101 protein-coding genes, 4 tRNA genes and 1 riboswitch (1 of these 106 running past the window's edge) are annotated in these 115,343 nt (G+C 39.9%); of the genes, 53 read left to right on the plus strand and 52 right to left on the minus strand.

The features are described from left to right. Nucleotides 1–264, minus strand: partial view of an FAD-dependent monooxygenase gene (locus tag FY049_RS11115; RefSeq protein WP_446083728.1) — the 5' end (the start) only. The gene continues 879 nt to the left of window position 1, outside the view; 264 of the gene's 1,143 nt are visible here — the first part of the coding sequence; it begins with the start codon at nucleotides 262–264; its stop codon lies beyond the left edge, outside the window. Between the two features lie 228 nt (nucleotides 265–492). On the opposite strand from FY049_RS11115, the gene FY049_RS11120 reads away from it, so the two are divergent. Continuing rightward, complete coding sequence (locus FY049_RS11120) at nucleotides 493–1,530, plus strand: 2,5-dihydroxypyridine 5,6-dioxygenase (RefSeq protein ID WP_224964363.1); 1,038 nt, start codon at nucleotides 493–495, stop codon at nucleotides 1,528–1,530. Between the two features lie 166 nt (nucleotides 1,531–1,696). Continuing rightward, the gene (locus tag FY049_RS11125) at nucleotides 1,697–2,131 is read left to right on the plus strand and encodes a MarR family winged helix-turn-helix transcriptional regulator (protein ID WP_004725483.1); all 435 of its coding nucleotides are present in this window, start codon (nucleotides 1,697–1,699) and stop codon (nucleotides 2,129–2,131) included. Between the two features lie 109 nt (nucleotides 2,132–2,240). On the opposite strand, the gene pap is transcribed toward FY049_RS11125, so the two are convergent. Continuing rightward, nucleotides 2,241–3,659, minus strand: coding sequence for a polyphosphate:AMP phosphotransferase (gene pap, locus FY049_RS11130; RefSeq protein ID WP_446083729.1), 1,419 nt, complete (start codon nucleotides 3,657–3,659; stop codon nucleotides 2,241–2,243). A gap of 200 nt (nucleotides 3,660–3,859) precedes the next feature. Here pap and FY049_RS11135 point away from each other — a divergent pair, with 200 nt between their 5' ends. From FY049_RS11135 to hisIE, 7 genes are all read left to right on the plus strand, one after another. Next, nucleotides 3,860–4,567, plus strand: coding sequence for an FFLEELY motif protein (locus FY049_RS11135; RefSeq protein ID WP_004725477.1), 708 nt, complete (start codon nucleotides 3,860–3,862; stop codon nucleotides 4,565–4,567). 152 nt (nucleotides 4,568–4,719) lie between these two features. Next, entirely contained in the window at nucleotides 4,720–5,664 is a 945-nt protein-coding gene (gene ubiE, locus FY049_RS11140; RefSeq protein WP_004725476.1) for a bifunctional demethylmenaquinone methyltransferase/2-methoxy-6-polyprenyl-1,4-benzoquinol methylase UbiE, read from the plus strand. Between the two features lie 32 nt (nucleotides 5,665–5,696). Next, on the plus strand, nucleotides 5,697–6,368 hold the full coding sequence (locus tag FY049_RS11145; RefSeq protein ID WP_446083730.1) for a ubiquinone biosynthesis accessory factor UbiJ: 672 nt from the start codon (nucleotides 5,697–5,699) through the stop codon (nucleotides 6,366–6,368). A 3-nt stretch (nucleotides 6,369–6,371) separates the two neighbouring features. Further along, complete coding sequence (locus FY049_RS11150; RefSeq protein ID WP_224964366.1) at nucleotides 6,372–7,991, plus strand: ABC1 kinase family protein; 1,620 nt, start codon at nucleotides 6,372–6,374, stop codon at nucleotides 7,989–7,991. Nucleotides 7,992–8,121: 130 nt separating this feature from the next. Further along, nucleotides 8,122–9,204, plus strand: a complete 1,083-nt coding sequence (locus FY049_RS11155) for a patatin-like phospholipase family protein (RefSeq protein WP_446083731.1) — start codon at nucleotides 8,122–8,124, stop codon at nucleotides 9,202–9,204. A gap of 296 nt (nucleotides 9,205–9,500) precedes the next feature. Next, nucleotides 9,501–10,790, plus strand: a complete 1,290-nt coding sequence (locus FY049_RS11160) for an FAD-dependent oxidoreductase (RefSeq protein WP_224964368.1) — start codon at nucleotides 9,501–9,503, stop codon at nucleotides 10,788–10,790. Between the two features lie 166 nt (nucleotides 10,791–10,956). Beyond that, nucleotides 10,957–11,742 carry a bifunctional phosphoribosyl-AMP cyclohydrolase/phosphoribosyl-ATP diphosphatase HisIE gene (gene hisIE / locus FY049_RS11165; RefSeq protein WP_105713842.1) on the plus strand — a complete coding sequence of 262 codons (786 nt, stop codon included), beginning with the start codon at nucleotides 10,957–10,959 and terminating at the stop codon, nucleotides 11,740–11,742. Nucleotides 11,743–11,801: 59 nt separating this feature from the next. Here the strand turns inward: hisIE and FY049_RS11170 are convergent, their stop codons facing one another. Then, nucleotides 11,802–13,799 carry a PhoX family protein gene (locus tag FY049_RS11170; protein ID WP_154129441.1) on the minus strand — a complete coding sequence of 666 codons (1,998 nt, stop codon included), beginning with the start codon at nucleotides 13,797–13,799 and terminating at the stop codon, nucleotides 11,802–11,804. A gap of 261 nt (nucleotides 13,800–14,060) precedes the next feature. Here FY049_RS11170 and FY049_RS11175 point away from each other — a divergent pair, with 261 nt between their 5' ends. From FY049_RS11175 to FY049_RS11215, 9 genes are all read left to right on the plus strand, one after another. Beyond that, nucleotides 14,061–15,554 (plus strand): UvrD-helicase domain-containing protein, encoded by a 1,494-nt coding sequence (locus FY049_RS11175; RefSeq protein ID WP_004725463.1) that lies wholly within the window; start codon nucleotides 14,061–14,063, stop codon nucleotides 15,552–15,554. Between the two features lie 93 nt (nucleotides 15,555–15,647). Then, on the plus strand, nucleotides 15,648–17,021 hold the full coding sequence (locus tag FY049_RS11180) for an ATP-binding protein (protein WP_446083732.1): 1,374 nt from the start codon (nucleotides 15,648–15,650) through the stop codon (nucleotides 17,019–17,021). 449 nt (nucleotides 17,022–17,470) lie between these two features. Beyond that, on the plus strand, nucleotides 17,471–20,308 hold the full coding sequence (locus FY049_RS11185) for a monovalent cation/H+ antiporter subunit A (RefSeq protein ID WP_056517450.1): 2,838 nt from the start codon (nucleotides 17,471–17,473) through the stop codon (nucleotides 20,306–20,308). Between the two features lie 3 nt (nucleotides 20,309–20,311). Further along, complete coding sequence (locus tag FY049_RS11190; RefSeq protein WP_004725457.1) at nucleotides 20,312–20,677, plus strand: Na+/H+ antiporter subunit C; 366 nt, start codon at nucleotides 20,312–20,314, stop codon at nucleotides 20,675–20,677. Next, nucleotides 20,677–22,479 (plus strand): monovalent cation/H+ antiporter subunit D, encoded by a 1,803-nt coding sequence (locus tag FY049_RS11195; protein ID WP_446083733.1) that lies wholly within the window; start codon nucleotides 20,677–20,679, stop codon nucleotides 22,477–22,479. Before FY049_RS11190 ends, FY049_RS11195 begins: the two co-directional genes overlap by 1 nt. Further along, the gene (locus FY049_RS11200; protein WP_004725454.1) at nucleotides 22,480–23,001 is read left to right on the plus strand and encodes a Na+/H+ antiporter subunit E; all 522 of its coding nucleotides are present in this window, start codon (nucleotides 22,480–22,482) and stop codon (nucleotides 22,999–23,001) included. After that, on the plus strand, nucleotides 22,998–23,273 hold the full coding sequence (locus FY049_RS11205) for a monovalent cation/H+ antiporter subunit F (RefSeq protein WP_004725452.1): 276 nt from the start codon (nucleotides 22,998–23,000) through the stop codon (nucleotides 23,271–23,273). The genes FY049_RS11200 and FY049_RS11205 overlap by 4 nt, the downstream gene beginning before the upstream one ends. A gap of 23 nt (nucleotides 23,274–23,296) precedes the next feature. Next, nucleotides 23,297–23,677, plus strand: a complete 381-nt coding sequence (locus FY049_RS11210; RefSeq protein ID WP_034615073.1) for a Na+/H+ antiporter subunit G — start codon at nucleotides 23,297–23,299, stop codon at nucleotides 23,675–23,677. A 322-nt stretch (nucleotides 23,678–23,999) separates the two neighbouring features. Then, nucleotides 24,000–24,626: a riboflavin synthase subunit alpha gene (locus FY049_RS11215; protein WP_224964371.1), complete on the plus strand. Its 627-nt coding sequence runs from the start codon at nucleotides 24,000–24,002 to the stop codon at nucleotides 24,624–24,626. Nucleotides 24,627–24,668: 42 nt separating this feature from the next. On the opposite strand, the gene FY049_RS11220 is transcribed toward FY049_RS11215, so the two are convergent. Both FY049_RS11220 and FY049_RS11225 read right to left on the minus strand, forming a co-directional pair. Then, nucleotides 24,669–25,559 carry a metal-dependent hydrolase gene (locus FY049_RS11220; RefSeq protein ID WP_056517463.1) on the minus strand — a complete coding sequence of 297 codons (891 nt, stop codon included), beginning with the start codon at nucleotides 25,557–25,559 and terminating at the stop codon, nucleotides 24,669–24,671. 573 nt (nucleotides 25,560–26,132) lie between these two features. Beyond that, nucleotides 26,133–26,486, minus strand: a complete 354-nt coding sequence (locus FY049_RS11225; RefSeq protein ID WP_446083734.1) for a winged helix-turn-helix transcriptional regulator — start codon at nucleotides 26,484–26,486, stop codon at nucleotides 26,133–26,135. Between the two features lie 90 nt (nucleotides 26,487–26,576). On the opposite strand from FY049_RS11225, the gene FY049_RS11230 reads away from it, so the two are divergent. Next, on the plus strand, nucleotides 26,577–27,125 hold the full coding sequence (locus FY049_RS11230; RefSeq protein WP_446083735.1) for an NAD(P)H-dependent oxidoreductase: 549 nt from the start codon (nucleotides 26,577–26,579) through the stop codon (nucleotides 27,123–27,125). A gap of 75 nt (nucleotides 27,126–27,200) precedes the next feature. On the opposite strand, the gene FY049_RS11235 is transcribed toward FY049_RS11230, so the two are convergent. From FY049_RS11235 to FY049_RS11280, 10 genes are all read right to left on the minus strand, one after another. Beyond that, nucleotides 27,201–28,622, minus strand: a complete 1,422-nt coding sequence (locus FY049_RS11235) for an FAD-dependent oxidoreductase (protein WP_004725441.1) — start codon at nucleotides 28,620–28,622, stop codon at nucleotides 27,201–27,203. Between the two features lie 90 nt (nucleotides 28,623–28,712). Beyond that, nucleotides 28,713–33,188, minus strand: a complete 4,476-nt coding sequence (gene gltB, locus FY049_RS11240) for a glutamate synthase large subunit (RefSeq protein WP_224964373.1) — start codon at nucleotides 33,186–33,188, stop codon at nucleotides 28,713–28,715. Nucleotides 33,189–33,613: 425 nt separating this feature from the next. After that, nucleotides 33,614–34,480: a hypothetical protein gene (locus FY049_RS11245; protein ID WP_224964374.1), complete on the minus strand. Its 867-nt coding sequence runs from the start codon at nucleotides 34,478–34,480 to the stop codon at nucleotides 33,614–33,616. 16 nt (nucleotides 34,481–34,496) lie between these two features. Further along, on the minus strand, nucleotides 34,497–35,576 hold the full coding sequence (gene aroB / locus FY049_RS11250) for a 3-dehydroquinate synthase (RefSeq protein ID WP_224964375.1): 1,080 nt from the start codon (nucleotides 35,574–35,576) through the stop codon (nucleotides 34,497–34,499). A 36-nt stretch (nucleotides 35,577–35,612) separates the two neighbouring features. Beyond that, the gene (gene aroK / locus FY049_RS11255; RefSeq protein ID WP_004725433.1) at nucleotides 35,613–36,155 is read right to left on the minus strand and encodes a shikimate kinase AroK; all 543 of its coding nucleotides are present in this window, start codon (nucleotides 36,153–36,155) and stop codon (nucleotides 35,613–35,615) included. Between the two features lie 36 nt (nucleotides 36,156–36,191). Further along, nucleotides 36,192–38,363, minus strand: a complete 2,172-nt coding sequence (pilQ, locus tag FY049_RS11260; RefSeq protein ID WP_446083736.1) for a type IV pilus secretin PilQ — start codon at nucleotides 38,361–38,363, stop codon at nucleotides 36,192–36,194. A 20-nt stretch (nucleotides 38,364–38,383) separates the two neighbouring features. Next, nucleotides 38,384–38,914 (minus strand): pilus assembly protein PilP, encoded by a 531-nt coding sequence (locus tag FY049_RS11265; RefSeq protein ID WP_151956403.1) that lies wholly within the window; start codon nucleotides 38,912–38,914, stop codon nucleotides 38,384–38,386. Further along, on the minus strand, nucleotides 38,911–39,657 hold the full coding sequence (locus FY049_RS11270; RefSeq protein WP_151956402.1) for a type 4a pilus biogenesis protein PilO: 747 nt from the start codon (nucleotides 39,655–39,657) through the stop codon (nucleotides 38,911–38,913). Before FY049_RS11270 ends, FY049_RS11265 begins: the two co-directional genes overlap by 4 nt. Beyond that, nucleotides 39,654–40,295, minus strand: coding sequence for a PilN domain-containing protein (locus FY049_RS11275; RefSeq protein ID WP_056517486.1), 642 nt, complete (start codon nucleotides 40,293–40,295; stop codon nucleotides 39,654–39,656). Before FY049_RS11275 ends, FY049_RS11270 begins: the two co-directional genes overlap by 4 nt. Beyond that, a complete protein-coding gene (locus FY049_RS11280; RefSeq protein ID WP_004816660.1) occupies nucleotides 40,295–41,353 on the minus strand; it encodes a pilus assembly protein PilM in 1,059 nt (352 codons plus the stop codon). The genes FY049_RS11275 and FY049_RS11280 overlap by 1 nt, the downstream gene beginning before the upstream one ends. 163 nt (nucleotides 41,354–41,516) lie before the next feature. Between FY049_RS11280 and ponA the strand changes: the two genes are divergently transcribed. Then, the gene (gene ponA, locus FY049_RS11285) at nucleotides 41,517–44,060 is read left to right on the plus strand and encodes a penicillin-binding protein PBP1a (RefSeq protein WP_056517488.1); all 2,544 of its coding nucleotides are present in this window, start codon (nucleotides 41,517–41,519) and stop codon (nucleotides 44,058–44,060) included. Between the two features lie 60 nt (nucleotides 44,061–44,120). On the opposite strand, the gene FY049_RS11290 is transcribed toward ponA, so the two are convergent. The 10 genes from FY049_RS11290 to FY049_RS11335 form a co-directional block, all read right to left on the minus strand. Next, complete coding sequence (locus tag FY049_RS11290) at nucleotides 44,121–44,924, minus strand: putative RNA methyltransferase (protein WP_056517491.1); 804 nt, start codon at nucleotides 44,922–44,924, stop codon at nucleotides 44,121–44,123. 70 nt (nucleotides 44,925–44,994) lie between these two features. Further along, complete coding sequence (mraY, locus tag FY049_RS11295; RefSeq protein WP_056517494.1) at nucleotides 44,995–46,113, minus strand: phospho-N-acetylmuramoyl-pentapeptide-transferase; 1,119 nt, start codon at nucleotides 46,111–46,113, stop codon at nucleotides 44,995–44,997. Then, complete coding sequence (locus FY049_RS11300; RefSeq protein ID WP_446083737.1) at nucleotides 46,113–47,522, minus strand: UDP-N-acetylmuramoyl-tripeptide--D-alanyl-D-alanine ligase; 1,410 nt, start codon at nucleotides 47,520–47,522, stop codon at nucleotides 46,113–46,115. The genes mraY and FY049_RS11300 overlap by 1 nt, the downstream gene beginning before the upstream one ends. A 9-nt stretch (nucleotides 47,523–47,531) precedes the next feature. After that, a complete protein-coding gene (locus FY049_RS11305; RefSeq protein WP_056517500.1) occupies nucleotides 47,532–49,028 on the minus strand; it encodes a UDP-N-acetylmuramoyl-L-alanyl-D-glutamate--2,6-diaminopimelate ligase in 1,497 nt (498 codons plus the stop codon). Nucleotides 49,029–49,035: 7 nt separating this feature from the next. Next, nucleotides 49,036–50,871, minus strand: a complete 1,836-nt coding sequence (gene ftsI / locus FY049_RS11310) for a penicillin-binding protein PBP3 (protein WP_004816649.1) — start codon at nucleotides 50,869–50,871, stop codon at nucleotides 49,036–49,038. Between the two features lie 9 nt (nucleotides 50,872–50,880). Further along, on the minus strand, nucleotides 50,881–51,213 hold the full coding sequence (gene ftsL / locus FY049_RS11315; protein WP_004725407.1) for a cell division protein FtsL: 333 nt from the start codon (nucleotides 51,211–51,213) through the stop codon (nucleotides 50,881–50,883). After that, nucleotides 51,210–52,136, minus strand: coding sequence for a 16S rRNA (cytosine(1402)-N(4))-methyltransferase RsmH (gene rsmH / locus FY049_RS11320; RefSeq protein ID WP_056517503.1), 927 nt, complete (start codon nucleotides 52,134–52,136; stop codon nucleotides 51,210–51,212). The genes ftsL and rsmH overlap by 4 nt, the downstream gene beginning before the upstream one ends. A 173-nt stretch (nucleotides 52,137–52,309) precedes the next feature. Beyond that, nucleotides 52,310–52,744, minus strand: coding sequence for a GNAT family N-acetyltransferase (locus tag FY049_RS11325; protein WP_056517506.1), 435 nt, complete (start codon nucleotides 52,742–52,744; stop codon nucleotides 52,310–52,312). Nucleotides 52,745–53,157: 413 nt separating this feature from the next. Beyond that, a complete protein-coding gene (locus FY049_RS11330) occupies nucleotides 53,158–54,174 on the minus strand; it encodes a sulfate ABC transporter substrate-binding protein (protein WP_446083738.1) in 1,017 nt (338 codons plus the stop codon). A gap of 247 nt (nucleotides 54,175–54,421) precedes the next feature. Continuing rightward, nucleotides 54,422–55,414, minus strand: a complete 993-nt coding sequence (locus FY049_RS11335; RefSeq protein WP_004725400.1) for a sulfate ABC transporter substrate-binding protein — start codon at nucleotides 55,412–55,414, stop codon at nucleotides 54,422–54,424. Nucleotides 55,415–55,777: 363 nt separating this feature from the next. Between FY049_RS11335 and FY049_RS11340 the strand changes: the two genes are divergently transcribed. The 5 genes from FY049_RS11340 (at nucleotide 55,778) to FY049_RS11360 (ending at nucleotide 58,466) form a co-directional block, all read left to right on the plus strand. After that, the gene (locus FY049_RS11340; RefSeq protein ID WP_004725398.1) at nucleotides 55,778–56,089 is read left to right on the plus strand and encodes a hypothetical protein; all 312 of its coding nucleotides are present in this window, start codon (nucleotides 55,778–55,780) and stop codon (nucleotides 56,087–56,089) included. Between the two features lie 138 nt (nucleotides 56,090–56,227). Then, nucleotides 56,228–57,736 carry a glutamate--tRNA ligase gene (gltX, locus tag FY049_RS11345; protein WP_004725395.1) on the plus strand — a complete coding sequence of 503 codons (1,509 nt, stop codon included), beginning with the start codon at nucleotides 56,228–56,230 and terminating at the stop codon, nucleotides 57,734–57,736. Nucleotides 57,737–57,794: 58 nt separating this feature from the next. Next, nucleotides 57,795–57,870: transfer RNA gene (locus FY049_RS11350), tRNA-Ala, on the plus strand. A gap of 26 nt (nucleotides 57,871–57,896) precedes the next feature. Continuing rightward, nucleotides 57,897–57,972: transfer RNA gene (locus FY049_RS11355), tRNA-Glu, on the plus strand. Between the two features lie 152 nt (nucleotides 57,973–58,124). Beyond that, nucleotides 58,125–58,466 carry a hypothetical protein gene (locus FY049_RS11360; RefSeq protein WP_004725393.1) on the plus strand — a complete coding sequence of 114 codons (342 nt, stop codon included), beginning with the start codon at nucleotides 58,125–58,127 and terminating at the stop codon, nucleotides 58,464–58,466. A 40-nt stretch (nucleotides 58,467–58,506) separates the two neighbouring features. Here FY049_RS11360 and FY049_RS11365 read toward each other — a convergent pair whose 3' ends face one another. Then, nucleotides 58,507–59,403 carry a cation diffusion facilitator family transporter gene (locus FY049_RS11365; RefSeq protein WP_446083739.1) on the minus strand — a complete coding sequence of 299 codons (897 nt, stop codon included), beginning with the start codon at nucleotides 59,401–59,403 and terminating at the stop codon, nucleotides 58,507–58,509. 152 nt (nucleotides 59,404–59,555) lie between these two features. Here FY049_RS11365 and FY049_RS11370 point away from each other — a divergent pair, with 152 nt between their 5' ends. After that, on the plus strand, nucleotides 59,556–60,356 hold the full coding sequence (locus FY049_RS11370) for a DUF4198 domain-containing protein (protein WP_224964379.1): 801 nt from the start codon (nucleotides 59,556–59,558) through the stop codon (nucleotides 60,354–60,356). A 72-nt stretch (nucleotides 60,357–60,428) separates the two neighbouring features. On the opposite strand, the gene FY049_RS11375 is transcribed toward FY049_RS11370, so the two are convergent. Genes FY049_RS11375 through FY049_RS11390 form a run of 4 tightly spaced genes read right to left on the minus strand, consistent with a single transcriptional unit; the run spans nucleotide 60,429 to nucleotide 66,815 of the window. After that, nucleotides 60,429–63,620, minus strand: a complete 3,192-nt coding sequence (locus FY049_RS11375; RefSeq protein WP_446083740.1) for an efflux RND transporter permease subunit — start codon at nucleotides 63,618–63,620, stop codon at nucleotides 60,429–60,431. After that, nucleotides 63,610–64,914: an efflux RND transporter periplasmic adaptor subunit gene (locus FY049_RS11380; RefSeq protein ID WP_056517517.1), complete on the minus strand. Its 1,305-nt coding sequence runs from the start codon at nucleotides 64,912–64,914 to the stop codon at nucleotides 63,610–63,612. The genes FY049_RS11375 and FY049_RS11380 overlap by 11 nt, the downstream gene beginning before the upstream one ends. 1 nt (nucleotide 64,915) lies before the next feature. Then, nucleotides 64,916–66,280 carry a TolC family protein gene (locus FY049_RS11385; RefSeq protein WP_154129425.1) on the minus strand — a complete coding sequence of 455 codons (1,365 nt, stop codon included), beginning with the start codon at nucleotides 66,278–66,280 and terminating at the stop codon, nucleotides 64,916–64,918. A 58-nt stretch (nucleotides 66,281–66,338) separates the two neighbouring features. Then, the gene (locus FY049_RS11390) at nucleotides 66,339–66,815 is read right to left on the minus strand and encodes a hypothetical protein (RefSeq protein ID WP_056517521.1); all 477 of its coding nucleotides are present in this window, start codon (nucleotides 66,813–66,815) and stop codon (nucleotides 66,339–66,341) included. A gap of 267 nt (nucleotides 66,816–67,082) precedes the next feature. Here FY049_RS11390 and FY049_RS11395 point away from each other — a divergent pair, with 267 nt between their 5' ends. From FY049_RS11395 to FY049_RS11410, 4 genes are all read left to right on the plus strand, one after another. Then, nucleotides 67,083–67,436, plus strand: a complete 354-nt coding sequence (locus FY049_RS11395) for an SEL1-like repeat protein (protein ID WP_004816626.1) — start codon at nucleotides 67,083–67,085, stop codon at nucleotides 67,434–67,436. 358 nt (nucleotides 67,437–67,794) lie between these two features. Beyond that, nucleotides 67,795–68,682, plus strand: coding sequence for an SDR family NAD(P)-dependent oxidoreductase (locus FY049_RS11400; protein ID WP_034616823.1), 888 nt, complete (start codon nucleotides 67,795–67,797; stop codon nucleotides 68,680–68,682). Between the two features lie 212 nt (nucleotides 68,683–68,894). Continuing rightward, on the plus strand, nucleotides 68,895–69,821 hold the full coding sequence (locus tag FY049_RS11405; RefSeq protein WP_056517644.1) for a DUF2167 domain-containing protein: 927 nt from the start codon (nucleotides 68,895–68,897) through the stop codon (nucleotides 69,819–69,821). Beyond that, nucleotides 69,821–70,564, plus strand: a complete 744-nt coding sequence (locus tag FY049_RS11410; protein WP_056517524.1) for a hypothetical protein — start codon at nucleotides 69,821–69,823, stop codon at nucleotides 70,562–70,564. Before FY049_RS11405 ends, FY049_RS11410 begins: the two co-directional genes overlap by 1 nt. 30 nt (nucleotides 70,565–70,594) lie before the next feature. Here FY049_RS11410 and FY049_RS11415 read toward each other — a convergent pair whose 3' ends face one another. Then, entirely contained in the window at nucleotides 70,595–71,512 is a 918-nt protein-coding gene (locus tag FY049_RS11415; protein WP_224964382.1) for a LysR family transcriptional regulator, read from the minus strand. 105 nt (nucleotides 71,513–71,617) lie between these two features. Between FY049_RS11415 and FY049_RS11420 the strand changes: the two genes are divergently transcribed. Continuing rightward, nucleotides 71,618–72,373, plus strand: a complete 756-nt coding sequence (locus FY049_RS11420) for an SDR family oxidoreductase (protein ID WP_004725372.1) — start codon at nucleotides 71,618–71,620, stop codon at nucleotides 72,371–72,373. 38 nt (nucleotides 72,374–72,411) lie between these two features. Here FY049_RS11420 and FY049_RS11425 read toward each other — a convergent pair whose 3' ends face one another. Beyond that, entirely contained in the window at nucleotides 72,412–73,503 is a 1,092-nt protein-coding gene (locus FY049_RS11425; RefSeq protein ID WP_446083741.1) for an SDR family oxidoreductase, read from the minus strand. Nucleotides 73,504–73,603: 100 nt separating this feature from the next. On the opposite strand from FY049_RS11425, the gene FY049_RS11430 reads away from it, so the two are divergent. Further along, nucleotides 73,604–73,981 (plus strand): MerR family transcriptional regulator, encoded by a 378-nt coding sequence (locus FY049_RS11430; protein ID WP_004725368.1) that lies wholly within the window; start codon nucleotides 73,604–73,606, stop codon nucleotides 73,979–73,981. 48 nt (nucleotides 73,982–74,029) lie between these two features. On the opposite strand, the gene FY049_RS11435 is transcribed toward FY049_RS11430, so the two are convergent. Further along, entirely contained in the window at nucleotides 74,030–76,402 is a 2,373-nt protein-coding gene (locus FY049_RS11435; protein ID WP_056517530.1) for a Tex family protein, read from the minus strand. A 108-nt stretch (nucleotides 76,403–76,510) separates the two neighbouring features. Then, nucleotides 76,511–76,930 carry a carboxypeptidase regulatory-like domain-containing protein gene (locus tag FY049_RS11440; protein ID WP_224964384.1) on the minus strand — a complete coding sequence of 140 codons (420 nt, stop codon included), beginning with the start codon at nucleotides 76,928–76,930 and terminating at the stop codon, nucleotides 76,511–76,513. 183 nt (nucleotides 76,931–77,113) lie between these two features. Here FY049_RS11440 and ompR point away from each other — a divergent pair, with 183 nt between their 5' ends. From ompR to FY049_RS11455, 3 genes are all read left to right on the plus strand, one after another. Then, nucleotides 77,114–77,878, plus strand: a complete 765-nt coding sequence (gene ompR, locus FY049_RS11445; RefSeq protein WP_004725363.1) for an osmolarity response regulator transcription factor OmpR — start codon at nucleotides 77,114–77,116, stop codon at nucleotides 77,876–77,878. Between the two features lie 380 nt (nucleotides 77,879–78,258). Beyond that, a complete protein-coding gene (locus FY049_RS11450; protein WP_056517537.1) occupies nucleotides 78,259–79,719 on the plus strand; it encodes an ATP-binding protein in 1,461 nt (486 codons plus the stop codon). Between the two features lie 205 nt (nucleotides 79,720–79,924). After that, the gene (locus FY049_RS11455) at nucleotides 79,925–81,448 is read left to right on the plus strand and encodes an acetyl-CoA hydrolase/transferase family protein (protein WP_004816606.1); all 1,524 of its coding nucleotides are present in this window, start codon (nucleotides 79,925–79,927) and stop codon (nucleotides 81,446–81,448) included. A gap of 105 nt (nucleotides 81,449–81,553) precedes the next feature. On the opposite strand, the gene FY049_RS11460 is transcribed toward FY049_RS11455, so the two are convergent. Next, complete coding sequence (locus tag FY049_RS11460) at nucleotides 81,554–83,200, minus strand: GMC family oxidoreductase (protein WP_446083742.1); 1,647 nt, start codon at nucleotides 83,198–83,200, stop codon at nucleotides 81,554–81,556. Nucleotides 83,201–83,413: 213 nt separating this feature from the next. On the opposite strand from FY049_RS11460, the gene FY049_RS11465 reads away from it, so the two are divergent. Further along, nucleotides 83,414–83,833 carry a GNAT family acetyltransferase gene (locus FY049_RS11465; protein WP_004725355.1) on the plus strand — a complete coding sequence of 140 codons (420 nt, stop codon included), beginning with the start codon at nucleotides 83,414–83,416 and terminating at the stop codon, nucleotides 83,831–83,833. Nucleotides 83,834–83,878: 45 nt separating this feature from the next. On the opposite strand, the gene FY049_RS11470 is transcribed toward FY049_RS11465, so the two are convergent. The 5 genes from FY049_RS11470 to FY049_RS11490 all read right to left on the minus strand — a co-directional run bounded on the left by FY049_RS11470 (nucleotide 83,879) and on the right by FY049_RS11490 (nucleotide 87,208). Beyond that, nucleotides 83,879–85,150, minus strand: coding sequence for an OmpP1/FadL family transporter (locus FY049_RS11470; protein ID WP_224964386.1), 1,272 nt, complete (start codon nucleotides 85,148–85,150; stop codon nucleotides 83,879–83,881). Between the two features lie 85 nt (nucleotides 85,151–85,235). After that, complete coding sequence (locus FY049_RS11475) at nucleotides 85,236–85,997, minus strand: class I SAM-dependent methyltransferase (RefSeq protein ID WP_224964387.1); 762 nt, start codon at nucleotides 85,995–85,997, stop codon at nucleotides 85,236–85,238. A 201-nt stretch (nucleotides 85,998–86,198) separates the two neighbouring features. Next, nucleotides 86,199–86,274: transfer RNA gene (locus tag FY049_RS11480), tRNA-Phe, on the minus strand. Between the two features lie 133 nt (nucleotides 86,275–86,407). After that, nucleotides 86,408–86,483, minus strand: a tRNA-Phe gene (locus tag FY049_RS11485). A 347-nt stretch (nucleotides 86,484–86,830) separates the two neighbouring features. Further along, nucleotides 86,831–87,208 carry a GNAT family N-acetyltransferase gene (locus FY049_RS11490; RefSeq protein WP_004816597.1) on the minus strand — a complete coding sequence of 126 codons (378 nt, stop codon included), beginning with the start codon at nucleotides 87,206–87,208 and terminating at the stop codon, nucleotides 86,831–86,833. Nucleotides 87,209–87,310: 102 nt separating this feature from the next. On the opposite strand from FY049_RS11490, the gene hisB reads away from it, so the two are divergent. From hisB to FY049_RS11505, 3 genes are all read left to right on the plus strand, one after another. After that, entirely contained in the window at nucleotides 87,311–87,904 is a 594-nt protein-coding gene (gene hisB / locus FY049_RS11495) for an imidazoleglycerol-phosphate dehydratase HisB (protein ID WP_004725347.1), read from the plus strand. Next, entirely contained in the window at nucleotides 87,904–88,521 is a 618-nt protein-coding gene (gene hisH / locus FY049_RS11500) for an imidazole glycerol phosphate synthase subunit HisH (protein ID WP_224964388.1), read from the plus strand. Before hisB ends, hisH begins: the two co-directional genes overlap by 1 nt. Nucleotides 88,522–88,714: 193 nt before the next feature. After that, nucleotides 88,715–89,251: a DUF805 domain-containing protein gene (locus FY049_RS11505; protein WP_151956307.1), complete on the plus strand. Its 537-nt coding sequence runs from the start codon at nucleotides 88,715–88,717 to the stop codon at nucleotides 89,249–89,251. A gap of 41 nt (nucleotides 89,252–89,292) precedes the next feature. On the opposite strand, the gene FY049_RS11510 is transcribed toward FY049_RS11505, so the two are convergent. Next, the gene (locus tag FY049_RS11510; protein WP_004725342.1) at nucleotides 89,293–89,694 is read right to left on the minus strand and encodes a transcriptional regulator; all 402 of its coding nucleotides are present in this window, start codon (nucleotides 89,692–89,694) and stop codon (nucleotides 89,293–89,295) included. Between the two features lie 124 nt (nucleotides 89,695–89,818). Between FY049_RS11510 and FY049_RS11515 the strand changes: the two genes are divergently transcribed. Both FY049_RS11515 and hisA read left to right on the plus strand, forming a co-directional pair. Further along, complete coding sequence (locus FY049_RS11515; RefSeq protein WP_224964389.1) at nucleotides 89,819–90,481, plus strand: 3'-5' exonuclease; 663 nt, start codon at nucleotides 89,819–89,821, stop codon at nucleotides 90,479–90,481. Nucleotides 90,482–90,558: 77 nt separating this feature from the next. Beyond that, nucleotides 90,559–91,290: a 1-(5-phosphoribosyl)-5-[(5-phosphoribosylamino)methylideneamino]imidazole-4-carboxamide isomerase gene (hisA, locus tag FY049_RS11520; protein ID WP_004725338.1), complete on the plus strand. Its 732-nt coding sequence runs from the start codon at nucleotides 90,559–90,561 to the stop codon at nucleotides 91,288–91,290. A gap of 89 nt (nucleotides 91,291–91,379) precedes the next feature. On the opposite strand, the gene FY049_RS11525 is transcribed toward hisA, so the two are convergent. After that, nucleotides 91,380–91,673, minus strand: a complete 294-nt coding sequence (locus tag FY049_RS11525) for an antibiotic biosynthesis monooxygenase family protein (protein WP_004725336.1) — start codon at nucleotides 91,671–91,673, stop codon at nucleotides 91,380–91,382. A 152-nt stretch (nucleotides 91,674–91,825) separates the two neighbouring features. Between FY049_RS11525 and FY049_RS11530 the strand changes: the two genes are divergently transcribed. Then, nucleotides 91,826–92,761, plus strand: a complete 936-nt coding sequence (locus FY049_RS11530; RefSeq protein ID WP_004725334.1) for a DMT family transporter — start codon at nucleotides 91,826–91,828, stop codon at nucleotides 92,759–92,761. 83 nt (nucleotides 92,762–92,844) lie between these two features. Here the strand turns inward: FY049_RS11530 and FY049_RS11535 are convergent, their stop codons facing one another. The 3 genes from FY049_RS11535 to FY049_RS11545 are packed head-to-tail and all read right to left on the minus strand — an operon-like array spanning nucleotide 92,845 to nucleotide 94,879. After that, the gene (locus tag FY049_RS11535; protein ID WP_224964390.1) at nucleotides 92,845–93,237 is read right to left on the minus strand and encodes a DUF4870 family protein; all 393 of its coding nucleotides are present in this window, start codon (nucleotides 93,235–93,237) and stop codon (nucleotides 92,845–92,847) included. Between the two features lie 31 nt (nucleotides 93,238–93,268). Beyond that, the gene (locus FY049_RS11540; RefSeq protein WP_004816587.1) at nucleotides 93,269–93,907 is read right to left on the minus strand and encodes a DUF1294 domain-containing protein; all 639 of its coding nucleotides are present in this window, start codon (nucleotides 93,905–93,907) and stop codon (nucleotides 93,269–93,271) included. Nucleotides 93,908–93,928: 21 nt separating this feature from the next. After that, nucleotides 93,929–94,879, minus strand: coding sequence for a homoserine kinase (locus FY049_RS11545; protein WP_224964391.1), 951 nt, complete (start codon nucleotides 94,877–94,879; stop codon nucleotides 93,929–93,931). Between the two features lie 113 nt (nucleotides 94,880–94,992). On the opposite strand from FY049_RS11545, the gene hisF reads away from it, so the two are divergent. Both hisF and FY049_RS11555 read left to right on the plus strand, forming a co-directional pair. Next, entirely contained in the window at nucleotides 94,993–95,751 is a 759-nt protein-coding gene (hisF, locus tag FY049_RS11550) for an imidazole glycerol phosphate synthase subunit HisF (protein ID WP_004725324.1), read from the plus strand. A gap of 571 nt (nucleotides 95,752–96,322) precedes the next feature. Then, complete coding sequence (locus tag FY049_RS11555) at nucleotides 96,323–96,637, plus strand: tetratricopeptide repeat protein (protein WP_224964392.1); 315 nt, start codon at nucleotides 96,323–96,325, stop codon at nucleotides 96,635–96,637. Nucleotides 96,638–96,681: 44 nt separating this feature from the next. Here the strand turns inward: FY049_RS11555 and ettA are convergent, their stop codons facing one another. The 3 genes from ettA to FY049_RS11570 form a co-directional block, all read right to left on the minus strand. Then, nucleotides 96,682–98,343 (minus strand): energy-dependent translational throttle protein EttA, encoded by a 1,662-nt coding sequence (ettA, locus tag FY049_RS11560; protein ID WP_004816581.1) that lies wholly within the window; start codon nucleotides 98,341–98,343, stop codon nucleotides 96,682–96,684. A 180-nt stretch (nucleotides 98,344–98,523) separates the two neighbouring features. Next, nucleotides 98,524–99,396, minus strand: coding sequence for a hypothetical protein (locus tag FY049_RS11565; protein WP_154129415.1), 873 nt, complete (start codon nucleotides 99,394–99,396; stop codon nucleotides 98,524–98,526). 68 nt (nucleotides 99,397–99,464) lie between these two features. Beyond that, nucleotides 99,465–101,039 (minus strand): esterase-like activity of phytase family protein, encoded by a 1,575-nt coding sequence (locus FY049_RS11570; protein ID WP_224964393.1) that lies wholly within the window; start codon nucleotides 101,037–101,039, stop codon nucleotides 99,465–99,467. Nucleotides 101,040–101,280: 241 nt separating this feature from the next. Between FY049_RS11570 and FY049_RS11575 the strand changes: the two genes are divergently transcribed. Next, the gene (locus FY049_RS11575) at nucleotides 101,281–102,558 is read left to right on the plus strand and encodes an O-acetylhomoserine aminocarboxypropyltransferase/cysteine synthase family protein (protein ID WP_224964394.1); all 1,278 of its coding nucleotides are present in this window, start codon (nucleotides 101,281–101,283) and stop codon (nucleotides 102,556–102,558) included. Between the two features lie 73 nt (nucleotides 102,559–102,631). Here the strand turns inward: FY049_RS11575 and phoU are convergent, their stop codons facing one another. After that, nucleotides 102,632–103,354, minus strand: coding sequence for a phosphate signaling complex protein PhoU (gene phoU / locus FY049_RS11580; RefSeq protein WP_004725313.1), 723 nt, complete (start codon nucleotides 103,352–103,354; stop codon nucleotides 102,632–102,634). 388 nt (nucleotides 103,355–103,742) lie between these two features. Between phoU and FY049_RS11585 the strand changes: the two genes are divergently transcribed. The 8 genes from FY049_RS11585 (at nucleotide 103,743) to FY049_RS11620 (ending at nucleotide 111,810) form a co-directional block, all read left to right on the plus strand. Then, complete coding sequence (locus FY049_RS11585) at nucleotides 103,743–104,822, plus strand: hypothetical protein (RefSeq protein WP_446083743.1); 1,080 nt, start codon at nucleotides 103,743–103,745, stop codon at nucleotides 104,820–104,822. 65 nt (nucleotides 104,823–104,887) lie between these two features. Further along, the gene (locus tag FY049_RS11590; RefSeq protein ID WP_056517568.1) at nucleotides 104,888–105,940 is read left to right on the plus strand and encodes a hypothetical protein; all 1,053 of its coding nucleotides are present in this window, start codon (nucleotides 104,888–104,890) and stop codon (nucleotides 105,938–105,940) included. Between the two features lie 53 nt (nucleotides 105,941–105,993). Continuing rightward, nucleotides 105,994–106,127: riboswitch (TPP riboswitch) on the plus strand. Nucleotides 106,128–106,263: 136 nt separating this feature from the next. After that, a complete protein-coding gene (thiC, locus tag FY049_RS11595) occupies nucleotides 106,264–108,159 on the plus strand; it encodes a phosphomethylpyrimidine synthase ThiC (protein ID WP_446083744.1) in 1,896 nt (631 codons plus the stop codon). A 75-nt stretch (nucleotides 108,160–108,234) separates the two neighbouring features. Then, nucleotides 108,235–108,855: an NUDIX domain-containing protein gene (locus FY049_RS11600; RefSeq protein ID WP_004816566.1), complete on the plus strand. Its 621-nt coding sequence runs from the start codon at nucleotides 108,235–108,237 to the stop codon at nucleotides 108,853–108,855. A gap of 9 nt (nucleotides 108,856–108,864) precedes the next feature. Further along, nucleotides 108,865–109,674: a 3',5'-cyclic-AMP phosphodiesterase gene (gene cpdA / locus FY049_RS11605; RefSeq protein WP_224964397.1), complete on the plus strand. Its 810-nt coding sequence runs from the start codon at nucleotides 108,865–108,867 to the stop codon at nucleotides 109,672–109,674. Between the two features lie 208 nt (nucleotides 109,675–109,882). Continuing rightward, a complete protein-coding gene (gene dksA, locus FY049_RS11610; RefSeq protein ID WP_004725300.1) occupies nucleotides 109,883–110,410 on the plus strand; it encodes an RNA polymerase-binding protein DksA in 528 nt (175 codons plus the stop codon). Nucleotides 110,411–110,414: 4 nt separating this feature from the next. Beyond that, nucleotides 110,415–111,329: a tRNA glutamyl-Q(34) synthetase GluQRS gene (gene gluQRS, locus FY049_RS11615; RefSeq protein ID WP_105713801.1), complete on the plus strand. Its 915-nt coding sequence runs from the start codon at nucleotides 110,415–110,417 to the stop codon at nucleotides 111,327–111,329. Nucleotides 111,330–111,423: 94 nt separating this feature from the next. Further along, nucleotides 111,424–111,810, plus strand: coding sequence for a hypothetical protein (locus FY049_RS11620; protein WP_224964398.1), 387 nt, complete (start codon nucleotides 111,424–111,426; stop codon nucleotides 111,808–111,810). 61 nt (nucleotides 111,811–111,871) lie between these two features. On the opposite strand, the gene ftsW is transcribed toward FY049_RS11620, so the two are convergent. The 3 genes from ftsW to FY049_RS11635 all read right to left on the minus strand — a co-directional run bounded on the left by ftsW (nucleotide 111,872) and on the right by FY049_RS11635 (nucleotide 115,242). Further along, nucleotides 111,872–113,068: a putative lipid II flippase FtsW gene (gene ftsW, locus FY049_RS11625; RefSeq protein WP_004725295.1), complete on the minus strand. Its 1,197-nt coding sequence runs from the start codon at nucleotides 113,066–113,068 to the stop codon at nucleotides 111,872–111,874. A gap of 22 nt (nucleotides 113,069–113,090) precedes the next feature. After that, the gene (gene murD, locus FY049_RS11630; protein ID WP_224964399.1) at nucleotides 113,091–114,437 is read right to left on the minus strand and encodes a UDP-N-acetylmuramoyl-L-alanine--D-glutamate ligase; all 1,347 of its coding nucleotides are present in this window, start codon (nucleotides 114,435–114,437) and stop codon (nucleotides 113,091–113,093) included. A 259-nt stretch (nucleotides 114,438–114,696) separates the two neighbouring features. Further along, entirely contained in the window at nucleotides 114,697–115,242 is a 546-nt protein-coding gene (locus tag FY049_RS11635) for a VTT domain-containing protein (protein WP_004725292.1), read from the minus strand. Between the last annotated feature and the right edge of the window lie 101 nt (nucleotides 115,243–115,343).

Here is a 115,343-nt window from a genome sequence, read left to right on the forward strand (position 1 = left end):
ATTGGACATATATTCCGCGGTATTTCCATCGCGGCTGACCCAATGCGTTGGATGACACCCCATGTCTTCCAGATCTTGCTCTAAGCCCATTTCTCGAAAGATTTTCATAATGTTTGGGCCAATATGAATACCTGCACCTAAACGAGAAAATTCCGCTGCTTGTTCATAAACATCTACATCAAACCCCGCTCTCTGTAACAGTAACCCCATTGAAGCGCCGCCAAGGCCAGCACCAATCACCGCAATTTTTTTTGCTTTACTCATTGTTTACTCCATCAAACAAATTTTTGTTTTAATAGATATACTCCACGAGAATATTAAAGTCTATGCACTTTAAATTTTTAAACAAATCTCAATCCACAAAATCAATTGAACGATTGTTTATTATTAAATATAATTTAAATTACAATGTTGTAATAAATATATAATCCACATTATTAAAGTGTATACTCTTCAAAAACACAAAAACAGCGATGAAAAAGGAGAGCCATCATGCCTGTAAATAGCACTGAACTGACCCAAATGTTTGAGCATGTTTTAACCTTATCCAAAGTCGATGAAACACAAAGTGTGGCGATTTTAAAAAGTCATTATTCACATCAACAAACCGTTCAAGCTGCGCTTGATGCAGCATGTCGATTAAAAGCCAAAGTGTTTATTTTAGAATTACCTTCGTTCAATCATCCCAAAGCCATGGGAAATGATATGACTGCTTATTGTGGAGATACCGCACTAACAGGCAATCTTGCTGCACAACAAGCACTTGAATCTGTCGACCTCATCATCGACACCATGATGTTGCTGCACTCACCAGAACAGGAACAAATCTTAAAAACAGGAACACGGATTTTACTAGCAGTGGAACCCCCAGAAATCCTCGCCCGTATACTGCCCACATTAGAAGACAAACATCGGGTTCAAACTGCTGAAAAATACTTAAAGAAAGCAAAAAGTATGCATGTGAGCTCAAAAGCAGGCACTGATTTTTATGCTCCGCTTGGGCAATACCCTGCTGTAACTGAATATGGCTTTGCCGACCAAGTTGGGCGCTGGGATCACTGGCCGAGTGGTTTCTTATTCACTTGGCCCAATGAAAATATGGCGGAAGGCACTTTGGTTGTAGATATTGGTGATATTTTATTACCCTTTAAAACCTATGCCCGTGAAAGAGTCACTTTAGAAATCGAAAAGGGGGTAATTACTCAAATCCATGGTGGATTTGAAGCAGAATATCTGCGTGATTATATGAAATATTTTAATGATCCAGAGGTTTATGGAATTTCACACATTGGTTGGGGCTTACAACCTCGAGCACAATGGACAGCAATGGGTTTGCATGATAAAAATGATGGGATGTGTATGGATGCGCGTGCTTTTAATGGTAACTTTTTATTTTCAACGGGACCCAACACAGAAGTAGGTGGTAGCCGGAAGACACCATGTCATATGGATATTCCACTTCGTAACTGCACAGTGAGACTTGATGATTTAGTGGTTGTTAATCAAGGCGTTCCTATAGAGCTCAGCTAACGCTAAAAACGAGCCACTAAAAAGCCAACCAAAGCATAACGACCAAGTAGCATCATGGTCGTTATTTTTATGCAATCCTTTTATACTAGACCGCTAAAGTTTTTAAAAATCTTCAAAGATTTAAATCTTCGGGTCTAATTTTGCTCACATGATAAAGAAGTCAAACATGAATGATGAATATGTAATTGAAGAACAAGTGGGATATTTACTTAGACGGACTTACTTTCATCATTTAACGATTTTTCAGCAAAGTTTAGATGAAACTCGCCTCACCTCGGTTCAGTTTGCCGTACTCTATGCCATCAATAAATTAAAAGAATGTTCACAAAAAGAACTGGTTGAGGAAACCGGTATCGACCAAGCAACCATTCGTGGCATTATCCAGCGATTAAAAGACAAGCTTTTTATTTCACAAGATCCTGATCAACATGACAAACGCAAGGTGCTGATTCATATTACACCATCGGGCATTCAAGAACTTTCGCAAGCGATTCCAATTGCAGCAAGTATTAGTGACTTAACCCTAGCGGCGTTAAATCCCGCCGAAAAAATTGCTTTAAAATTTTTACTTAAAAAAATTTTGGGGCATCCATTAGATTAGAATCTTTTGCCGCATAGATCATTATGATTGGTATAGCACTAAAGCGTAGAATAAGACTGTCTACTCTTTAGCGCTATATTTGTCGATATTAGCTGTTGCCAGCAAGTCGTTAATCGGCCTTTAACTGCTTTAAAATCGTTTTAAGGATTTGAATACGTGCAGTGTACTTATCATTGGTCGCAACCACATGCCACGGCGCATACTCGGTATCAGTTCGTTCAAACATATCCGCAGCAGCATTTAAATAATCGTCCCAATGTCCACGATTTCGCCAGTCATCAGGGGTTATTTTAAAGCGTTTATGCGGTGTTTGTTCGCGTGCTTTAAAACGTGCTTCTTGTTCATCTTTGCTGATTGCCAACCAGAATTTAACCAACACGGTTTGATTATCCGTTAAATCTTTTTCAAAGCGATTAATTTCATCATAGGCACGTTGCCATTCCGCAGGCTTGGCAAAGCCTTCAATACGTTCAACCAATACTCGACCATACCAAGTACGATCAAAAATACTGATCTTTTCCTCGGGTTGAATCTTGGTCCAAAACCGCCATAAATAGGGTCGACGCAATTCATACTGCTCTGGTGCAGCAATGGTATAAATCTCGTATTCACGTGGATCAAGATTTTTCACAATCCGCTTGATTGCCCCACCTTTACCAGCTGCATCCATGCCTTCAAAGGTAATAATGACATTGCGTGAATCATTGCGTAGCGCTTCCGACACTTTTTTGGTTAATTTCTTTAATTCAGCTTTGTATTGGTCTTTATCCAGTTCTTCTGTCGCGGGTTGCAATAACGCCTCAGGTACAGTTGCCTGTTTCCACTTGGTTCTCACCGCTGTTTTATGTCGAGGCAACTGCTTTAACGCTTGCAGAATATACTGAGCAAATTGTTGATCTCTGGCAACACAATCTTCGCAATCAATCACATACCAATCATCGGTAAAACGTTGACGTAATTTTTGCACAATATCGTATTGTTTTTTATTCCGCCAATCCAAACCCATTAACTTATGCCAATGCTGTTCAGATGCATCCATCGCATCTAAGCGCTTTTGTAAGCTTTTCCACGGCAAATCAAACCAAATTTTGATCACATCAACATGATTATTTTTTAGGTCTTGTTCATAAGCACGCATATTTTCGATATAGGTATCGAACAAAGTTTCATCTAAGGGTTTAGAAACATGCATCGCTGTAGACAATAAATCACTGTACCAATTGCCAAAGAACAACTGAATTTGCCCTTCTGATGGAATGTGCCGTGCATAAGGCTGCCAAAAACTTTGTTTGCTACTAAATAAACTCGGTGGATCTGCTTTAACCCGTAAGTAACGAGGATCAACCCATTCACGTAATTGTTTAACCGCTTCCCCTTTCCCCGCAAGCTCAATACCACTGACTAAAATGACCAAGCTTTTGGCATTATTTTTATCTTTAGAATTCTTTAAGGCATATTGTGCCTCAATCAGATCAACGGATAACTCTTCTTCATCACGCAACGCAAACGCTAATTGTTCTTCAATCATCTGCTTCTCTATGGTCTGAAACTTCAATTGAGTATACCCATTCCCTAAAATAGAGTTATATTATTTTTCTGTATAAAATCTTTGATATTGGCTATTTAAAAACCCACTGACCATATTTCTCTATTGTTTTTTAACTTTTGTCATAGTGATACGCAGTAACTGCCTTTATGCTGTTGCTAAACGAAATCTAGAGTTTTTGTATGTCAAAACTTGCTGCACTTGATCAGCTTTTAGAACAATATCAACAATTGAGTTATCACACTGACCCAATTCTAGAAAAACGCCTGCATGAAGCACAAGACTGGTTAAAAATGCGTATTGAAAAGACCCATCATGCGCTGTTTAATCAAAAAGAAAATCAATTGATGGCAAAATATTTTATCAACCGCTTATATGGTGGTCCTGAGTTTGATGATTTGGCAATACAGATTGAACGTTTACTAAAATATGCACATAAAGCAGAAAAAATTCTCCCTGAAAATGCCATTAAGACCGGTTTAAAATCCGTTGGATTGGCTGTGCTTGCCATGCAACTTGATGAGCAGGTCGCGGCACAATTACTTAAGGATTACCCTGTTGATCAAGTGATTGATGATGAAATGATGCGACTGACCTTGCTGAAACTAGATCAAGCAGAAGCCCGTCAACAACAGCTGGGTTTATTGGATGATTTGGGTGGTGCACTAGACAAATACATGCGTTCATTCATTATGCATACTGCATTTAAAATGTGTAAAGGTACTGCGATCAAATATAAATTTGAATTGATGTATGACTTTATTGGCGAAGGTTTTATTGCGATGAAACCGATGAAATCCGCAGCTGATTTTATCCATGCATTTACCCTAAAAGAACGTGATATTGTCGAAAAAGTGCATGCTGGAGATCCCAATCCATTTCAGGATTAATTTAATTTTTGGCTTTATCAAACCGATCTCTAAGATCGGTTTTTGTATATTATTCATAACAATTTCATGATGAGGACTGCAAAATTATGCAGAATCTGTCATTATGCAGAGCAATATAAAATTTCCCATTTTTGTGTTCAGGAGTGACTCAAATGTCGAATGAAAACCAAAAGCCTACAGCCCCTGCTGAAACGGCAACGAATACAGACAAAGTGAGTCCATTTCTAACAGAACCATTACCGCAAGGTACTCCACAAGGTCAACAACAGTCCTTGCAGCAACAACTGGTAGATACGCCAGTTTCTGGGACTGTGCCAAAATACAACCTCCCACGTGGTGCCAATACAGGTAATGTCGGCGCAACCACGCATTTCGGCTACAAAACTGTTAATAGTGAAGAAAAAGCGCAAAAAGTCGCTGAAGTCTTCCATTCTGTCGCAAGCAAATACGACATTATGAATGATTTAATGTCATTCGGTATTCACCGCCTCTGGAAACGTTTTGCGATCAATATGTCAGGTGTACGTCGTGGTCAGCACGTGCTTGATATTGCAGGCGGTACAGGTGACTTAGCCAAAGTTTTCAGCCGTGAAGTTGGTCCAACAGGTCATGTGGTTTTATCCGATATTAACGAGTCCATGTTGAATGTTGGTCGTGATCGTTTGATTGATGCTGGCTGTACCAATGTTGATTTTGTATTGGCCAATGCTGAAACCTTAGAGCCCTTTGCAGACAATAGTTTTGACTTGCTCACTATCAGCTTTGGTCTACGTAACGTGACCGATAAAGATGCTGCACTCCAAGCGATGTATCGTGTATTAAAGCCAGGTGGTCGTTTATTAATACTTGAGTTCTCAAAACCAGTATTTGAACCATTTTCAAAGCTATATGACTTCTATTCTTTCACGGCTTTACCATTTATGGGCAAAGTTGTTGCCAATGATGCAGAAAGTTATAAGTATTTGGCCGAATCTATTCGTATGCATCCAGACCAACGTACCTTAAAAGGTATGATGGAAAATGCTGGTTTCCAAAACTGTGATTACCACAATTTAACCGGTGGTATCGTGGCGGTACACCGTGGCTTTAAACTGTAATTTCCCCAAGATATAACAAGCAAGGTTGAATTATGTGGTCAATTCTGGCACTCGGTGCAGTTGAACGATTAATCAATCAGTTTATTAATTTGGATGCAATTACCCGCATCCAATTTAATCAGTTACAAGGCAAACTGTTACGTGTCGTGATGGATACGCCTCAGCTTTCTGTCGATGTTTACTTTGATCAAAATAAAATCCGTCTTGAACCGACTGTGACTGGTAAAAGCGAAACACCTTCAATTTTTGAACAACGTCCTTTTGACAAAAATGTTGTGATTGCAGAAGCGACAGCAACATTACATGTAAAGAATGTTGTTGAATTGGCTAAATTATTTGTTGCAGATGATATTGGCAATATTCCCCTACATGGTGATTATCACCTGTTACAGGATATTCAAAATATTATCCAACAGCTTGAGCCTGATTTGGCAGCCCAGTTTAGCCCGTGGATTGGTCCTGCACTCGCGCATGAAATTGGCAAAATACAACTGGCGCCAAAGCATCTCAAACGCTCACTACAAAGTCATTTATTTTTTGTAGAAGACTTTTTAAAAGAAGACACTGGTGTATTGGCTCCGCGTTGGCAAATGGATGATCTGCAACAAGATACCCGTCAACTTAACCAAAATATTGACCGACTTGAAGCAAAAATTCAGCAACTTCAATCTCACTTTACTCAAAATCAAGATCAGGTAATTTAATATATGATTCCGCATATTGCCCGTTTATTCGAACTTTGGCGCATCGCCGCGCACTATAGACTCGACACACTGGTCCCTGCGGAAGAATTACCTGAAAAAGCTCGGCATGCTTTAGCTTTAATTCGCTTACACCCTGCGGCATGGTCAAGTAAAGAACGTAAAAACCCGCTCAAGCTTAAAGAAGCATTAGAAGAAATGGGGCCTTTAGCAATTAAGCTGGGCCAATTACTTTCCACGCGTCGTGATTTAATTCCACCTGAAATTTTACAACAATTGGTTTTATTACAAGATCGGGTTAAACCCTTCGAGGTCAATATTGCAAAAGAGCGTATTGAGCAATCGCTGAAAGCCAATATTTCTACAATTTTTGCCCGTTTTGATGAGCAACCTTTGGCTGCTGCATCTATTGCACAAGTCCATACTGCTGCGCTCCATGATGGTCGTGAAGTGGTGGTAAAAGTCACTCGTCCAGATATCCGCAGTCAGATTCTACAGGATTTTGAAATTCTGCAATGGCTTGGAGCAAGTTTAGAAAAACGTTTGGAAGCAGCTCGTGCAGTGCATTTGTCTGAAATCATCCAGAATTATCGTCAAGTGATCTTAAATGAACTGGATCTTACACTAGAAGCAGACAATACCCGCCGTATGCGTCATTACTTCACGGGTTCAAGCATGATGTATGTGCCTGAAGTCTATATGGACAGCAAAGATGTTATGGTTGCTGAGCGAATCACAGGCGTTCCCATTTCAGATATTGAAACCTTTGAAAAGCTCGGGATGGATCGTAAAGATCTTGCTGAAAAGGGTTTAACGATTTTCTTTACGCAAGTATTTCGTGACAATTTCTTCCATGCTGATATGCATCCCGGCAACGTATTTGTTGAAACATTAAATCCAAGCCACCCTCGTTATATTGCCCTTGACTGTGCGATTATGGGTGAGCTATCTAAACAAGATCAGATGACCGTTGCACGTATGTTGCTTGCGGTCATGAACAGCGACTTCTTACAACTGATTCAAATTGTGCATCAGGCAGGCTGGATTCCACCGGGCACTGATCAAGATGCGCTATCCCGTGAAATGCGTCGCACAGTTGGACCAATGGTGTCCAAACCGATGCATGAATTGGACTTTGCAGGTATCTTGATTCAAGTCATGGACATTGCGCGTCGTTTCCATTTAGAAATTCCACCACAATTGATGTTATTACTCAAAACACTAGTACATGTGGAAGGTTTAGGTACCGATTTATATCCTGAACTCGACATTTGGAAACTGGCAAAACCGATTCTCACCGAATGGGTAAAAGCACAAATGAATCCTCAGAAAAACTTAAAAGAGTTAGGACAGAAAATTCCTGATTTACTTTTAGGCGCACAGGATTTCCCAACCTTGATGGTTGACAGTTTAAATGGTTTAAAGAACCAATCTGCATGGCATGCTAAACAGCTGCATGAGTTGCAAATGATGCGTTTAGAGGTGGAACAACAACAAAAACGTAGCTGGATTTTCGGCAGCATCATGGCGATTTTGCTCTCTATTGCAATCATTGCACCGTGGTATATTTCAATTGTCTTGATTGTCTTGGCCACTGTTTTAGCAGTTTGGCGGATTGCCAAATAACACGATTCAGCCTATTCAATGAATAGGCTTTTTTGTCTATGACTGCTAAGTCACTGAGTGACAGCTCTCGCCATTGTTCAATCTATCACGCACTCTAAAATAAAAAATATTCGTTTGAGTGAGTGAAATTATGACCCAAATTCTACAAAAACGCCCTGCAGCAATCACCTTACGTGCAGGCTCACTCGCCAAACAACACATACAACAAGAAGGCTTATCTGCACATCAAGTCGATATGATTCCCGGCGCAGCTGGTGGCCCTAAAGGCATTGGTTTAATGGGCTTGGATCAGGCGATTTTCGGTGATTTTCTACAACGTACCAAACAACGACGTTTTTTAATTGGTTCATCCGTCGGTGCATGGCGCTTTGCTGGAATTTTAGCGCAAGGTGAACTACTTGGTCCTGAGCGTTTGGCAGAGTTATATATCAACTTGCCCTTTCATAAAAAGATGACCATTGCAGAGATTGAGAAAATATCTCGCGAGATGCTGTACAGCATTTTAGACCAACACAGCCAAAAATTGGTCGAACATCCCGAATATCACCTTACGATTATCGCAGCCAAAGCAGAACATTTATTTCAAAGTGATCAAAAGCTTGCACTGTATAGTTCCTTACTCGGTATTATCGGCAGTAATGCAATTTCAAGAAATCACCTGAATAAATTTATGCAACGGGTCATCTGTCAGCCTGCTCAGTTCCCACAATTTAAAATTCAGGATGACGCTTTTAAAACCCATTATTTAAATTTTAATCAGCACAATGTTGCGGATTGGCTGATGGCCTCAGATTCGATTCCGGCAGTTACACCTGCGGTAAAAAATATTGCTGATGCGCCACAAGGCGCGTATCGAGATGGTGGTTTGATCGACTATCACATTGATTTGCCTTTTGAAAGTAAAGGGATTGTTTTATATCCACATTTTGCCGACAGCATCATCCCAGGCTGGTTTGACAAAATGTTTAAATCTCGCACCGCCAATCCTGCAAACCAAGCACGGACTTTACTGATCTCACCTTCTCAAGACTATTTAAAATCTTTGCCTTTAGGACGTTTACCGGATCGTAAAGATTTTGTGATGAAAGGTCTGGATGACCAGAAGCGAAAACAATTGTGGAAGCAGTCTGTGGCAGAAAGTCAGCGACTAGGTGATGAATTTTTAGAAATGGTGGAGAAACAAAATTTTGCTGAAGTGATGCTAGATTTATAATTATTCTCCCCCATTGATCACCTCATCCAGCGATCAATAAATATGATTTTCAATAACTTAAATACATCACAACAGCATTCTCGATGACTTGAGATATAAGCCTGAGACATGAGCCAGTCATGGCTAGGCTTCAAATCATGTATTTTTGTACTGAATTTAACCCGTGTCTGGCCTCGTCTATATGTGTTGATTTTTTACTAAGATCAATTAGGGAATAAAGAGCTTGATTCAAATTAGCGCTTGTTAATTCCCTGCTTTTTGTTAAATTTAAATCATTCAAAGCACTTACTCTAATAATGACTCAAACTAAAACACCAAAATTTGCCATCGTCGGTGCAGGAACAGCAGGGCTTGCTACAGCAATTTTACTCGCACAACAAAATATCCAGGTTACTATTTTTGAGAAAGTATCTGAGCTTGAACCTGTCGGTGCTGGCTTATTGCTTCAACCGTCTGGACTTGCAGTTTTTGAGCACTTAGGTGTGCTTGATGATGCGGTTAAACTCGGTGCAATGGTCACAGGCTTAGAGGGACAACTCGCCAATGGTTTTAAACTGGTAGATAGTCATTATGCCCAAGCCCATCCCGATTTTTATGGTTTAGGTATCCATCGAGCAAGCTTATGTCATGTCTTGCAAAACAAATGCCATGAATTTCCTGAACTGATCACTTGGCACATGAATGCCGATATTGAAAAACTTAAAGAATCAGCAGATGAAATCCGAGTTTTGGGTAGGATCAATGGTGAATCTTTTGATGAAGTCTTTGATAGCGTTATTGTTGCCAATGGTGCACGAAGCCAGTTAAGACCGATCGAATGGGTTAAAATCGATCAAGCTTACCCTTGGGGCGCGAAATGGACTATTGTGCCTGAATGCTTGCAGCTTGATACTCAAATTTTGCACCAATTTTATGATCGCTCTAAGATCATGATGGGAATCCTACCTACAGGCGCAATTCCCACTCAGCCCAAGCAACGACTTTCCAGCATCTTCTGGAGTCTTCCAACCGATCAGCTTGGAAATTTTTTGCCTCATCAACAAGCCCGTGCTGAGTGGTTAAAAACGCTATCCAAACGCTGGAAGCCCGCAGCTGAATGGTTAGAGCAAGTAATCGCTAATCCTGAAGAAAAACAACAATGGCTTTCTGCCCATTATCGCGATGTAGTGCTTTCTAAATTTGGGCAAGGTCGCATCGGTATCATTGGAGACGCTGCACATGCCATGAGCCCACAGCTTGGACAAGGTGCAAATATGGCGCTTTTAGATGCATGGGCTTTGGGACAAGCAGTTCAAGTTGCCCGAAACAATCAAACGATCGATTATGCAAAGCTATGGCAGTGCTATCACCAACATCGCAAAAGCTCATCTGCATTCTATCAATTTTTAAGCCGTTTACTCACGCCCCTTTACCAGTCTGATCTTTGGTGGGCAGGCGGTTTACGAGATCTAAGCTTCTCTTGGATGTACCGTATCCCTTATTTTCGTAAAGAAATGGCAATCACTGTGTCGGGATTAAAATCGGGTATGTTTAGTCAAATGAAGTATGAAGATATTGCTCGATCATCCTTGGCAAGAGAAAAATGATCCACACTCAAGTTGCCAATTCTGTAATTTTAAAACGTGAGCAAGCGTTTCAATCTCGACTCAATCCATAATCAATATTTTCCTAAAATGCTGGAAATAACGTACACTATACAACCGCTGCCATGTCAACGTAGCGCTCTTTCTTTTTATAACTTGGTGAAATCCTATGAACAATCTGCAATGGCTCGATGAAGTAAAATTTAACGAACAAGGACTTATTCCTGCTATTGCACAACATCATCAAACTGGACGTATTTTGATGGTGGCATGGATGAACCGTGAAGCATTACAACTGACTGCTGAAAAAATGCAGGGCGTTTATTTTTCTCGTTCACGAAATAAATTATGGTTTAAAGGCGAAGAGTCTGGCCATTTTCAAACCGTTTACGAAATCCGTTTAGACTGTGATGCAGATGTCATCGTCTTACAAATCGAACAGCATGGTGGAATCGCCTGCCATACAGGTCGAGAGTCTTGCTTCTATCGCAAGCTCACTGCAACTGGTTGGGAAATTGTCGATGCACAATTAAAAGATCCAAATGCAATATACGGTGAAAAACCTTCATCGAATCCGCATAGCATTGCCATGAATACATCCAATGCGCAGGCTGAACAGGTCGAAGTATTGGGTTATTTAGGCAAAATGATGGCTGAACGTAAAGCAGCTGATCCAGATTCTTCTTATGTGGCAAAGCTTTACCACAAAGGTTTAAATAAAATCTTAGAGAAAATTGGTGAAGAAAGTATTGAAACCATCATTGCCGCAAAAGATTTTAAATCTGAAGCGTGTGAAGATCATAAAAATGATCTGATCTATGAAGTTGCAGATCTATGGTTCCATACCATTGTGATGCTTGGCTATTTTGAGTTGGATGTGCAATTGGTACTCAACGAGCTTGCACGCCGTCAAGGGCTTTCTGGCTTAGTTGAAAAAGCCAATCGAGATCATTAATTTGGGATTTATAAAAAAGGCAGCGAAATTTCGCTGCCTTTTTTATTCAAAAATCGAAATTAAGAAGATTTTTTCTCAACCGAAGGGGCAATCGGGTCTGCTGTTAAATAACCCACTGCTGCTGCAAAACGGTCTTTATAATTCGCACGAATCAAAGGATCTAAAGTTGCTTGAACCTTACTATGTAAAGAACCCCAATCCCCTGGATGCTGGAAGTTACTCATAATATAAGTCCAACCATTGATTGAATCGACTGCATGTAAACCTGTAGATTCAGCACCTGCTGGGCAAGAAAGAATACGATCTAATTTCTTGGTGTCTACGTTATACGCCCATAAGTAGTTATTCACATGGTTACCACTGTCTTCACCAATGAATAATGTACGGAATGTTTCAGAGAACTTTAAGTTATCTGCACTTGCAATCGTGTTTGGATCAGAAGTATTACCAATACCTAGTGGATCAGCAGCCGCATCAATATCCTTACCGATTAACAGCATATGCGATTGATAAGGTACCCACTCACTGACGATTGGACTACCTGATTTATCACTCTTAGACCCTGCTAGATCATGTGCAACAATTCCACCTGCTGAAATTTTCTTAGCGAATGACACGTTATGCGTATCGACCCAAGCCGCATTGCCTTTGATCATTGAATCTTGAATATTGGCTAAAGCAGAATAAGCAACTTTGTCTTTGGCATTGACTGTTGTGCCTTCCATTTTTGTAAATGCCATACTACCGCCCATCAAAGCAGCGTAACGATGGGTCTCTAAGAATGCTGCTGCTTTTTCCATTCCAGGTTTAACTTTCACCCAAATGGTTTTCTTTTGTAGAATGATTTTAGTATAGCTTGCATCTTGTGGATCTTTGTCCAAGCTTTCCATGATCTCTGTTGGTTGAATATTTCTAACATTCACCAAATCTTCAATTTCTTGGCTAGTTGCATGACCCAATTTAATCCATTGAATTTGTGCCGTTGAGGTTTCATTCAACTCATTCAAATACTTCGCAACATACAATGTTCCCGCAGATAAGTCTTTTTCTTTATCTGCAACAAACATGAACAAGCCACCATTGGTATAGTCATCACCCATTAACGCAGTACGATTATCTGGCATAACTTGGATCAGTTCATGTGAGATACGACCTAAACAATAATGTTTTTTTGCAGTACCTGTACCATCTTTGTTCACTGTAATTTCAGGCAAATGTCCATAGTTGTATGGTTTTGCTGAGGTTTCATCACCATAGACGTTTTTACTATAGGCTTTCATTGTTGCCATATCAGTGCCTAAGCCCTGACCAAATGCATCTGGCTCGTATTCTTCACTTGAAAGGTGTGTTCCCCAAGGCGATAAACTTGCACCACACGTAATCCATAAACCATGTGCTTTAGACATATCGACATTATGATATTTAACTAAAGTTAAATGACCTGTTTTCGGGTCTTGATCCAGTGAAATTACCCCAATTGGTGATGGCAATTTACCATACATATCATTGCCAGCTAAATCACGAGTGGTATATTCAAATTGCACCACCGCAAATACTGGGTTGCCTTTTACACCATCAACCTTGGCATCTTTCACTGTCAATAATGAAGTACCATCTGGGCAATCTGAAAAGAATTGACGTTCTTTGCCAGCTACAGATTTATCCATAATTGGTTGGTTTTTAATATCATAATAACCACCAGCCAAGATCTTCCCACCTTTTCCATCACTGATCATATCGCCTGTTTGGAAGAAGGTCTTATAGGCAAGTTTGTAGTCAGTCTTGCTATTGTCATCCCAAGTTACAGCTAATCCAGAAGCAACTGTTGTTGTTGCCATTGCTGCTGCATTTGCCAATGTTGGTGCATCCATCGGCGTAAATGTTGCAGATTTTAATTTAGCTGGATTGATCGGCGGTTTAACTGCAGTATTTTTATCATCATCGTTACAACCTGCTAGTGTGGCTGAAGTTGCCATTGCCCCAAGTGGAAGAAATGGAATGCTGGCTAACCAAGTAAGCACTTCACGGCGTGTATGTCGGCTGGCTGAATTTGTCATAACTTTATCCGAATATGTTTTAGAATTTTCCCGTGCTCAGTTTAGAAAGCAGTTATGACAATCTAGTTTCACTTTTAAGTCATTTTAAAGACAAAAGCCCCAATACCTCATATTATGATAAAAATGATCAGGATACGCCCCGCAGATTCTTAGCATAGTCGTTTAAATAACATCTTGTTAGATTTCACCCTAGTGCTGAGCAATTTTTGCTATACTCTGTCCCATATTGAATTTTCAAGCTAATAAGATTTTATAAATACTGTGCCTTATTCTTTTACACCCACATCTGAGCAAAGCTTTGCAATCGCAGAAGCGAAAAAAGGACAATCATTTAAAGTGATTGCCTATGCTGGCACAGGTAAAACCACGACTTTGCAGTTAATCAGTGATGCGATGACGGAGCGCCGTGGGATGTATTTGGCTTTTAATAAGGCAATTGCCACAGAAGCACAGAATAAATTTCATCAAAATGTAGATTGCCGCACCTTCCACTCTTTGGCTTTTCGTAGTGTGTCGCGTGGAGTAACCGATAAATTACGCCTGCCGCGTTTAAGTCCCAGCTTTATTGCCAAAGAATATCGCCTCGAACCGATCACACTTAGACGTTTAATGGGCGGGCGTTATGAAAAATATGTGCTAATGCCCAGCCGTTTGGCGAGTTTAGTTGCCAATGCTGTAAGCTATTTCTGCTCGACCAGCTCACAATATCCAGCACCACGTCATATCCAAGCACCAAGTTGGCTGCATGCAGATGATATCGAGTCTTTACAAAAACATCTTTACCCTGCTGTAGAAAGACGTTGGTTAGAGTCGATTGATACCAATCATCAAGCAGGCATAGGTCATGATATTTATTTAAAACTCTGGGCATTATCAGATCCATTTATTCCGGCAGATTATGTGCTCTTTGATGAAGCACAAGATGCAGATCCATTAATGCTTGGTATTTTATTGCGTCAGCGTAATACTCAAGTGATTTATGTGGGTGATGCACATCAACAAATTTACGCATGGCGTGGTGCGGTCAATGCCATGCAACAAATGCCACTTCCTGAATCTCGTTTAACCACTTCATTCCGTTTTGGTGATGCGATTGCAGATGTGGCCAATCATTTGCTCGGTGCATTGGATGAAACTGTGCCTTTATTGGGCAATCCTGAAATGAAATCGAGTGTGGTCAATAAACCACATACTAAAATGCGTGATGCGATTTTATGTCGCACCAATGCACGTGCAATGGAGTTGCTTCTTTCTGGTCTCGTGCAAGGCGATAAAGTTGGACTACAAGCCGATCATGCAAAACTCAACCGTTTTGTTGATGCGGCAAGTTTGCTTAAACAAGGCAAACGTGTTGTGGATGTGCCTGAACTGGCCTGGTTTAACTCTTGGCATGATGTACATGAATACTGTGAAACCAATGACGGTAGTGATATCAAACCCTTAGTCAAATTGGTTGACGATCACGGTACGGAACCACTCAAAAAAGCACTTGCTAAAATAACCCCAATAGAGCAAGCTGATTATGTGATTTCAACAGCACATAAGGCCAAAGGGCTAGAATGGAATCGTGTCCATATCGAAGATGATTACCAATTTAAAATAAACGGTTTAGAACATAAAATCAGCGATGAAGAATTAAGACTGTTATATGTCGCCTGTACACGGGCGAAGGTCAGCTTAAATATTCATCACATCTATGATCTCGTGCAACAATTGAAAGTAAAAGCGCCATTTAAAAATAAAGCAACAGCATAAAGTTTTTGACCAATTCATCTGTCACAGCGAAAAAAATCGCAAGGTGAAAATATCAACAGCCTTTTATGCTGTCAGTCAATTTTCAGGTATCCTATGAAACTAGCAGCAATTCATTTTCGCCACACATACCATTTTGCTGATTTAAAAATAGACTTTAATTATAAAAACAAACCAATCAGTTTAATTGTTGGCGAACAAGCCAGTGGAAAAACGGCAATTATTAAAAATATTTACCAAGCTTTGACTTGGTTTCCTGCACGTCTAAAAGATTTGCGCACACCTGGTGTGGTAATGCTCGACCAAGACATTATGCAAGATCGAGTGCAATCCAAAATAGATGTTAAAATCAGTTTCCCAATAGAGTTTGGTCAACTCGCAGAAAGCACTGCAACAGCAGAACAAGATCCACAAAGTTGTCATTGGCAATTATATAAAACCTTAAATAGTTCTGGTGTTGGTCTGAGTAAAGTTGACTTAGTACAACTCGAACAATTGGTAGAACGTTATAATCTAGTGCTCAAAAAAGATCCTGTTCAAGGCTTACCTTTAATTGCCTACTACCCTGCTGAACGATTTGTAAATGAAGTGAATATTCTCAATAAAAATAATCCTATTATTTTACAAGCGCACAATGCTTATGAATTAGTACCGATTCCATATACCACCTTTGCACGATTTTTCGAATGGTTTCGAGAAATCAGTGATATCGAAAATGCACAAATCGCGCAACTTTTTCAAAGTGTTTTAGCACAAAAAGAATCTTCAAATCAAAGTGATGAGGATTTTCAAAGTATTTTATTTCAAGCCCGTGCTCAGTTACATGCACCCAGCTTAAAAGCCTTAAAGCAAAGCTTGAGTATTGTCCTTCCTGAAGTCACAGATCTCTATTTAGAATATCAACCCAAATTACAACTGATGGTCACTTATAAAAATCAAAGTCTGACTTACTCACAACTGTCGAATACAGTTAAAAATTGGCTGGCCTTAGTCGGTGATTTGGTGCGTCGTATATGCATACTCAATCCTTTAAGCCTTTATCCTTGTGAAGAAGGTGAAGGCATCTTACTGATTGATCAAATTGATGTTGATTTAGACCAATTTGGCCTACAGTTAATTCTCGATCGTTTAAATCAAGCCTTTCCTCGTTTACAGATCATTGCTACAGCCAGTCATGAAGAGCTGCTTGAGCAAGCCGACGAATATCAATGTTTTAAACTGGACAATAAAAAGCTTTATGAAATCCAGAACAATAAAGTGTGGCAAGAATACCAAGATATTTATGCAAACTTACTCAAAGAAGTTCCCAAAAGCGCTGAACAGGATTTGCTTGAACCCGAACCCAATCTGCCAGTAAATGTTCAACAGCTTTTTGAGCAGTTTAAACACCTGAGTGAAGAACAAAAGACCGAATTAAAACGTTTAATGCAGTCTGGTGATGACCAAACGTCACATAAGTTCTTATTATAAAAAACCTCAGGCTAAACCCGTCAATAGCAGACAGTGAATGATCATCAATTGTGAAACACTGTCTTTTATACTCCATTCTCAAATCATGAATATATTCACGTTCATATTCATTGTTCTATAAAATTCCAAACGCACTAGATTGATGGTTACCGCATGATTTTCAAGCAGCAAAAATTCACATGAAGCGTATAATTACAAATGTTTGCGTAAAAAACGACAAAATAAATTGATGTTATTCTACTCATGTAATAAGATGAAAAAATCAATTTAAATTAGATTTTTCAATGCAAATTGATTTTCTAATCGCTTTCTCAAGTTGCGCAACACAACTCATTTTTTAATTACTAATTTAATTCGGCTTTCAAGATTTAAGTTATTGGACTGTTCCTTGCATTCCTCAAATCCTTGAAAGATAAGATTCACATAGGTTTCACGACCTATTCACGACAATGGATACGCGTGTGCTTCCGATTATTATTCTTTTACCATTAATACTTGGCACTATCGTTGTTCTGTGGCTGAAGCAATTCTCTCGCGGGGTAACAGCCTTAGGGGCAATCGGGGTCAGTTTAAGCAGTTTTATCTTGCTGCTGACTCAAGCGAAAACAGTATTAAGTGGACAAGCCGTTTTAGAGCAGTGGCAATGGCTACCTCAAATTGGTATTGATTTTAGTTTCCGATTAGATGCGTTAAGTTTAATTTTTTCATTGCTGATCACGGGGATCGGCACACTGATTTATATCTATGCCTATTATTATCTAAACCCAAAAAATTCTCTCAGTAAGCTCTATGCATTGTTGATGCTATTTATGGCCGCAATGTTGGGTATTTCTTTATCGAATAATTTAATTATTTTATTGGTTTTTTGGGAATTGACCAGTATTTCATCATTCTTGTTAGTAGGCTATTGGAGTAACTACGACGCCGCGCAACGTGGTGCACGGATGGCACTCACCATCACAGGTATGGGTGGCTTAGCCATGCTAGGTGGATTTATTCTGATTGGTCAAATCGCAGGAACCTATCAAATTGACCAACTCACCATGATGGCGAGTACAATTCAAAATAGTGGTTTATTTGTTCCCGCTTTATTGTTGATTTTATTGGGTGCTTTTACCAAAAGTGCGCAATTCCCCTTCCATTTCTGGTTGCCTAATGCCATGGCAGCACCAACCCCTGTCTCAGCCTATCTGCATTCAGCAACCATGGTAAAAGCAGGGATTTTTCTGGTTGCACGCTTACTGCCAATCTTTGTTGGCTCAGCACTGTTCCATAATCTTGTCACCACAATTGGCCTGCTGACCTTATGTATGGCGGCATTTTTTGCCATCTTTAAAGAAGATTTAAAAGGCTTACTGGCTTATTCAACCATCAGTCATTTAGGTCTGATCATGTGCCTTTTGGGTATAGGCTCACCTTTAGCCGTGGCTGCTGCAGTTTTCCATATTATCAATCATGCAACCTTTAAAGCGGCATTATTTATGCTCGCTGGGATCATTGACCATGAATCTGGTACACGGGATTTAAGAAAGTTAAGTGGGCTTTGGCAACTTCTTCCATTTACAGCAACATTAACCATGATTACCGCTGCAAGTATGGCGGGTGTACCTTTGACCAATGGCTTTATCTCGAAAGAAATGTTCTTTACTGAGCTATTGGCAAACTTATCTGGTGGCTATGTTGTGTTAGCAGCGATTGTTGCAACATTGGCAGGTTTATTTGCGGTTGCTTACTCGGTTCGTCTGGTACATGGCGTATTTTTTGATGGTGATGTGGGGCCTAATGTTCCCAATAAAAATGCCCATGAGCCGCCAATCGGTATGCGATTTCCAGCAATCATATTGGCAACTTTATGTATTTTAGTGGGGATCATTCCTGCACTGTTGGTTGAAAACATTGTCAATGCGGGAACACGTGCATCAACACAAATTGCCAGTTTTGAAGGGGTTCATTTAGCCATCTGGCATGGTTTTAATTTACCGTTACTGATGAGTGCAATTGCCTTAATTGGTGGTGTGATTTTCTATTTCGCCTTGGCCAAAGGCGGGCGAATTCGTGAAATTGATCTTGATCCACGCTTAGGTCGTTTCCAAGGCAAATTATTATTTGAAGATTTCCTTAAAAATCTCTTGCTGATTTCACGCAAAATTAAGAAAAAGACTGAAACTGGCTCATTACAAAATTATTTATTGTGGATTTTGGCCTTAAGTATTGCCGTGGTTGCCACGCCATTGATCAACCAAAATTTAACCACAGGAACACGTGAACTCACACATGCGCCCTTTACTGCGATCGTGCTGTGGTTGTTATTGTTCTCTGCCTGCTGGATGATGCTGTGGTTCCACCATGAACGTATCAAAGCGGTTCTGATTAGTGGTGCAATTGGTTTGGTCGTGACGATGATTTTCATCACACTCTCTGCGCCAGACTTAGCACTGACACAAATTACCGTGGATGTTGTCACAACAGTTCTGCTATTGATGAGTTTATCACTGCTTCCTCAATTAACCCCTTATGAATCCAGCCAAACCCGTCGTTGGCGTGATGCAGTCATTGCAATTGGTGGCGGTATTGGTATTGGTTGGATTACCTGGTTAATCATGACACGTGATCATAACTCGATTTCATGGTTCTTTGTTCAGCAGTCAATTCCGTTAGGCGGTGGCTCAAACATCGTCAATGTCATTCTGGTTGATTTCCGTGGTTTCGATACCTTTGGTGAAATTGCCGTATTGGGTATCGCAGCCATTGGTGCACTGTGCATGATGGATGGAATGCGTGCACATGGCACTACGATCACTCAAGGCCTGAGCTATCGTTTCAATCCATCACCGCTGATGTTCCGTATGACGGCTTCATGGGTACTGCCGATCGCACTTGTGGTAAGTCTGTATATTTTCCTGCGAGGACATAATTATCCAGGTGGTGGCTTTATTGCAGGCCTAATTACCTCTATGGCATTGGTGATTCAATATATCGCGATTGGACAAGATCAGGCTGAAAAAATGCTGCGTGCTCAATCTGGTCGTTTATATGAAATCTGGATTGGTTTAGGGCTGATCATTGCTGGGCTTTCAGGTCTTGCTTCATGGTTCTGGGCACGTCCATTTCTCACCAGTGCACATATTTATGTGGAATCAGGATTGTTTGGCAAATTCCATCTTGCCTCTGCTGCCGGATTTGACCTTGGCGTATACGTCACGGTTGTTGGTGCAGCCATGTTACTCATTTCTGTTTTAGGCGACTCTAGACATTCAAGCATGTCTGGTCCAGTACCCAAGGAGTAATGCATGATCAGTTTAGAATTTTTAATTGCATCTGCGATTGGATTATTGGTTGCCTCAGGAATTTATCTGATTCTTCGTGCACGTACCTTTCCAGTCGTTCTTGGATTAGCCATGATTGGCTATGCGGTCAATATCTTCCTGTTTTCGATGGGAAGAATACAAATCAGTTCACCTGCGATTTTAACTCAAGCCAGTAAAGTCACTGACCCTTTGCCTCAAGCTTTAGTGCTAACCGCAATTGTCATTGGCTTTGCAACGACTGCATTTATCGTTCAATTGGCATTACGCAGTCGTTATGAGTCTGGGACAGACCATGTAGACACCAAAGAGGAACCGAGTAATTTTGACCCACGTGAGGATGAGCCATAATGACCAGCTTTTTAGATTTTTGGTATGCTCATTCTCCAATCCTGAGTATTTTAATTCCTGCATTTACAGGCTTTATGCTGATTTTATTAGGCAATCCTGGTTCAGGCGCTTTAAAACATGATTGGCGACAACCTTGGCGCCGTGGTATTAGCTTAATCTCGGTTATGCTTGGACTCGCCACTGCGATTGCTTACCTGATTCAAGCCAATACTGGGAAAATCTTTGTTTATCAACTTGCTGAATGGTCTGCACCATTTGGGATTGTCTTGGTACTGGATCGCTTATCGGCGTTAATGCTGGTTCTCACCTACACACTTGCAGCGCCTATATTGTGGTTTGCCAGCAAAGAATGGGATGAACGTGGGCGTTATTTTCATGCCATGTTCCATCTTCTTTTAATGGGTCTGACTGGTGCATTCTTAACAGGTGACTTATTTAACCTGTTTGTATTCTTTGAAATATTACTGATGGCGTCTTATGTCTTGCTGTTACATGGTCAAGGCAAAGCCCGTTTCCAATTAGGCATTCACTACGTCACCATCAACTTACTGGCTTCTGCCCTATTCCTCATCGGTTTAGGTATGATTTATGGCAGTGTGGGCAGTTTGAATATGGCCGATGTCGGTCGTTTATTACCGACCTTGGAACATGATCAACATCGTCTTGCTATAGCAGGTGGTTTGCTTCTATTTGTTGTATTTGGCATCAAAGCAGCCATGTTACCTGTGGGTTTCTGGTTGCCAAAAACCTATGCTGTTGCCGCGACACCTGTTGCTGCTATTTTCACCATCATGACCAAAGTGGGTGTGTATGCAATTTTACGGGTCAATGGTACTGTCTTTAATGATCAGCTTGGGCAAACGATCTTTAGCAACTACTTATTGCCAATTGGTTTAGTCACATCATTATATGGTGTGATCGGTGCACTGGCAGCTGAACGCTTACGCCGCTTCGTTGGCTTTATGGTGTTATCCTCAGTCGGAACGATTTTAGTTGCCATTGCCATGTTTAACACACTAGCATGGGCTGCTGGATTGTACTACCTCGTTCACAGCACCATCATTGCCGCTTCGTTCTATTTGCTCTGTGGTTGGATTACCTCACAACGTGGTGCAATGAAAGATCATCTCAAAGTCGCGCCAAAGATGAAACAAGACAAAGTCATTGCCATGACGTTCTTTCTTATCGCTTTGATGATGGCAGGTTTGCCGCCATTTAGTGGTTTTTTAGGCAAAGTCTTAATCTTACAGGCAACTGCAAACTTGGCTGCACAAGGCTGGATTATTGCGATTATCTTGATTGTGAGTTTTTTAAGTATTCTGGCATTTACACGAGTCGGATTTATCCTGTTTTGGCGAGCGACGACACCTGAGGACAACCCGAAAGAAGAGGCTTATACAGCCTATCAGGACTTACCCGAGCAAGCTCCTGCACGCAATGACAAAAGCGTTTACCTGCTATTGGCAGGACTGATTGTCTATGTGGTTTGTGCTGCTCCAATTTTAAATTATGTTGAAAAAACAGCGCTGCAAGTTTCTGATGCATCACTTTATCAACAGCGTATTTTAAAATTGGATGGGCATGGTGAAACTATCAGTGTACAACCTTTCGATCCGCACTATGTACCTGAAACAAAATACAATGGTGAAATGGTTGATCCAAATGCACACTATATTCCTTATATCATTAGCCCAGAAACCCTAAAAGGCGAACATATCTCTGAATTTAAGCAACGCCAAATTCAGGGGCAAGAACAGCAACAACATGTTGAAAATGCTCAACTCAAGCCTATGGAGCAATAAATGCAAAATAAATCATTATTCGCTCGTATTTTACCGCATCCTTTTGTGTCGGTGATTGTGGCAATGAGTTGGCTTATGTTGAACCATAGTGCTGAAAGCTTTGATTTTGTTGTGGCAATCAGTTTGGGATTAATCATTCCTAAACTGATTCAACCCTTTATCATTCATACACCCAATATTCATTGGAAAAGCGCCATTCAATTATTTTTTGTGGTGCTATGGGACATCATCGTCAGCAATATTAAAGTTGCTAAACAAGTCTTAGGCCCAACCAAAAATCTCACCCCGAAATGGTTTCGAGTTCCATTGGAAACTGACCATGAACATGTCAATACTTTACTGGCGATGATCATTACCACCACACCAGGTACAGTCAGTGCTGGGATTGATCAAGAACGTGGCGATATTTTGGTTCATGCACTAAGTTGTGATGATGTAGATGCAGAAATTCAAGCCATTAAAACCCGCTATGAAGTTCCGTTAATCGAAATCTTTGACCTGCAACGAGGAGCACGTTCATGAGTATTTTACCTTATGCACTTGGCATTTGCCTGCTCGCAGTGACCATCTCCATGTTGTTATGTTTGATTCGTTTGGTGATGGGCCCTTCTATCGTAGATCGATTATTGGCACTGGATACATTGTTTTTAAATGCAACCTGCTTAGTTGTCATTCTTGGCATTTATTGGGCCAGCACCTCAATGTTTGAAGGTGCATTATTGGTTGCAATGCTTGGCTTTGTTTCAACTGCTGCACTGGCTCGTTATTTTACAACGGGTCATGTGGTTGATTAAGGAGAAAGTACATGGAAAATAATATGCAAATAGTCATGGAAATCATCGTTTCATTCTTCTTGATTGTCGGTGCATTTTTTACCTTGGTGGGTGGCATAGGTATGGTCAAATTACCAGACTTATTTATGCGTCTACATGCACCGACCAAATCCAGCACCTTGGGCTTAGGCAGCTTTTTAATTGCGGGGATGATTTACGCAGCGTTTAATAGTCGTTTAGGTTTTGCAGAGTTATTGATCACACTGCTTGCCTTTATCACCGCCCCAGTATCTGCAAACTTAATTGCCCAGGCAGCAATTCATTTACGTCTGCGGTCAACCTCAGGTGATGTACCTGAAGCGATTAATCGTCCTTTACCATGGCAACGTCAAAAAATCATAAAACAGTTTAAAGATAAGATTTAATTCATTTTCTGACTAATTGTTGATTGGTTGATTGGTTGGTTGGTTGGCTAAATTGAATTGGACTGAGTCTAGGTACATACTGACTTAGTCCAATTTAAGCCATAACGAAGCTTAGATCGTCTGAAATACATTATCTCAAACTATATAAAATTTTCCCTATAAAATAAGCCTGTGCAATCCTAACTGCTATATTCATTCTCTTTTAAAAAATCATCTAAGTATGATGTTTGGCTCTTCTATGCAACATAAATCTAAAATTCAGCCCTAGTCCTCTTCAATGAAATCTGTACAATAAAAATCAGCTAAATAAAAGAGATCAGCGATGTATACAGGTATCGTTCAAGGCTTAGAAAAAGTTGTAAACATCCAACAAGGTGATAATTTTACAACCCTTTATATTTCCAATGAAAATGGCTTTTTAAATGATGTTTTTATTGGCGCCAGTGTTTCGATCGATGGGACATGCCTAACCGCAACAAGTTTTGATGCTGTTGCAAATACTGCCTCATTTGATGTTTCAGCACTGACCACTTCTCTCACCACATTACAATTTTTAAAAATTGGAGATGAAGTCAATATCGAAAGATCCATCAAAGCTGGCATGGAAAACGGTGGGCATAATATTTTTGGGCATATCGAGGGTATGGCAACCATTAAAGATGTGGTTCATACCGGTGAAACGCTACACATTGATATTGTTATTCCAGATGACAATATCAAATACTTCTTTAAAAAGGGCTTTATTGGACTGCAAGGTTGCAGCTTGACTGTCAATCGCGTGGATCGAAAAACCAATGAAATTTCAGTGGATTTAATCCCAGAAACGTTACGTTTAACGACATTTAAACATGTCCAAATTGGTGGCAAACTCAATTATGAAATTGACCAAATGACCCGCACTATGGTCGATACTTTAGAAAGTATTCATCAACGTCAGCAAGAAGACTAAAAGCCAATTTTCTAAATTGGCCCTTTGATCTAAAAGATTGTCTTAACTATATAACGGCAGGTGCACTTCATCTTGGAAACTTTCCATTCCATAATCATCTGCCAGCTTTTCTTTCCAGTACGCCACAATCTTCGAATAATCAATTTCATCAGGATGAAAGTCAGATTTGTAATAAGATAAATATTCAGGAATCAATGAAATCAACATTTTAGAAATCATATATACCCCAAAGATATTTTGCGGCACTTTAGGTAAACTTTTTCTCCAGTCTTGCATAAACAAACGGGTAGCCGAATAAAACGTTAAACTTGCAAAACCCGTAGTCACATTACGCATCACTGTACGACGAGTACGATCATCTTTATAAATCGCCTGATATACATCAAATGCCACTGCACGATGCTCAATTTCTTCGATTGCATGCCATACCCAAAGTTTAACCGCATCATCATCCAGAGTGCTTAAAACTTCAGGATGACGAAGAATATAGCCACCCAATAATGCAGTAAAATGCTCAAAAGCTGCGGTAACAGCAAGTTGTAATTTTGGATGTACACTTTTAATCAGTGCATCTCGACGTGCTAACCATGCTTGAAAACTGTCTAAGTTATAATCATCACGGCGCCATGCATCATTAAATTCAGTATGGGCTTTGGAGTGCATGGCCTCTTGACCAATAAATGCTGCAATTTGCGCTTGCAATTTTTCATCCGTGATTTTGTCACGTACATTACGCACACTATGTACAAAGAACTGCTCACCAATCGGAAATGTTGAAGAAAGCGCAGTCAATAAATGTGACATCACAGGAGAATTCGCAAAAAAATGTCTGCGAATTGCTTTTGGATTAAAGCTTGGTTTACGGACTTTGATACCAATAGCTTTAGGACGATTTAAATATGATTTTTCTGCCGTCGCTTGAACTGTTGACATAAGGATAATCCTACATTTGTCTGAATTTAAGCTATATTGGCACAATCTCAATATTTGTATATTGCAGAATCATCCACACAGTTGACCTAAAATATCATTTTCAAAAAAACACATGGCTCAATTGAAAATCTAAAAAAATAAAAAACATAAGTTATTAATAAAATTAAATTTATTAAAAACAAACATATTTCTTATCTTCACAAAAAAGTGCTTTATCGTTTACACAAAGCCTAAAATCGAGATTTATAAGCATGCTTTTATTGACTTAAATGACATTTTTCAATCAGGTTGAGTTGTGTTTTAATTTTTAAAACAATCACATAGGATCTATTCAAAATTAGAACTCAATTTATGAATGTTCTCACTTGGACGGCCCAAATATAAACATTCAAAAAAGCATGTCCTTTATAGGACTCAAACAAACATGATTCGTCTAGGAACTTTTTTGTATTAAAAAAACAAACTGTTGCTTTAGTGTGATTGGCAAATTTTATTGCTAAATTGCACTTTTCGTCGCTTTTCCATAGCCGATTTAAGCCTTAAAACTGCTTCTTTCAACGCCATCACTTTAAATTAGCTTTGCGCTAAAAAGCCATGTGCCCAAGCAGATAAAGCGTCCAGTACAGGAATAAATGTTTGACCAAATGCAGTTAATTCATACACCACTTTGACTGGAGGCTTGTCACCAAATACGGTTCTGCAAATAAAACCATTCTTTTCCAGTTGCTTGAGTTGCAAACTTAAGGTCATTTCTGTGATATCTGGCATATCACGCTTAAGTTGATTAAAGCGTTTTGACTCCTCCTTTAGATAATAAAGAATCACTGTTTTCCATTTCCCACCGATTAAATCCATCACCATACTAATCGGACAATGATAAGTCTTATCGTGAAAAGTCACTTCACAGGTGTTTTGCTCAGTATTCATTTTTCTGCCAGCTATCAAAATGGATAGTTATTGTACATAAAAACTATAATATTTATATTCACTATAATTTTTATAGTGGGAAAAACCAAGATGGCATTACTGATTTTAGCGCATCCCAGTTTTACTGAATCTGTCGCAAATAAAACCATTGTCGATGAATTATCAAGAACTCAAACTGATTTAGAAATTCGCCATATTCATGATTTATATCCAGATTATCAAGTCGATATTGCTGCAGAACAAAATGCACTATTAAGACATGAGCTGATCATTTTACAATGTCCTATGTACTGGTTCAGTATACCTGCCATTTTAAAAATTTGGTTTGATCAGGTATTTACATATCAATTCGCCTATGGTTCCAAAGGAGACAAGCTTAAAAATAAAAAGCTTTTGCTGAGTATGACCATTGGCCAACCTGAGCAGAATTTTAGTACAGAACAACAGCATTCATTATTGGAGGACTTTTTATCTCCAATTCAAAAATCAGCACTTTATACCGGAATGGAATATTTAAAACCCGTGTTCTTATATGATATTTCAACTGTTTTAGGACATACACATACTGAAATCAGAACTCGGGCAAAACAACATAGCTTAAAGCTAAGTCATTATCTGCAAACGATTGACTCAGATTAATTTTTTGATTTTTTTTGAATTAAAAAGCCCGCATGACTGCGGGCTCTTAAATAGATGTTATTTAATGTCTAAAAATTAAACATCAAGATAATCCAAAATTCCTTCAGCAGCTTCACGACCTTCCCAGATTGCAGTCACCACCAAATCAGAACCACGTACCATATCTCCGCCCGCAAAGATTTTTGGATTAGAGGTCTGGAATTTAAATTGTTGTTTTTCAGCTGCAATGACTCGGCCAGAACCATCTAACCCAATATTTGCACCTGCAAACCATTCTGCTGGGCTGGTACGGAAACCAAAAGCCAGTAATACCGCATCTGCGGGTAAAACTTCTTCAGAGCCTGGAATCGGTTCAGGACTACGGCGACCACGGCTATCAGGGTCACCCAGCTGGGTAGTCACAACTTTTACACCCGTCACTTTACCGTTTTCACCAACGATTTCGATTGGCTGACGGTTGAACTGAAAGTCCACCCCTTCTTCACGCGCATTTTTCACTTCACGACGTGAACCTGGCATATTTTCTTCATCACGACGGTAAGCACAAGTTACCGACTCTGCGCCCTGACGGATTGAAGTACGGTTACAGTCCATTGCAGTATCACCACCGCCTAAAACGATGACTTTTTTGCCCTGAACACTAATGTATTCAGATGGATCTTTTTCCCAACCTTGTGTACGGTTAACATTTGCAATCAAGAAATCCAGTGCATCATAGACACCATCAAAATCTTCACCTGCAAAGCCACCTTTCATATAGGTATAAGTTCCCATACCCATAAATACAGCATCATAGTCTGCAAGCAATTGATCGATGGTGATATCTGTACCAATTTCAGTATTTAAGCGGAATTCAACACCCATACCTGTGAAAATTTCACGGCGGCGTTTCATCACATCTTTTTCCATTTTGAATTCTGGAATACCAAATGTAAGCAATCCACCAATTTCAGGACGCTTGTCAAATACAACAGGTTTTACCCCGTTACGAACTAAAATATCTGCACAACCTAAACCTGCAGGACCTGCACCAATAATGGCAACTTTTTTGTTGGTCCATTTTACCGATGACATATCTGGACGCCAGCCCAAAGCAAAGGCGGTATCGTTGATATATTTTTCGGCATTACCAATGGTCACAGCACCAAAACCATCATTCAGGGTACAAGCACCCTCGCATAAACGGTCTTGTGGGCATACCCGACCACATACTTCTGGCAAGGTATTGGTTTGATGGCAAAGCTCAGCCGCTTGGAAAATACGTCCTTCTGCGATCAGTTTTAACCAGTTTGGAATATAGTTATGTACTGGACATTTCCATTCACAATATGGATTACCACAGCCTAAACAACGGTGGGTTTGGTTTGCTGCAACTTCCGCTGTAAAAGGTTTATAAATTTCCACAAACTCTGCTTTGCGGACATTAATATCTTTTTTCTCTGGATCTTGGCGTGCTACATCCAGAAATTGAAAGTCATTATTCAGGCGTTCAGCCATGTCTCTCTCCGTGGGTGAGCGTGGATAACTTCATTCGCTTGTGTATATCTGCGAAGTTATCCACACCTACCTAAAATTTGAGTAGTGGAATTATTGTGGATCTGCTTGAGTTGTTTTCAAAAGCGTTTGTAAATTAGCCGCTTTTGGTTTCACCAGCCAGAATTTACGGCTATAGAAATCAAACTCGTTGCGAATCTTGTACGCCCAAGCACTACCTGTTTCAGCAATGTGTTCATCTAAGATACGAAGTAAGAATTCTTGATGTTCTTCCATCGCTTCTGTAGAAATACGGTTTAATTCAATCAATTCGTGGTTGTAGTAATCAACAAAGTCGTTATCTAAGTCAAGTACATAAGCAAAACCACCAGTCATACCTGCACCAAAGTTGTGTCCAACTTTACCCAGTACAGTCACGATACCGCCTGTCATATATTCACAGCAATGGTCGCCTGCACCTTCAATGACCGCAAACGCGCCAGAGTTACGGACAGCAAAACGCTCGCCCGCTGTACCCGCAGCAAATAATTTACCGCCTGTCGCACCGTACAAACAGGTATTGCCGATAATTGCCGTTTCTTGAGTTTGGAATGGTGAACCTTTTGGTGGGAAGATCGATACTCGACCACCTGCCATACCTTTGCCCACATAGTCGTTTGCATCACCTTCAAGGCTGATATGCAAACCACCCGCATTCCAAACACCCAATGACTGACCCGCAGTTCCTTTTAAATTCACTTTAACAGGATGTGCTTCCATACCGAGGTTGCCATAACGTTTGGCAATTTCACCTGAAAGACGCGCACCAATTGAACGGTCACAGTTACCCACAGTAAAATGGAACTCACCACCAGTACTTGCTTCAATCGCAGGTAGCATTTCTGCCACCATTTTCTCAGCAAGAATACCTTTATCAAATGGTTCATTGCCTTGTACTTGGCAATATTGCGCTTTGCCTTCCGCAGATGGGTGTGATTCTAACAATGCACTTAAATCTAAATGAGCATGTTTATCCGTTTCACCTGGCAACATCTCAAGTAGATCAGTACGACCGATCAAATCTTTCAATGATGCAACACCTAAAGCAGCCAACCATTCACGTGTTTCTTCCGCAATAAAGTGGAAGAAATTAATCAGCATTTCTGGCTCGCCAATATAATGCTCTTGACGTAAATGATCTTGCTGAGTTGCCACACCTGTTGCACAGTTATTTAAGTGACAAATACGCAGGTATTTACATCCAAGCGCGATCATTGGGGTAGAACCAAAACCAAAGCTCTCCGCACCTAAAATCGCAGCTTTAACCACATCTAAACCTGTTTTCAAACCACCATCAGTTTGTACACGTACTTTACCACGCAGGTCATTGACACGAAGTGCTTGATGCGCTTCTGAAAGACCCAATTCCCATGGCGAACCTGCATGGTGAATAGACGATAAAGGTGAAGCAGCTGTACCGCCGTCATATCCAGAAATGGTAATGAAATCTGCATAGGCTTTTGCAACACCCGCTGCAATTGTTCCCACCCCTGGCTCTGATACTAACTTCACAGACACCATGGCTTGTGGATTAACTTGCTTTAAGTCAAAGATCAGCTGTGATAAATCTTCAATAGAATAAATATCATGGTGTGGTGGTGGTGAAATCAAAGTCACACCTGGAACCGAATAACGTAAACGCGCAATTAAGCCATTCACTTTACCGCCCGGTAACTGACCGCCTTCACCAGGTTTTGCACCTTGCGCTACTTTGATCTGTAACACTTCAGCAGATGTTAAATATGCAGGTGTTACACCAAAACGACCTGAAGCAATTTGCTTAATTTTAGAGTTACGGATTGTGCCATAACGTGCAGGATCTTCACCGCCCTCACCTGAGTTTGAACGACCACCGATCGTATTCATTGCGATCGCAATGGCTTCATGTGCCTCCGGTGACAATGCACCTAAAGACATGCCAGCAGAGTCAAAACGTGGCAGAATTTCTTCAACTGATTCAACAGCTTCTAATGGTATAGAATGATCAGTTTTGAGTTTTAATAAGTCACGAATTGTCGCAATTGGACGCGTGTTCACCAACTCTGCGTATTCTTTAAAGTCAGCATAATTGCCTGAACGCACCGATTTATGCAACGCATTGATCACATCAGGATTAAATGCGTGGTATTCCTTATCAAAGACAAACTTGAGCAAACCACCTTGTTCAATTGGCTTACGTGCTTTCCAAGCAATGTCTGCTAGTTTTTTCAAGTCATTTTCAAGGTCAATAAATGTTGCACCTTTAATACGACTTGGCACACCTGTGAAGCACTTACTAACAACTTCTTCAGATAAACCGACTGCTTCAAATAACTGTCCACCACGATAAGATGCGACTGTTGAAATCCCCATTTTTGAAAGGACTTTAAGCAACCCTTTATCAATACCTTTACGGAAATTCGCTTGTGCATGAATTGGATCACCCAATAATTCACCTTTTGCAATCAAATCGTTGATCACATCATAAGCCAAATATGGGTAAATCGCAGTTGCACCAAAACCTAAGATCACGGCAAACTGATGTGCATCACGTGCAAGTGCAGTTTCAACAATGATGTTTGCATCGGTACGTAAACCAGCATTAATCAAGAAGTGATGAATTGCACCCGTCACCATTGCAGCATTTGCCGGTAAAAAGCCTTCACGGATTTTACGATCTGAAATGACCAATAAGGTTTTACCATCACGAATCGCTTGTGCAGCTTCTTCACAAATACGTGAAATCGCGGCTTCAAGACCTTCAGCTACAGGATAATTCAAATCGATATCTGCAATTTCGTAACCTTTACGACCAAGGGTACGAATCTGATGCATTTTAGAATTTGAAAGGACTGGGCTCGATACAATTAAACGATCTGCATGCTCTGGACCTTGTTCAAATACATTTTGCTCACGGCCAAAACAGGTTTCCAATGACATGACAATGGATTCACGTAATGGGTCAATCGGTGGATTGGTCACTTGCGCAAATTGCTGACGGAAATAATCCGTCACATGACGCACTTGGCGAGACAATACCGCCATTGGTGTATCATCACCCATTGAACCGACAGCTTCCTGTCCACTTTCAGCGATTGGACGAAGCAGTTGATCACGCTCTTCAAATGTCACCATAAACATTTTTTGAGCCGCTTTAAGGTCATCACCTTTTAGGCCTTGATCACACAAATATTCTTCAAGCTCTGGACTACCTTGCAAGCGAACTGAGTTTTCACGTAACCATTCACGATAAGGACGCATTTTTTTCAGATGATTGCTCACATCTTTGGTATCGAGCAATTTTCCAGTCAAGGTATCAATCACTAGGATTTGACCAGGACCTACACGACCTTTAGAGATCACATCTTCAGGTTCGTAACCCCAGACACCAATTTCTGATGCCAAAGTGATATAACCATTCTTAGTGATCACCCAACGTGCAGGACGCAAGCCATTACGGTCTAGCATACAAATCGCATGACGACCATCTTGGATCACTAGACCCGCAGGACCATCCCAAGCTTCCATATGCTTAGAGTTGAATTCATAAAACGCGCGTAAATCCGCATCTAATGTTTCAACGTTTTGCCACGCTGGTGGAACAAGCATGCGTAATGCACGGAATAAATCCATCCCGCCACCCACAAGCAGCTCAAGCATATTGTCCATACTTGATGAGTCTGAGCCTGTACGGTTTACAATTGGGCTCAGTTCAGTAATACCTGGCAATAATGGGTTTTCAAACTTTGGTGTACGTGCCACTGCCCAGTTACGGTTAGCAGTAATGGTGTTAATTTCACCATTATGTGCCAAATAACGGAACGGTTGTGCCAATGGCCAACGGGGTAAAGTATTGGTCGAGAAACGTTGATGGAACACAACAATGTGTGAGTCCAAACGTTCATCAGCAAGGTCTGTATAGAATTCTGCAATATATGCAGGCATCATTAAGCCTTTATAGGTGATCACTGTAGAACACAGTGTGGTCACATAAAAATAGGGATCAGCTGTTAATTGTTGTTCTGCACGACGACGTGCCATAAGTAACTTACGGTTAAATTCAACCTCAGTCACACCCATTGGGCAATTGACAAAAATTTGTTCAAATGCAGGTAAAGACTGCATTGCGATTGAACCCAAGGCATCATTATTGGTTGGAACGATACGCCAACCAATGACTCGGCAGCCTTCTTCTTCAATTTCATGGGTTAGAATTTGCTTTGCATGGGCCGCAAGTGCTGGATCTAAATTTAAAAATATCGTCCCGACCGCAAAAATTTCACTCAGTGTAATGTCACTGATCTTTTTTGCTTCTTCACGGAAGAATGCTTTAGGCATAGCCAAGAGCAAGCCACAACCATCACCGGTCTTACCATCTGCGGCAATACCACCACGGTGCGTCATACAGCTTAGACTATGAATCGCGGTCTTGACTAAATCATGACTCGCATCACCCTGCATATGGGCAATCAAGCCGAAACCACAGTTATCTTTAAACTCATCCGGTTGGTATAAACCTTGAGCGGGAGCTACAGTGTTAGGCGATGGCATGTGCATAGCGTACCCTTCTTTCTACATAGGCCCATGAAAGGGCGAAAAACATTCGAACACTCAATTACGATTTTTAAGTATTTTCTTAGCCCAAGTAAACCACTTAGTCAGAATCGAATACCAGTCTGTTTTTACTTTAATTGCAAGATTGTTTTACAACTTCCGCACTGAAATAAAGCACTCAACCAGACTTAAATCGCACACCAACTGAATCATTTCGCTCCAAAACAGGGACAATCAACTCAATTAGCGCAACAATAAAGCAAAAAATATGCCAAATTTTATTTTTGTTCACCAAATCACTAAAAGATAGTGAAATAAAGATATTCTTTAAAATTCTAAGCGTCTTATAAAGGCATTTATAGCACCATTTTTGTGCAAATATAAAATTAAATAATTAATTCTGCTTCATTTTAGAGCTAATTTTAATTAAATGGATCACTGACTTCATGTTCAGCTGGTTTTTTATCAGCAGTAGCGCCTGTTGGCTCTTTGCTGTTGCCTGAAGGCTGTGCACGAGATTGTGACTTTTGTACATCTACCACATTGCCAGATGCATCACGACGGGTAATTGTGGTTTTGGTGGTCTGGTTTGCAGGAGTTGAACCCGTTAAAGATGACAATGCTGATTTTGCTTGAGCCAATAGCGTTTCATCAACCACAGGTAAAGGTGCTGATTTTAATTTCACTTGATAGAGTTTATTTGCACTTGCCATTTCATCTGAGCCCAGATCATTGATTAAAGCACTATATTTTTCAAACTGGATCGCTTTTGGATGGATAGATGCAGGCAGTTTTAAATTTAATTGTTGTAACTGGCTCTTGGCCTGATCATCACTTTTAAATAGACCATAGGCTAAAACATATTGCTCTACTTGATCTTCACCGCTTAAACGGAAATAAATAAAATTTTTACGATCCGCTTGTTTCTGTAAAAATCCCAGGATGACATCTTCATCCGAGGTCTTAAATAACTCTATCGACCAAGCTTTCTTATTTTCTTGAAAAAACTTTGTACCACGAAATTCTGCATCATGGCTACCCGCAGTCACAATACGTGTGGTCATTTCAAGTGGACGTACCTCATCCATCAAAGCACCTAAATGCGATGTCGCAGCAACTTTTTCAGGTTGAATTTGAACTTGGGACTCTTCAATCGGATTGACCACAGTGACCAGATCTTTAGTGTCAGTCACTGCCCAAAAAATCAGTGCCACCAAAAGACAGATTAATCCACCAACCAACCAAATATATTGTCGAATATTTTGCCAATTTGTACGAACTGCTGCCATTTGGAACTAACCTTTTCTATATCTGATTCGCGAGAATCGCTTGTTTCATCAACTCAACATCAAAATCTTTAGTAATGATGGCTTGGCCGAGTTGTTTTATCAATATTAAACGAAGTTGACCATTTAATACTTTTTTATCATGTGACATATATGCCAAAAATTCATCGAGCGGAATTTTAGGACATGCTACAGGTAATTGGGCACGTTGTATGATTTTTTTTGTACGTTCCAGATCAGCAGATGAAATCCATCCCATACGCTGAGACAAATCAGCAGCCATCACCATACCCGTTGCAATTGCTTCACCATGCAACCAAACCCCATAACCGAGATACGATTCAATGGCATGGCCAAAAGTATGACCTAAATTTAACAAAGCGCGTTCACCTTGCTCTTTCTCATCATTGGCCACAATTCTTGCTTTATGCGCACAAGAACGATAAACAGCTTCAGCCAATAATTCTGGATTTTGGGCAATCAGCCCATCCATATGCTCTTCTAACCATGCTAAAAAGTCTAAATCACCCAGTAACGCATATTTAATCACCTCAGCCAAACCTGCTGAAAGTTCACGTTCTGGCAAGGTTTTGAGTTGTGCCATATCAGCCAAAACCACTTGAGGTTGCTGAAATGCACCTATCATATTTTTGCCTAAAGGGTGATTAATTCCGGTTTTCCCACCAACACTCGAATCCACTTGAGACAACAGTGTGGTTGGAACTTGAATAAAATACACGCCTCGTTGGAAACAGGCTGAAGCAAAACCAGCCATGTCACCAATCACTCCACCACCTAAAGCCAAAACCGTACAATCACGATTAAAGCCAGCCTGAAGTAAAGCATCAAAAATCAAATTAAGGTGCTGAATATCTTTGTATTTCTCACCATCAGGCAAAACACATGTTGTAACCTGCTTACCCAACTGCTGAATTGCATCAACATAGTGCGACAAATACAAAGGTTGAACTGTGGTATTTGTAACAATCATCACTTGATGCCCCTGAATATAAGGTTCAAGCAATTCTTGAGGATTCAAATGACTACCAATAAAGATTGGATAACGACGTTCACCCAGTTCAACATGTAAAGTTTGCATGATTCTGCCAAATAACAATGAATGATAATTTACTGACTAAATAATTTCTTTTGAAACGATCAGTTGCAATATTCTCAGCGCTAAATCTCGCGCAGCACCCTGATTGGTTTCAATAATATAATGTGCAACATCTCTATACAGTGGATCTCGTGCTTTAAGTAGATCCTTTAACTTTTGCTCAGGATTCTCGACTTGCAATAAAGGACGATTTTTATCTCGATGTGTACGTAATAATTGGATTTCTACAGGGGTATATAAATAAATCACAATACCCCTATGCTTGAGATATTCTCGATTCATGGCTTGAGTAACAGCACCACCACCTGTTGCAACCACTAAATTTTTTTTTGATGTGAGTTCATCAATCACGATTGTTTCTCTTGTACGGAAACCTTGTTCGCCTTCTTTTTCAAAAATCCAAGGAATAGATGCCCCAGTTTTTCTTTCTATTTCATGATCGCTGTCTAAAAACTCACGACTTAACAGTTCCGCTAGATGCCGACCAACTGTTGTTTTTCCTGCTCCCATGGGCCCTACCAAATAAATATTTGGTAGGGTTTCCAACTCTTTGCTTGGCAAGGAGTCACCTATCGAATTGCTTTCATTGAAAGTATATTAATGATTTCTGGTACGACTGTCATTAACAATTCTTGGTGTCACAAAGATTAGTAACTCTCGTTTATTCTCTGTTTTGGCATCCTTACGGAACAATCGTCCTAAATAAGGAATATCGCCTAAAAAAGGGACTTTGACTTGGTTCGTGGTATTTTCTTGTTCAAAAATACCACCTAATACCACGGTTTCACCATTATCAACCAACACATTGGTATTGATTTCATTTTTATTCAGAATAACTTCACCATTCGGTGCCACCCCACCACGTGAATCACTGGTAATATTCAGCTGCATTTGTACTTTCCCTTCTGGGGTAATACTTGGTGTAACATCCAGACTGAGCAAGGCATCTTTAAATGAGGTTGTCGCTGTAGCTGTACCACCCGCTGTTGATGTAGTCTGGTAAGGAATTTGTTGACCCGAAGCAACTTTGGCTTTTTGTTTATCTGCTGTCATCACTTTTGGCGTTGAAATCACTTCACCATAGCCATCAGATTGTAAAGCCGACAACTCTAGGTCCAACATAAAATCCGAAAGACTAATTAGACCAAATGCGATTTTACTTGCCCCAGCCGTAGTAACGCCAAGGTCTACGTTTAAATTATCGGGCCGAGTAATGGTATATTTCCCATCATCACTCGGGGTTTTTAAGTCCCATAATGTCGTATCACTACCACCAACCAATAAATCATTATTCTTGGTAATCCCTTGCGATAAAATTCCCCATTTCACCCCCATTTCTTTGGTAAAATCTGTTGTTGCCCGAACAATACGTGCTTCAACCATGACTTGCTTTACCGAAACATCAAGTAAATCAATCATTTTACGAACTTTATCAATATTATTTGCAGTATCATTAATAATTAATGTATTTGTTCGTGTATCTGCAACAGCACTCCCTCTTGAGCTGAGTAGACTTTCCAAAGCTAAAGAATCTGTGTTATTGGTACCATTTGCTTGTGCACCTTTAGGATTTCTAGAGTCTTCGAGTAACTTTAGAACCTCGGCAACTTTTGCATAACTGAGTTGTATATATTCTGTTTGAATTGGTGCCAACTTAATGCTTTGTGCAATTGCTTTGGCTTCATCTTCTTCAGCTTTAATCAGCTCGGTGACAGGTGCAATCCAAATCACACTCCCATTACGGCGCTTATCCAAATTCTTGGTTTTTAAAATGATATCTAGCGCCTGATCCCAAGGTACATCTTTCAGACGTAAAGTGATATTACCTTGAACCGAATCTGCAGCCACCATATTAATACTGGTAAAATCAGCAAGTAGCTGTAGCACACGGCGTACTTCGATATCTTGAAAATCAAGCGAGATTTTCTTACCCGTATAAGACTGACTTGAACTTGGGCGATTTACCTTATTTTCTACAGGACGCTTTAAACTCACGGTCAATTTGTTTTCCGCTTGGAAAGCCATATATTCATAGCTACCCGCAGATTGAATGGTAATGACGCCATTGGAACCGTCATTATAAGCATCCACAGAAGAAACTGGGGTTGCAAAATCATTGACATTTAAACGACGAATTAAATGTGCTGGAATTTTATTCCCAAAGGTTCGAATAATAACTTTACTGCCCTGTTGTTGTACATCTACAGGTGTATTTGCACCAGACAGATTTACAATAACTTGACCCTCACCCGCATTGCCACGCTGGAAACCGATATCTGCGATGCCTTGATTTTGCTTATTCAGTGTAGATGCTGCATAAGTCGGTAAAGCAGCAGCTTGATTGGCATTGTTAATCTTTAAAATAAAGGTATTCCCTTCAACACGTGTTGTAAAAGAACCACTATTTTTTAAATTTACCGTTAAGCGTGAACGTTGATCATCGGCAGCAATATCCACCGTCGACGCTTCTTCACTTGCCACAGCAATAGACGACTGATTGATCGTTTGCTTCGCCTGATTAAAATCCAAAATCAGTCGAGATGGATTATCCAATTGATAGGCTTGAGGCTGTGGCGGTAAGCCATTAAACATCACACGAATTTCTGTACCTTGCCCCGGTATTTTCATCGGTACAATATTGGTCATGGTTGTTTGCGCTGTTGCAACCTGCATAATCGCAATTGACACTGCCGCCATAGTAAATTGACGAAGTTGACTATTCATAAACTTACCATCCCCGTTAAAGATATTTTTCAAACTCTTTTTCATTTTTATTCCTTTATTCCGTTTTAATCTATTGGACCGATTAGAACTAGACTCCGTGGTCTTTCTATATAACCGTCTCGACCATCTGGAACAATTTCCAATAAATCAATACGGGTCGGCGTAATTTCAATAATTCGCCCCTGATTCATACCCATGTAGTTGCCAAGTTGTACCCGCTCAATCTCACCATCTGGTGTTTTGATCAAACCCACGATCTGTCCAACAGCCCCTTTCATACTTCCTTTCAGTGTTAACGACTCTAAAGGATAGCTTTCAAGCGGCTGTGGCTGTCTTGAAAAATTCGGGTAGACGCGCTTGCCTGACATGATTTTCAATTCATTTGCCAATGAGTTTGGCAAAAATGGGCTGCGTAACTGTTGAGCAGAATAATTAAAACTAGGCACTGGGTTAAATACTGGCGCAGGTTCAATCGGCAATGGTTGCTGATTTCTAATATTTGCCATTTCTTGATTAACGGCATCAATTCTAGAATCGCACCCCACCAACAGCATCGCAAATAAGATTCCACAAACTATTTTATTAAGCTGTTTCATTGTGGCGTCCCTCCTTGCTGAGGTGTTGTTGTCTGCGCAGCAGCATTCGCTGATTTATTTATTTTCTGCTCATCAGCTCCAATATAACGATAAGTTTTTGCTTTAATTGTATAGTCAATCACTGGCACATCAGATTTGTTATCTTGACTAGGTGTTCCTGTAATTGTGAAATCATGCAAAGTGACAATACGTGGTAAAGCAGCCAAACTACTTACAAAACTGCCAAATGAATGATAATCCCCTGTTGCATCAATCGAGATCGGCTGCTCAATAAAGAACTCCTGCTTCACTTCTGGTTCTAATTTGATATTTTTAAATTTCAAACCAGAACTTACCCCTGTCACGTTAATGTCTTCAACCAGACTCGGAATTTCAGTTTCTTTAGGTAGCTGCTCTAATTGCTGATTAAAATTTGCTTCCATTTGTTGCAGTTGTGCTTGATATTGCTGCAAGTTTCTTAATTTAGAGTCTTTTTCTTTAAACTCATTTAATAAGTTTTGTTCAACTGTACGTGCTTGATCAATTGCATCTAATTTAGGTTTAATTGCTAAAAAATAGCCAATTGCACACACCACAAAAAACAAGAATACCCAACAGGTGACTTTAACGGATAAAGGCCAACTGCCATAGTTATTCATATCCAAGGTATTGAACTGTTGAAAAAACTTCTCAACAGTCATCTTGTTCTTTTTTGGAGCATCATTTACAGATGAATCTAATTGCTCAAAATCTTCACGACTCATTTTGCACCCCCAGCAGCTGAAACTTGTTCAACCTTCGTCGCGTCCCCATCTGCAGTAGATGCTATTTCACCTAAATCCACAGTCACCACAAAACTTCCATATGATTCTTCTACACGAGGAATCACCGAAGTCTGCCCTTTATTTTTATTTTCATCTGCAGCTAAGAATGAATTCATAAATGCATTTCGATACCATTCAGACGCCTCTAATCCACGCAACAATTCAGCAACTGTGTTTGGACTTTCAGCTTTGCCCTCAATTGTAAATTTATCACCCACACGACTAAATTTTGTGATGTACATTTGTGCAGGGACAATCCGAACCAATTCATCAACGAGGCGAACAATCACAGGACGCTGACCTTGTAAACCTTGGATCAGTTTCATCCGTTCAATAATGGCATTACGACGTTCTTGTAAACCATCTAAAGTTTTTAATTGCGTATCTAAATTTTGATTGGTACTGGTCACCAATTGATTGGCTTGCTCCTGATCTTCTAACTTATGATCAAAATAGAACCACGCCAATAACACTGTAACTAAGCCAATCAGTGCAACCCCAACACATATTGCAACAAATTGCTTCTTCTTCTGTTCTCTTAGCTCATCACGCCAAGGGAGTAAGTTAATCTTTGCCATTAATCAAAACTCCTCAAAGCCAAACCACACGCAACCATTAAAGAAGGTGCATCATTTTCTATTTTTTTTAAGTCAATTTGTGGTGAAAACCCCATCTGCAAGAAAGGGTTTGCAATCGTGACCCGATAACCGAGTTTTTGTTGTAATAATTTTGCCAACCCAGGAATATTGGCGTTACCACCCGCCAATAAAATATGGTCGATCTCGTTAAACTGAGAAGATGAAAAGAAAAACTGTAATGAACGAGCAGCTTGTTGTACCACTGCTTCTAAAAACGGCATTAAGACTTCTGTTTCAAAATCGTCAGGTAAAGTCCGATCTTTTTTGGCCCGACCAGCTTCATCATAAGACAAGCCATAGCGGTTCTGTACATCTTGAGTCAGCTGCTTGCCACCAAAAACTTGCTCTCGGGTATAAATGATCTTGCCATTTTGCATCACAGACAAGGTGGTCATGGTATGGCCGATATCCAAGATACCCACAAGATTTACACCGATTGGCAAGGTATCGGAAAAGACATCAAAAGCACGCTCAATTGCATAACTTTCTACATCTGCAATTTTAGGTGATAAGCCTGCGATTTCTAAAACTTCAACACGAGAATCAATATTCTCTGCACGTGTTGCAACAAGTAACACATTGACTCGATTTGGATTTGCCAGCTTATCTTTTAACACTTCAAAATCTAAACTGACTTCATCCAGCGGGAAAGGGATATATTGTTCAGCATCCATTCGGATCTGAACTTCTCTTTCCTCATCCGACATATCTGCATCCATTTCAATGATTTTGTGAATCACCATAGATGTAGGTACAGCAACCGCAACATTTTGCGATTGAGGATTGCCAATATTGACTGCCCTTTCCAACGCATCAGCAACTGCTTCAGGATTAAGAATATTTTTTTCAACAACACTCCCATCGAGCAGTGGACTTAATCCATAACTTTCAACCCAGTAACGACCGTTCTTAACAGAGAGCTCTAAAATCTTTACAGTAGTAGAACTAATATCTACTCCTATTAACCCCTTATTTGGCTTACGATATAGTCTAAGCACGATTGATTTCCTATTATTTTTTTATCCCCAATAAATAACACAAACCGACTGCATTTGGTCTTAATTTTTTACAGATACAATATCCCATCTAACAATCCATCACATGAGAAGCTATACTGAACGCAATTAGTTTGCCATTAGCTATTATTAAAACTTACTTGTTATGAAAAAGCTATCTTGTTCAGGTTATATTCATCCCTTTTTTTTGCTGATTATCATTATTTTAGTCGCAATTCCGATGGGCTTTTATGGAATGTATCTATATATTGCCCCATCACTACCAGAAATGAGCTCTTTAAAAAAGGCGCCATTGCTTAAACCTTTGCAAGTTTATTCAGCAGATAATCAGCTGATCGCTGAATATGGTGGCAAGCTTTCGGTGCCTGTTGAGTACAATCAGATCCCACCACATTTCATTCATGCCTTCCTTGCTGCTGAAGATTCATCGTTCTTCGAACATAGCGGAATTAGCTTTAAAGGCTTAGGGCGTGCAGTGAGTGAAAGTGTCACTGGGTCAAATGTACAAACAGGTGGCTCAACAATTACCATGCAGGTGGCTAAAAATTATTATTTATCACCTGAACGAACACTCAAACGCAAACTTACCGAAGTTTTTTTGGCACGTAAAATAGAACAAAATCTATCGAAAGAAGAAATTTTATCTTTATATGTCAATAAAATCTTTTTGGGTAAAAATGCCTATGGTATTGCTGCTGCAGCAAAAATTTATTATGACAAAAGCTTAGATCAACTTAGTGTCGCACAAATGGCAATGATTGCGGGTTTACCCAAAGCACCATCAAAATACAATCCTGTGGTTAACCCTGAACGCGCATTAGAACGTCGCAACTGGATTCTTGGCCGCATGTTACAACTTGGCTATCTTAAACAAGCAGAATACGAAAAAGCTGTCGCTGAGCCGATTAATCTGAGTATGCCTGATCGCGGCTTAAGTAATCGATTTCCCTATGTAGGTGAAATGGTTCGCTCAGAATTGGTTGAAAAGTTTGGTGAACAAGCAATTGATTCGGGTTATAAAGTTTATACAACAGTCAACAGCAAACGCCAACAATATGCAGAAGATGCAGTACAAAAAGGCTTGGAAGATTATGATCGTCGGCATGGATGGCGTGGTGCTGAAGCACATGATAAACCTTTAAAAGAATTCATTGCTTATGCCAATACCTACCCTGCTGAAGTCATCAAGGTAGGCAGCAATAGTTTTGATGCCAAAATGCAAGATGGTTCAACAGTGACTGTGCCTTGGTCAGGTATGTCTTGGGCAAGAAAATATATCAATGCCAATGCAGTTGGTGGGGCACCAAGCCGCGCTTCGCAGATTGTAAGTGTTAAAGATATTATTCGCTTACGTCCCAATGAAAATAAAACCGCGTGGTCATTGGTTCAAACACCGAAAGCACAAGGTCAACTCATTGCAATCAACCCGAATGATGGTTCAATTGAAGCTGTGGTGGGTGGATACAACTTTTACCAATCTAAATTTAACCGCGCAATACAAGGTTGGCGTCAACCAGGTTCAACCATTAAGCCATTCGTCTATGCACTGGCGCTTGAACGCGGTATGACTCCTTATACCATGGTCAATGATAGCCCTATTACAATTGGTCGTTGGTCACCAAGAAACTCAGATGGTCGTTATTTGGGTATGATTCCTTTACGACGTGCATTGTACTTATCTCGTAATACGGTATCTGTACGTTTATTACAAAGCGTAGGTGTAGAACGTGCTCGCCAATTATTGATGGATTTTGGTCTACAAGAAGATCAAATCCCACGTAACTTCACGATTGCGCTCGGTACCCCACAAGTACTTCCAGTTCAAATGGCAACTGGCTATGCCGCAATTGCCAATGGTGGATATCGCATTCAACCGCATTTCATCAGCCGTATTGAAGATGCTTATGGCAAAACCATTTATGAAGCAGCGCCTGAATATGCGTGTATTCCATGTATCAATCAAAAAGAGACGGTAGCCGATACCCAAGCCATCACCCCGGATGATGAAGTCATTGAAGGTGCGAACCTTACAGTGGATGAGGTTCAGACCCCATTAAGCAAAGAAGAACAAAGTAAATATCGTCAAGCACAACGAATTTTAAAATCACAATCTGCTTTTGATATGGCAAATATTCTTCGTGATGTGATTGTGCATGGTACTGGTCGTGCAGCACTTAAAATTGGTCGCGATGACATTGGTGGTAAAACAGGAACAACCAATGATGCTAAAGATGCGTGGTTTGCAGGCTTCAACGGCAAATTAGTTGCGATTGCTTGGGTCGGTTTTGACCAGCCTTCAACACTTGGTCGTCGTGAATATGGTGGGATCGCAGCGCTTCCAGTTTGGACAGGCTTTATGGGTAAAGCCTTAAAAGACACGCCATCTGCTTGGGTACATTTTGATAAAAATGCCAAAGCACCAATCTCTCGTGAAGAGCGTAATCAGACACAAGTTGAAGGTGCTACTCAAAACGAAGGCAATGGTTCATCGCCGCCTTTAGCACGTCCAATCTTTAAACCTGCGCCTGTTACACCATCACGTAATTCATCAAATGACTTTGAAGACTTACCTGATGAAGGTTCAGATCAACCGCTAAAACCGAACAAAGTAACACCGCCTGCAATGAATCAAGGCGGTGCAAAACGAGAAAGTGATTCTCTTGAGAATTTGATTAATGAAGTTCAATAATTAGTTTCTCAAATAAAAAATGTCATCAATTGATGGCATTTTTTATGGCTTAAATTTCTATTATTTTTTCTGAAAAATATAAATTTGAAAGGCTGCCTTTAACGTAGTTTTAGCTTGTGCTTCTAAAACTAACCGCTTTTCAGGTTTTGCTTTATAAGCATAAGGGGTCATCGCAATCAGGTTTTTGAGTTGTGCTTGATCCAGCTCAAACGTTGTTTCAATAATCGGCTGTTCAATTAATTCAAAAGATGCCTGTAATTGCGTGACAAACTTTTGCGGTTCATGGGCTTTAACTTCATCAAACAAGCCCTCACGCATCCCATATAAATGCTCTGGCGCAGGTGTCACCACCATCAAATAAGCCTTCGGCTTAAGTACTCGGAGTATTTCTTCTTCTGGGATCGGGCTAAATAAGCTGGTACACAAATCAATCGAATGATCCAAAACAGGTAGAGTCGCTCCTGTTCCCACAATCCATGTCACATCTTTATTGAGTTTTGCAGCAACCTGAACTGCATTTTTTGCAATATCAACCCCAATACATTGCATCACTTGATGTTGCATTGCATCGGTATAGTAGCCTTCACCACAGCCGATATCCAACAGGTTTTCAACACCTAACTCACGAATTTTCTCAACAACGGCTTGCTGTAAAGGTGCATAAAATCCACCACTTAAAAATCCACGGCGTGCTTGTACAGATTCAGGCGTATCCCCTGGATTTTTACTATGCTTATGTTGTACTACATGTAAATTCACATAGCCTTGTTTTGCCACATCATAGCTATGATTATTTACACAGCGCCAAGTCCGATCCGATAGGCTCAATGCCTCACGACATACAGGGCACATCAACAAATTCATTGTATTCTCCAAAAGATATTTTTAGGCCATAAAAAAGCCGGCTAATGCCGACTTTTCAAATCACTTTGGCTTAACGTAATTTTAATGTCATTAGACCTAAAACTACCAGCATAATTGTGATAATCCAAAAACGGATCACCACTTGAGTCTCACGCCAGCCTTTTTTCTCATAATGATGATGCAACGGCGCCATAAGAAATACACGTTTATTCCGCATACGTAATGATCCGATTTGCAAGAATACCGAGATCGCTTCTACAACAAAGACACCGCCCATAATTGCAAAGACGATCTCTTGACGAACCATTACCGCGATAGTGCCCAGCATTGCACCCAATGATAATGCGCCAACATCTCCCATAAAGACTTGGGCAGGATGCGCGTTGTACCAAAGAAATGCTAAACCCGCTCCAATCATTGCAGCACAAATAATCACCAGCTCAGAGGTATATTTTACATAGGGAATATGTAAATAATTGGCAAAGCGTATATCACCTGCCAAGTATGCAAAAACACCTAAACCTGCGGCAACCAAAACAATCGGCATGATCGCAAGACCATCTAAACCATCGGTCAAATTCACTGCATTTGATCCACCATTAATTACCAGATAGGTAAAAATAATGAATCCAATACCTAATGGAATTGAGGACAATGGAATACTCAGATTTTTAAAAAATGGTATCAACAAATCCAGCATATTCGCTGTATGTACGGGGCTGTCTTGCTGAGTTGCAATGACATATAACGCAATACCCGCCCCCAAGGAACCAACAGAAGTCCAAAAGAATTTCTTCTTGGCAGGTAAGCCTGCATTGTCTTTATAACGGACTTTAATCCAATCATCTGCCCAACCTACAGCACCAAAGATCACCATAACAGCCAAGACAATCCATACATAAGGATTGGATAAATCTGCCCAAAGCAAGGTACTGATCCCGATCGAAAGCAGAATTAAAATCCCGCCCATTGTCGGTGTACCCATTTTTTTGGCATGATTTTCAGGTGCATATGAACTAACAGCCTGACCATATTTGAGCGCTTGTAATTTACGGATCATTACTGGTCCCAAGGCCCAACCAATCGCAAGTGCAGTCAATACACTGAGCAATGCTCGTAACGATAAGTATCGAACAACTTGGAACGCGTTCTCATAACCCGCCAAGTGTTGAAATAACCAATACAGCATTAAACTTTCTCCATCAAATCAGCCATCAACGTTTCCATATGGGTATAGCGAGAACCTTTAAACAGGAAACTCATGGACTGTGGTTGATGTGTTGCAATTAAACTTAACAATAAAGGTAAAGCTTGTTCTTGGCTAAGAAAAGCTTGTAATTTTTTACCATATTGAGTGCTTCGCGCACCTTCTTGTGTAGCAGGAGCAAACTCACCTACTGCAACAACAAATTGAATCCCATCCACTGAAACCAGATCACGACCCAACATATAGTGTTGCTGCGCAGCAGTATCGCCTAGTTCACCAATATCGCCAATCACCATCACTTTGATCCCTTGCTGTTGCGCAAGTACTTCAGCTGCTGCACGCATTGAAGTCGGGTTGGCATTATAGGTATCATCAATAAATAAATGCTTGTGCTTATGAATAAAATTCAAACGCCCTTTTGCACCTTGTGCCGACTCCAAGCCGATCACAATATCGTCTAAACCAACACCAATCGCTAAGGCAAATGCTGCCGCTGCTTCTGCATTATGGACATTATGTTCACCTGCAAAAGGAAGATTGACGGTTCTTGCACCTTGAGGCGTATTAAGGGTAAAGATTGCAGACTGTGCGTATAACTGAACATCTGTTGCAAAGACCTCGCCACCCTGTCCAAAACTTAACACTTGCTCAGTGTCTACCACTTGGCGAATCGTATCGGTAAAATCATCATGAGCAGGAACAATTGCTGTTCCAGCTTGATCAATATGACGGTAAATTTCAGATTTGGCACGGCAAATTCCATCACGTCCACCAAATTCGCCTAAATGCGCAGTTCCAATATTTAAAATACCAGCAACATGTGGCTGTACAAGATTTGAGGTGTAATCAATTTCACCTTGATGGCTTGCACCAAGTTCCATCACCGCATATTGATGCTCTGAACGCAGCTCCAATAGCATCATTGGCACACCAAGATCATTATTTAAATTGCCACGTGTAATCAAGGTCGGCGCTAGACGTGAAAGAATACTCCCCAACATCTCTTTGGTGGTGGTCTTACCACTACTGCCTGTAAGTGCAATCACTTTTAATTGTGGATGTTGAGCACGACGATACGCGCCTAAATGCCCCAATGCCAAACGTGTATCTGCCACGACAAGTTGACAGATATTTACATCAACAGGATGGCTCACGATGGCAATTTGACAGCCATTCTCAGCCACTTGGGCAACAAAATCATGTGCATCAAAACGCTCACCTTTGAGCGCCAAAAAAGCATCACCTAATTCAGCATGACGTGAATCAGTCAAAATACGTTTAATTTCACCTTGTGGTGCTTGATCTAAATACCAATAACCTTGAGTTGCTTCAGCAAGTTGTGCTGCTGACCATGGCTCCAAAGGCACAGTACTGGTGGTAGAGGTGTGCATCTCTTATTCCTAATGAGCTGGATAAGCTGAATTGGGTTTATGGTGTTGTGCATCTATTGCCGATTGCACTTCAACGACATCGTCAAACCAATGACGAACACCATCAATTTCTTGATAATTTTCATGCCCTTTTCCGGCAATCACAACAATATCACCTGATTGTGCATGCTTTACTGCATATTTGATTGCTTCACGGCGATCACGGATTTCGTGAACCTCATGCTGGCTAAAATCAATTTCATGCTTCATATCGGCAAAAATTTGCTCAGGATTTTCTGTACGTGGATTATCTGATGTGATCATCACAGGATTGGCTTGTTCCAAAGCTGCTTTGGTCATTAATGGGCGTTTACCGCGATCTCGATCACCACCACAACCAAAGACGGCCCAAAGCTGATTTTCAACATGACGTTTTAAGGTTTTTAAAACCTGAGTTAAAGCGTCTGGTGTATGTGCATAATCCACCACAAACAGACGATCTTGATCACGAATCACCTGCATACGTCCTGGTGCACCTTTTAAGTTAGGTACGGTTGCGATCAGTTGTTTTAAATCAAAACCTGCTTGTTCAGCAACAATTAAACTGGCCACCAAATTTTCAATATTAAAATGCCCAAGCAATGGGCTATTCACGGTAAATTCAGCTTTGGCTGTTTTGAGATGGAATGTTGCCCCATCTAGGCTATATTTAATCCCAAATACTTGGTAATCAGCCGCTTTAGAGGTTGAATAAGTCAATACTTTCGGATGTGACAGATTGCTGCTTGCAGCATTCATCATTAGATCTGCATGCGCATCATCTATGTTAATTACTGCAACTTTTAACGCAGCAAATTTAAACAGCAACGCTTTCGCTTCAGCATAGGCTTCAAGCGTCCCGTGATAATCCAAATGATCTCGACTCAGATTACTATATGCAGCAATCTCAATATCACAACCATTTAAACGACCTTGTTCCAAACCATGCGAGCTTGCCTCAATTGAAGCGAATTCAGCACCTTGCATAGCAAAATCATGCAGAAGATTTTGTAAATGCAACGCATCTAAAGTGGTATGCGAAGATGCTTCTAGGTTTGGTAGAATCCCGTTCCCCGTAGTTCCCATCACTGCACATTTTTTATTTTGTAATGCCAGTAATTCAGCAATGAGGCGTGAAATCGTGGTTTTACCATTGGTTCCCGTGACTGCAAGAATTCGTGCAGCTTTTACAGGGGATGTTGCTTGTAAATATTGTTTTTGCCATTGTCCCATCAACTGACGAACATCTGGACAGATCAATGCAGATTCAAAACCTAAATCTGTTTCACTAATAATGCCCAATGCGCCTTTGTCTAAAGCAATTTGAGCAAATTGTGTGGTTTTTTCTGGTTGCGAATAACTGGTCAAAGCAATAAAAATTTGCCCTTGTTGTACATAACGACTATCTAGAGAAAAGCCATTAAATGACTCAGACATCCAAGCCTTTGTATTATCAACTTTATAAATATCTTGAAAATTAATCATTATAGTTTACCTATGGCTTGGCCTTAGCCGTTTCAAGAGGTTTATCTAAAGGCACATTCATTAAACGTAAAGATTCTTGCATAATTCGGGCAAACACTGGAGCTGCAACCAAACCACCATAGTATTGTCCACGCGGATTTTCGACTACAACAATAACCGCCAAACGAGGATCACTAATCGGCGCCACACCGGCAAATAAAGCACGGTATTCAGTATTCGAATAACCTCTATGGTCAGGGCGCAACTTATGTGCTGTACCTGTTTTACCACCCACGCGATAACCAGGAATATTGGCTTGTTTTGCAGTACCACCAGGCATCGTGACTTGCTCTAACATCAACAAAACTTCATCAGCAATTTTAGGCGCTAAAACCTGTTTGCCTTTGGGCTGATCGTTTAATTTATAGAGACTTAAAGGATATTCCACACCATGATTGGCCAACATTGCATAGCCTTGCGCCAACTGTAAAATCGTCGCATTTAAACCATAGCCATAAGCCATTGTACCAATTTGCGACGAATTTAACTTTTCAGGTGGAAGCACTAAACCGCCACTCTCACCAGGGAATTTAACCGCCGAACGCTGACCAAATCCGACCTTTCTAAAGAAGCTTGGCAAGGTTTCTTTTGGTAAAGACAAGGCAATTTTTGCCGAACCAACGTTCGATGATTTGATAATCACGCCAGTGACAGTCAACGAACCATAGTTATGCGTATCACGAATGGTATGTGAACCTAAACGCATCGAACCCGGGCTGGTACTAATCACCGAGTTTGGGGTATATTTGCCACTTTCCAAGCCTGCTGCAATGGTAAAAGGTTTCATGGTTGAACCAGGTTCAAACATGTCAATTGCCCCACGGTTACGCATGGCATCTTTATTACTTAAGCCATTTTTATCATTAGGATTATAAGAAGGCCAACTCGCCATAGCCAGAATTTCGCCCGTTTTTACATCCACAGCAATTGCAGAAGCAGAACGTGCATTATTGGCAACACCCACCGCAGTCAACTCACGATACATAATATATTGCAAACGTGAGTCGATACTTAAGGTGATGTTCTCCCCTGCTTTCACTTCTTTTACAACTTCAGGAGTGGTAATACGGTTACCATGTTTATCACGAGAAATCTTTTGCTCACCATCTTCACCAGCCAGACGGGAGTTTAACTGCATCTCTAAACCTTCAATCCCCGTCCCTTCACTATTGGTGAGACCAATAATTTGCGCATTGGGCTGCGGCTGAGGATAATAACGTTTATAGGTTTTTTCGGCATAAACACCAGCAAATTTATGTTGGGTAATAAAATCTGCTTGTGGTGGCGGAACTTCTTTTTTAAGTACCAAATAACGAGAACGTGGACGTTCATTTAAACGTTTTTTTAAGTCTGCACGATCAAGACCAACAGCATCTGCCAATTCATCTAAATTTAAATTTTCATCAGGCAATTGGCGTTTGAGTTTACGACTGTTGGGTGTCTTCTGTAATTCAGCCGTAATGGTATCAAACTGTTTTTTAGTCTCAAAATATTCACGTGGATCAATCACCACTTTCATGATTGGAGAACTGATTGCCAAAGGTACGCCATGACGATCACTAATCACACCACGCATGGCTTTTAATGTTTCAGAACGTAGAATATTGGCATTGGCTTTATTTTGTAAAAAGTCTTTATTAATCACTTGCACATAAAATGCACGTCCGACCAAGCCGACAAAACATAAAAGCACCACGCCCCACATTAAATAGAAACGCCACATATCTATCGATACAGTACTTTTCTGGGTAATGGAAGGCTGCTTTTTACGTGGCTGCCGAGTCGGTTTAGTTTGCTTATCTGCCATACAGATGCCTTACTTCTTCTGCTCTGATTCAGTTGGTAATGAAATGACAACTGTTTGCGCAGCTGGCGGTGAATACATTCTCAATTGTGTTACTGCACGTGTTCCAATTTGCGCAGTTGCACCAAATGTTTGTTGTTCAATGAGCAAACGTCCCCATTCCGCATTGATATCTTCACGTTCACGCATATAACTATTTAAATCACGAAAATCATGACGATAAGCAAAGACTTGCAACACCACCATGAAGGCACTGATCAACACTGCGACAACCAATACGCCATAAACAATCGCTTTTTTTATTGCCAGCTTATGACTTGATTCTTCTATAATTTCTTGTTTCATTCTGCGCCTTTTTGTTCTAAGCGTTCTGCAACTCGAAGCCAAGCACTACGTGAACGAGGATTGGCTTTGACTTCTTCCTCACTGGCACGAATTCTGTCAACTTTTTTCAGTCGACGAGTATCTTGTACTTTTTGAGGCAATCCCCAACCATTATCTTCTGGCAACGTTGATTCTTTTTGAATAAATTGTTTAATAATCCGGTCTTCAAGTGAATGGAAACTAATGACGGCCAAACGTGCATTTGATTTTAACAAATCTACGGCTTGAGGTAAAAAGGTATGTACGTCATCGAGTTCTTTATTAATTTCAATACGAATAGCTTGGAATGTCCGTGTCGCAGCATGTTTATTCTTTTCCCACTTAGGATGCGCAACTTTCACAATTTCCGCTAATTTTCCAGTGGTTTCAATATATCCTGCTTGCTTAATCGCACGTGCAATACGACGACTATAACGTTCCTCACCATATTGAAAAATCACATTGGCCAAATGTTCTTCATCTACATCCACTAGCCAATCTGCGGCTGTTTGTCCTTGAGAATTATCCATACGCATATCAAGTGGTCCATCTTTCATAAAACTAAAACCACGGTCTGCTTGATCTAGCTGTGGTGATGACACCCCTAAATCTGCCATAATCCCATCGACTTGATAAATATCTAATTGATTTAATTCTTGTTGTAAATCTGCAAAACTGGCATGAATAATTTTAAAACGAGGATCTTCTTTTTCTAACTGATATGCCACTTCTAACGCTTGTGGGTCTTTATCAAAAGCATAAACTTTTGAATGTTCATCTAATTTAGACAACAATAAACGGGTGTGTCCACCACGTCCAAATGTCCCATCCACGTAAATTCCTGTATTGCGATCTGCAAGTAAAGCATCGACAGTTTCATGTAGTAATACAGAAATATGAGACATAATTATGATTTCAGTTTAAGCAAAAAAAGTAACTGCACATTATTACCTTGTTTTGCCAAAGCTCCAAACGACTTTTTGTAGGGAAATATTACTTTTTATAGAGAAAACCGTTTTAAAGTGCTTTTTATAAAAGTTCAGTACAAAAAATAGCTCATCCATCCTACGATAAAGCGTTATCGTGTCTTGAGCATTTTTACATCACCATTGTCAAAATACGCTGAAACACGCCAACCTTGTCGGAGATAAAATTCAAAAGCACGACTTTTGTGATCGGTTTCCAAGCAAATTTCTTGAAAAGATTCAAATAATAAATCTTCTGCTTTTTTCAAAAGCGCAGTTCCGACACCTTTGGCTTCAAAATCAGGGTGGACAAACATGGCAAATACGCTGCCGTCGGTTAAATCTACGATCGAAAAACCACACACTTGATGCTGCAGCTCTGCAAGCCAGACAGTCGAAGTATTTTGAATTAAATCCAATATTACCAACTCAGTGATACCCAGTTCAGTCAGTTGTTGTTTTGACAAATGGTTTTCTTTGACTGACGTTCGTATATCAAAAATAACCTCAATATCATTTTCAGTCGCAAGCCTTAGTACAATATCCATAGTTTAAATTGATTACTCACTTTGATATTAGGGTCTGCTGACATTTCATAAATGGCTTGCGTTGTAGGCTAAAATTGAGCAGGCAAGGCAGGAAACGAAGAGAATAGCGAGACTATTTTCGAGTTTCATAACGCAGACTGAGATAATTTTAGCCACAACCCTGAGCAAGAACAAAGCACTGCTTTGTTTGCAGCGCAAGGCGCAGCGGGGGACTAGAGTGTTTTTTGCTGCTACATCGTTACGAACTATTTATTTAGAATGACTAAATTTCATATTTCGTGCCTTGTATCATCTAAAAAACACTCTTAGTCGCAAACAGAGACGAATTGTCAACAGACCCTAGTCTAACTGATTCATAACAGATTGAAAAAACCTCCTAAAAAGGAGGTTTTTTCAAGCAAAATAGTTGATGCTTAGCGTTTGCTATTATAAATCTGATCGAAAACACCGCCATTGGCAAAGTGCGTCTGCTGTGCTTTTGCCCAACCACCAAAGACTTCATCAATGGTAAATGTTTTCAGTACAGGGAATTGGTTGGAATATTTAGCTAAGATTTTTGCATTGCGTGGGCGATAGAAATGACGTGCTGCCATATCTTGACCTATTGGAGAATACAAATAGTTAATATAACCCGTTGCTAACCATTTATTGCCATTCTTCTCTACTGTTTTATCAACAATTGCCACTGACGGTTCAGTCAAAATTGACATCGATGGATAGACAATATCAAATTTATTGCCAGATGCTTTCTTACTCACCATGGCTTCATTTTCCCAAGTCAGTAAAACATCACCAATCCCACGTTCAGCAAATGTGGTCATCGATGCACGTGCAGCTGGATCCATAACTTTTACGTTATGGTACATCTTAGAAACAAACTCACGTGCTTTAGCATCATTACCACTTGGTTGTTTAAGTGCATAGCCCCAAGCTGAGAGATAGATCCAGCGTGGTAAACCGCCCGTTTTAGGGTTAGGGGTAATGATTTGTACACCAGGCTTGGTCAAATCTGTCCAATCCTTGATGCCTTTGGGATTACCTTTGCGTACTAAAAACACAACGGTAGACGTATACGGTGCTGAGTTATTTGGAAATTCTTTTTCCCAACCTGGGTTAATTTGACCTGATTTCACAATTTCATTGATATCATTGGCCAAAGCTAAGGTCACTACATCACCTTTTAAGCCATCAACCACGGCACGCGCTTGTTTTCCCGAACCACCATGCGATTGTTTAAAATCAACAGTCTTACCTGTACGAGATTTCCAGTAAGCACCAAATGATTTATTAAACTCATCATAAAACTCACGCGTTGCATCATAAGACACATTTAAAAATTCACGGTCAGCAGCATAACTTGCTGTCGTTGCAACAGTTAATCCCGTTGCAATAACCACAGCACTCATCAGTGCTTTAAAATTAGTTTTCATATTATGAGTGCTAACATCGCTAAAATTATTCTAAATATATGAAATAAGCGAATAAACTTCAATCAAAAAACGAAATACCCGTAAACTTAGAACAGATTAAAAATCAATCTATGGTTTTAATTGATGAAAGCGCTCAACATCGTTGTGGCGTATATTTTGTTTGTTTCATTTATTTCTTTATCACAAATGTATAAAGCTAAAAAAAGCCCCCTTTGATCAAAGAGGACTTGTTTGTATTTGATTAAAATTACTTTTCAGCGGTAAATTGATCGTAAATTCCCCCATTGGCAAAATGGGTTTTTTGCGCTTTTGCCCAACCACCAAAAACTTGATCTATGGTAAAGAGTTTAATTTTTGGAAATTTTGCCGCATATTTGCCCGCAGCTTTGGCATTACGCGGACGGAAATTATATTTTGCTGCCAAGTCCTGCCCTACAGGTGAATAAAGATAATTTAAATAGCCTTTCGCTAAATTACGATTACCATCTTTATCAACCACTTTATCGACGATTGCGACTGAAGGTTCGGCTAGGATTGAAATGGATGGATAAATAATTTGATATTTATCTTTATCTGGACCAGACGTCGCCAAAATTGCTTCATTTTCCCAAGACAACAAAACATCTCCAATACCACGATCAGCAAATGTTGTGAGTGAGCCACGTGCGCCTGAATCTAACACTTTGACATTTTTATATATTTGTTTAACTAATTCACGCGCTTTTGCATCATTGCCACCCGGTTGTTTTAATGCATAGCCCCACGCTGATAAATAAATCCAGCGCGGCGCACCGCCTGTTTTAGGGTTTGGTGTGATAATTTCAACCCCCGGTTTTACCAGATCATTCCAATCTTTAATTGCTTTGGGATTGCCCTTACGCACTAAAAAAACAACGGTAGATGTGTAGGGTGCAGAATTATTTGGAAATTCTTTTTGCCAGCCTTTTTCAATCAGACCCGCATTAACAATTTCATCAATATCATTAGCCAAAGCCAATGTCACCACATCTGCTTGCAAACCATCTACCACTGAGCGTGCTTGCTTACCAGAACCACCATGAGACTGCTTAAATTCAATATCTTGGCCTGTTTTTGATTTCCAAAATTGACCAAAACTCTTGTTATATTCTTGATAAAATTCACGGGTAGGATCGTAGGATACATTTAAAAATTCTTTCGCTGCATAGGCATTCCCTGTGACGATTAAACTGATCGCACTTAAAAGCAGTAGTTTTTTCATTTCTTTCTCGGTTTCTAATGATTTAGAAGCACTATATTTTTATTATTTTAATTTAACAATCAATTACTTATAAATATTTAAACTATCTTATTCATAATTTAAGATATCTAAAAATGTGTATTACTCATGTAAATTATTGAGTATATTTTTTACACAAATTAACCTATACTTGAATTCTTCACGATTCATCCACATTTATATGTTATCAATTAAAATATTACATTTCGTTTCAATGATTGTTTTTTAAACATTTTTTGTGTAGTATTATTAAAAAATGTGACGTAGTTATGCTTTTTGTAAGTTGTTTTGCTACAATAAACATGTTCAAGAACAAAAATTTGACCATCAAGGGGAGCCGATGGAATGAATGATTCTTATTTAAAGATCTTGGGCTTAAGTCTAGGACTCGCAGTGATGGCACAGACAGGCCATACTGCGGCAATTAAAGATACGACCAAGCCAATACAATCATTAATTGTTGTGGTAGACAAACAATCACCGATTGAAAAAGCGCTCAATCAACAAAAGCGTGGCGAGAATAAACTGATCTCAGATAAAGATCAGCTTAAAGTTTTAACGTCGATTAAAACCACAGCCTCACAAAACTTTTTAGCTGAACAACATCAGAAATTTTCTTGTTTTGTACAAGCTTTATTCCAACCGCATACTTTGTAAAAATTTGATTTAGAAAAATAAATTCTACTCTCCTCAAAAGAATTTAGAAGCCCAATCGTTTATTGGTGAATTAACCCTTAAGCAGTTGGGCTTTTTCGTTATAATAGTTCCAATTTACATTCTGAATAATATTTAGTTATGAAAGTCCGTACTCGTATTGCACCTTCTCCAACTGGTTTTCCACATGTAGGCACCGCCTATATCGCCTTGTTTAATTTATGCTTTGCACAACAACATGGTGGCGAATTTATTCTTCGTATTGAAGATACCGACCAACTCCGCTCAACCCCTGAATCTGAAAAAATGATTTTAGATTCGCTGCGTTGGTTAGGTTTAAATTGGTCGGAAGGGCCTGATATCGGCGGACCTCATGCTCCTTATCGCCAATCTGAGCGAATGGGAATCTATAAACAATATGCTTTAGAACTTGTTGAAAAAGGTCATGCCTTTTACTGTTTCGCAACGGCGGAAGAGCTTGATCAAATGCGTGCTGAACAACAAGCCCGTGGTGAAACCCCTGGTTATGACGGTCGTGGCTTAAAACTTTCCCCAGAAGAGGTACAACAGCGTTTGGCTGCGGGTGAAGCTCATGTGATCCGTATGAAAGTCCCTGAAGAAGGCGTTTGCCAATTCAATGACTTACTTCGTGGCGAAGTGGAGATCCCTTGGGCACAAGTCGACATGCAAATCCTACTCAAAACAGATGGTTTGCCAACTTATCATTTAGCCAATGTGGTCGATGACCATTTAATGGAAATCACCCATGTGATTCGTGGCGAAGAATGGATTCCATCTGCACCAAAACACCAGTTGCTCTACCAATATTTTGGTTGGGACATGCCAACATTGTGCCATATGCCATTGTTGCGTAACCCAGACAAGTCAAAATTGTCTAAACGTAAAAATCCAACCTCAATCAACTACTACAAAGACATCGGTGTGCTGCCTGAAGCCTTACTGAACTATTTAGGCCGTATGGGTTGGTCAATGCCAGATGAAAGAGAAAAATTCTCTTTGGCTGAAATGATTGAACACTTTGATATTCAACGTGTGTCTTTGGGTGGTCCAATTTTTGATGTTGAAAAACTAAACTGGCTCAATGGACAATGGATCAAAGCACTCAGCCCTGCTGAGCTGTTAAATACACTTTTGGCTTGGAAATCTGATCGCCAAACCTTAGAAGATATTGCTGCGGCCATTCAACCACGTATTAACTTACTGTCTGAAGCGGTAAATTGGGCTGGTTTTTACTTCAACCAATTCCCAACATTGACCAAAGAACAATTTGACAGCAAAAAGTTGACTGAAGAACAAGTTCGTCAAAGCTTACAATTTGCAATTTGGCGTTTAGAAAGCTTGTTTACCTGGAACAACGATACTGTGAGTCAAACACTGATGGATTTGGCGAATCAAATGGAAATCAAACTCCGTGATTTCATGCCAGCATTCTTTATCGCAATTGCTGGTTCAACATCATCGACCCCAGTGATGCAATCGATGGTCACCATTGGTCCTGATTTAACCTTTGCCCGTTTACGTCATGCACTTGAAATTGTGGGTGGCCCGAGCAAAAAAGAAGCAAAAGTTTGGGAAAAACTGAACGAAAGCATCAAATTGCCGAAAAATGATGCAGTTGATGAAGCTTAATTAAATTTTCTGTTGACGTGTGAGCGCAATATCCCTAATATTGCGCTCACACAGACTGGGGGTTATAGCTCAGTTGGTAGAGCGCTACAATGGCATTGTAGAGGTCAGGAGTTCGATCCTCCTTGACTCCACCAAAAGTTTTACCTGTGTTGCCTCACTTGTCCCTATCGTCTAGAGGCCTAGGACATCGCCCTTTCACGGCGGTAACCGGGGTTCGAATCCCCGTAGGGACGCCATATTCAAGATGGCGACATCTTTGTAAAAAACCCAAGCACAATGACTTGGGTTTTTTATTGCCTAAATTTTGCTTTTAAGCTGCTATTCAGTCTTTTTTGCATTCTAAAATAGAACGATTAGAATATGCTTAGATTATAAATGTGGAGCCACCATGCAATACCAATGTCCAAAGTGCCAAAGTCGAAAAATCTTGCCTGTTACCCATGGGAATACGCCTGCTGTACGTCCTGTTGTTCCAAAAAGCTTGGTATTTTTGATTCCGTTACTGTTTATTTTGTTGTTACTGGTCGTCATTAGTATTGTGATGTGGATTTTCAGCAACGGTGCAGGTCAAACATTGCAAATTGCAACAGTCGTGGTCTTCATTGCAGCTGTGATTGCAGGGGTAATGTTTTGGCGTGATCTGCCTGATTTTAAAATCTCAATGCAATCATTTATGCAAGCCAATAAAAGCTGGAAGTGCCGTGACTGCAATCATGAGTGGCAAATCTAATCCTTCAGCTTTGCCTCATGTTCAAATCAAACCATTCACCTTAATGCGAATGCACCATACACTCATTGTCTTCAATTTGTAGCGTCATCTCAGTAATCCCATGTTGATGGCTGAGCATTTCCATAACCTGTTGATACAGTTGATTCCGATCCGCTTCTGGTGCAAATAAATGTACTGTCAGATGCACATTTTTAGATGTAATGGCCCAAACCTTAAGTTGATGAATACTTTCTACACCTTTAACCGATAAAAGATCATTACGTAATTTTTCAATATCAATTTCCTCAGGCACACCTTCCAGTAAGATATTGATACTTTGTTTTAGCAGAACCCATGTTCTTGGTAAGACCCAAAAGCCGACGAGTACAGCAATAATCGTATCCACCCACATCCAGCCGGTGAAATAAATAATTGCACCCCCGATGATCACCCCCACAGAACCCAGTGCATCACTTAACACTTCCAGATAAGCACCTTTTATATTGAGGCTTTCCTTTGAACTGGAGAATAAAATCTTCATTGAAATAAGGTTAATCACCAACCCAATAACTGCCACAATCATCATACCGACACTCTGAATTTCAGGGGGTTGGCTAAAGCGCTGATACGCCTCATAGAGAATATAAATTGCAACCACAAACAGCATCATGGCATTAAATAGCGCTGCTAAAATTTCAAAACGCTGATAGCCAAAGGTCCGTTTATCATCTGCGGGTAATTTACCAATTTTGATAGCAATCAATGCAATTGCTAATGCTGCTGCATCAGTAAACATATGTGCGGCATCGGACAATAAGGCCAAGCTTTGCGTCATGAAACCCGCAATCACTTCAACAATTAGAAAGGTACTGGTTAATGCCAATGCAAAGGTTAGTTTTTTTACATTTCCTTCTGTGACGACAGCATGACTATGATCATGCCCTTGTTGCTCACTCATGTTCATACCTCTGATTTTGTTTTATCAAAATAATGAATATTTTTTCTATTTATTATTGATAATAATTATTATTATCAATAATAAGGTTTCTTCTATATAATGGCGACTATATTTTCCACAGTTCAAATACCCCTGTTAATGGAATATCGACAATGAAAAAATACCTCTACCTTTCTGTACTTCTTTGCTCTTATAGTTATGCACATGAACCCTATGTTGCACCTCTGGGCTATAACACCACAAATACACAAATCCCAGTGATTGCATCCTATGCTGAAGAAGCACTGAATGCAGAACATGCCATGAAACAAACCGCGCTCAACGTGATTCAACCAGATCAGAGCAAGTTACAAGTTGAAGCTGCAAGCACTTTAAAATCGGCTACAGTGTTTGACTTAGCCTTACCACAAGCAGGCACCTATCACCTGTTCAGTAAAGCATCTTTCCCACTCAAATATGTCCAACATAATAAAGAATGGAAAATGCTTTTTGATGTTCCTGCTGAAAAAGCAGGTAAGATCGCTGAACGTGAATATGTGATTCCAGCTGACTTTAAGAAACCGCCTGTACCGATCACCATTAACCGAGAATGGTCAATCCAAAGCTACATTTCTAAAGAAAAAACGTCACCTATTCAAAACAACACTGATGCTGCAATACAAGTCGAATTTAAAACGCATCCCAACAGCATTACTGCGCAGCAACCTATACAAATCTTGATTAAAAAATCAGGACAAGCACTCAAAAACGCTGAACTGCTCATCCGTGCTCAAGGGCAAACCGATAAACAAGCACAAAAAGTTCCGGTTGCTCAAGATGGTTCAGCGACAGTCACTTTTCCTTATTCAGGGCAATATTTGCTTGAAGTCAGTGAAGCATTTAACAAAACCACTCAACCTGTAAATCAAAATTACACCATCATTAGTTTAGGTGTATTGCCTGTTAGCCAATAATAAACTGTCTATACAGTTTCAATGCCTCACCCTTCTTGGCTAAGAACGGTGAGGTTATTTTTAAATTAACGATCAACCATCCGTTTGTGCTTTAACTTTACGTTCATTCATCCAGCGATAAATCACCGGTAAAATCACCAAAGTCAGTAAGGTGGATGACATGATGCCGCCAATCACCACGGTTGCCAGTGGACGCTGAACTTCCGCACCTGTCCCTGTAGCCAATGCCATCGGCACAAAACCTAACGATGCCACACAAGCCGTCATCAATACGGGTCTTAAACGTAAAATTGCACCTTGCCATGTGGCCTGATAAACATCGAGTTGTTGACGTAATTCCTTAATAAAGGTCAACATCACCAAACCATTTAATACCGCCACACCTGAGAGCGCGATAAAGCCCACACCGGCAGACATCGACAATGGTATACCTCGAAGCCACAGTGCAATCAAACCACCACACAGTGCAAATGGCACACCAGTAAATACCAGCAAACTTTCCTTAAAGTTATGGAAAACGGCCATCAACAGCACAAAAATAGTTATCAGCGCCAGTGGAACGACCAGCTGCATACGTGCCTTCGCAGAGGTTAGGTTTTCAAACTGTCCGCCATAACTCAACCAATAACCCGCAGGCATTTCCTGCTTCGCCAAAGTCGATTGTAATTCTGTGACAAATGAGCCCAAATCGCGCCCTTCGACATTGGCGGTCACAACGACACGACGTTTACCATTTTCACGACTGACCTGATTAATACCAAGGATATTTTCAACTTTAGCCACATCCTGAAGTTGGATTAGACCTCCGTTTGGCGTTTGAATAGGTAAAACGGCCAGATGTTCAGGTGTACGTTGAGCATCATCCAGACGAATCACAAAATCGAAACGGCGGTCACCTTGTAAGATCTGACCAACATTCTGCCCGCCGACACTGGTTGCCACCAAGTCTTGAATCGCTCTCACCGACAGACCATATTGCGCTGCCGCGGCTTTGTTCACTTCAACATTTAAAAGTGGTAGGCCTGAAGTCTGTTCCACATTGACGGCAGTTGCGCCAGCAATCCCTTTGATTTGTTGTGCAATCTTAGTGGCTTGCTGATTCAACACCTCCATATCATCGCCAAAAATCTTGATCCCCACATCACTTCGTACGCCAGAAATCAATTCGTTGAAACGCAGCTCAATCGGTTGAGAAAACTCACTATTATTTCCGGGTAACGTACCAAGAAATGCAATCATACGTTGACGTAGCTCATCAATTGTTTGCTTTGGATTCTTCCATTCATCACGTGGCTTTAACAGCACCACAGCATCGGAAATATTAGGTGGCATGACATCTGTTGCCACTTCTGCCGTCCCTGTACGGGCAAATATGGCTTTGATTTCTGGAAACTCTTTGAGCAATAACTTTTCAGTATTCTCCTGCATACGTAAAGACTGCTCTAGGCCAGTACTTGGTGAACGCATTTGTTGTACTGCAAAATCGCCCTCACTCAAGGTGGGTGCAAACTCACTACCAATTTGAGTGGCAAGCACGCCCGTTAAAAACAGAATACTCACCGCAAGAGTGACGACTAACATTCTAAAGTTATAGGCTAAATTGAGTAGTTCTTCATATTTTTGCTTTAACCACAGCATCCAGCGACTTTCTGTTTCTTTAACTTCACCATTAACAAATAAAGCCACTGCAGCAGGGACAAAAGTAACCGAAAGAATGATTGCGCCCACCAATGCCAATACCACCGTCATAGCCATTGGGTGGAAGAGTTTTGCTTCAACACCAGACAGGGCAAAAATAGGTAAGTACACCACCAGAATAATTAATTGACCAAAGATTAAAGGGCGACGTGCCTGTTTAGCCGCAAGAAAAACTTCTTTAAAACGTTCTGCTCGTGAAAGTAATCTGCCTTTTGCATGCTGTGCCTCTGCCAGTCGCCGAATACAGTTTTCAACAATAACGACCGCACCATCCACAATAATCCCGAAATCCAGTGCGCCTAAGCTCATCAGATTGGCACTAATTTTCTGCTCAGCCATACCCGCCAAAGTAAACAGCATCGATAACGGAATCACACACGCAGTAATTAACGCTGCACGGAAATTACCAAGAAATAGGAACAAAATAACAATGACCAGAATGGCCCCTTCTACAAGGTTCTTCTGTACTGTACTAATCGCACGCTCGACCAAAGCTGTCCGGTCATATACGGTTTGAATCACAATACCTTTCGGTAAAGATTGCTGGACTTCCTTGATTTTGGCATCCACTGATTTCGCCACAGTACGGCTATTTTCACCCATCATCATCATGGCGATACCGAGTACTGTTTCCTCGCCATTGTAAGTTGCACCACCTGTACGTAGATCATGTCCAATCGAAACAGTCGCTACATCTGCAACTCGGATCGGAAAACCATTTTTATTGCCGATACTTACATTTTGAATATCTTCAATATTGTTCAAGGTTCCTGGGACACGTACTGTCAATTGCTGCCCATTGGTTTCAATAAAACCAGCACCACGGTTTTCATTGTTTCCAGTTAAAGCGTTTTGTAGATCACTGACAGGGATTTGTAATTGTTGCAAACGATTTAAATCAGGCGTGACCACATAGGTTTTATTGAAGCCGCCAATGGAGTTGACCTCTGCAACACCAGGAACACGTTGTAACTGCGGTCGTACAATCCAGTCCTGAATTTCACGTAAATCCATTGCTGTATAGGACGTACCATCAGGTTTTTTAGCATTCGGCTCAGCCTTGATCACCCACTGATAAATCTCCCCTAGCCCTGTCGATACAGGGGACATTGTCGGTGCAATATCATCTGGCAGTTCGGTTTGGGCTTCTTGTAAGCGTTGATTAATCTGTTGTCGTGCCCAATAAATATCCGTTCCATCTTTAAAAATAATGGTCACTTGCGATAAACCATAACGGGAAATCGAACGGGTCAACTCTAGCTTAGGTAAACCCGCCATCGCAGTTTCGATGGGATAGGTAATCCTTTGTTCAACTTCTAATGCGGTAAAACCAGCTGCTTGGGTATTCACTTGCACTTGGGTATTGGTAATATCAGGTACAGCATCAATCGGTAGTTTTTGATAACCGTAAATCCCTACGCCAATCCATGCCACAATAAACAGCATGACCCAAATGGCATTTTTAATCGAAAATTGAATCAGCCGGTCAAACAACCCTTCAGGTTGAGGTAATGCTGAATCCGCATCGAGATCTAACTTAGAATCAGAAGAATCATTAATGCCCATGGCTCGCCTCTCCTTTTTCCAATTCAGATTTCAGCAAAAAGCTCCCCTGGCCTGCATATTGCTGACCTTGAGTCAGACCAGACTTCACTTCAACCCACTGACCATCACCGGATACCTGACCCAGTACAACAGGCTGTGCAGTAAACTCGATTTTCTTATCATGTTCACTGGAAACAAAAACAACGTCTTTTCCTTCAACTTTCTGTATAGCACTTTTCAGTACACGCAATGCTTGAGCAGTGCCTTGCTGTTGTAGCTGAACATTGACCATCAAATTCGGGCGCAATTCAGCCGCATTCGACAATACTTTGGCACGCACTTGTAAACGTCCAGTCTGCACATCAGCTTCACTATTTAAACTTTGAATCTGTGCTTTAAAGGTATTCCCCGTTTGCAGTGACTTAAATTCCAGCTGTTGATTTGGTGCAATCGCTGAGAATTCAGAACTTGGTACAATAAATTCAAGCCATAACTGATCCAGTTGATCAATGATAAATAATTGGCTGGCAAGCTGTACATTTTCCCCCATGACCAAATCTTTTTTGCTGATGATGCCTGCGATTGGTGCTGTGAGAACATAGCGACCATTACTGCTCGATGAGGCACCAAAAGCAGATAAACGTGATCTGGTTGCTTGTACCTGAATCTGTGCTTGTTTGTAGGCATTGTAAGCCCGTTGATAATCCTGCTTGGCAGAAATACCTTGTGACCATAACTGACGCTCTCGTTCATAGTCCTGACGTGCCAGCTCTAAGCTTGTTTGTGCGACCTGTAAATTCGCCTGCTGATCAACCAAATCAGGCACCACCAAGGTCGCCAATGCCTGCCCCTTTTGCACACGCTGGCCTAACTCAACATTGACTGCAACCACCTGCCCACTAAATGCAGGTGATACATGTGCTTGACGGTCGGTATTGACCATAACCTTTGCAGGATAAGAAGCTGATTTGGTAACAGTACCCATCTCTACTTTAGCTAGTTTAATCCCTTGTTCAGTGATCTGCTGAGCAGTCAAACTAATGGCTTCAGCATTCTCTTTCTCGCCACCCTCTTCTTCACTGTGCTTCGCTTCTTCGGAACCATCTTTGGTGGTTCCTTTAGCATTTTCATCATGTGAATGTCCTTCTTCAGCATGTTCTGCTTCTTTTTCACCGCCTTCTTTGCTCGTGCCTTTTTTGGTTGAAAAGAACAACCCCATGGCAATAAGAGCAGTCATTACAATAGTAATGATGATCAGTAGGCGTTGAGAAATTTTGCCTTTCTGAAGTTTAAAAGATTTAAATTGATTCAGCATATTAATTTCCCCCGCCCACGATTGGTAAAGCTTGTGTTTCCTGCCATAAACTCTGATTGATCTGTGCTAAAGCGTCTTTTGCCATGATTTGACTTGGTTCAATACCGAGACTCAGACTTTCCGCTTCAATGGCACGTTGCCAGCCATCTTTCAATAATTGCACTTTTCTCAAACGCACTTCTTGCAACTGTAATGTTGCGAGTTGCACATCGTTAACGGCAAATTTACCGACAGTAAACCCCTGCAAAGTTTTACGTTGAACCTGAGCTGCAAGCGGAATCTGAGACTCATCGACTGCTTTAAACTGTACTTCCAGTCCTTGCAATTCAGTTAACAATGTTCCCACCTGCAAAGCATTTTGGCGGAGATAAAACTCCTGTTGTCTACTGAGTAAATCCTGCTTTGCTTGCGCAATTTGCACACCGTATTGCTGGCGGTTGAAAATATTCAATGGGATAGAGACCCCCACAACTAAAGCATTGTCAGTCGAGGTTTCAGGTGATCGAGTACGATTCACGCCTAAATTCACAGTCGGATTAGGCCGTGCCGAAGCTTTTAATTGCGCCACTGTCGCTTTTGCTTGCAACACCTGTAACTGACGTGATTTTTCAAAAAGATTGTCCGCGAGATATTCTTGTACCTGTTGGTGTGTAGAAGACGGCCATAAAGATTGAGGATTTAAACCAATACGAATGGATTTATCAGCGTCCCCCCAAAGATTGGATAATTGCTGCTTGGCAACTTGCACCTGCAAATCGGCTTGACGATATAAGCGAGCATTTTCTGCATGACTCAGTCTGGCACGATCTACATCAACCTGAGCGACACTCCCCGCTTGATAGCGCTTCTGAATTGCATTCAGATTTTCTTCACTGACGTTGAGTTGCTCTTGAACCACGTTGCGTTCTAATTCAAAAATGGCAAGCTGTGACCATTGGTATTTCACAGCCAATTCGAGTTGTGCCTGATAAATTCGCTGATTTAAGTCACTTTGGTCTTTTGAAAGTTGTGCCAACCTCTGTGCTGACCTACGTTCACCAAAAATATCCAAACGTTGAGAAACACCAATTGAAAGCTCTTGATCTTGATTGGAACCAAAACCCGTTTGCGATACGGATAACTCTGGATTTGTCCACAGTTTTGCTTGTTTGATGTTCGCAGTTGCAATTTGTTGCTGTGTTTGCCAGACGTTCTGCGTTTGCTGATATTGCTCAGTTTTTGCAATTGCCTGTTGTAAGGTTAATGCTTGAGATGGGTTGTCTGCCCAACTAAGAGATGACATCACACTCAACATCAGTGCACCGAGCAAAGACGGCCTAAAACCAAATACAGGCTTTTGTACTAAATTACGTATTTCTTTTGACATAAAAATGCCCCACTAAATTAAACCATTAGCGGTGGGCAATCTTTTTGGCTACCCCACCTTATAGCGGGGATGAGAGAGGCGGAGGATTGGGCAAATATAGATCAGGTGACTGGTACAAATTATTCCAGCCAATAAAGCGGGATTCAGGGTAGCCTATAAACTTAGGCTGCGCTGTTTGTTGCTGATCATCAACCACAATAAAATGCGCAAAGGAAGGCAAATGGTCACGATGATCATCATTTATATGATTAAGGAAATCATTGGAGCGCACATCATGTTGGTGTGCTGATAATTGTTTTGATGCGGACTGATCAGAAATCGGTTTATCTATCCCATACACATCCAATAGCTGCGGATGCTGCTGCTGATCCTGAGTACAATCAGGCGCATTATGGTGTCCAAAATGCTGACTAATTAGACTTTGTGATGGAAGTGTAGTGCTTTCATGATCACAAAAAGCTGCCGCTACATTCCAAAGACTTTGGAACATAAACAAACTAAGCAAGACTGTGATGAAAACACTTGAGCGTTTCACAGATTCTATCCGAAATCAAAAAACAACCTAAATATAGCAAATTTTCTCAATGTAATAAAATTACAGTGCGTGATTTAATACTTTAAATAAAAATTGTTGGTTTGTTAAATAATGTATTTTTTAACAAATGTGTAAAAATCGCAATTGACAAATTACATTTAACTATTTGCAAAGTGTAAAAAATCAGCTAGATTAATTATATCTAATCATTTTTTTGTGATTAGCAGTCTCTTTTACTTTGTTAATGGATTAGCAAGGAGGTTGTATATGTTGGTACATATTTTTAACCGTTTTTTAGGAGATTCAACATCTCGTCGAGCATTTGAACAGAATGCTTCCGAAGCTGCTCTCGAAAAAGCGCAAGCACATCATTTTGAAGATCAAAATCTAAGTTTAGATGAAATCGCAAATCGTAATGCTATGTGGTGCTATTTAAGAGCTGCTTTGCGTGGAGATCAAGAAGCTCAGTATAAAATGGGACTCAGCTACTTAAATGGACAACTTGGGTTAGACCGAAGTTATAGTCATGCAGAAAAGTGGCTTGAACAAGCTGCACATCAAGGTCATACCCACGCCAAAGAACAATTAAAAAAAGCATATGATGAGCTTGCTTTTTCATAAATCATGATAAAAATATTACATATACCCATCTATAAACAGAGTTGAAATCAACTCTGTTTACTTAAAAATATATTCAAATTTTCAAGTGAATTTATTTGGTTATGTTTTATACAATAAGATTGATTTTTTGCTTTTAATACTCATTTTTATATGGTAAAAATCACGAAATAAGTAAAAATATAATAGAGTATTTACTCTAAAAATATTTTATAAATTCAGTCACTTAATACTAGTATTTTTATTTTTTTTGTATATTATTGCCTTCCAACAAAAGTGATCATCTTTTAAACAAAGACCCAATCACCCGAAACAAAAAAATACAGCATATATTTATGCCAGTAGAATCAGGAAAATAGCTATGAATCAAAAATTAGAGCAACTTTTTCAAAAAAAGGTTCAAGGTAAAATTGCACTAATCACAGGTGCATCTAGTGGTATCGGTTTAACGGTTGCAAAAAAACTCGCAGCAGCAGGCGCGCATGTACTTTTAGTGTCTCGTACTGAAGAAACATTGAAAGAAGTCCAAGCTGAAATTCAGGCTGAAGGTGGACAGGCTGATATTTTCCCTTGTGACCTAAATGATATGGATGCTATTGATGAAGTGTCTAAACAAATCATTGCCTCTGTTGATCATATTGATATTTTGATCAATAACGCAGGACGCTCGATTCGTCGCGCGGTACATGAATCTGTTGACCGTTTCCATGATTTTGAACGTACGATGCAGCTGAATTACTTTGGCGCAGTTCGTTTAGTTTTGAATATTTTACCGCAAATGATGGTTCGTAAAGACGGTCAAATTATCAATATCAGTTCAATTGGTGTTTTGGCGAATGCAACTCGCTTCTCTGCTTATGTTGCATCAAAAGCAGCATTGGATGCATTTAGCCGTTGTTTATCTGCGGAAGTACATTCACATAAAATTGCAATTACTTCAGTTTATATGCCTTTAGTCCGCACGCCGATGATTGCACCGACTAAAATTTATAAATATGTACCAACACTTTCGCCTGAACAAGCAGCAGATTTAGTGGCTTATGCCATTGTGAAACGTCCGAAGAAAGTTGCGACAAACTTAGGCCGTTTAGCCTCTATTACGTATTCGATTGCACCTGGAATCAATAATAAATTAATGTCGATTGGCTTTAATTTGTTCCCAAGTTCGACTGCATCTGTAGGTGAGCAACAAAAATTAAATCTGGTACAAAGAGCATATGCTCGTTTGTTCCCTGGTGAACATTGGTAATTTAAGCCACTGAACGGATATTTTACTGAGTAGACTATCCGTTCAAATACAAACATTGAAAATCTTGAACAAATAAAATAATATTAGAAAAACTAAGCACTAAGAATAACTTCACGCATTCAATATTAAAGAAAAAATCATTGATTTTAAATTTAACAACACGAAGCTATTCAAATAATCAGAAACATAACCAATTAGAAAATGAGACCACCATGTTAAAAAAACAATTTAACTTAAAGCTTCAACCTGTTACCCATGCCGTTTTACTTTGTCTAAGTTTAAGCACGAGCACACTCATACCTGTTTATAGTTATGCAGAAACAACCTCCACAGAACAAAGCACGGCATCTGATCAAAGTACACAAACGCAGCAAGAAAGCCCGTATTCCAAACTGAATTGGCAAATTGGACCCAAAAAGGAAAATCTTGCTGATGTCGCCACGCTAAACACAATTAAAGGTGATGGTTTTCTTGATATTTCAAATTCAGATAAATTTTTAGAGCTTACAGGTAATCTCACTTCGGGCAGCACTAATGTACTCGTCGCAAAGGATGATTCATGGTGGGCGACATTTGACTTTGAACCGTCAGGTTACGTCAAAGATGATGAGAAAATTGATGCTGATGCATTGTTAAAAGAATTAAAATCTTATGATGAAGCAGCCAATGCTGAACGAGTGCGTTTAGGGCTTGATAAACTTTACACAGACAGTTGGGCTGTCCCTCCAAAATATGATCCTGCATCTAAACATCTTGAATGGGCATTAAAAGTCCGTGGTGAAGATAATATGGAAACCATAAACTATACCGTACGTCTGCTGGGGCGTACGGGTGTGATGAGTGCAACCTTGGTATCTGATCCTGAAAATCTAGATAGAAATATTCAAGCATTTAAAAACTCTATCAAAGGCTTCCAATATAATTCAGGTGAACGTTACACCGAATTCCAAGCAGGCGACAAAGTCGCAGAATATGGTCTTGCTGCTTTAGTGGTAGGTGGTGCTGCCGCCGTTGCGACTAAAAAAGGTTTTTGGGCGGTCATTGCTGCTTTCTTTGCAGCGACTTGGAAGTTTATCCTTGTTGGGGTTGCTGCTTGCATTGGTTTTATCGGGAAGATTTTTAAAAGAAATAAAGAATAATGATCGCATTTGAATATCTTATTATTTTGGGTTTAGTCGGATTTTATCTCTATGATTCGGCTAAACTTTGTTTCTATAATGAGTTTTATCTTCTCAACGGTTTTACCACAAAGTTTAAGTCACAGATGCTGGTCAATCACGTCAGTGTCTTAAAAAAATTTCTGATTATTCCTCAGCCATTTTGCCCACATTATTTATGCTTTAAAGTTCGCTGGCAACTGACCCATCATCAAGACCACCAACAAGTTATTGGCGACGAGATCAAGGCTATTCGAAATCTGCAAAAAATCTTAAAGCCGTTGCAGTTGATGATTTATTTAAATACAGTGTTAACACTGGTTTTATTACCTATTGCGTTGATTTATAAAAGCAGTTATCTATATTTAGCAATTTTAATCCTGAGCATTTATGCGCTTAACCTGATCAATATCACTTGGATTTTTGTTCGACGAAAACAACTATACTTGTCCAACTTAAAATTCAGCTATCTTTTCATCGATGCGCTACTTTGTCCGCCTTTTGCATTAAACCTCCTGCAAAAAATTAGTCTAAATTATGATTTTAAGACAGATGCAATTACCCTCTCCCAACATTTATTACAAGCAGATGATTTTCAAGCCTTGTTGTCTCAAACGATTGCGGATATTGAATTACTCAAAAATAATCATGACTCAGAACAAGTGGTCATTGAACAATTAACACTTAAACAAAACTACCTGACCAATCTATTAAGTCCACCTTGAGTACCGAAGCTATTTACTCAGCAACAATTTTCACGATTTAAACGACAACAGCTCAGTATGATTCGCAAGCTTCTGTTTCAATAAATTCTCTAACCAATCAATAAAGAATTGAAAATATACTGGTCGATACTTTCTTTCTAAAAAAAGAAAATTGATGGGTATTTTTAAGCACGCTTCTTGCTCAAATATTCGGGTTAATCTTTTGGTCTCGATAAACGGGATTGCATCAAAAGCTGGAATCTGGATAATCCCCAACCCCTGCAAGCCCGCATGTAAATAACTTTCGGTATCCTCAACTGAAAGTTGATAAGGAAGTTTGATCTGAGTATCTTTAAAAACCAGACTTCCAAAATCTGAATCCATATTTTTCATTTGATAACCGATCATAATATGCTGATTTAACGGTTCTGTTTCTAAAGCATTCTCCAATGTATTTAAGTATTCTGGAGCAGCCACCGTATATAAATCAACCTCTGTGATAGGCCTCACAATTAGATTTTCATTCATCACATTTCCAACACGAAGCACACAATCCAATCGTTGTTCAATTAAATCTGAATAATGATCGTGGCTATAAATTGAAATTTTAATATTGGGATACTTTGCATAGAATTCATGCAGATAAGGAAGAAGATATTGCGTTGAAATTCTTAACGGTAAGCCAATTTTAACTTGTCCCTTATATTGACGGTTTTTTAATTTAAACTTATTTAGCCCTTCAGCCTGAAAAATCAATTGTTGAACTTCTTTAAGAAACTGAACCCCATCATTGGTTAAGTTAACTTTTCGTGTGGTTCGATTAAATAACAATACTTGATATTCTTTTTCTAAGCCTTGTATTGCATAGGTAATTGTTGAACGTGGTAAATCCAGCGTTTTAGCGACTTGGGCAAATGAATGTTTTTCCGCAACTAAGCAAAAAATTTTTAGCCGGTCAATTTTATCCATTTATTATTCAACTTTTTCAAACAATCTATTCGATTCTAATCACTATTTAGAACAAAAAATAGCTTTTAGAATTTCAGCATCATTTATCAGAATTGGAGAATAAAAATGATGCAGCATAGCTTAAAAGATAAAACAGTGATTATTACGGGTGGCGCTAAAAACCTAGGTGGTCTGATCGCGCGAAAATTTGCAGAACAAGGAGCAAATCTTGTCATTCACTACAACAGCCTAGAAACCCAAAAAGATGCAGAAGAAACACTCAAAGCCGTTGAACAACTTGGTGTTAATGCAACGTTGATACAAGCAGACCTCTCTAATATTCAAAATATCGAAACATTGTTCATCAAAGCCAAAGAAATCTTTGGTGGTGTCGATATCGCGATTAATACCGTAGGACGCGTACTTAAAAAACCATTGATTGAAACAACTGAACAAGAGTTTGATTCAATGAATGACATTAACAATAAAATTGCCTATTTCTTCATCCAATCTGCGGGTAAACATCTTAACAATGGTGGAAAAATTTGTTCTATCGTGACCAGTCTTTTAGCAGCCTACACAGGATTATATTCAACCTATGAAGGCTTAAAAGCACCTGTGGAGCACTATACACGTGCAGCATCGAAAGAGTACGGCGATCGTGGTATTTCCGTCACTGCTGTTGCACCGGGTCCAATGGATACACCATTTTTCTATGGTCAAGAAGCGCCTGAAGCAGTGGCCTATCATAAATCTGCCTCTGCACTGGGTGGTCTAACCAAGATTGAAGATATTGAACCTTTGGTACGCTTTTTAGTGACAGAGGGTTGGTGGATTACAGGTCAAACTATTTTTGCCAATGGTGGTTATACAACACGTTAATAATAAACTGCCCATTTATTGAAATGGGCAATTTATTACTAGAACTGATGATTCCGATCCATCCATTCTGCAGTCAGTGCAATGGTCTGTTTAAGATTGGTTTCTGGTATTTGCCATTTCTGATTTAATGTTAAAAACTGATCCATATTTAATTGCTCAGTTCGGATGAAGTTCAACATCTCAGCAGATAGATCCAGCTTTTGAGCAAGCCACTTCCATCTTAAAATCAATTTTAAGATGTGTAGCGAAACAAAATATTGCGGTGCTTTTAGATTTAATCTGTGAGCCGCATTGTCAATAAGAGCTTGCAAAGAAATCTGAGTAGGATTGGCAATCAATATATCTTGGTGAATTGTGAGTTGATCCTGTGATGCTTTGAATATCGCATTGACCAACATGGTCACTGAAACCAAAGGTAAATAATGCTGAGGGGTTGCAGGAATTGCGGTCATTTTACCCTGTTTAAGCTGGGTAATCAGGTGAGCAATTGGTTGGTTTTCTGCAATTTCACCAGAATTTTCATCCCCTACCACTGTTGCAGGATGAATCACTGTCCAGTCAATTTTCAACTGTTGAGCGCATTTTATCCAAGCAAAATGAGCTTCAATTTTAGAAGCCTCATAAGCACCCAGTTTTTGGTACACCCGCCTCCAATTCGTACTCTCGATATTTTCTAAACAGACTCCAGCATCTTGTAAGTGCTGAGTGAGTGTCAACATATAGCCAGAAAGATGAATTGCCCGTTTCAATTGGCAATGCTCGTTTACGCATTCAAGTAAATTGATTAAGCCCTTAACATTAACTTCCCTTGCCTGTTGTATCGAAAGATTCCATGCAAATAATGCACTGGTATTAAATAAATAATTTACCTCAGCAAGCCGTTTCCAATCTTCAGCTGAAATACCCAAATCAGGCAAGGTAACATCGCCTTGTATACAGAATAATTTTTGATGACCTATTCCTTGTTTTTCCAGCCACGCTCTCAAACTCGGCTCTTGCTGATCGAGACGACGACACAAAGCAAAAACTTGGTCATTGCTTTGAAGTAATCGTGCTACAAGAAATTTACCAATAAACCCTGTTGCACCAACCACCAAGGCAACTTTTTCTACACTTTGATTATTTTGCATCGCTTTATACACTCTTTATATGCTCACACTTAAGCTAAAGGATGGAGTACACTCCACAGTCAAGTGTTTCTTGCAAATACATAAAATTTTGGAGCAAGTGATGTTAATCGGTGAATTATCAGAGCAATTAAATCTCAGTCGGGATACCATTCGTTTTTATGAAAAGCTTGATCTTATCCGCCCATTGACACGAAATAATGGTTATAAGGATTATTCAAAACAAGACTTACAGCAATTACAACTGATTCAAGTCGCTAAAAATTTAGGTTTTACTTTGGCTGAAATTAAACAGATTTTAGACTTGGTCAACGTCAATGAAATTCCAGCAGAACAATTTCATATGATTTTAAAAGACAAGCTCAGTGTCATTGGTGAAAAAATTCTCCAATTACAAAATATTCAAAATCTACTTGAAAATCTTGTGGTCGGGGAAGCATGTCCATTTAAAAAAGATTGTGATCTTTCCGCAATTGTCTAATCCATAAAAAAACCGCCTTACGGCGGTTCTTTTTTGAGAAATTAAGGCTTATTTAGATCCTTTAATCCCTGCTTGTAATAACAACGCACCTAAACCACCAATTTTGTTTTCTTGAGGTTTAGCTGCTTGTGGTTTCTTGTCATGACGTGGTGCTTTGTCTTTATTGTCATGGTTTGGGCGACCTTGCTGTGGACGTTTACCCTGAGGCTTACGCTCACCACGTTGTTCATTGTTATTGAACTCACGCTTTTGACGTGGTGCTTTAGCTGGTGCTTCCGAACCTTCTGGGCGCATCGATAAATTCACACGATTTCGCTCAGCATCTACAGTCAATACACGTACTTGTACGATTTGCCCTGGTTTCACCACTTTATGTGGATCAGAAACAAATTCATTGGCAAGTTCTGAAATATGTATTAGACCATCTTGATGCACACCAACATCGACGAATGCACCGAAGTTAGTCACATTGGTAATCACACCCTCAAGCTGCATCCCTTCAGTCAATTGACTGACTTCAGTGATATCTTCACGGAATTTTGCTGTACGGAATTCTGGACGAGGGTCACGACCTGGTTTTTCCAACTCGCTTAACACATCTTGAATCGTCGGTAGACCAAATTTGTCGTCAGCAAAATCTTCTGCTTTCACTTGACGAATAATTTCAGTATTACCAATGATATCTTTCACTGTGGTCGCTTTCGCTTCAACAATTTTGTTGACCAAACCATACGATTCAGGGTGAACAGATGATGCATCTAAAGGTTCTGAGCCATCTTGAATACGTAAGAAACCAGCAGCTTGCTCAAATGTGCGCTCGCCTAAACGTGGTACATTTTTCAATGCTTGACGATTGTCAAAACGACCATTTTCTTTACGGTAATCTACAATTTGCTGTGCAATGGCTTTATTTAAACCTGCGATATAGCCCAAGATTGCTGGAGATGCTGTATTTACATCTACACCCACCGCATTCACACAGTCTTCAACCACAGCATCTAATGTTTTTGCCAAATTGGTTTGATTCACATCATGCTGATATTGACCTACACCAATAGATTTAGGGTCAATTTTTACCAGTTCAGCCAATGGGTCTTGTAAACGACGTGCAATTGAAACAGCACCACGAATCGCAACATCAAGCTCAGGCAGTTCAGCAGAAGCCAATTCTGATGCTGAGTAAACAGATGCACCCGCTTCACTTACTGAAACCCGCGTTAATGTAAGATCCGCATTTTCAGCCATCATTTCAGCAACAACAGCTTCAGTTTCACGACTCGCAGTACCATTGCCAATCGCGATTAAATCTACATTAAATTCACGGCAAAGACGTGCAAGTTCAGCAATCGAGCCTGCTTTATCTTCTTTTGGTGCAAATGGGTAAATCGTGCTATGTGCAAGCACATCACCTGAATTTGAAACAACCGCCAGTTTTACCCCTGTACGAATACCAGGGTCAACACCTAAAGTTGTGCGCGAACCTGCTGGTGCAGAAAGCAATAAATGACGTAAGTTTTCTGCAAACACGTCCATTGCTTCTGATTCAGCTGCAAGGCGCTTTTCAGTCAACAAAGAATGCTCAATCGTTGGGCGAATTTTACCTAACCAAAACAGTTTTGCAATTTGCTTTAAGAAATCTTGACGTGCTTGTGGCTGAACACTTTCAAGCGCGTATTCAGTTTCAATACGTGCAAGTGGTGCATGATCATCACCATCAACTTTAAGACCCAATACATTTTCTTGGCGGCCGCGTAGCATTGCCAATAAACGATGTGAAGGAACTTTATTTAAATTTTCAGAGAAATCAAAGTAATCACGGAATTTCTTACCAACTTCTTTTTTCTCATCAGATGCCACCAAACTTTTTAACACCGCTGTTTTGGCAAATGTTGATTTAAGTTCTGTGGTTAATGAAATATTTTGTGCCCAGTCATCAATGATGATGTGTTGAATCGCATCTAATTGGCTTTCAACATCTGGGTATTCTTCATGGCTAAAACCAGCCAAAGCTTCAGCCGGATCAATTTGCTCTGCGATAATTTTCTCAGCAAATTCCCCTAATCCTGCTTCTCTCGCTTTGAATGATTTACTGGTACGTTTTGGACGGTACGGTGCGTAAAGTTCTTCTAATGCATTTTTTGTTTCAGCGCCATTTACCCGAGCAAGTAAGTCATCAGAGAGCTTATTTTGTTCTTTTAATGATTCGATTACTTTTTCACGGCGTTCAAATAAATCACGTAGATAAACAAGGCGTGTATCAAGTTGGCGTAATTGGATGTCGTCTAAGCCTTGCGTTACTTCTTTACGGTAACGTGCAATAAATGGAACACTAGAGCCTTCATCTATCAGTTTAATGGCAGCTTCTACTTGGTTTGGACGTACGGCAAGTTCACTTGCCAACTGCTGAACTAAGTCAGTCATCGTGTTTAATTCCACAAGGATAAGGACTAAAAGTTAGTGATTATAAAGACCAAGACCATAAAATCCACAATTGTTTTGCAAATTAGCAGTGAAAAAAGTGATAAAAGATCATTTTTCTTGAGTTTTTACAGTGCAATCGGGTATTTCATCCTGCTTTGCTGCATTTAAATTGCTTTGTAAAATAATTTTTCCAACTTTCCACTGTGCACCTTTGCGCTGTCCACCGCCATGAGAATTGAAATATTGCAAATCACACGGCTGATAACCCTGTTTACTTAGACGTTCTTGTACAAATATTGGTGGTGCTTCCATATACATGATTTCTTTCAGCAAAAATGCAGCATAGCGTCGCTCCTTGAGTCGAAAGTTACCCTGCACATCTGTTTGCGTTTCACCAACTTGGACTTGACCAATCGGTTGGTCAAATTGGTCAATCACTTGTCCTGAGATTTCAGGTCTGGAAAGTCGGCTAATACATGCACTTAAAGCAAAACTTATTGCCAAAATACATAAAACTTTCATTTGCATATGGTATATCTTTTTATTTATAAACATAGAATCATCTTAAATCGTTATAGATGTTGTTTTTTGGTTTCAAAACAGCCTGAAAATTGTATTTTTGAGCAATTTGATACATAGTCTTAACAAGAGCTTAGGCAGTATACTGAGATTGACGAATATTTATAATTTACAACATTAAGGGAGTACATCATGAGTTTGGTTGTACCTGCTGAAAATACAGATATCGTACATAACGAAACTGACCGCGTCGAACGCATTTTAGTAGTCGATGATGATGTGCGTTTACGTACCCTTTTACAGCGTTTCCTTGAAGATAAAGGCTTTGTGGTAAAAACGGCCCACGACGCAACGCAGATGGATCGCCTATTACAACGTGAGTTATTTTCACTCATCGTTTTAGACTTTATGCTTCCTGTAGAAGATGGTTTAAGCATTTGTAGACGTTTACGCTCATCAAATATAGATACACCTGTCATCATGCTGACCGCACGAGGCAGTGACTCTGACCGTATTGCTGGCTTAGAAGCTGGTGCGGATGATTATTTGCCTAAACCATTTAATCCAAATGAGTTATTAGCACGTATTCGTGCCGTATTACGTCGTCAAGTCCGTGAAGTTCCAGGTGCACCAAGTCAAAACGTAGAAGTTGTGTCTTTCGGCCCTTGGTCTTTAGATTTATCAACACGTACCCTGACGCGTGAAGGGCAAGTGGTCACATTAACCACAGGTGAGTTTGCGGTCTTGAAGGCATTAGTTCAGCATCCACGTGAACCATTAACACGTGACAAGTTGATGAATCTTGCACGTGGTCGTGAATGGGGTGCAATGGAACGTTCAATCGATGTTCAAGTTTCTCGGTTACGTCGTTTGATTGAAGAAAACCCTGCACGCGCACGTTATATTCAAACAGTTTGGGGCGTAGGTTATGTGTTCGTTCCAGATGGTGCGGAATAAATAGATCTTGATTCGATAGCATGAATCAGTTTCAAAAGTACTGGTCACATACTTGGTTTTGCATGTGTCCAGTATTTTTTTATCCATATTTATTCATCCTAAATAATAGTCTTGATGGCTTTGCCCTAGAGCTACACTTATTTACTTATGATTTCACTGGTATTTTAAATATAAGTATATTGGGCAATTCTACAAAAACGGTGTAATCTCAATGTAATGCATCTCTTATTTCATTAAGTTTAGATATTTTAAATCTGAGTATTTATAACAATAAATAAGTTAAAACCGAGTAACCTAACATTTTTAATATTGCGATAAATCTGCCATCCTTTAAACTGAAATCCATAGATTAAGAATATCGCACAGATTGGAATGCTCCTGTGAAATTAGAACCCATAGACCCACAAGAATTTACCGACTTTGTCACCTACAAAGAACGCAAACGTACACCTTGGGAACGCTTCCTCGATAAAGTCAAACCTCGTTCAGCGGCAATGCGCACCACAGTATTGGTGGTATTCGTGGTGTTCTTTAGCCTATTTATGTCACTGTGGTTTTTCTGGAAAACACTTTATTTACCTGAAATTCAACAACATGCACGATTTTTGGCGGTTGAGCTGGAAATGGTTAATAATCCGCGCTTACAGATTTACCATGACGAGATACAACTCGATATTGACGAATGGTTAAAGCAACGGGTTGGAGTCGAATATGTTACAAATCCCAAAGAATACCCAAATGTAAAAGACAAAATTATTGCGGATTTCTTTACCAATCGTATTGAGAACCAGCTTGCAGAAGAATTAAAAATCAAAGATGTAACGGTTTATTTCCAGTTTAAACCCAGTCCACGCATTTGGGTTCAAACCCCTGAAATGAATGGCAATTGGGTCCGTGAACCTCTCAATACCTATGCCAACTATAGCCCCGAACTAATTTTAGCTTGGTTATTGGGTATTCCACTGATTGCCGCAGCGATCATCCTGACACTGGTCAGACAGCTTAATCGCCCGTTACGTCGCTTACAACATGCAGCAAATAACTACAGTAAAACAGGAAAGGCACCCTACTTGGAAACCAATCACGGACCACAAGAAATTCGTGAGGTGAACCAAGCTTTTAACCAGATGGTGTATACACTTGAACAAACTGAACGTGATCGCCAAATCATGTTGGCGGGTATTTCTCATGATTTAAGAACACCGCTGACACGAATCCGTTTAAGTGCAGAGATGATGTCTGATGATGACTTTTTAAAAGAAGGTTTGATTTATGATGTCGATGATATGGATGCCATTTTAAGTCAGTTTATTTCCTATATGCGTGATGGCTCAGATGAGGAGCTTCAAGACACCAATATCAACGCTTTGCTACAAGAACTGATCATTCAGTTTAAACCCTTAGATATTCAGTTTACGCCGCAAGAATTACCGATCATTACTGCACGCTCACTGTCGTTAAAACGCTTGATTGGTAATCTCATCAACAACTCAAAACGCTATGGGGCAGAACCAATTGAACTCAGTGCTTTTGTTGAAAATGAGCATATTAAAATCTGTGTAGCAGACAATGGTGAAGGAATTCCCGAAGACCAAATTGAAGGGCTTATGCAACCTTTTGTACGTGGTGATGCTGCACGTACAGTACAAGGGAGTGGTTTAGGTTTGGCCATTGTCAAACGAATTGTTGATATTCATCAAGGTGAACTGTTGATTTCCAACCGTCCTGAAGGCGGGCTACAAGCCATCATTTCACTACCAACTTCAATAAAAGTTGAGGAAGAACCGACACCTACAAATCCGATTCAAAAAATCAAACAAAGCTTGAGTGATCACTTTTAGTGATTCCTCAATAAACCAACACTTAACTTTGTTTATTTAACAAACAGCTATCATTATTTTATTAATAAATAATAACTTAAAAACCATCACTAGAATTTATACCTGCATTTATTGAAAAAATTAGACCTTAGCATTAGAGGCATGCACAATTCAGTTTGAGGGCGGTACAATCCGTCTAGTTTTGAACAAGAATTGAGCGTAAACCATGTCTTTAGATCGTATTCGTTTAGCATCTCTCCATGACAAAGTCATGAGCGCAGAACAAGCTGCAACTTTTATCCAAGATGGGATGACTGTGGGGATGAGTGGATTTACTCGTGCAGGTGAAGCAAAAGCTGTACCTTTAGCGCTGGTAAAACAAGCCAAAGTGAATCCGTTGAAGATTACTTTAATCACAGGTGCAAGTTTAGGTAATGACCTAGACAAACAATTAACTGAAGCTGGTGTACTTGCGCGTCGTTTACCATTCCAAGTCGATAACACTTTACGTAAAGCTATCAACAACGGTGAAGTGATGTTCATCGATCAGCATTTGTCTGAAACTGTTGAGCAAATGCGTAACCTTCAGTTGAAAAAACCTGATGTTGCGGTGATTGAAGCGATTGCGATTACTGAAGATGGTGGCATCATTCCAACAACATCTGTGGGTAACTCTGCAAGCTTTGCAATTTTTGCTGAAAAAGTGATTGTTGAAATCAACACCAACTTAAGCCCTGCTTTTGAAGGCTTACACGATATTTATATCCCAACTTACCGTCCAACACGTCAAGCAATTCCGTTGACACATGTTGATCAACGTATTGGTACACCTGCAATCAATATTGATCCTGCAAAAATCGTGGGTATCGTAATTAACAACGAATATCATGACTCTCCATCAACAGTGACACTACCAGATGATGAAACTCAAGGTATTGCCAACCACTTAATCGCATTCTTTGAAAAAGAAGTTGAAGAAGGTCGTTTACCTTCGAACCTTGGTCCTTTACAAGCGGGCATCGGTTCGATTGCCAATGCGGTATTAACCGGTCTTAAAGATTCTAACTTTGAAGATTTGGTGATGTATTCAGAAGTACTGCAAGACTGTACTTTCGAATTGATTGATGCGGGTAAAATGAAGTTTGCTTCAGGTTCATCAATTACCCTTTCTGCTAAATATGGCGAAAAAGTATTTAACAACCTAGAACAATACAAAGACAAACTGGTTCTACGTCCACAAGAGATTTCAAACCATCCTGAATTGGTTCGCCGCTTAGGCATCATCGGGATCAATACTGCACTTGAGTTCGATATTTACGGCAACGTCAACTCGACCCATGTGTGCGGTACCAAGATGATGAATGGTATTGGTGGTTCAGGTGATTTCGCACGTAATGCACATTTAGCAATCTTCGTGACCAAATCAATTGCAAAAGGTGGCGACATCTCTTCTGTTGTTCCATTTGCTTCACATATCGACCATGCTGAGCATGATGTTGATATTCTTGTGACTGAACAAGGTCTTGCTGACTTACGTGGTTTAGCGCCTCGTGAACGTGCTCGTGCAGTCATCAACAACTGTGCTCACCCAATGTATCGTGATGCATTGAATGATTACTTTGATCGTGCATGTGAAAAAGGTGGTCAAACACCGCATATTCTTCGCGAAGCACTTTCTTGGCACTATAACTTTGAAGAAACAGGCCATATGCTTGCTTCTTTAGAAGATCAAGCTAAAAAATCTGCATAAGATTTTAAATCTGATGTAAAAAGTAAAAACGCCCTTCAGGGCGTTTTTTTATGGACTTATTTGGGTTTAAACGCCCACCCACTGATTTTTTAAATATCTAAAGACTCAGATTGCAACACGCACTTTATCTTTCTTTTCAATAAACGCCACACCAGCTTGGTCCTGATTAATCATCTCAACCGCTTTCTCTGCAATCATAATTGCGGGGGCATTGGTATTGCCATTCACCACTTTTGGCATGATTGACGCATCGACCACACGCAGGTTTTGAATACCATAAACCCGTAACCGTGGATCAACCACAGCCATATCGTCTACCCCCATTTTACAACTTCCCACAGGGTGATAAACGGTATCTGAGCGATCTCTTAAAACTTGGCGAATTTCCTCATCTGTTTTTACCGCGGCTGTAAATAAATCTTCTTTAATCATGCTTTTAAAAGCATCAGATTGCATTAATTTCTGAGTGAGTTTAAAGCCTTTAACCATTTCTTCTAAATCAGATTCTTCACCATAAAAATTCGGATCAATCAATAAAGGATCATCGATACTTGGCCCACTTATCTTAATCGAACCACGACTGACTGGATTTAAAAGGCAGACATGACAGGAAATACCATGCCCTGTGTGCATCGTTCGTGCATGGTTATCCACCAGTGCAATCACAAAATGTAATTGTAAATTCGGTAGACTTTGCTCATTTGAACTTTTAATAAAGCCGCCACATTCAGCAAAATTCGTGGTCAACAAACCACGGCGTTCTTTACGATAACGTCCAATTTGTTTAAATAGATCAATTGAACCTGGAATAGATAAGCCAAAGGTGCCTTGAATTTCACTGACTTTATAACCAAAAATAAAATCAGGATGATCGTGAAAATTTTTACCCACACCAGGCAAGTGTTGTTTTACCTGAATGCCATGTTGCGCAAGTTCTTGTTGGTCGCCAACACCTGACAACATCAGAATCTGTGGCGACTGCATCGCTCCCGCACTCAATAACACTTCTCGACGTGCAAAGATTTGTTTCAGCTGACCGCCTTGCTTGTATTCCACCCCAACAGCCACGCCATTTTCAATCAAGATTCGCTGAGTCTGTGCATAGGTTTCCACCGTTAAATTTTTACGATCTCGATGTGGAAATAAATAAGCCCGCGCGGAACTACAACGCTCCCCATTGATATGGGTCACTTGATAAACGCCTAAACCTTCCTGCTCTTCTCCATTGAAGTCATCCAGAATTCGATAACCCTGCTCTTTGGCAGCTGCGATATATTTTTGCTGTAAGGGATTATCACTACGTAAATCAATAACTGAAAGTGGGCCAGCATTGCCATGATATTGATTTTTAATTCTTTGGTTATTTTCAGACTTAATAAAATAAGGCAAGACCTCATCATATGACCAACCGGTATTGCCTAAGGCTGCCCAATCATCATAATCTTGTCGATGTCCACGGATATACACCATGGCATTAATTGCCGACGAACCACCTAAGCATTTTCCACGAGGCTGATAACCTTTACGACCATTTAAGCCCTTTTGAGGTACAGTTTCAAAGGCCCAGTTATTGATCTTGGTTGGAATACTAATCACCGCTGCACAAGGAACTTCTACTTTCCAACCCTCACCTGCCCCCCCTGCTTCAAGTAGACAAACAGAAACTTGCGGGTTTTCTGATAAACGCCCAGCCAACACACAGCCTGAGCTTCCACCACCGATAATAATATAATCAAATTCCTGTTTATTCACGTGAAGTTCCTTTTTTGTTTTAAATTATGCCTCCATTATTATGCACACTTTCAATCAATAAAAAATCACTATTCTCAGCCTATAACGTTTTTATAAGTTAACAAACTCAGCAAAAAGTATTTACGCATTGTCTAAAAAATAAACTTATCAACTGCGGTTTTTTATATTAATCTGCTGTAAAGATTGTTTTAAAAAACAAGAGATAAAAATTCTATGTTTATTATCAGACAGTTTCAGGAAACCGATTTAGACGAAGTCATCGCACTGTGGGAAGTCTGCGATTTAACCCGTCCTTGGAACAACCCAGAAATTGATATCTTCCGTAAAGTCGCACAAAAAGACGGATTGTTTCTATTGGCGGTCAAAGATGAACAATTGATCGCTACGGTTATGGGGGGCTATGATGGGCATCGGGGCTGGGTCAATTATCTTGCTGTCCATCCTCATGATCAACGTAATGGTGTTGCAACTGCACTGATACAACAACTTGAAAAGCGTTTAGTTGCATTAGGTTGCCCCAAACTGCAACTGTTAATCCGTAAGGATAATATTGATGTACAAAGCTTTTATGAGCAACTCGGCTATGAAGAAATCGAAGTCGTGTGTTTGGGTAAACGTCTTATTTCAGATTAAAAATCTGTCGAATCCATCTGCTTTCATGGCGATTGACAGAAAAACTTAGAATTTATAGCCATACGACAACCCTAAAATGTCCTGACTCATTTTGAGTTTCGCTTCACCCCCACCAAACGCAGGGGAAATTTTGCCTTTTACTTCATCTTCCAAGGCATGTGTATAGGCAATACTGATTTCTTGATGTTGATCGAGATTCCAAGTTGCACCCACGCTGAGGTGGTCTTGAATTATCCCAGGAGCAAGAATATTTAAAAACACTTCACTGTCTGGAATCGGTTGATCATTATGACTATAACCAGCTCTTAGTGTGAGTTTTGGATGGGCTTGATAAGACACACCCAGTTTATAGATATTGATATCATTCCAGCCAAATCCTGGCCCTTGTGGTGTACCAAAAGCATGACCTTGTTGTAATTGTGCAAGATCAAAAGGATTTCCTACCGATTTCACATCTGAATAGTTAATTCGTTGTATATCCGCAGCCACTGTTAATTGAGGTGTGATGTTGACAGCTACACCCACACCATAACTTTCAGGAACATCAAAGTCACCTCGTTCAGCAAACAACCCACGATATCGATCAAAGCGATCTGCATTAATTTTTGAAGAATAATTTGCGCCTAAGGTTAAACGTTGATCAAAGAATTTTCCAGCCCAACCAATACGTGCACCAATGCCAGTCGCAGAATCCTTACCACGATTGCTTAAATTTGAAGCATCGGCTGAAAATCCGCTAAATCCAGCAATTCCCCGTGCTTCAAAACGTTGATAGAGAATATTGGTTGCAATGCCGATAGATTGATTTTCTGCATATTTCCAAGCAACTGCTGGAGTAATAAAAACTTGTGTTAAATCCACTCCTGATGTTCCACTGTTGCCAAATGCTGCAAATGGATTATTTTTATATCCCGTATTCATTCCACCATTCCCATATATTGCTAAACCTAAAGCAACTTGATCATTGATTTGATGGTTGAATGCAAGCTCTGGGAGTACAAAATATTTGCGTCCATTGCCATCATATTGACCATTGGCGTTGGGATAAGCTTGTGGCATTTGATTCGCGGTAATCTCAGCTGAACGATCAGGTGAAAACACGGTTGCACCCACATCAATACGATCACCAATCCAGCTTAAGCCTGCTGGGTTATTGGCAATCGTTAATGCATCTTGAAATTGAGCGATTGAGGTCCCTGCATTGCCTTGGGCTTTTACCCCATAGCCATGCATAAAATAGCCTGTCGTTGCAAAAGCGCTAGAACTGAATACCGATAGCCATACAGCAATGGATAATATTTTAATTGGAGCTTTCATGATTTATCTTACTTTTAAATAATATATAAGTAAGTATATTGTTAGCTATATCTGTTGTAATCAAAGATAAAATGCGATCCTTATTTTATTTGTGCATAAAGCATTTTTTCTTTGATTTTTTAATTTTACCCACTCTTAAAAAAACTGGGAATGTGATGGTCAAATCTGCAAGCTCGCTGGTTAATGCTTCAGCTAGATCAAGTAATGGATGATCTTGATTTCTTTCGCAATAGTGTTTAATTGCAGACCAGGTCGATAAATACTTTAACAGTTGTGCAGAGGACCACTGGTACTGCATCTTAAACTCAGCAACGTTTATTTCATCAAAAGGAAAGGGAATGGTTTTATATTCTTCATCGATATAACAGCGCTCTGCATCCCAATAACCATCTAATTTTTCAGCATATAAGTTTTGAATCATGGTATTGATGGCTGCATTTTCGACATGAATTAAGCCGTAACCGATTACAGCAAGAATACCTTGTGGTTTTAATGTGCGTTCAACTTCTTTATAAAAGCCATCAAAATCAAACCAATGAATGGCCTGAGCAACAGAAATCAAATCAAAACTTTGTGCTGTAAATGAAGTCTGTTCTGCAGATTGGACTTGATAGCTCACATTGTCGAAATAAGGCGCAAGGTTTAATTGTTTTTCGCTCATATCTGTTGCAACAACATGATCGAAATAAGGGCTAAGCAATTGAGTAAATTGACCTGAACCCGCACCACAATCCCAAGCAAAACCGCGCTCTGGAACATGATTTAAAATTTCCTGAACCACTTCTTGCGGATAACTCGGTCGAGCTTGCTGATAAAGCTGGCTGCCTGATGAAAATAAATCTTTCATTGTTCTTATAACAATCTATTTCACTTACCAAAGGTTTATCTTACGATATTTATAGTCCATGGCAAGATATTTTGTAAGACAATGGGTTCAATTTACGCATTCAAAATGACATGCTGTTTTTAATGATGAGCATCTATTTTTAATTGATGATAAAAAGCAGACAATAAAAAACCCCAAACAATGTTTGAGGTTTTTCAAATATGGTGGCGAGACCCAGGATCGAACTGGGGACACACGGATTTTCAATCCGTTGCTCTACCTACTGAGCTATCACGCCGATGCGGTGTATTAAGCCGTATCTCAGTTCAATAGTCAATAAAAATCATGACTTTTTTATTCAACCGAATATTTTTTACCCAAAAAAAATCCCTGATGGGATCAGGGATTGAAATCTCAAAGATTTTTAAATATGGTGGCGAGACCCAGGATCGAACTGGGGACACACGGATTTTCAATCCGTTGCTCTACCTACTGAGCTATCACGCCGATGGGGCGTATTAAACAATTTAATGGTTTAGTCGTCAAGCATTGAAATCACTAAAATCATTCAATAGTTTATTTTTACAACAAAAACCGCCTATTTATTCTAAATAAGGCTGTTTTTTATGCGTTTTTCAGCTTTAGAGGGTAAATTTTGGCACGCTTAATTTGCTGAACTAAGGTACTCTTCCTCGCTTTAAGTTTTGCAAACTCAATTTAATTTTTCCCAAAGTGTTCTGGTCGTGACTGCAATATGCTACTGAGATCAGCTCAAACTTATAGTTCTGAAAAATAGCCAAATAAAAAAGCAACCTGATCAGGTTGCTTAAATTGGTCAACGATCCAAGATGATCTTAGATTTTACCTAAGTGAGCTAAACAACGATGGATTGCTCCACAGCCCGGCTCAAAGTTTTTAATGCCCTTTTCTTCCTCGATACGACAAACTTCTTCGACCAAACGTTCTGCAACGCCGCGTCCGCGGTTAGCAGGATGCACCACAATATTTTCCAAAGTCCGACTTTCACCTTGTCCAGTACACCATAACGCACCAATAATCTTTGTATTAAATTCTGCGACATAAAGTAAGGTATAATGAGCCAAGTTTTGCTCAAGTTGTTCTATGGCATCATGACCATCCCCAAACTCGGGACTGGTGTCATATAATCGCTCAAGCTGATCGCGAACTTCTTCATTTTCTAGTGAAGTTTTAGCATGTACGGTAATAGGCATTGATTAACCCTCCTGAGCAATCTAATATGCTGTCACTTTCGTCACAGCGAAATATCTTTACATCAAACTTTTAATTTTTGACGTTTTTTGAGGAACGTGTCTATGGCGCAACGTATCAGTGAAGTGGTAAGAAACACCAACGAAACTAAAATTCGAGTTCGTGTGAATCTTGATGGTACTGGTCAAGGCACGCTCAATACAGGTGTTCCCTTTTTAGACCATATGGTTGATCAAATCAAGCGTCATGGTTTATTTGACATCGATATTCATTGTGATGGCGACTTAGAAATCGATGATCACCATACTGTAGAAGACTGTGGAATCACACTAGGCCAAGCATTTGCGCAAGCACTCGGTGATAAAAAAGGCTTAAAACGTTATGGTCATTTCTATGCACCACTTGATGAAGCTTTAAGCCGTGTCGTGGTTGATTTATCAGGTCGTCCAGGTTTATGGATGGATATCCCATTTACACGTGCCCGTATCGGCAGTTTTGATGTGGATTTATTTTCCGAGTTTTTCCAAGGCTTTGTAAATCACGCTTTAATGACTTTGCACATTGACAATTTAAAAGGCAAAAATAGCCATCACCAAATTGAAAGTGTTTTTAAAGCATTTGCACGTGCGCTTCGCATGGCGTGTGAAGTTGATCCGCGTGCAGAAAATACTGTTGCATCGACGAAAGGAACCTTGTAATGACCCGTATTGCCCTTCTTGACTATGGCATGGGAAATCTTCATTCAGCAGCCAAAGCACTCGAACATGTTGGCGCAACTGTAGATGTCACAAATGATCCAAAATTAATCGCTCAGGCAGATAAAATTGTATTTCCCGGTGTAGGGGCAATGCGTGATTGTATGCAGGGGATGCATGAAGCAGGTATTGATGAGGTTGTGCGCCATGCTGCGTTTAATAAACCGGTACTTGCCATTTGTGTCGGCATGCAAGCTTTGCTTGAATCATCAGAGGAAAATACGGGTACTCAAGCGCTGGGTATTTTTGAAGGTGTGGTAAAACATTTTCCAGATATGGACGGCTTAAAAGTCCCTCATATGGGCTGGAACCAAGTCCATCAAGCAGATCCAAATCATCCGATGTGGAAAGATATTGATCAAGATAGTCGTTTTTACTTTGTACATAGCTATTATGTCGAACCCAAAGACCCGTCTCTTGTTGCTGCAACATGTGATTATGGCTTGCAGTTCTGTACGGCTATTCATAAAGAAAATTTATTTGCGACACAGTTCCATCCTGAAAAGAGCCATACAGCAGGTTTACAGTTACTGAAAAACTTTGTGGAATGGAAAATCTGATTCATTCAGGTCAATTTCATCCCGATTTATATCTCTAAAAATCAAGTCAATTGCAGTTGGCTTGATTTTTTTATTTTATTTGGACTTTATTTTTTATCGTCTGTTTATTATGATTCAACCAAATTGAATAAAAATCCAACAATTGATTTTAAAAATTGATTTAAAAACCTTAATTCATTCTAGGAACATAACAATGTCTTCTAATTTTCAAACCCATGATTCAGCTTTAAGTGCCAGTGGCCGTTTTGGTCGATTATCCTATTTAGGCTGGAATATGCTGTTGGGTCTATCCATGTTTGTACTGGGTATTATCGCTGCATTATTCATCCCTGCTTTAAGTAACTCACCTTCAAATACGCTCATCTTTATACTCGGCGCAGTTGCGATTATTATTTATATCGCGGTAATCTACTTCAGTTTTATTTTTACAATCCGTCGCTTACATGACAAAAACCAAAGTGGCTGGTTATCTCTTCTTATGCTTTTACCTTTGGTGAATTTATTCTTTTTTGTTTATTTAAGCTGTGCAAAAGGAGATGCTGGGACAAATAACTATGGCGCACCTCGAATTACTCGTGGTTGGGAAAAAGTATTGGCTTGGATTTATATTGTGATCTTCCCAATCAGTATTCTAATCCTTGCAGTTACAGCAATCCCAGCATATCAAAATTACCTTGACCAAGCGCAACAATTTCAGCAATATCAACAACAAATCAATCAATCTGAATAAATCAGCCGAAATAACCACCCTATTTTTATAAGGTGGTTATTTTACTCTTTGGTGACAAAACCACCTTCTAATGGCTCAACACTAATTTTAATATCTGCCTTTAAATTTAAAGCTGCATAACGGTCTTTAATTTCGTTGATCAATTGTTCCATGGTGACATGGCTTAAATCCAATTCAGACTCAGCATATGCTTTGGTCACCAGATCTGCTTTATCTTGCTGTTTAGATTCCATATTCCAGCGTTCAGTCATCCCAACTAAACGCGCCAATTCAATTAAGCTTTGCGCACTCGACGGTGTTGAGTTTTGCAACCATTTGGTCATGGTTCCTTTTGAAGTTTCCAGTACGTTAACAATATCACTGGCTTTTATATTTTTATCCTGAATTAATTGCTTTAAACGCTTGGCGCCTTCTATAAAAAGATCATCATCTTTTTCAACCATACAATTTATTCCTGTGTTTTTGACCCACAAAACTATCATCTTTTATTCAAAGTTTGTTATAACACAATATGGTTAATATTTTTAATGCTTAAACTGGTCGACTAAAATTTGTGAGCTTAAATTTGTGAATATTCAAACTCAGCAACTTCCTAGTAAAGAACAAATTCAGAGCTTTCCCCGTTTTCAAAATTTGCCTTTGAGTAACATTGTTGTAGTCAATAGCTTGCAACAATGCCAAGCGATTGAAGCAGAATTAAAAACGGCGCACATGTTTGGTTTCGATACTGAGTCCAAACCTACCTTTAATAAAGGTGAAATTCAAACTGGCCCACATCTTATTCAATTGGCGACATTTGAAAAAGCCTATTTATTTCAAGTTTCCCCAGATATTTTGGCTTTTCTAGCGACCTTTTTTGAAAATCCTGATCAGATTAAAGTTGGTTTTGGCTTAAAAAATGATGCACATTTATTCCGTAAAAAAGGCATGCAACTCAACAGTGTCATCGAACTTTCAAAATGCTTTTCGAGTTTTGGCTTCAATAATCCTTTAGGAATTAAAAATGCTATGGCATTGCTATTCCAAGTCAATTTCCCTAAAAGTAAATCTATTAGCACCTCAAATTGGGCACGTAAAATCCTCACAACACCACAAATTGAATATGCTGCAGCCGATGCCTATGCCGCACTCTTAATTTTCGAAGCCTTACTGGATTTAGACTTAATACCTGACACGATTGCACATACTCAGCTTAAATTGAGCATTCGCGTCAATAAAAGCCGAAACTGACACTTAGAAATTGATCAAGTTTTTGCTAAGATGAAGATCAATAAATTCTTCATTGAGATTAAGCAAGGAGCGAAAGCATGCTGATCATCCCGGCAATTGACCTGAAAGATGGTAAATGTGTTCGTTTAAAACAAGGTCGTATGGAAGACGATACCGTATTTTCTGATGATCCTGTTGCAACAGCACAGCATTGGGTAAATGAAGGCGCTCGTCGTTTGCATTTGGTTGATTTGAATGGGGCTTTTGCTGGAACACCAATTCATAAACCTGTCGTTGAAGCAATTGCAAAAGCACAGCCTGAACTGCCAATCCAGATTGGCGGTGGTATTCGCTCTTTAGAAACAATCGAACATTATTTAGATGCGGGCGTTTCTTTTGTCATCATCGGCACCAAAGCAGTTCAAAATCCTGAATTTGTTGAAGAAGCCTGTAAGAAGTTTGCGGGACACATTATTGTCGGTATTGATGCGATCAATGGTATGGTTGCAACTGATGGCTGGGCAAATGTCACTGATGTAAAAGCCACTGATCTTGCAAAACGTTTTGCGGATGCCGGTGTGTCTAGCATTGTTTATACCGATATCGCACGTGATGGTATGATGCAGGGTGTCAATGTTGAACAGACGGTAAACCTTGCGCAATACTCAGGTCTTCCAGTGATCGCCTCAGGCGGTGTAACCAATCTGGATGATGTGCGTAATTTAAAAGGTAAACCGGGTATTTTAGGTGCGATCACAGGACGTGCAATTTACGAAGGCACATTAAACCTACGTGAAGCGCAGCTGTTATTGGATGAACAAGGCTTTTAAGTTCCCAGTATAGATTGGATTAAAAAAGAGAACCGAGCTGTTCTCTTTTTTATGTGTTAAAGAAGGTATTTAAATCACTACATCCAGATTTAAACCAATGTATTTTCAAAATGTTGCATTTCAATTTTACTTGCTAAAAAGGGCTTCATTGCCGTAAACCACTGTTTAAACTCATCTGTTTTCATAAAAACATCTGTATGGGTTTTAAGATCAATCCAGTGAATTTGTAGTATGTATTTTTGATTGTCTTCTATACCACGGATTAATTTAAATTTTTCACAACCTTGGGCATTCCGGAAGGTGTCTGATAATTCATAAAATTTCTTTTCAAAAGCCATTTGTTGACCATCAACAATATGAAATAAAGCCTGTTCGATCACCATGATTTATTTCTCTTTATCAAAATTTTAATTCAATATGCTAGCACGACTGCATGACAATTGAGTGATTTAAATACCCGATTACTCAGCTTAACATCTGCACAATACTGTGCTTTCGCGTAAAATAGCCCTGCTCTTCTACATTACTTTATTTTATGTCTTCCTCTCCCCTCGCTTTATTTTTAAAGTCCAGAACGCCTCAAATTGCACTGATCCTGATGACCATGATTTGGGGTGGTACATTTGTCATTGTACATTATGCCCTAAACTATAGTTCCCCTATGTTTTTTGTCGGTTGTCGTTTTGCTGCAGCGACCATTGCTGTTGGATTACTGTCTTATAAATATCTAAAAGGTATCAATTTAAAAGAGCTCATCGCAGGTGCGCTGATTGGTGGCATGATTGCCACAGGTTATGGCTCGCAAACTGTCGGTATGCAAACCATCAGCAGTAGTGAGTCTGCATTTTTAACAGCATTATATGTGCCCCTTGTACCGATTCTTATCTGGGTGATTTTTCGCAAAAGACCACATATCATGACTTGGCTCGGTGTTTTACTGGCGTTTATCGGTTTAATTTTTTTGACAGGAAATGGTTTTCATCACATTGATTTAAATACGGGGCAAATCATTACATTAGTTGGCTCATTTGCAATTGCTATGGAGATTATTCTCATCGGGCATTTTGCAGGGAAGGTCAATATTCAGCGTGTAACGGTGATTCAGCTTGCTTTTGCTTCATTGATTTCATTTGCCAGTATGCCTTTTGTCGGTGAGCTGGATATTCCAGCCTTTTCGTGGCAATTGGTGATGCTTGCTGTTGGACTGGGCTTAACCAGTGCTTTATTACAATTGACGATGAATTGGGCACAACGCTCTGTCGATCCTTCTCAAGCTGCCGTGATTTATGCTGGCGAACCAGTTTGGGCAGCTTTATTTGGAAGAATTGCAGGTGAACGCTTACCTTTGCTGGCTCTTTTTGGTGGTTTACTTGTGGTATTGGGGGTGATCATCAGTGAATGGAGACCCAAATTTTTATACACACGACAGCTTAAAGAAAATTCAACTGAGATAGAAAAACAGCGTTCTTAATTAGAACGCTGTTTTCACTAAAATTACGCTTTGATCAAGCTGTATTGCTCGGGAACAAGATCCATCAAGGGTGATTTATTCAGTTATATCGGTAAGGCTTGATCATCATTCAGCGCAATAATGCCTCGAATGGCGCGATAGACAATCCATATCCAAGAAATAAATAAGGTAGCAGCACAAAAAATCGTAGCACCCACGGCAACACCAGCAAAGGCATTGACATTATCCATGGTGAAAAATAGAAAAATAAACGGAATAAATGCAATTACCGTCCAGACTAAATACCACCAAAAAGTGCGAATTTGCCATCTAAAATGACTTTCGAAAATCGTACCACCAACCGAATTCAATTTTACATAATTGATAATCAATGCAATGATTGCAAGAATTCCCGCAGAAAAAATTGCAACAATATAAAGGATATATAAAATTAAAGTCAGAGATTTACTATTATTTGGATCAACATAATTATTCATTGTAAGCCCTTTTAAATTTGCTAACGCCCGTTTAAATCTTAAACATATTCAAAGGCGAAATTAACCATAAAATCAATAAAATATTAAAGAATATGGTACACAAATAAATCTTTTTAAAGGGTTGTTTTTGTGTTTTATGTCGTAAGCGTTGCTGTGCTAACCAAGCTGCAGGCCAACCACCTAAAAAAGCTAAAATATGCAGGGTATTTTCAGGAACACGACGCTGATTGCTCTGCGCAGCTTCTTTATCTTGTGCATAAAACCAATAGGTCATCACATTGATAATACTGACAAAAAGAATAAACATACCATTGAGCAAACCGCTTATGGTCAAAATTGCCAAAGCAATAATATAAACAGCGCACAAAATTTGCATCGGCTGTAATTTAGCCTGCTTTGCTGCATGCAACTGCTTGGCTTTAGCCGCTTGCTGGCTTGTGACTTTCGCCATTTGTGTGGCTTTTAAATATGTGACTTGTTTTGCTTTATAACGCCCTTGGCCGTCTAATTGCACCACATATTCAAGGGCACAGCCCACGATTGGGCGTGGCCCTTTTTGTGCAAAATCTTTGATGTGTAAAAATACGCGATCTTTTACACCATCATTTGGTTGAATAAAGCCATAGCCTTTATCATCGAACCATTCAACTAAACGACCTTGATCACGCATTTTATTTCCCACAAAAAGCTATTAAGCAGTCACGAACTTTAATCTTTCAATCAACATATTACGCATTTCTTGCGGATTTTTCTGCAAAATATCATCACCTGTGCGTGCTTCAGCGGCATTCATCTGAGCGATTTGTAAACGCATCATCCAAAAGCGACCTGCGGCCATCGCCAAATATAACTCTAAACAAGCTCTTTCATCTTCAGTCAGGGGACGAATCGAGGTATATGCATTTAAGAAAGCCGTTGCTTTGGCTTCGTTCAAGCGAACACTCGGATATTCTGTGCAAAAGTCATTTAAGGTAATCGCAATATCAAAAAGTAATTCATCTTGATTCATTTCATAAAAATCTAGAATGCCTTTTAACTCATCGCCTTCAAACAAAGTATTGTCACGGAACAAATCTGAATGAATAAAACCTTTAGGTCGATTTGGATACATCATGGTCAGTGCTTCATATAAACCTAAAAGGTTATTCAGCAAAGCGCTATCCGCCACATCCAAAGTCGGTTTAATTTGTTGAGCAACGTTATACCAATAGGCATGATCACGCGCCATTTGACGCTGTAATGGGAAGTCTTGTAACGCCACATGCATTTTGGCCTGTGCTACAGCAATTTGCTCAACTTGAGCGATTGTAGAAGGCATCGGATGTTTACCTGACATCCGTGGCGCAATTTGTGCAGGCTTGTCTTTTAAGCTATGAATCGACTGACCACTGTGTTTTAACGGGACAGGAACTGCCAAACCTTGTTGACCCAAGTGTTCTAAGACAGGAATTAATTCCCCTGCTGCTTGTGCATCCATATTTTCAAATAATGTTAATACAAACTGTGTTCCATCAGCACAAATGATAAAATAGTTGGTATTTTGCACACCGCCTTGAATTGGTTTAAGTTCAACCACCTCTAATCCATAAGGTGCTGCAAAGTGTTGAACTTCTTTTAAACTCAAAGTGGTATAAACCGACATAGAAAACCTGCGAAAAAACTTACATAAGTTTGATAGAATAACCGCTTCGACTATCGAGGTGTAGCACCTAAGTCACGAACTTTCATAATCGCCTGTTATTTTTGGAAAAAATTATGCTCGCTAAACGTATTATTCCTTGCCTGGACGTAGATAATGGTCGTGTGGTGAAAGGTGTCCAGTTTCTGGATATCCGTGATGCAGGAGATCCTGTAGAAGTTGCCCGTCGTTATAATGAGCAAGGTGCAGATGAAATCACCTTTTTAGACATTACCGCAACATCAAATGGCCGAGATACCACTTACCGTACTGTTGAACGTATGGCTGAAAGTGTGTTTGTTCCACTTACAGTCGGTGGCGGTGTTCGTAAAGTTGAAGATATTCGTTTGTTATTAAATGCAGGCGCAGATAAAGTCAGCATCAACTCTGCTGCGGTATTTAATCCTGAGTTCGTTCAAGAAGCGTCTCAGCGCTTTGGTGCACAATGTATTGTTGTGGCAATCGATGCGAAAAGAACCGGTGAAAATAAATGGGAAATTTTCACCCATGGTGGTCGTAAACCGACAGGCATAGATGCGATTGAATGGGCAGTCAAAATGGCAGAATTCGGTGCAGGTGAATTATTGGTTACCTCTATGGATGCAGATGGGACGAAAGCGGGTTATGACATTGGTCTAATGCGTCAAATCAATGATCGTGTCACCATTCCGACCATTGCATCAGGCGGTGTGGGTAATTTACAACATTTAGCAGATGGTATTTTAAAAGGTGGTGCCGATGCTGTATTGGCAGCCTCGATATTCCATTTTGGTCAATACTCTATTCCTGAAGCGAAACAATACCTTGCTGAACAAGGGATTGAAATGCGCCTCTAATTGATTGTGAGCGCACATATATAGAAGAATGTTATTTTGGCATTCTTTTATATATGCAATTGATTTAGCCTGATTCAAATAGCAAAAATTAAAATACCGAGAATTAAAACACCAAGATAAAACTGATAAACAATCCATATGATTTTAAATAGCTCCTCATAGCTCATTTTATACAAAGTACCAAGCCTTAAACTCAATAGGCCTAGTTCATCAATCAAAAAACGATCATTTAGAGTGAATCATATTGGTATTGAAAGTCCCTTCTCCTTTTGGGAGAAGGCTAGGATGAGGGGGCTTTTTATTGATTTATAGTTTTAAAAAAATTTCAAAGAAGCCTACTGCCATCAAAAATTGAATAAATGATTAATTTCGAACCACTTTAGCAATACTTTTATATGAAAAAAAATCATGGTTATTGGGATTACTTATTCTGGTTATTTCCTTTAATCTTATAGTGAAAATTTCATAAAAATAAGTGCGAGTCATTATGGATTTAATAAAAATAATACGGAAACTCAAGCAAATCATCCGCTATAAATACCATTATTCCAGTTCCTATCATGCATTTAAAATGTCTGAATCAATGCATACTTACCACCGTGCAACCAGTTATGAACATCTGGCGCTTAACCAGCGTGACCCTCTTGATTTAGATCAGCGATTAAATGAAAAAATCCAAAAATATCAACGCAACGCGATTTGGTATTTTTTACATTCAGCACTTAAAGGATATAGCACGGCACAATATAAATTGGGCATGATTTACCTACAAGGCCAACTCGGCCTATCACCAGATAAAAAGAATGCATACAAATGGTTGTTGCTTGCTGCAAATCAAGGTCATCTCGAAGCACAACACCAACTTTATCGGCTTTATTTACAATAAAAAACCAGCTCGAAAGCTGGTTTTTTGATCTACCAAATTAGTGATTAACCACCAATTTTTTTGTATTTGGTACGTTTTTGCACAGCAGCATCACCCAAACGCGCTAAACGATATGCTTCATATTCAGCATAGTTGCCTTCGTAGAATTCTGGCTGTTCATTTTCAAACGACAAGATATGTGTAGCAATACGGTCAAGGAACCAACGGTCATGCGATACCACCATGACAGTACCAGGGAATACAAGAATTGCATCCTCTAGTGCACGTAAAGTTTCAATATCCAAGTCGTTTGATGGCTCATCCAGTAAGATTACGTTGGCGCCCATCTGAAGGATCTTCGCAAGTTGTAAACGGTTACGTTCACCACCTGACAATTCACCAACACGTTTTTGCTGATCTTGACCTTTAAAGTTAAAGCGACCGATATAGGCACGAGATGCAATCTCGTATTCGCCAATTCTTAAGATATCTAAACCGCCAGAAACTTCTTCCCAAACTGTTTTATTGTTATCTAAAGTGTCACGAATCTGACCAACATAAGCAACTTTTACAGACTCACCCAATACAACTGTACCGGTATCAGGTTGCTGTTCGCCTGTCATCATACGGAATAAAGTGGTTTTACCTGCACCGTTTGGACCAACGATACCAACAATCGCAGTTGGTGGCACTGTGAACGATAAGTTTTCATAAAGTAGACGGCCATCAAACGATTTGCTGATGCCTTCAACTTCTACAACCTTATTCCCTAGGCGTGGACCAGGTGGAATATAGATTTCAGAGGTTTCATTACGTTGTTGGAACTCACGTGAGTTAAGCTCTTCAAAGCGCTCCATACGTGCTTTGTTTTTCTTTTGCTGACCTTTAGCATTTGAACGAACCCATTCCAATTCTTTTTTCAATGCTTTAGCAAAAGATTCTTCTTGTTTATTTTCCTGCTCTAAACGTGCATTCTTTTGTTCCAACCAAGAAGAATAGTTACCTTGGTAAGGAATACCATGTCCACGGTCAAGCTCAAGAATCCACTCTGCAACGTTATCCAAGAAATAACGGTCATGGGTAATCGCAACGATTGTACCAGCAAAGTCTTTTAAGAAACGCTCTAACCAAGATACAGATTCTGCATCCAAATGGTTAGTCGGTTCGTCCAGCAATAACATGTCTGGTTTAGACAATAACAAACGACACAATGCTACACGACGACGTTCACCACCTGAAAGTAAGCTTACGTCAGAATCCCATGCTGGAAGATTCAATGCTGCTGCAGCTTGATCCATTTGGTTGCTAAGGTTGTGTGCATCCCAAGCATGGATAATTGCTTCTAATTTCTCTTGCTCTTTTGCAAGTGCATCAAAGTCAGCATCTTCAGCTGCATATTCAGCAAAAACTTCATCTAAACGTGCCAATGCATCTAATGGTTCACGTAAACCATCTTCAACGTTTCCACGTACATCTTTATTTGGATCTAATGGTGGTTCTTGCTCTAGATAACCGATTTTAATACCTGGTTGCGCACGAGCTTCACCTGAGAAATCTTTATCTACGCCAGCCATAATACGGAGTAGGGTAGATTTACCTGCACCGTTTAAACCAAGTACACCAATTTTTGCACCTGGGAAAAATGATAAAGAGATGTCTTTTAGGATTTCGCGCTTAGGCGGAACCATCTTCGACACACGGTTCATCGTGTAAATATATTGGGCCACGTAGGACTCCTCTATAATGAATAGAAATTCGCAAAATGCGAATAAATAAATACCGTCAATTATACGCTGAATTTATCTATTTTTGTTCAGATTTGTCCAATTGATTGAGATATTTTAAAAGCATCAAGAAAACATTTTTCCACACCAATACAAGTAATCAAATCGCGACCTCACACATGATCACGAACAAAAATTCGGCTGATACTGATATACAAATTGCGTCTTAGTTTGAGTTGAACTTGGTGCATTGTAGTTTGACAATGTTTTCAAAGCAGAAAAACTAATGGCAGCACGTTGTACAACCTTATTGGTGTAATTTGCATTTGGGTCTTGGTACTTAAACGAGACTTCAACTACAGCAGGTTTTAATCCTGCATAAGGTGCTTGGGTATACCATAAACTCATATCTACCTCTGCATCAAACTCGCCTAAATCAATGCTGACCCCACGATAACTTCGTTCATAAAGGGTGAGTCCACCTACAGGGGATAACAGCTGATTATCACTGATGGCAAAGGTTTCTTTAAATTTTGGAAAATGCGTATGGATGTCTAAAAACTTATTGATTGTCCGTGTATTTGCCACTGTGGTGGATTTACTGGACCCCACCAAAAACCCTTGTGTTGCTGTTTGCGTGATATCATCTTCAAGCTTAGTTTTGGCTCCTGCAGTCGAGCTACTCAAATCGGAAAAATCAGACAGATAATGATCATAGCTTCTAAATTTAAGCGTCACTTCAGATGCTCCGTTTTCAATCCGTTCTCGAAAGCTATAGCCCATATTATTGAGTAGGCAACTGCTGGGTGAATCATAAAAACGTATTTGGCGTTGCTTGTCTAAGATCATCGTTCCTGAAACTGTACGGTTAATTTGCTGGGCAATAACCGTTTTGGCTTGTTGCATATAGCTATTTACGTTGGCGGACTCATTGGCATAGCTAAATTTGTCTGGCTGTAACAACAACTTATATTCACGTGATGTCACTTGCGGTACAGCCCAAGCAGTTGCAGTCATTAAACTCGTTAAAACGGTGAGAATGGCTATTTTTTTCATTGAGGAACCTATTATTTTTAAATGATGCTGATAGAAAAGCCGCCTCTTGGGCGGCTGTTGTTATGCAATTATTGGCCTTTTAAATTCAATTTATCCATGATGTACAAGGTATTGATATCAATACGTGTCCGTGCCGCATCCAGATACTTTGGCTCCATACCTTTGGCATTATTCCAAAGCCCCATATCGTCATCATTTAAAATCCCAAGTGTCGTACTATTGATCAACCACAGACCTTCCATTTTATCATGTGGATATTTAACCGCTTTCCCCATATCCAGTACCAATGTTTTAGGTGCTGGAAAAATATTAAATGCTTTTAAACCGTCCCAGCCTTTATCCAATTGGTATTCTTCTAAGGTCTTGCCCGCAATGGTTAAACCGAGCTTTTCGTCTTGTTTGACATCATTTTGTGTTTGAATATCTTCTAAATTGGTGGCTTTGCTTAAATCAATACGATAGACATTTTTCATCACATTGGGCGTATCTTTATAAAACAATCCATCACGTTCTAAAACCAGAAATTGTGTTGCACTGAGGGCAATAATGGCAGAGTTTGAATTTTCAGCTATCTCTTGCTGATATAAATATTGTGCGACTTTTCCTGTTTCAAGATTAATCGTCACAATACGCGTCAATGTTGATTTATTGACATTTTTATTTGGTAAACTCATGGTCGATTGCATAATCCCAACCAAAGTTTTTTGGTCTGGGCTAATGGTTAAGCCTTCCATCCCTCGATTGGCACGGCGATAGCTAAACTCATTTGGCAAAGTCCAATTGTTGCGTTTATCAGCCTTAAATGGGGTGATACGCCCTATTTCTTTACCATTGGCATCATAATGCACAATATGTGGTCCATATTCATCGCTGACCCAGAACGTACCATCGTTAAGTGCAGTGATCCCTTCACTATCCAAACCATAATCATCCAGTCTAATTGGATTATTCACCACATCGTAAGGCTTGGTTGGATCTACAGTAATCACTTTCCCATTAACATCATACGGTGTTTCCCCTGTGCCGCCTAAAGCTGAAGTATTGGGTAATCCCGTGATGTCTTTTCCATCGCGATCTTTTAAATTGATGGTTTTAATTAATTTCACAGTGCCATTGTCTTGAACTTCAAATAAACCAATTTTCGGCACATAGTCTGGAATGGCAAAAACCTTACCTGCGCCATATAATTTATCAGTAAAGTCTGCATTTGGCCCCCGATCGGTCAATGCATAGAATTGCTTTTTATTGCTTGGATGCGCAGCAACATCAGAACCAAAACCACCCTGACGAATATCAAATGTGCTATCAATGGTCGTACCATTCGCAGGGTATCGTCCCAATACATTAAACGGTAATGCTACACCTTGCGCAAACAAATTGGGCTTACAACTGTTTTCTGTTTTAGTGATTTCACTGGCTTCAAGTTTGCCATTGCCATTGCGATCTAAACCGCTCTGAATACGTGTTCCCCCCATTACACAGGCTTCATCACCAAATGCCAATGTTATATTTTGGGTTAAGGTCTTCTGTGTTGTTGAATCTTGATCATCATCAGAACATGCGGTCAAACCCAGTAAACTACAGAGGACTAAAGTTAAAGTGCTTTTATGGCGGGTCAGTTTATTTATTGCTGCTTTTTTCATTGTGTTTTTAATAACTGAATTTATAGAATTTGTTATGCTAATTTCAGCAAATGACACCACAATGACAGCTCACAAACTCAGCGATATTCGGTCTGTTTTTCCTCGTCGAAACTCAATTTATCTCGGGCTGCATTGTTGGCTTTATCTGTTTTTATGATTTTAAAATATATAAACCCTTGTTTACTTCATATATTTATTTGTTACACTCTATTGAAATTTAATAAAAAGTTGACGGAAGAACATGACATATAAAGACGAAACTCTTGCCATACATGCAGGCTATGAACCAGAAGCAACCACTAAAGCGGTAGCCGTTCCAATTTATCAGACCACCTCTTATGCCTTTGATAATACCCAACATGGTGCGGATCTATTTGACCTCAAAGTTCAGGGTAATATTTATACGCGGATCATGAATCCAACGACCGCTGTGCTTGAGCAACGTCTGAGTGCGCTTGAAGGCGGTATTGGTGCTTTAGCATTGGCTTCGGGTATGTCTGCGATCACCTATTCTATCCAGACCATTGCAGAAGCGGGTGACAATATTGCATCGGTTTCAACACTCTATGGTGGAACATATAATTTATTTGCCCACACTTTGCCAAAACAAGGCATTGAAGTGCGTTTCTTTGATTACCAAGATCCTGAAGCATTGCGCGGCTTAATTGATGAAAAAACCAAATTGGTTTTCGTTGAGTCGATTGGCAATCCGCTGGGTAATATTATTGACCTAGATGCCATTGCTAAAATCGCACATGAATATGGTGTACCCGTGATTGTGGATAATACTGTTGCAACACCTGCCCTACTGAAACCTTTTGAACATGGTGCAGATATCGTGGTGCATTCATTGACCAAGTATATTGGCGGTCATGGTAATTCGATTGGTGGAGCGATTGTCGATAGCGGTAAATTCCCTTGGGGCAAATATCCCGATCGCTTCAAAGTCTTAAACACCCCAGATCCAAGTTATCATGGGGTGAACTATGTAGAAGCTTTGGGTGCTGCGGCATATATCGCCCGTGCACGTGTTGTTCCATTAAGAAATACAGGCGCAGCAATCAGCCCGCTCAGCGTATTCTTAATTTTACAAGGCTTAGAAACACTGAATTTGCGTATGGAACGCCATACTGAAAATGCACAAAAAGTTGCTGAATATTTACAGGCACACCCAAAAGTAAAATGGGTCAACTATGCTGGTTTAAAAGATCATCCACAACATGCTTTGGCACAAAAGTACGTCAAAGGTAAACCGTCTGCAATTCTGTCTTTTGGTGTTGACGATGGTCGTGAAGGTGGCACCCGTTTTATCGATGCATTACAGCTGTTTACGCGTCTGGTGAATATTGGTGATGCAAAAAGTTTAGCCTGTCATCCAGCAACTACCACGCATCGTCAACTGAATGAAACAGAGCTAAAAGCAGCAGGCGTGAGTATTGATATGGTGCGTTTATCTGTGGGGATTGAACATATTGATGACTTGATTGCAGACTTAGAACAAGCACTTGCTCAAGTGTAATTTTCTTTTTGTGATCTTAAATTTTCAAATAAAAAGACCTGAATAATTCAGGTCTTTTTATTTATAAATTCAATTACTTACCTTGAACTTTTTGTTCAATCTCTTCAACACTGGTATGTCGCGCATCAAAACCTTTTGCCATATAAATGACTTGTTCTGAGATATTACGGGCATGGTCACCAATTCGCTCGAGTGAACGCAATACCCACATCACATTGATGACACGACTAATATGACGTGGATCTTCGATCATATAGGTCATCAGTGTACGCGTCGCGGATTGATATTCACGGTCAATATCGGCATCGGCCAACAAAACTTTTAATGCTTGTTCTGCATCCACACGCGCAAAAGCATCTAAAGCATCATGAATCATGACACGCACTTGATTGCCAATATGCCGTGTTTCCATATAGCCACGCGGCGATTCGCCCTCTTCACATAAAGTCTGTGCAATACGGGCAATTTTTGCAGCTTCATCACCAATACGCTCTAAATCGGTATTGGCTTTACTCATGGCAATCACCATACGTAAGTCAATTGCAGCTGGATGACGACGCGCCAAAATCAAAGTCAGTGCTTCATCAATTTCTCGTTCATAACGATTAACTGTATTGTCTTGAAATTGAACATCAATCGCCATATTGGCATTAGTATCCAATAACGCATGCACTGCATTTGCGACTTGTTGTTCTACCAAACCGCCCATGGTCATAAATTTGGTATTCACATCCTGTAAGTCCTCATTAAATTGAGAAGATATATGATGGTTTAATACAGGATTACTTGGGCTCAAGGTCAGATGCTCCACACGCAACAAAAACTATTTTTATGGGTTAATATTAAAGCATATTCATTATGAATGTTTTATGACAAGTATTTTTCTTTCAAATGAATTTCTCAATATCGCTCATTTCACTTCTGATCAAAGCAATTTAGAGTAAAGATACTACTACAATTTGCTGAATTTACATATGTCACTTTTCTGTAAACATCCATTTATCGCAAATCCACGATGCTGTACTCAGATTAATTTTTACAGATCTTAAACCAGACACATGACTCAGTTTCTTGCAAAAAGTAACGTTTCATTATCACAAAACTACAAAATATTTCATTTATTTAGCCTCGATTCAGCGACAATGGCATCGAACAAAACTGAGCTTCTTTTAAATGCTGGTCGAATGAAATTTCCTCGCAATATCCTTCATTTTCTCATTTCAGGCATACTCGTTATCTTGAGTTGCATGGTGGTTATCGCGTGTCAAAAACCCACAACCGACATTGTCAAAGAATCCAAAGAAGCGCCGCAAAAAGAAAATCCAATTCCTGATTTAACCCAAATTTGCCAAAATCTCAAAAATGAGATGCTGGCAATCAATGCAAAAAGAACCACGCTTGCGATAGAACAAGTCAATCAAGATATTCGTATGTGTTTACCTTTGATGAAACCCGCGGAACAAATGGAATTGATGCATCAGTCGAAACGTATGTATCAACAATTTTTACAGATTGAGCGCACGTCAGAACAACAGCAAGCATTTGAAAACTATGCTTTAGATCAAGCTGCATACCCCACTATTCAACAGAGTAAATTTGAACAACTTAATCTACGTGACCAATATTTATTACGTCACAAAGGCCAAGCTTATATTGAGCTGAGCGAACAAACAGATGATAAAATTGTCTATCGGAGAAGCCCGCAATATTTAGCCAAAGTTTTCGCCCCATATCTGACTGCACCTGAACAAGTTTTTATCGAAAATCTTGCAGAACAAAATACCCAACCGCTTTTTAAAAACCATAAACCCGATATTGATGCTGAAGAAATTGCAAAAAGAGCTAAGTTTTGGCAAGAATATCTACAAACTTATCCCACTAGCCCTTTTTTACATGATGCACAGTTCTTAAAAAATGCATATAGCAGTCTATTGTTTTTAGGCACTGAAGAAGCGCCTATTTCGATTACATTTGAAAATCAAACTGATATTGATGCAGCCAGCTGGTTGGTGATTGAACGCTTAGCAAAATCCAATGATGGTGAGCTTTCAGCTCAGGCCAAGAAGTTTGTTCATTTTTTAGCGATGAGCAAAGAGCAAAGACAGCAAAAAATTCAAATTAGTGAAAAAGAACGCACTAAACTGGAAAATATCCCCCAATTATTGGCGCTGTCCCAGCTCAATCAATATCTAAATTTAAGCCCGATCGACTTTAAGCATGTTAAAAAAGATTGCTTTAGTGATGCGATTTGTTCTAACAGTTAGATGTTATTTTAGCTCAATTTTTATTATCCTTGTGGCATTCAAAAATACACAACAACAGTCATACTATGAAAGCTTTAAAACAACATCTATCACTCACAACACTCTGCCTGTGTACCCTATTCAGCGCTTGCCAAAAGCACGAGAACAATCAAACAATTGAGACAACTAAAGCAGCTTCTAAAGCGACTCAGACCAGTACAGCTGAAATACCAGCACTTCCACAAGACTGTAACGAGATAGATACAAGCATCAAAAAATTAGAAAAAACGGTCATCGTTGAAGATTTAAATGACCTCAATCAATTACTAAAAAAATGCCTCGCATCTGCACCGTTAAAAACACGTTATCAATGGCAAGCAAAAATTGAAAACATTTATCAAAAACTCATCGCGGATGCCTCACCTGAAGTCTTTCAATATATGACCGATACACTTGCAGACGGTCAGTCTATGACAGCTCAACAAAAACAAGAACTGTATAAAAAGTTAAAACCGCGTGAGAAATATTTAGTTGATCATGCAAAGGACTTATATTTAGTAAAATTTTATATCGGTGAAGGTGAATACACCTTTGTACAGCATCCACAATATGATCTGGATATTTTTGCCCCCTATTTAGAAAAATCAGATCAGGTTTACTTTAAACAGATCCGTAAAGAGTATACAGGTGCCAACTATATTATGGATGCAGGGCTAGCAATTAGTTTTGATGAAGTGGCCAATCGACTGTTATATTGGGAAAAATTCAATAAAGACTACCCCAACAACCATTTTAAACCTCAAGTCGTAGAGAACATTGAACAATACCGTAGTGCACTTTTTCAAGGCGAGGACAACACCCGCACGCTCTGGTTCGATGACGATAAAATTGCAGATGAACAAGCAATCAAAGCGATTGAAAAAATTGCAAAAAGTAAAACTGCAAGTAGCCAAATTGCACAGAAATTTGTGAATTTAATCAATACAAGTGAAACGCTTTGGCAACAAATGCCAAAACCATCTAGACAGTATCCTGAAGATAACTCACCTGAGCAGCAAGAGATCCGGGCACAACGTGAAGCATTTGAACAAAAAATTAGAAAATCTGTCGAGGAAATTCTGGCTCAAAAAAATAATTGAAATTGATATCTGTATGCCAGCATATTTTTAATGAGAACATGCTAAGATTTAAACATCGCTTGACGGAGCGCGAGTAATTCCTCGCTGAGATTTAGTCAGTTTTGCATCTCCTTGCCAAAACTTAAACTAAAGTACCGTTGAACCTGATCAGGTTAAGACCTGCGTAGGAATCAAGCATCTAAAAACTGACAGCCCATAGTTTATCTATTTTTGTCGCAATAGCGCTTTATTCTGATGATGAATTTAGCAGATAAAATAGACTAAATTTGCCACCGTTTTTGGTCGTGCTTGATTCGTTGATGTCATTCATAAGGATCATTGTAATGAACCAATTAACGAATCTATCCCCTGCTGATCAATTGGCTCAACACGAGCAAGAAGCCAAAGATCTGACTCGAATTTTACCCGCATCTAAAAAAGTTTATATTCAAGGTTCACGCCCAGATATTCAAGTACCGATGCGTGAAATTGAACTCACGGATACACCGACAGGCCTTGGGGGTGAAAAAAACCCACCGATTATGGTCTACGATACTTCAGGTGTTTATACCGATCCCAACGTACACATTGATTTGAATAAAGGCTTACCCAATGTCCGTGAAACTTGGATTGAAGAACGTGCCGATACTGAGCATTTAGCCAGCTTAACCTCTAAATTTGGCCAAGAACGTCTGAAAGATATTCGTACTGCTGAAATCCGTTTTGCCCATATTCAAAAACCACGTCGTGCAAAAACAGGCAACAATGTCACACAAATGCATTATGCCAAACAAGGCATCATCACGCCTGAAATGGAATACATTGCGATTCGTGAAAATCAGCGCCAGCATGAAGGTGTTGATATGCGCCAGCATGCAGGACAAAATTTTGGTGCACACAACCTCATGGAGATTACCCCTGAATTTGTGCGTAAAGAAGTCGCTGAAGGTCGTGCCATTATTCCCGCCAATATTAACCATCCTGAATGCGAACCCATGATCATTGGGCGTAATTTCTTGGTAAAAATCAATGCCAATATTGGCAACTCAGCTTTGGGTTCATCGATTGATGAAGAAGTGTCGAAAATGACCTGGGCAACCCGTTGGGGTGCTGACACCATCATGGACTTATCGACGGGTAAAAATATCCATGAAACCCGTGAATGGATTATTCGCAACTCACCAGTTCCAATTGGTACGGTACCAATTTATCAAGCACTTGAGAAAGTCGATGGTGTTGCTGAAGACCTGACATGGGAAATCTTTAAAGACACTCTGATTGAACAAGCTGAACAAGGTGTTGATTATTTCACCATCCATGCCGGGGTCTTATTACGTTATGTGCCGATGACAGCCAATCGTTTAACGGGGATCGTATCACGCGGTGGTTCGATCATGGCGCAATGGTGTTTGGCGCATCATGAAGAAAACTTCCTCTATACGCATTTTGATGAAATCTGCGAAATCATGAAAGCCTATGATGTATCTTTCAGCTTAGGTGATGGTTTACGTCCGGGCTGTATTCAGGATGCCAATGATGAAGCACAATTTTATGAATTACGCACTTTAGGTGAACTGACCCATCGGGCATGGAAACATGATGTTCAGGTCATGATCGAAGGACCAGGCCATGTTCCAATGCATATGGTCAAAGAAAATATGGACTTGCAACTTGAAGTTTGTCAGGAAGCACCTTTCTATACTCTTGGACCCCTCACCACCGATATTGCTCCAGGCTATGACCATATTACCTCTGCGATTGGTGCAGCGATGATTGGTTGGTACGGCACTGCAATGTTGTGTTATGTGACCCCTAAAGAGCATTTGGGTCTGCCCAATAAGAAAGATGTTAAAGACGGGATTATCACCTATAAAATCGCAGCCCATGCGGCGGATTTAGCCAAAGGTCATCCGGGCGCACAAGTTCGTGACAATGCTTTATCTAAAGCACGCTTTGAGTTCCGTTGGGAAGATCAATTCAATCTCAGCTTAGATCCTGATACTGCAAGATCAATGCATGATGAAACCATGCCTAAAGAAGCACATAAGTCAGCACACTTCTGTTCAATGTGCGGACCTAAGTTCTGTTCGATGAAAATCACCCAAAACGTGCGAGATTATGCACAAAATCAACAAAATGCAGCCCACCCTGTAAATAGCGAAACGCTTATAGAAGATGGTCTCAAAACCATGAAATCCGTTTATCAGGAACAAGGGCAAAAGTTGTACCATAAAGTGTAAAGATTAAAAAAAACTTTTGTCTTTCACTATTTCTCAGTTAGGATGAAGTGAATATGTTTCATCCTAACTGTGCACATGAACATCATTCAGCAAGCAACCTACACCCATAATGATGTAGAAATACAATCTCGTGAATATGCCTTTAAAGGTTTTGTTCAAGTCGAAAAAGTGAGCTTGCGACACCGATTATTTAATCAAACTGAATATACCTCAGCCATTCAACGTGAATTAATTCGCCGTAAAGAAGCTGCTGGTGTACTGATTTATAATGATCAACAACAAAAATTTGCATTGATTGAACAGTTTCGTGTGGGGGCAATTGATGATGAAATTTCACCTTGGCAACTCGAAATCATTGCAGGCGTACTTGATGGAGATGAATCTCCAGAAAGTTGCATTCGACGGGAAAGCATCGAAGAATCTGGATGTGAATTAAACCAAATCAAACACCTGTTTAGCTTCTATCCATCTGCTGGTGCATGTGATGAAATATTTCATCTCTATGTAGCGCAAGCCGCATTACCTGCTGAAGGTGGTGTGTTTGGTATGCCAGATGAAGGTGAAAATATCCAACTTCATATCATTGATTATTCAGATTTGAGTCTATTATTAAAAAGTAATCGTTTAAAAAATGCACCTGTGATTATGGCTTTGCAATGGCTACAACAGCACTTGCATGCATTTGAAGATGTCTAGGGGAAAGGCATGCAATCAGAGATATTGCCGCAAACAGATAAAGATAGAGTGATTATCCAAATCACAGATACACACCTGATGGATAAACCTGATGCAGAGTTTGTCGGGATTAATCCTGAAGAAAGCTTTCATGCCGTCATGGATGATATTCAGCAACGCTATAAAAATATCGATCTGATTTTACATACTGGTGATTTGGCTCAAGCTGCATTTCCAGAAACTTATGCGCGCTATTTAGAATATATGCAGCGTTTTGGTGTCGATTTTTATCAAATTCCGGGAAATCACGACAATATAAACTTGTTCCCGTTCCATTCGCCAGAACCTATTCCAGCAGTGATTGAGTTAGATCAATGGCGTATCATTTTGCTGAATAGTGCTGTGGGTGGACGTACCGATGGAAACATTCAAACGGAACAATTGGTCCATCTAAAACGGCTATTGGAACAATTGCGTGACAAGTTTATCCTTATCGCCTGTCATCACAATCCTTTTGATATGCATTCCAAATGGCTCGATCAACATAAGCTCAAAAATGCCGATGAATTAAAAACCGTACTCGAACCCTTTGATAACATCAAAGCCGTGTTACATGGTCATGTCCATCAAGAATCCTATAATGTATGGAATGGAATACAGTTTATTTCTACCCCTGCGACGTGTGTACAATTTAAACCACTCAGCCAAGAGTTTTCATTTGATCCGATTGCGCCTGGTTACCGTTGCTTACATTTAAAAGCCAATGGTGAATTTGAGACCTCTGTACACCGCTTGGATCACTTCAAAGTTACAATTAATGAAGAAATTTCAGGTTACTAGCTTTTCATTTTGGTTTTTTTCTATTAAGTTATTCGTCCAACGAGATATGCAGAAAGTCGAATTCAGGGTTAGGTGACTTTCATCTTGGTAAAAAAATCTATATGATGACGCCCCCGATAGATTCATTCTGTTGGTAGTGATAAAAATACTTGCATATCACCATATTTTTTGCGTATAGATAATACGTATATGATGAGGAATGCCCTTTATGGCGAATGACAACCAAAATCAAGTCTTGGAAGAACAAACAGCAATTGCAGATGATAAGTCTGTAAAGCGAGTGCGTAAAACCAAGCCGAAGACCAATGAAAACGGTACTACAGCAAGTCTATTCGGTATCGAGCCTTATCAGCCAAAGAAAAATGAAGAATACATGTCTGAGGGGCAACTCGAACATTTTCGTAAAATTTTGCTGGCATGGAAAGCAGAATTGATGTCGGAAGTGGATCGCACCCTAAATACAATGCAAGATGAATCTTCTTCTTTACCTGATGTAAATGACCGTGCGACGCAAGAAGAAGAGTTTGCCATTGAATTACGTACCCGTGACCGTGAACGTAAACTTATTCGTAAAATAGAGCAATCTATTGAAGCGATTAAAAATGATGACTATGGTTTCTGTGAAACTTGCGGTATCGAAATTGGTTTACGCCGTTTAGAAGCACGACCAACTGCAACTTTATGTATCGACTGTAAAACCCTTGCAGAGATCAAAGAGAAGCAAAATAACGGTTAATACTGTGTCAAATTCCTCCCCAACCCTCTCTTTTCCAAAGGGAGGGAGGAAGAGTACTGCCTACAAAGGTCGGTTTGCACCCTCCCCCACAGGGCCATTACATTTTGGCTCCTTAGTGACCGCTGTCGCGAGTTATTGCGACGCTAAAGCTCATCATGGGCAATGGATCGTCCGCATCGAAGACACGGATATCCCTCGTATTTACCCAGATAGTGAACAGCATATTTTAAAGTGCCTAGATGCTTTTGGCTTCCAATCTGATGATGAAATCATTTATCAACGACATCGCTTAGACATTTATCAATCTGTAATCGAACAACTCAAACAAAAACATTTCGTTTATGCCTGTGAATGTACCCGTAAAATATTAGGCTCAAATCATATCTATGCTGGCACCTGCCGAGACAAACAGCTCGACTTTCAAGACCAAGCCATTCGTGTAAAAGTTTCTGATCAAAACATTTGTTTCAATGACCGCTTGCAAGGACAACATTGCGCGAACTTACAACGCGATTTGGGTGACTTTGTACTAAAGCGTCGTGATGGCATTATCAATTATCAACTGGCAGTCGTTGTCGATGATTATTTACAAGAAATCAGCCATGTCGTGCGTGGTGCGGATTTATTGGATAATACTGAACGTCAAATGTGGCTAGGACAGCTTTTAGGTTACCCAGCTCTTGAATATATGCACTTACCCCTCGCCATGAATCATTTGGGGCAGAAACTATCAAAACAAAACCTTGCGCAAGCGCTTGATCTCAAACATGCACCTGAATTGCTGTTACAAGCGATTATAGCACTTGGACAAGCTCCAGTAGACCTAGATCAGCCAGATCTCATGTTGGCTCAAGCTGTCGCTCAATGGGATATTTCTCGCATTCCTCAAGGGACAACGCTACAATCCATTTATCAGTAATCCCTGATTAAGCAACAATACCAACATAAGAATACCAACATCATTCAGGATTGAGATGAACCTTTTAAAAAATCTAATAACGCTGAGTTTTCTCATGATCACAGGCCTCACCGAGGTCTATGCACAAATGGCAATTTTATGTATTTCCCCGATTTCTAAAACTGCTGTTATTGATGAAATGAGTGGCGCACCACGTGAACAATGGGGTAAACCATTACCAACTTATTCAGTTCAAGTCGATCGCTCTGCAATCATGAAGGTCGATCACAAAACCCCAATCAAACTTAAACTTGCAAATACCGCTGGAAAACATCAGATCAAGATTTATGCCAATGATGTATTGGAAACTTCGTTTTATTATTCCCCAACAGTGATAGATGTATTACGACTGAGTGAGTCCGGTTATCAAACTTGGGATTGGGTAAAATTTAAGACCACCCAATCGGCATTAAAATATTGCAATACGCAAAATCCAAACTAAATTACCCATAAAAAAAGCCATTTGTGATCAAATGACTTCCCTATTTGAGCTCAATAAAAAATTAAAAACTAGACTCTTCTCGCGCTGGATTGGCATCCTTGGTGGTTGCATCAATTTTGAGAATTAAACTGATCATCACCGCACACATAATTAAAGATGAACCACCATAACTAATAAATGGAAGCGTTAGCCCCTTGGTCGGCAACATGCCCATATTCATACCAGCATTCACCAAGATCTGTAATAAGAAAATAATACTGATCCCGTAAGCCAAGTAACCTGCGCGCAAATATTGATGATTGAGCGCACGCTGACCGATACGAATACAGCAAATCAACATCACAAATGAGAGCAGCAAAACGGTCGAAATACCAAAGAAACCGAATTCTTCACCTAAAATTGCCAACATAAAGTCAGTATGTGCTTCAGGCAAATAAGACATTTTTTGAATACTATGTCCTAAGCCTACCCCAAACCATTCACCACGACCAAAGGCCATCAAGGCATTCGACAATTGATAACCAGAGCCCAAAGGATCAGCCCAAGGGTTTGAGAATGACATTAAGCGTTCATAACGATATGGTTCAAACACGATTAAGGATACAAATGCCACCAGAATCGCACCAAATGCAAAGCCGAACTGGATCATGGGTGCACCAGCCAAGAAGAACACACCCAGCATCGAAACAGCAATCACCACTGTTGCCCCTAAGTCAGGCTCTGCAATAATTAGTCCGACCGTCAGCAACATCACCACACCTAGACGTACCAAGCCCTTAATATTATTACGGACCTCTTCAGCACGACGAACCACATAGTCTGCGGTAAATATGGCCATCATCACCTTGGCGACTTCGGTTGCCTGCAAGGTAAATCCACCTACACGAATCCAGCGTGTTGAACCATTGACTTCTGTACCCACCACTAAGACGGCGAGTAATAAAGCAATGGTGATCAACCACAATGGAAAGGTATTTTTAAACCAAAGGTTGAGTGAAACTCGATAGGTAATTGCCGCCGCAACAAAAGCCACCACGATCGAAATTGCATGACGAATCACATAGTGAAATTCGTTTTCATGCATCCGTTCGGCATAAGGCATTGAAGCCGAAGCCACCATCACCGTACCAATACACAACAATGAAATGACGCAAAATATCAGTACATTACGCGGTGTAATCTCTGCCGGCAATTTTGGCATCCAGCGATCATACACTTGGTGAATCTTACTTATAGTCGTCTGAGCTAACCCAGCCATACTTATTTCCTTATGATTCTTTTTAGTTTAGAGCATTTACATATTCAACAAAGCGATGACCACGCTCAGGATAGCCTGTAAACATATCAAAGCTTGCGCATGCAGGTGATAATAGCACTACATCTTGCGCATGCGTATGTTGTTGACAAAGTTCTACAGCTTGTTGCAAAGATGCTGCATGTAGCAGTGTTGTTGTCCCTGCAATGGCATTTTCAATGATTGAGCGATCTTCACCCATCAGTACCGCAACTTTGGCATATTTTTGCAGAGACTCACGTAGTGCAGTAAAGTCCTGCCCTTTGCCCTGACCACCCAAAATAATTGCAACCTGACCACCTTGGGCTTCAATTGCAGCACCTAAGCCGTCCAATGCCGCTAAAGTTGCACCGATATTGGTGCCTTTAGAATCATTATAATAACGAACGCCATTCACTTCTTTAACGAATTCGCAACGGTGCTCTAAACCTTTAAAGGTTTTTAAGGTTTCAAGCATTTTGTCCATTGGTAAACCAATCGCTTCACCCAAAGCTAAACATGCCAAAGCATTGGCAACATTATGCGTTCCTTGGATATACATCTCTGAACTTTTGAGTAGACGTTCACGACCTCGCGCTAACCAAATCGTACCGTTATCTTCTCTTAGAATACCGTATTGTTTTAAATCAGGTGCATTGAGCCCAAAGCTTTGCATTGGTGTAACATCTGGCACCAATGGACGCGTCAATGAATCGTCACGGTTATATACGACTTTTTTCACACCTTGGAAAATACGATGTTTTGCCGCATGGTAACCTGCCATATCCCCATGACGGTCCAAGTGATCTTCACTCATGTTCAAGACCACAGCCACTTCGGCATTTAAACTCGAGGTTGCTTCCAATTGAAAGCTTGAAAGTTCAAGGATATAAACATCTGGATCATCATGGGTTAAATCTAAAGCAGGACGACCCAAGTTACCCCCTACCGCAACCTTTACTCCTGCTTCTTGCGCCATTAGGCCAATCAAAGTGGTCACGGTACTTTTTGCATTTGAGCCAGTAATCGCCACAATCGGTTTATCTGTAGCACGGCGGAGAATTTGAATTTCACTGATGACTGGAATGCCTTTTGCAATCGCAGCTTGAATTGCTGGTAACTGAGGATCTAACCCGGGACTAATGACAATTTCTTCAGCTTGCAAAAGTAAATCTTGATCGAGTTGACCAAAGCTGGTTTGAACTGCTGCTGGAATTTGCTCATGTCCTGGTGGAACTTCACGAGAATCTGTGACTGCAACACGGTAGCCATTTTCATGAAGAAAATTTACGGCTGAAACGCCTGAAATTCCAAGCCCAGCCACAACTTTTAACCCACCACGTTGTATTAACATTTTTGCTCACCAGCATTAAGATTTTAAAACTTGCAAAATGTTAGCACTTTGGCGATTTGAAAGCTTTTTCTGTTTGCACTTTCTGGATATTTTTTTGTGTCAGTGCGTAAAAATAGCAGCAGATTATTTTAATAAATACAGCTGATTTCTTAAATAAAACCACTCGCGTTTTTATTCTATTCTCAATATGAATAAGCCGAATGTTGAGGATCAGCATTCGGCTTATTCATCGGGGCAGTTTATGACGGTTTGAATCTGATTAAAATGAATCGAGCAGTAAAGATAATAAATTACCCGCGCCATAACCCGCACCAAGTAACAGCGCAATCCAAATCCATCCGCCTAAAATGTTATACAACATGAATACAGGCATTTTCATATGCCCTGCACCCGCTGCAAAAGGAGCAAAAGAACGAACAAAAGGCACAAAACGGGCAACCAGAATGGTTTTCCCGCCATGCTTTTCAAAATAATGGTTAGTCTTTTTAATATATTCAGGCTTAAACCAACGTGAATGCGCGTGGAAAAATTTAAAACCCAGCGCACGTCCCGTATAATAGTTCACCATATACCCCAAAATTGAAGCAATAATCAGCAACACACCCATATAGTGCAAATGCACAGATTCAGCGGTAGAACATAAAGCACCGACAGCGATCAATAAACTATCGCCAGGGAGAAAAAACATAAAGACTGAGCCAGTTTCTGCAAAAATGATTAGAAACAAAATGGCATAAATCCACAGCCCGTAATTTTCTAAAAAAGTGGGCAATAATTGTTCTAAATGCAATAAAAATTCAAGCAATACTCAACTCTCTTACAGAAGAATTCACGATATATTAGCCTAATTTAATCATGTATATATTAAAAGGCCTAAATAAATTAGGCTTTTTTTAATCGGTTTTG

The organism is Acinetobacter sp. 1125_18A, assembly GCF_052824985.1.

What these genes read in the sequence shown, in the direction of transcription:
- FY049_RS11475 (WP_224964387.1), bottom strand. Translation starts at nt 85,997, where the DNA reads ATGAAAGATTTATTTTCATCAGGCAGCCAGCTTTATCAGCAAGCTCGA.
- FY049_RS11395 (WP_004816626.1), top strand. Translation starts at nt 67,083, where the DNA reads ATGTTGGTACATATTTTTAACCGTTTTTTAGGAGATTCAACATCTCGT.
- FY049_RS11370 (WP_224964379.1), top strand. Translation starts at nt 59,556, where the DNA reads ATGAAAAAATACCTCTACCTTTCTGTACTTCTTTGCTCTTATAGTTAT.
- ftsI (WP_004816649.1), bottom strand. Translation starts at nt 50,871, where the DNA reads ATGGCAGATAAGCAAACTAAACCGACTCGGCAGCCACGTAAAAAGCAG.
- FY049_RS11555 (WP_224964392.1), top strand. Translation starts at nt 96,323, where the DNA reads ATGTCTGAATCAATGCATACTTACCACCGTGCAACCAGTTATGAACAT.
- hisIE (WP_105713842.1), top strand. Translation starts at nt 10,957, where the DNA reads ATGAACAATCTGCAATGGCTCGATGAAGTAAAATTTAACGAACAAGGA.
- FY049_RS11335 (WP_004725400.1), bottom strand. Translation starts at nt 55,414, where the DNA reads ATGAAAAAACTACTGCTTTTAAGTGCGATCAGTTTAATCGTCACAGGG.
- FY049_RS11415 (WP_224964382.1), bottom strand. Translation starts at nt 71,512, where the DNA reads ATGGATAAAATTGACCGGCTAAAAATTTTTTGCTTAGTTGCGGAAAAA.
- ompR (WP_004725363.1), top strand. Translation starts at nt 77,114, where the DNA reads ATGAGTTTGGTTGTACCTGCTGAAAATACAGATATCGTACATAACGAA.
- FY049_RS11535 (WP_224964390.1), bottom strand. Translation starts at nt 93,237, where the DNA reads ATGAATAATTATGTTGATCCAAATAATAGTAAATCTCTGACTTTAATT.
- hisF (WP_004725324.1), top strand. Translation starts at nt 94,993, where the DNA reads ATGCTCGCTAAACGTATTATTCCTTGCCTGGACGTAGATAATGGTCGT.
- cpdA (WP_224964397.1), top strand. Translation starts at nt 108,865, where the DNA reads ATGCAATCAGAGATATTGCCGCAAACAGATAAAGATAGAGTGATTATC.
- FY049_RS11400 (WP_034616823.1), top strand. Translation starts at nt 67,795, where the DNA reads ATGAATCAAAAATTAGAGCAACTTTTTCAAAAAAAGGTTCAAGGTAAA.
- FY049_RS11340 (WP_004725398.1), top strand. Translation starts at nt 55,778, where the DNA reads ATGAATGATTCTTATTTAAAGATCTTGGGCTTAAGTCTAGGACTCGCA.
- FY049_RS11465 (WP_004725355.1), top strand. Translation starts at nt 83,414, where the DNA reads ATGTTTATTATCAGACAGTTTCAGGAAACCGATTTAGACGAAGTCATC.
- FY049_RS11160 (WP_224964368.1), top strand. Translation starts at nt 9,501, where the DNA reads ATGACTCAAACTAAAACACCAAAATTTGCCATCGTCGGTGCAGGAACA.
- pilQ (WP_446083736.1), bottom strand. Translation starts at nt 38,363, where the DNA reads ATGAAAAAGAGTTTGAAAAATATCTTTAACGGGGATGGTAAGTTTATG.
- FY049_RS11540 (WP_004816587.1), bottom strand. Translation starts at nt 93,907, where the DNA reads ATGCGTGATCAAGGTCGTTTAGTTGAATGGTTCGATGATAAAGGCTAT.
- FY049_RS11590 (WP_056517568.1), top strand. Translation starts at nt 104,888, where the DNA reads ATGAAAGCTTTAAAACAACATCTATCACTCACAACACTCTGCCTGTGT.
- FY049_RS11330 (WP_446083738.1), bottom strand. Translation starts at nt 54,174, where the DNA reads ATGAAAACTAATTTTAAAGCACTGATGAGTGCTGTGGTTATTGCAACG.
- FY049_RS11145 (WP_446083730.1), top strand. Translation starts at nt 5,697, where the DNA reads ATGTGGTCAATTCTGGCACTCGGTGCAGTTGAACGATTAATCAATCAG.
- murD (WP_224964399.1), bottom strand. Translation starts at nt 114,437, where the DNA reads ATGTTAATACAACGTGGTGGGTTAAAAGTTGTGGCTGGGCTTGGAATT.
- ponA (WP_056517488.1), top strand. Translation starts at nt 41,517, where the DNA reads ATGAAAAAGCTATCTTGTTCAGGTTATATTCATCCCTTTTTTTTGCTG.
- FY049_RS11575 (WP_224964394.1), top strand. Translation starts at nt 101,281, where the DNA reads ATGACATATAAAGACGAAACTCTTGCCATACATGCAGGCTATGAACCA.
- FY049_RS11545 (WP_224964391.1), bottom strand. Translation starts at nt 94,879, where the DNA reads ATGTCGGTTTATACCACTTTGAGTTTAAAAGAAGTTCAACACTTTGCA.
- FY049_RS11200 (WP_004725454.1), top strand. Translation starts at nt 22,480, where the DNA reads ATGCAAAATAAATCATTATTCGCTCGTATTTTACCGCATCCTTTTGTG.
- ubiE (WP_004725476.1), top strand. Translation starts at nt 4,720, where the DNA reads ATGTCGAATGAAAACCAAAAGCCTACAGCCCCTGCTGAAACGGCAACG.
- pap (WP_446083729.1), bottom strand. Translation starts at nt 3,659, where the DNA reads ATGATTGAAGAACAATTAGCGTTTGCGTTGCGTGATGAAGAAGAGTTA.
- FY049_RS11220 (WP_056517463.1), bottom strand. Translation starts at nt 25,559, where the DNA reads ATGTCAACAGTTCAAGCGACGGCAGAAAAATCATATTTAAATCGTCCT.
- FY049_RS11430 (WP_004725368.1), top strand. Translation starts at nt 73,604, where the DNA reads ATGTTAATCGGTGAATTATCAGAGCAATTAAATCTCAGTCGGGATACC.
- FY049_RS11230 (WP_446083735.1), top strand. Translation starts at nt 26,577, where the DNA reads ATGGCATTACTGATTTTAGCGCATCCCAGTTTTACTGAATCTGTCGCA.
- gltX (WP_004725395.1), top strand. Translation starts at nt 56,228, where the DNA reads ATGAAAGTCCGTACTCGTATTGCACCTTCTCCAACTGGTTTTCCACAT.
- FY049_RS11490 (WP_004816597.1), bottom strand. Translation starts at nt 87,208, where the DNA reads ATGCCTATTACCGTACATGCTAAAACTTCACTAGAAAATGAAGAAGTT.
- ftsL (WP_004725407.1), bottom strand. Translation starts at nt 51,213, where the DNA reads ATGAAACAAGAAATTATAGAAGAATCAAGTCATAAGCTGGCAATAAAA.
- FY049_RS11530 (WP_004725334.1), top strand. Translation starts at nt 91,826, where the DNA reads ATGTCTTCCTCTCCCCTCGCTTTATTTTTAAAGTCCAGAACGCCTCAA.
- FY049_RS11170 (WP_154129441.1), bottom strand. Translation starts at nt 13,799, where the DNA reads ATGACAAATTCAGCCAGCCGACATACACGCCGTGAAGTGCTTACTTGG.
- FY049_RS11265 (WP_151956403.1), bottom strand. Translation starts at nt 38,914, where the DNA reads ATGAAACAGCTTAATAAAATAGTTTGTGGAATCTTATTTGCGATGCTG.
- FY049_RS11215 (WP_224964371.1), top strand. Translation starts at nt 24,000, where the DNA reads ATGTATACAGGTATCGTTCAAGGCTTAGAAAAAGTTGTAAACATCCAA.
- mraY (WP_056517494.1), bottom strand. Translation starts at nt 46,113, where the DNA reads ATGCTGTATTGGTTATTTCAACACTTGGCGGGTTATGAGAACGCGTTC.
- FY049_RS11235 (WP_004725441.1), bottom strand. Translation starts at nt 28,622, where the DNA reads ATGGCTGAACGCCTGAATAATGACTTTCAATTTCTGGATGTAGCACGC.
- FY049_RS11185 (WP_056517450.1), top strand. Translation starts at nt 17,471, where the DNA reads ATGGATACGCGTGTGCTTCCGATTATTATTCTTTTACCATTAATACTT.
- FY049_RS11505 (WP_151956307.1), top strand. Translation starts at nt 88,715, where the DNA reads ATGTCTTCTAATTTTCAAACCCATGATTCAGCTTTAAGTGCCAGTGGC.
- hisA (WP_004725338.1), top strand. Translation starts at nt 90,559, where the DNA reads ATGCTGATCATCCCGGCAATTGACCTGAAAGATGGTAAATGTGTTCGT.
- FY049_RS11150 (WP_224964366.1), top strand. Translation starts at nt 6,372, where the DNA reads ATGATTCCGCATATTGCCCGTTTATTCGAACTTTGGCGCATCGCCGCG.
- FY049_RS11425 (WP_446083741.1), bottom strand. Translation starts at nt 73,503, where the DNA reads ATGCAAAATAATCAAAGTGTAGAAAAAGTTGCCTTGGTGGTTGGTGCA.
- FY049_RS11620 (WP_224964398.1), top strand. Translation starts at nt 111,424, where the DNA reads ATGATCACAGGCCTCACCGAGGTCTATGCACAAATGGCAATTTTATGT.
- FY049_RS11270 (WP_151956402.1), bottom strand. Translation starts at nt 39,657, where the DNA reads ATGAGTCGTGAAGATTTTGAGCAATTAGATTCATCTGTAAATGATGCT.
- thiC (WP_446083744.1), top strand. Translation starts at nt 106,264, where the DNA reads ATGAACCAATTAACGAATCTATCCCCTGCTGATCAATTGGCTCAACAC.
- FY049_RS11570 (WP_224964393.1), bottom strand. Translation starts at nt 101,039, where the DNA reads ATGAAAAAAGCAGCAATAAATAAACTGACCCGCCATAAAAGCACTTTA.
- FY049_RS11585 (WP_446083743.1), top strand. Translation starts at nt 103,743, where the DNA reads ATGAAATTTCCTCGCAATATCCTTCATTTTCTCATTTCAGGCATACTC.
- FY049_RS11275 (WP_056517486.1), bottom strand. Translation starts at nt 40,295, where the DNA reads ATGGCAAAGATTAACTTACTCCCTTGGCGTGATGAGCTAAGAGAACAG.
- FY049_RS11225 (WP_446083734.1), bottom strand. Translation starts at nt 26,486, where the DNA reads ATGAATACTGAGCAAAACACCTGTGAAGTGACTTTTCACGATAAGACT.
- gltB (WP_224964373.1), bottom strand. Translation starts at nt 33,188, where the DNA reads ATGCCATCGCCTAACACTGTAGCTCCCGCTCAAGGTTTATACCAACCG.
- FY049_RS11205 (WP_004725452.1), top strand. Translation starts at nt 22,998, where the DNA reads ATGAGTATTTTACCTTATGCACTTGGCATTTGCCTGCTCGCAGTGACC.
- hisH (WP_224964388.1), top strand. Translation starts at nt 87,904, where the DNA reads ATGACCCGTATTGCCCTTCTTGACTATGGCATGGGAAATCTTCATTCA.
- FY049_RS11365 (WP_446083739.1), bottom strand. Translation starts at nt 59,403, where the DNA reads ATGAGTGAGCAACAAGGGCATGATCATAGTCATGCTGTCGTCACAGAA.
- FY049_RS11525 (WP_004725336.1), bottom strand. Translation starts at nt 91,673, where the DNA reads ATGGTGATCGAACAGGCTTTATTTCATATTGTTGATGGTCAACAAATG.
- FY049_RS11410 (WP_056517524.1), top strand. Translation starts at nt 69,821, where the DNA reads ATGATCGCATTTGAATATCTTATTATTTTGGGTTTAGTCGGATTTTAT.
- FY049_RS11300 (WP_446083737.1), bottom strand. Translation starts at nt 47,522, where the DNA reads ATGCACACCTCTACCACCAGTACTGTGCCTTTGGAGCCATGGTCAGCA.
- FY049_RS11405 (WP_056517644.1), top strand. Translation starts at nt 68,895, where the DNA reads ATGTTAAAAAAACAATTTAACTTAAAGCTTCAACCTGTTACCCATGCC.
- FY049_RS11190 (WP_004725457.1), top strand. Translation starts at nt 20,312, where the DNA reads ATGATCAGTTTAGAATTTTTAATTGCATCTGCGATTGGATTATTGGTT.
- FY049_RS11455 (WP_004816606.1), top strand. Translation starts at nt 79,925, where the DNA reads ATGTCTTTAGATCGTATTCGTTTAGCATCTCTCCATGACAAAGTCATG.
- ftsW (WP_004725295.1), bottom strand. Translation starts at nt 113,068, where the DNA reads ATGGCTGGGTTAGCTCAGACGACTATAAGTAAGATTCACCAAGTGTAT.
- FY049_RS11435 (WP_056517530.1), bottom strand. Translation starts at nt 76,402, where the DNA reads ATGACTGACTTAGTTCAGCAGTTGGCAAGTGAACTTGCCGTACGTCCA.
- rsmH (WP_056517503.1), bottom strand. Translation starts at nt 52,136, where the DNA reads ATGTCTCATATTTCTGTATTACTACATGAAACTGTCGATGCTTTACTT.
- FY049_RS11245 (WP_224964374.1), bottom strand. Translation starts at nt 34,480, where the DNA reads ATGGCAGCAGTTCGTACAAATTGGCAAAATATTCGACAATATATTTGG.
- aroB (WP_224964375.1), bottom strand. Translation starts at nt 35,576, where the DNA reads ATGCAAACTTTACATGTTGAACTGGGTGAACGTCGTTATCCAATCTTT.
- FY049_RS11195 (WP_446083733.1), top strand. Translation starts at nt 20,677, where the DNA reads ATGACCAGCTTTTTAGATTTTTGGTATGCTCATTCTCCAATCCTGAGT.
- FY049_RS11155 (WP_446083731.1), top strand. Translation starts at nt 8,122, where the DNA reads ATGACCCAAATTCTACAAAAACGCCCTGCAGCAATCACCTTACGTGCA.
- FY049_RS11600 (WP_004816566.1), top strand. Translation starts at nt 108,235, where the DNA reads ATGAACATCATTCAGCAAGCAACCTACACCCATAATGATGTAGAAATA.
- dksA (WP_004725300.1), top strand. Translation starts at nt 109,883, where the DNA reads ATGGCGAATGACAACCAAAATCAAGTCTTGGAAGAACAAACAGCAATT.
- FY049_RS11210 (WP_034615073.1), top strand. Translation starts at nt 23,297, where the DNA reads ATGCAAATAGTCATGGAAATCATCGTTTCATTCTTCTTGATTGTCGGT.
- FY049_RS11470 (WP_224964386.1), bottom strand. Translation starts at nt 85,150, where the DNA reads ATGAAAGCTCCAATTAAAATATTATCCATTGCTGTATGGCTATCGGTA.
- FY049_RS11510 (WP_004725342.1), bottom strand. Translation starts at nt 89,694, where the DNA reads ATGGTTGAAAAAGATGATGATCTTTTTATAGAAGGCGCCAAGCGTTTA.
- FY049_RS11360 (WP_004725393.1), top strand. Translation starts at nt 58,125, where the DNA reads ATGCAATACCAATGTCCAAAGTGCCAAAGTCGAAAAATCTTGCCTGTT.
- FY049_RS11375 (WP_446083740.1), bottom strand. Translation starts at nt 63,620, where the DNA reads ATGGGCATTAATGATTCTTCTGATTCTAAGTTAGATCTCGATGCGGAT.
- FY049_RS11385 (WP_154129425.1), bottom strand. Translation starts at nt 66,280, where the DNA reads ATGTCAAAAGAAATACGTAATTTAGTACAAAAGCCTGTATTTGGTTTT.
- FY049_RS11420 (WP_004725372.1), top strand. Translation starts at nt 71,618, where the DNA reads ATGATGCAGCATAGCTTAAAAGATAAAACAGTGATTATTACGGGTGGC.
- FY049_RS11380 (WP_056517517.1), bottom strand. Translation starts at nt 64,914, where the DNA reads ATGCTGAATCAATTTAAATCTTTTAAACTTCAGAAAGGCAAAATTTCT.
- FY049_RS11290 (WP_056517491.1), bottom strand. Translation starts at nt 44,924, where the DNA reads ATGAATTTGTTGATGTGCCCTGTATGTCGTGAGGCATTGAGCCTATCG.
- FY049_RS11125 (WP_004725483.1), top strand. Translation starts at nt 1,697, where the DNA reads ATGAATGATGAATATGTAATTGAAGAACAAGTGGGATATTTACTTAGA.
- FY049_RS11180 (WP_446083732.1), top strand. Translation starts at nt 15,648, where the DNA reads ATGAAACTAGCAGCAATTCATTTTCGCCACACATACCATTTTGCTGAT.
- FY049_RS11120 (WP_224964363.1), top strand. Translation starts at nt 493, where the DNA reads ATGCCTGTAAATAGCACTGAACTGACCCAAATGTTTGAGCATGTTTTA.
- FY049_RS11325 (WP_056517506.1), bottom strand. Translation starts at nt 52,744, where the DNA reads ATGGATATTGTACTAAGGCTTGCGACTGAAAATGATATTGAGGTTATT.
- FY049_RS11135 (WP_004725477.1), top strand. Translation starts at nt 3,860, where the DNA reads ATGTCAAAACTTGCTGCACTTGATCAGCTTTTAGAACAATATCAACAA.
- FY049_RS11440 (WP_224964384.1), bottom strand. Translation starts at nt 76,930, where the DNA reads ATGCAAATGAAAGTTTTATGTATTTTGGCAATAAGTTTTGCTTTAAGT.
- hisB (WP_004725347.1), top strand. Translation starts at nt 87,311, where the DNA reads ATGGCGCAACGTATCAGTGAAGTGGTAAGAAACACCAACGAAACTAAA.
- FY049_RS11565 (WP_154129415.1), bottom strand. Translation starts at nt 99,396, where the DNA reads ATGAAAAAAATAGCCATTCTCACCGTTTTAACGAGTTTAATGACTGCA.